Raw genomic sequence first — 115,343 nt, forward strand, 5'->3', positions numbered from 1 at the left:
CCATAATAAGCAGTTACTCTTAATACTACAATTAATAAAAATCCTAATACACCTCCGAATGATCCATCCATAAAGTTCACTTCTTTTATACTACCTATTTACATTATGTTAACATATTTTTCACTTTAATTCAATAATTTGGAATATTTTAAACAAATTTTCTTTTATTGCTTTATTATCATTTACGAGTATATTATTTAAGATATAAATGTATTTTATGAATATAAAAATAAAAGAACCTCTAAGAAAACTTAGAAGTTCTTTGTTTATATAATATCTTATTTATCTTTGCAACATTAAGATTATTTTGAAAGATTGAAGAATGCATTGATTCCTCTGTATTCAGCCACGTCACCTAATTCTTCATTTATTCTGATTAATTGGTTGTATTTAGCTACTCTTTCACTTCTTGCTGGAGCACCAGTTTTTATTTGACCTGCATTAACTGCAACAACTAAGTCTGCTATAGTTGTATCTTCAGTTTCTCCTGATCTATGAGAAACAACAGCTGTGTATCCTGCTCTATTAGCCATTTCTATAGCATTTAAAGTTTCTGTTAATGTTCCTATTTGGTTAAGTTTGATTAAGATTGAGTTAGCAATTCCTTTTTCTATTCCAGTTTTTAATCTTTCTGTGTTTGTAACGAATAGGTCATCACCAACTAATTGAACTCTCTTACCAAGTCTTTCAGTCATAAGTTTCCAACCTTCCCAATCTTCTTCTGCCATACCATCTTCAATTGAGATTATTGGATATTTGTTAACCCAGTCTTCAAAGAAATCAACCATTTCAGAAGCTGATAAAGTTTTTCCTTCATTCTCTAATACATATTTTCCATCTTTATAGTATTCAGATGAAGCTGCATCTATTGCTATGAAGAAGTCTTTTCCTGCTGTGTATCCAGCTTTTTCGATAGCTTCTAAAATAACTTCTATTGCTTCTGCATTTGATTTTAAGTCTGGAGCAAATCCACCTTCATCACCAACACCAGTTGAATATCCTTTTGAATTTAAAGTTTTCTTTAATGCATGATAAACTTCTGAACAAGCTCTTACAGCTTTTTCAAAGCAATCAAATCCTACTGGCATTACCATGAATTCTTGGATGTCTACTGAGTTATCAGCATGACTTCCTCCGTTTATTATATTCATCATTGGAACTGGTAAAACCTTAGCATTTACTCCTCCAATGTATTGATATAAAGGCATTCCTAAATAATTAGCTGCTGCTCTAGCAACTGCTAAAGAAACTCCTAAGATTGCATTAGCTCCTAATTTACCTTTGTTTTTAGTTCCGTCTAATTCTATAAGAGTTTTGTCTATGTGTACTTGATCTAATACATTTAATCCTATAATTTCTTCAGCAATTGTATCATTAACATTTTCTACTGCCTTTTCTACACCTTTTCCTAGGTATTTATCCTTATCGCCATCTCTTAATTCAACAGCTTCATATATACCTGTTGAAGCCCCTGAAGGAACTGCAGCTCTTCCAACTGTTCCATCCTCTAAGTAAACTTCAACCTCTACTGTTGGAAAGCTTCTTGAATCTAAAATTTGTCTTGCTACCACATCAATTATTTCAATATATTGTTTCATCTTTAAATTCCTCCTTAAAAAAATTGAAATTAATCCTCAATTATTTTTATTTTGTGCTTTTCTAATAAATTTTATGCCTTAATTCTAATCTATTTTTTTTAGAAAAAATATGATTCAAATCACATTTATTGAAAATGATTATCAACAGTTCTTTTTTTAGGAAAATATCTCATAAAACCCTATAAAAATTATAATTAATCCATATATTATGTCTAGATATTTACTAAAAATTTTAGCCAGTTTATTTTTCTATTACTTAAAATAAAACAAAATTAAAAGAGGACTATTTAGCCCTCTTAATATACCTTATTCTAAAGTCCTTTTGTATTAGCTATTCCAGCCTGCTTTGCTGTATTACTTGTACTATTAAATCCTGTTTTAGACTTTGAAGATTCAGCATTATGTTGCTTCATACTTTGTTGCATTCCATTTAAGGTTTTTTGCTTGCTCATAATATTCACTCCTTATCATTAGTTATTAATTAAATTCTTTTTTATTATTTGCTTTATTTAAATATTTATAAATGGAAATTTCATATTTTTATAACTTTCATTTTAAATTATGGTCTTATTTAGTATTAAAACAAGCTTATGACTCTATCTAAAAATAGAAATTCTAAAAATTAGTATAAAATAAAAAAGACTCTCCTAAACAAGATGATTTTCTCAACTCTTTAGGACAGCCTTCTTTAAATTAATGTTTATGAACTGCTACTGCATGATGAATATTTCCTTCATGAGAATGCATATATTTTTGACATAATTCATAAATTACAAATGGTAATACTAAGGATATTGCATAACTTATAATAAGCATCCACATATATTCATGTGATTTCATCATGTTTCCTGCAATTGCTGTAGGCGGAACAAAGGATATAAAGAATGCAAATATTGAAGTTGCAAGTCCAACTATTGATACTATAAGTTTAACTGGTTTTCCACCAGGCATTTGGTAAGCACCATTTAAGCCTTTACCTAAAATAGCTTTTATATATCCTACGAAAAATAAAACATATCCACTTAAGTAAATTACAACGGTTAATGACATTGCTGCTAAGAATGAAAGGTTGCTTCCGCCACCTCCAAAAGTTAATACAGCAGCCCATATGCTAACGATTATACCTTGTGCTATAACTAAATAAACTGGTACATCATGTTTATTTGTTTTAGCCCATGATTCTGGAATAGCACCTTCTTCAGCTGCTATAATCATACCTCTTGTTGGTCCAACAACCCATGAACTTACCTCTGCTATTACACCAAAAGCAAGTAATAAGGCTATTATCTTAACTAAGATTGTATTATTTGCTGTGAAATGTCCTAAAAGCACTGCAAAGGTTTGAACTACCCCGGCACTTAAATTTATTTGACCTTGAGGTATAACGGCTGCTATTGCAAGTCCTCCTAATGTACTAACAACTATGGCTACTATAACTAGTAAAAGCATTGCTAATGGGTATTGTTTCTTTGGATTAGCCATTTCATTTGCATGGGTAGCTGATGCTTCTACACCCATATAAGATAAGATAAATGATACAAATACAACCAAAGTATTTACATTTGTAAAGTCTGGAACAAAAGTATCTTTACTTGATATGTATATAGGATTACCTTGAATTATATATACAAGGGCCAAGATAATTAAAATAGCTGCTGGTAAAAGTATTCCTACTACGAAACCTATTTTAGCTATTTTAGCAGTATATTTTGTTCCTCCAAATTGAGATAATGCTAAAATCCAAAAAATTACTAATACACCTATAAATTTTATCATTGGATTACTATTTAGTGCTGGCCAATTAAATACATATGATAAAGCTCCAAGTATGAAATAAATCATTGTTACGAATCCAACTGTTATTTCAAAGAATTCAAAGAATAAGTTTGCAAAACCATATTTCTTACCTAAATTCTTTCCAGTCCAGGTGAAAACACCACCTTTTTGCCATCCATCTACAGTTGCCATTTCAGCTGCACATAAAGCAACTGGAATAAACCATAAAAAGCCTCCTAAAAGTAGATAAAATACTAAGTGCAATTTGGATGTTGCAAATGTAGGATATTCATATACAGCCATAACCATAGATGCTGTCATTGCAAAGAATCCAAAAAGTGTTAATGATTTTTTTGTTGTTCCTTCCTGTTTCATTTAAATTCAACTCCTTTTAAATTATTTGATTAGCCCAAATAAATTAAAAAGTTTGTTGCTTCAAATAGAAGTAATGAACTTTTAAATTTTTGAGTTATAAATATAATTAACATTTTGTTAACACTTTGTTTATATATATTATAACTCTTAAGTTATATTTTGTTAAATATTTTTTGAAAATATTTCAAATTATTATTATATTCTTTTAATATTTAAAAAACAAATAAAATAGAGTGATTATATACTAACTAATGTAAATATAATCACCCTATTTTTAACAATTTTAATTTCTAAATCACTAAAATTTCTCCTAATAATTTGATTTTCCTTTCAACACTGATTTTTAAACTCTCTCTTAATCTTAAATATGAAAAATTATTCATTATTTAAAACCGGTGCTAAATTATTATCAGAGAAAAATGTATTTGCATTATAGAGATATAATAAATCTGTTATTCCCTCTTCAGAAATAAGCTTATCAATATCTTCATAGTAATATCTTGGATCAACAATTACTATCTCATTGAAATAAGGAGTCAAAAATTGAACAAAACTATTAGCATAAGAATCTTTTATAAGAAGTAACTTTTTATTGTTATCAGTTAAAGTATTTATTTTTACTAAAGGATGATTTCCTTCTAAAAATACTTCATATTTATCTTTTTCATTTAGCTTTTCACTATTATAAATACTTCCACTTTTCTTCTTCTCTTCCTCATAGCTTACTACTACTTCATCATTTTCGTCCTTAGGAATATAAACATCTATAGAATCTGGCTCTATTCCTTTAAATCCGCTTTTTGAATATAATGTTCCATAAAATTCATCTGTAACTGTTTCTATATCATAGTAATTTTCCTTAGGAGTTAATCCCATTTCCTTAGCTGCATCTAAAAAAGCATAATAAGCGCCTAAAGTAGTCCAATGATGATCTGTTCTATAATAAATATATTCATCCTTATGACTTTCTAAAGTATTATAAATATCTATAAACTTTATATTACTATTTAAACTACTCTTCAATTCTTCTATGTAGGCTTTTTGATCTTCTACAGGCGCATTTTTAGGTAATTTATCCTTTAATACACTTACTGAATTAGGAGCTATTAAAGCATATTGATTTATTCCTTTATACTTTTCACTAAAGTTATTCATAGCCTTAATAGTTTCTTGTAAATTCTTTTCTTCTGGCTTTTTAAAGTCTTCTATTAAATAATCATCTTTCCCAAGAAAAACCCCATTTTCTTCTTTTTTTCCTAAAAACCTATCCACAGTAGATTTAATTCCAATCCATGAATTTCTAAGAGTAAATTGATCCTCTACGTATTTTTCATATTTCTCTGTATATCTACCTTCTACAAGTCTATCTATAGAAAATTTAGGTTTTTTAGCTAGCATTCTATTTTCTTCTTCCGAAAAATTTTTATCTTTACTAAACATATTCATGAAGAAAATACCAAAAATTGAAATTATGAAAACTAAAGCTAAAATTCTAGTATATATTTTTTTATGTTTATTCATATTACTCATTGCTCTTTTCTCCTTTGTTAAAATCTAAAATATAAAAATGGATTATATGTTGAGGTCACAATATAAGCTATTGATAAAACTAATATTATAACTTGAATTCCTCCAGCTATTAATATTCCTCTTACACCCATATCATATTTTAGTTTTCTAAAAAGTTTATACATTATAGGAGTTGAGCATAAAAGAGCTATGACTAAAATTATTAAGCTTGTGCTTAAATAATAAAAAGATGCTCCATTTACTAACGAGTTATTTCCTATTCCAAACATAACTTTTACGTAATTAATTCCAAATTTTAGACTGTCATTGGAAAAGAATACCCATCCAACCATAACTAGTATCATTGTATATAAATGATTTACAAACTTAGGTGTTTTATTTAATACCTTAAGCAGGAATACTTTTTCAATTAATAAAAGCACTCCGTAATAAATCCCCCACATTATGAAATTCCAACTTGCTCCATGCCATATTCCTGTTAAAAACCAAACTATAAATATGTTCCTTAATTGAATTTTTAATCCTCTTCTATTTCCTCCTAGAGGTATGTAAACATATTCCCTAAACCAAGTTCCTAAAGATATATGCCATCTTCTCCAAAACTCAGTTATATTCTTAGATATATATGGATAGTTGAAGTTCTCACAAAAATCGAAGCCAAACATTTTTCCAAGACCAATAGCCATATCTGAGTATCCACTAAAGTCAAAGTATATTTGAAGTGTGTAAGCTATAATGCCTATCCAAGATGTTAAAATAGATATTTTACCTAAATCACTTCCTTGAATGCTTGTCCATAATAGACCCACATTATTTGCAATAAGAACTTTCTTTCCTAATCCGAAAATAAATCTTTCTACGCCTTCTCCAAACTTCTCTAAACTTTCCTTTCTACTAGTAAGTTCCCTAGCTATATCTGAATACTTAACTATAGGTCCTGCTACAAGTTGAGGAAACATAGTAACATATAAGGAAAAAGATAATAAGCTCTTTTGAACTTTAACTTTTCCCCAATATACATCTATTATGTATGATAAGGTTTGAAAAGTATAAAATGATATTCCTATAGGTAATGGTATATCATTTATAGGTATATTGATATTAAAAAGGGCATTTATATTTGATATAAGGAAATCGTAATACTTAAAATATCCTAAAATTAATAAGTTTAAAGCTACAGTAACCAAAAGTATCATTCTGGCCTTATTCTTATTCTTCCTATTTTTATTTATTAAAAGCCCCGCAAAAAAATCTATAATAGTAGTAAACAACATTAAAAATATATACGTGGGTTCCCCCCAAGCATAAAAAACTAAACTTGCTAAAAGTAATATTGTATTTTTTAATTTTCTCGGAGAAATATAATATAAAATTAACGTTATTGGCAAGAAAGTAAAAATAAAAATTATACTGCTAAAAACCATGATGCCACCTCTTCCTAATTCACTACAGCCTTAAAGCTGTCTGCTATATCCGCTGCATTTTTTCCTACACAAAAGAAAACATAATTCCCTATTGTCTTTAGTTCATAGTCATTTAAAAGAGCACATTGTTCAGCACCATATCCATTAAAACTTTCTAACTGATTATTTACCCTATTTTCTATGGCACTTTCTACTGTATCAGTCTGAGACTTATTCTTTACTTTAACAATAAGCATTTCTTCTACATTCATACTTGAACTAGGAAGATATAATAAAAATTCTTGAAAATCATTTGAATTTAACTTATAAAATCTTTTTAATTCCTTTTCTCCTCCACTCTTCATATTGGATGTTACAACGTCCTTACTCTCTATTTCACTTAGTACCGTACTTAGTGGCATATCCTTAACTCCTCCACAGGCAACTAATGAAAATGTAAACATAATAACTCCAATTAAAGATAAGCTTCTCTTAAAAATCTTGCTATTCACAATTTACACTCCTTTTCTTTGTCTTTTTCTTTTGTTAATTTATCAAAAACATATTTTCATTCTTCTTTTGAATATACTTTAATAACTAGTTAAATAACTTTTATAAACTCTTAAAACTCACCATAAAACTAAAGCATATAAAAATTTAAAATAAACTATATATTTTTTTATTTTATAAATCTATTTCTTTTCTAATCACTTGAAGCCAAGGAGTATAAAATTCTGCTTTTAAATGAATTCCATCTGGCTCGTACATATTTTCTTTTACCATAGAAGTAGTGTCTATAAACTTTACTCCTGTAGTATTGCACATTTCTTTCAATGCATTATTAAAATCATTTACTTTACTAAATTCTTTTTGTTTCGCAATAGCCTTACTTGAAACTGGAAATATTGAATTAACGTATATTTCAGCATTAGGCACTTCCTTTTTTATTTCATTTATTAGATTCTCATAATTTTTTATAAAATCTTTTGAATTACTAAATAGAAGTAAATCATTCATTCCATACATCATTACTATTTTTTTAGGATTTAAACTATTTAAAGTCCCAAGATCCTCTTTTTTAGCCTTTATAACATCTCTTCCTTTTATCCCTATAACAGAATCTTCATCTAATATATTATAGAAACTAAGTGGTTCAGTTAATGAATCTCCCATAAATACTGTATCCTTAAAAATTTCTTTTAAGTTACTACTATCTATAGTACTTTCATTAACACTATTTTTACTATTCATATCTTTTATTTTATTTTCTATTTCTGCTACATCTTTTTTTTCTAAGGATTGAAGAATACTAACTCCCATTGCTACTTTTTCATCTTTAGCCTTATCTATTTCATGATCTTTTATTATTTTACATCCTGCTCCTAATAAAGTTCCCCCTATTAAGAGTCCTAAAACAATTACACTTATTCGTTTTCTTCTTTTGTACTTCATTTCATTCATCCTTTATAATTTTATACATTAATTTTACATAAGTTTCATTTGTTCTTAGTAAAAATTTAAGTACTTTAAAATTACATTTTGTTAACAAAATGCCAATATTAATGACTAATTAGCAATTTTAGGTATAAAAAAGTAATAAATCCAAATATTGATTTTATTGTAAACAAAAATAGTATTCTCCTCTTTGAAGAATACTATTTTAAAATATATAATTAACTATTATATTACTTGTTTAAAAGGCAATTTCCAGTCATTTCTTCTGGTACTTCTAATCCCATAACAGTTAACATAGTTGGAGCTATATCAGCTAATTTTCCACCGTCTTTTAATGACTTTCCTTCAGCATCTTTTGAAATCCATAAGAATGGAACTGGATCTGAAGTGTGAGCAGTCATTGGTTTACCAGTTGAGTAATCTATCATTACTTCTGCATTACCATGGTCAGCAGTTATGAATACAGTACCGTCTTTTTCTAATACTTTATTAACTACTTTTCCTAAGCACTCATCAACAGTTTCTATAGCTTTAACAGCGGCTTCTTGAACTCCAGTATGTCCAACCATATCTGGATTAGCATAGTTTAAGATTATCATATCATATTTATCTTGATCTAATCTGTTTATTAATTCATCAGTTACTTCATAAGCACTCATTTCTGGTTTAAGATCATATGTAGCAACCTTTGGTGAAGCTATTAATGCTCTATCTTCATTATTATTTGGTTTTTCTACTCCACCATTGAAGAAGAATGTTACGTGAGCATATTTTTCAGTCTCAGCTATTCTTAATTGGTTTAATCCTTTATCAGCAACATACTCTCCTAAAGTGTTTGTGTAACTTTCTGGTCTGTAAGCAACATCTACACACTCTAAAGTCTTGTCATATTGAGTCATACAAACAAAGTTAACATGTAATTGCTTTCTTTCGAATCCTTTGAATTCTGGATCAACTATAGCTCTAGTTATTTCTCTTGCTCTATCTGGTCTAAAGTTGAAGAATATTACTGAATCTCCATCTTTAATTCTAGCAACTGGGTGTCCATCTTCTTCTATTACTGTAGGTAAAACGAACTCGTCAGTTTTGTTATCATGGTAAGATTTTTCTATAGCTTCAACAGCTGAAGAAGCTTTTTCACCGTCTCCTAAAGCCATAGCATTGTAAGCTAATTGTACTCTTTCCCATCTGTTATCTCTATCCATTGCATAGTATCTACCACTTATAGTAGCTATTTCACCAACACCGATTTCTTTCATAGCATTTTCTAATTCAACTATGAATTCTTTACCTGATGATGGAGCAACGTCTCTACCATCCATGAAAGCATGAACGTAAACTTTTTGAAGTCCTTTTTTCTTAGCTAACTCTAAAAGACCTTTTAAGTGATCAATGTGAGAGTGAACTCCTCCGTTTGATAGTAATCCCATTAAGTGTAATGAAGTATTGTTTTCTTTAGCTTCATCCATAGCTTTAACTAAAGCTTTATTTGTGAAGAAAGTTCCTTCTTTTATTTCTTTAGTTATTCTAGTTAACTCTTGGTATATTACTCTACCAGCACCTATATTTAAATGACCAACTTCTGAGTTACCCATTTGTCCTTCTGGAAGACCAACTTCTAATCCTGAAGCTTGTAACTCAGTATGTGGATATTTAGCAAATAATTTATCATAATTTGGCTTATTAGCAGCAGCTACTGCATTACCTTCTTTGTTTGGAGATATTCCAAATCCGTCTAATATCATTAACATTACAGGTTTTTTACTCATAATAACCCTCCAAAAACTAAATTTCTATTTATACATTTATTATAATGTGTACCTAATTAAAAAACAATAGCAATAGACAATTGGTATTACTTGCCTATTGCTACTATTTAATTACTAATATTATCTTAGTAGTTTACGATTTGAGCAAAGTCAGCTGCAACTAAGCTAGCTCCACCAACTAAAGCACCATCGATGTCTGATTTAGCCATTTGTTCAGCTATTGTGTTAGGCTTAACTGATCCACCGTATTGGATTCTTACTTTATCAGCAACTTCTTGTCCGAACATTTCAGCAACCATAGCTCTTATAGCAGCTATTGTTTCATTAGCTTGATCTGAAGTAGCAGTTTTTCCTGTTCCTATAGCCCAGATTGGTTCGTAAGCTATAACAACTTTCTCAGCTTGCTCTTTAGTTAATCCTTCTAAATCAGCAGTGATTTGAGCTTTTATAACATCGTTAGTAGTTCCGTTTTCTCTTTGCTCTAAAGTTTCTCCACAACAAAGGATTGGAACTAAGTTATGAGCGAAAGCAGCTTTAACTTTTTTATTACAAGTTTCGTCTGTTTCGTTGAAGTATTCTCTTCTTTCACTATGTCCAATTACAACGTAATCTATGTTCATAGCTTCTAACATTCTTGGAGCGATTTCTCCAGTGAATGCTCCTTTTTCTTCAAAGTGCATGTTTTGAGCACCTACTTTTATGTTTGTTCCTTCAACAGCCTTTTTAACTGCGTCTAAACAAACGAAAGTTGGGCAAACTACAACTTCACATTTAGCATCTTTAACTAATGGCTTTAATTCTTCAACTAATTTAACAGCCTCGTCTATTGTATAGTGCATTTTCCAGTTTCCTGCGATTATTGGAGTTCTCATCTATATTCACCTCTATTAATATTTTAAATATTAAATAATATATGGTAGGTTAATCCATCATACATTATTCATCTAAAAACTCTGAAAATATTAAATAATAATCCTAATATTTTCTTAGCTTTTAGTAAAACAAGGCTAAGATTCAATGAAAGATATTCTTCCATTGAATCTAGTCTTATTTTTTTATAAAACAACAATCTTTATACTTCAATCTAATTACTACTTTAAGGTTTATAATATTATTTATCGTTTAAAGCAGCTATTCCTGGTAATACTTTTCCTTCTAAGAATTCTAATGAAGCTCCACCACCAGTTGAGATGTGAGACATTTTATCTCCGAATCCTAATATGTTAACAGCAGCAGCTGAATCTCCACCACCTATTATAGTAGTAGCATCTGCTTCAGCCATAGCTTTAGCAACAGCTATTGTTCCTTTGTTGAAGTTTTCGAATTCAAATACTCCCATTGGTCCGTTCCAGATAACTGTTTTAGCATCTTTTATTGCATCAGCATATAATTTTTCAGTTTTTGGTCCGATATCTAATCCCATAAATCCTTCTGGAATGTTTTGATCTTCTGTAACTACAGCTTCAACATCTTTGAATTCTTTAGCTATTCTGTGGTCTACAGGTAATAATAATTTAACACCTTTTTCTTCAGCTTTAGCTAACATTTCTTTAGCGTATTCAACTTTGTCTTCTTCTACTAATGAACTTCCTACAGTATATCCTTGAGCTTTTAAGAATGTGTAAGCCATTCCTCCACCGATTATTAAAGTATCAACTTTTTCTAAAAGGTTGTTTATAACGTTTATCTTATCTGAAACTTTAGCTCCACCTAAGATAGCAACGAATGGTCTTTCTGGAGTTTCTACAGCATCTCCTAAGAATTTAAGCTCTTTTTGGATTAAGTATCCACAAACTGCTGGCTTTAAGTACTCAGTTACTCCAACTGTTGAACAGTGAGCTCTGTGAGCTGTTCCGAATGCATCGTTAACAAACATTTCAGCTAGGCTAGCTAATTCTTTTGATAACTCTTCTCCGTTTTTAGTTTCTTCTTTTCTGTATCTTGTATTTTGAAGTAAAACTACGTCTCCGTCTTTCATTTCATCTACAGCTTTTTTAGCATTTTCTCCAACAACGTTGTCGTCAGCAGCAAATACTACTTCTTTACCAAGCATTTCGCTTAATTTTTTAGCAACTGGTGCTAATGAGAATTCTGGTTTAGCTTCTCCCTTTGGTTTACCCATATGTGAGCAAAGGATTACTTTTGCGCCATTATCAACTAAGTATTTTATAGTAGGCATAGCTCCGTTTAATCTATTTATATCAGTTATAACACCATCTTTTAATGGAACGTTAAAGTCGCATCTTACTAATACTTTTTTACCTTTTACTTGAACGTCTTCTATAGTCTTTTTATTGAAGTTCATTATATTCACCTCTTAAATAAATTTAAATTTGAAAATAGTCTGGCCTTATAGCCTTATACTACAAAACCAGACTTATAAAACTTTTTTATAAAATACTATCTAATTAATAGATTACTTTAAGTTAGCGAAGTATCCTAAAGTTCTGATTAATTGGTTAGTGTATGACATTTCATTGTCGTACCATGAAGCAACTTTAACTAATTGTTGTCCGTTAACTTCCATGATTTTTGTTTGAGTTGCATCGAATAATGATCCGAAGCTTATTCCGATTACGTCTGATGATACTATTGGATCTTCAGTGTATCCGTATGATTCGTTAGCAGCAGCTTTCATAGCAGCATTTATTTCTTCAACTGTAGTGTTTTTGTCTAATACACAAACTAACTCAGTTAATGAACCAGTTATTACAGGTACTCTTTGAGCGTTTCCGTCTAATTTACCAGCTAGTTCTGGGATAACTAATCCGATTGCTTTAGCAGCACCAGTTGAGTTTGGTACGATTGAAGCAGCAGCAGCTCTAGCTCTTCTTAAATCTCCTTTAGCGTGAGGAGCATCTAATGTATTTTGATCGTTTGTGTAAGCGTGGATTGTAGTCATGAATCCTTCTTTTAATCCAAATTGATCGTTTAATACTTTAGCCATTGGAGCTAAACAGTTAGTTGTACATGAAGCACCTGATATAACTGTATCGCTAGCTTTTAATATATCGTTGTTTATGTTGTAAACTACTGTTGGAAGGTCGTTTCCAGCTGGAGCTGATATAACAACTTTCTTAGCACCTGCTTCTAAGTGAGCTGAAGCTTTTTCTTTTGAAGCGAAGAATCCAGTACACTCTAAAACGATGTCTACGTTTAATTCTCCCCATGGTAAGTTTTTAGGGTCTCTTTCTGCAGTAACTTTTATTTCTTTTCCGTTTACTACGAAAGCACCATCTTTAACTTCGATTTCTCCATCGAATCTTCCTTGTGCTGAGTCATATTTGAATAAGTGTGCTAAAGTTTTAGCATCTGTTAAGTCGTTAATTCCAACAACGTTGAACTCTGGGTTGTTGATCATTAATCTTAATGCTAATCTTCCTATTCTTCCAAATCCGTTAATTGCTACATTTACCATATTGTAAATACCTCCTAAAAGATGTTGTTTATATATATAAAATATTAAAAAATATTTTAACCAAAGTTATTTTTAGAGATTTTATATTATTTTATTCGTCTCCATTTAAAAAATTTAGTATTTCATTGGCTGCTCCCTCATCTGTAACAAGAACAGCATTTTTGTTTCCATAGATAGTAGTTAAAATAGCTTCTGCCTTATTTTTACCACCAGCTACAGCAATGTGATTTTTTATTTTTCTAAGATCATTTATTGTAACTCCTAAAGTTGGCATTACATAAACAACTTCCGACTTATCATTAAAGTAGCATCCTAAAGCTTCTCCAACAGCGCCTAATTCTAATAACCTTATTAGTTCTTCCTTAGGAACGCCTCTTTTATTAGCCATTTTTTTCGCTTGGCCTATACCATATATTAGCATATCTGCATTTTTAATATTTTGTATAAGTTCTTTCATGTCTTCCTGTTTCATTAAAGCATCCATTACTTCCTTGCTTATATTATCAGGAACATGAAGCATTTTATAGGTTCCATTTAACTTTTTAGCTAAATTCGCAGCTAATGTATTTGACTGCGTCTCAACCTTCTTACCCATACCACCTCTTGCAGGCACAACTAACACATCACGTAGGTTTGCCATTTCTGGTAATTCATCTATAACTTCTTTTACAGTGGTTCCCCCAGTAACAGCAATTGTATAGCCATCTTTAATGACATTCTTAGAATAATTTGCAGCGGCTTTTCCAAGCTCTTTTATAGTGCTTTCTTCTTCCCCGCAATCTCCTGGAATAACAATTACATCTCTAACATTAAGCAAATCACATAATTGTTTTTCAAGATTAGATAGCCCTTTTATTTCATGTATGAATCCTTTTAAGGATTCTAACATAAACTCTCCTTCTTGGGTTACAGACATACCTGGAGTGTTTATTTGTATAAGGTTTTGAGATTTTAAAAAACCTATTTCTGTTCTTACAATTCTTTCACCTAAATTTAAATTGTTTGCCAAAGCTCTTCTGCCTATTGGCTGATTATAATAAATTGTTCTGATTATATTGTATCTTTTTACTAATAGTTCTACCATTTCAGGAACTATTATTTTTTGCAATTTTAAAATCTCTAGCAAATTTAACAACTCCTTTGGACATTCAAAGTCCCACTTGCTTCTTAAATGTCCCGCATGTTTATTATAAAACATATTAAGAAAAAATTAAAGGGTTTTTAGAAAATTTTTTCTTATTTTTTTAGAAAATATAAAAAAATATAGAGAGATTACCCAATCTCTCTATATTTTTCACTCAAATCAAACACTTTAGTTTCTTTATTTACCATAAAATCAAATTTAATACTATTTTAAAATCTTTTTCTCTTACTAGATGATTTTATTCCTAATTCTTCTCTATATTTTGCTACAGTTCTTCTTGAAATAGTCATTCCTTTTTCTTTTAGCATTTCACTTATGCCTTGGTCCGATAATGGCTTTGCTTTGTTCTCCGCTTTAATAATTTCTTCTAAAGCTTTTTTTATGTTTATAACTGTAACATCATCTTCTCCATTTTCTGTTTCTTTATTGCTTATTGAGTTTACAAAGAGATCCTTTATCTTTATTGTACCCATAGAAGTTAAAATATACTTATCTCTTATGGCTCTTGAAATAGTTGATTCGTGCATCTCTAATTGCTCCGCTATTTCCTTAAGAGTCATAGGTTTTAAATATTTATCTCCCTTTTCAAAATACTCTTTTTGCTTTTCTAGTATTTTTTCAAGAACTTTATATAAAGTACTTTTTCTTTGCTCTATACTTTTAATAAGAAACATGGCCTTACTCATTTTTTCCTTTACATACTCTGTAGCCTCTTTATCATTACTACTATCTTTTAATATAGAAGTATATAAAGGGTTAACTGAAAGCATAGGTAAGACTCCATCATTCATTATTATGAAAAATTCTCCATCTATCTTTCTAATTTCAGCATCAGGAATTATGAAACTTACTTCATCCCCAGTATAAAATCCCCTTGAAGGTTTTGGCTCTAAAGTTTTTATTAAATCTCCATAGTCTTGTGCTTTTTTAGGAGTTATGCCTAAATCCTTAGCAATAACTTGATATTTGTTATCTGCTAAATCATCTAAATGATTCTCTATTATACTTTTTACTATTTTGTCATACTCCCCTTTTCTTTCTAATTGTATCTTTAGACATTCTTTTAAGTCCCTTGCTCCTATACCTGCTGGCTCTAAATTATGGAGAACTATTAAAGCTCTATTGAATGTTACTTCTGAACAATGTAATTCATTCATTAATTCTTCTTTTTTTATATCTAAATATCCTTTATGATCTAAACATTCAACCATATAGCTGCATACACTTCTCATATATTCATCTATTGGCAGCTCTAATATTTGAGACTCTAGATAGTCCATTAAAGATTCTGGTTTACTTATAAATGTAAAAGGAGAAATTCCTTCTTGATCATACTCACCATAACTTTGAGAACCATAGTTATCTGACTCTAAATATTTCACTAATTCTTTATAATCTAATCTATCCTGTTCATTAACTATTTCATTATTATCTTCATATTGAGCTTCTAAAACAGGATTTTCTGAAAATTCTTTCTCTATATATTCTCTTAAATCATATGTTGACATTTGCAAAAGTTTTATTGAAAGTTGCATTTGCTGTGTCATGATAAGCTTTTGCTCTTGGGTTAAATTTAAATTAAAATCCATTAACATATATATCACCTAAAACTATTTAATTTTAAATCATAACTTTTCTCTATTAACCTTTCTTATTTAATTATCCATCAAATAAAGACATTTTTCAACATTATAACATCTTTAATACTTTTTAATATATTAATATTATATTAAAAAGTACTTATGTTAATTCTAAAATAACCACAATAGAGAAAATTCTCTATTGTGGTTAAGATTAAATAATTTCACCAATTTTAATGATTGGTACACTTATTTTATTTTTAAATTCTTCTAAAGAGTCTTTTTTACATATAAATAAAATAGCTGTTGCTGGTCCTGCAGATTTTCTTAAATAAGTTCCATTATATGATAGATTTATTTTTATATTATTACTACCTTCAAGTTCCTTTGCTTCATGTATAATACCTTTTGAACCAATAGGTATTATATCCTTAACAGACTCACTTTCTACTAAGAGCTTTAACTCCTTAAAACCAGCAATTTCCCCTATATTATTATTTATATCATCTAAAACTTCTTCCCCCACTTTGGGAATTCCTAATAAGAAGACCTCATCTTCACTTTCAAAACTAATCTCAGTGCTTATCTTTTTTTCTCCTATTATTGTTAATCCTAAAAAAGTTTGAAGAGTTTTAAAATTATCCTCAGTACTTCCTGTTATACATTCTTCTAATTTAAAGTTATTTTCAAAAAAGCCTTCAGAATTATATTCTTTTATTGCTCTATTAATTCCTTTTATTATACTCTCTCCACCACACTTCATAGTCATTCCTAAATTATTTACTATTACTAGTGGATTAGCTTTAAATGCTATAAGCTCAAAAAGACAAACTCTAGCTGAAAAATATCCTACAATCTCATTACTAGCATTAACAAAGTCATCTTCTCTCTCTCCAATGCCACAACAACTATCACAAGCTATTACCATTTCCTCTTTATGGGATTCTTTTTTAATTATAGTTAAATCTCTAAATTTATATATTTGCATTTTTAAGTCCCTTAGCTACTAAAAATGCTATTACTATATTAACTAAGCTTGCTAAAGTAAGTGGTAATCCCATAAGTTTTAAGAAGTCTATTGGATTCATTCCTCCTAATACAAAATACATAAAAGCTCCTGTTATTAAAGTAAAAATGATTCCATTTAAAAGAGTTCCTATTATTCCTGCTAAAATTACTTTACCCATATTAAATATTTTTGATGTTATATAAACAACTAGAAACATCTCTAACGCTATTAAAATATGTACTGGTAATGTAAATGGAAATCCTGTTCTTAAAGCAACAAATAAATGTGCTAAAAGACCTATAACACCTCCAACTACTGGAGAAATTAAAATACCACCAACAAAGGCTGGCATAGAATCTAATGCTATACTAGCAAAAATCGGGAAATTGGCTAATATAACACTTAAAGCTATTAACATCGCTGCAAAACATAGATTTTTTACATTTAAATTCTTTTTTTCCTTAGTAAAATTCATAATTATTTTACCCTCCTATTAATATTTATTTTTTCTCTCTAAACATAAGCAACTCTTAACTTAACATGTACACCTTTAATATTAAATCAATTTCTATACCCAATAAGATTTTTAATAAAAATATAATTTCAAATTTTTCACAAATATACTTTAATCTAGATTTAACTTCTTATGTGTAAATTAAATTTAAAATTTGACTAACTATTAGAGCTAAATAGACTAAGTTGTTTAGAAACTTTTATACATCTTTTCCAAAACAACTTATTTAGGAAAGCTTGTACATAAATTCTTTTCTCGTAAATAATTATTTTTATAATTAAAAATAAAAAACTGGTGCGGTTAACCTTCCCCACCAGTTAAAAATAATTTACATACTTTATTAAAACTTATATACTGTTTCCCACCGAAACAATAAGCAATTTATACTAGGTAGGTCTCCTGGCTAATAAATCATCCTCCAACAATCCTTTCCATAACTTAAGTTACAGTGGTTTCTTGCTTTCGTCCTTATCAACAGTAGCGGGGGCTGCAGTTTTTAACTTTCCCTATTAAGTTAGATAACACCTAATATACTTATTTTATTTTCATCTTATGATTGCATATTTATTTACTCTTTGTCAACATTATTTTTAACATTAATTTTACTTAACATTAAAATTTTCCACTTCATCTAATGTTTTTGGAACATTAATTTCTCCATTTATTATGCCCTCTCTATATTTCTCTACTTTATCTAAAACTTCTTTAGGTACTAGTCTACTTGTAGATTGGGCCACATCTATACCATTATCCTTAAGCCCAACTTCCATTACATTCTTTGGTCCTGTTTTAAAATCACCATTTATAACTTCCTTTGCAGTCTTATAAACCGCATCATCTAATTTTTTTATCATAGATGAGAGAATATTATCGGCATAGTCTGGGAAAACTGTGGCAGCATCAACATCAACACCAATAGCGTAATTTCCAGTTTCTTTAGCTGCCTGATAAATACCTACACCAGCTTCTCCAGCTACATTGAATATTATATCTGCTCCTTGATTATACATTTCCTTAGCTATTTTATTTGCCTGCTCTTTATTTATAAAACCACCAACATATTGAATTAAGTTTCCTTCTTTTATATTCTTATAAGCTTCCTCATTAGAAACCTTTAATCCAGAGAGATATCCAGCTAGAAAGTTATCTATAAGCTCGTTTTTAACTCCGCCTATAAATCCTACTTTATTAGTTTTACTCATGTTCCCAGCTATTATACCCATTAAAAAGGCACCTTGTTCATTCCTAAAATTTATAGATTTTACATTTGGAAGCTCTGACACTGTATCAATAATAGCAAAATTTTTATCTGGATAATCCTTAGCTACATTATTTAAACTCTCTAAAAACTTAAATGTTGAAGCAAAAGTCAAATCATTATTTTGAGCAGCCTCTCTAAGCCTCTTTTCATAATCTTCTGGAGAATTAGTATCAAAAATCTCTATTTTTGCACCATATTCCTTTTTTATTCTATTTAATCCTTCTATAGCTAAATTAGCAAAATGATTTTCTTCATTAGCAAAATCATCCTTAACTAAAGCGAAATTATAAACTTTTTTTTCTATAAAATCAATTTTTCTTAATGCTGATGAATTTTTCGAACCGCATCCTAACATAGAAGTTAAACTTAATATAAGACCTAAAGATGTAATAATCCTCTTAAAACGCATTTCTAATACTCCTCCTTTTTGATATCAAAATTATTATTTCTTTAATTAGGAGAATTTATGTAAATTAAAATAAAAAAAGAAACTCCTTTTTAGGAGCTTCTTTCTAATATTCCTCTACATAGAATAATGCACAAACCTTAGGACCTGAATGTATAGCCACTGAACATCCTAAAGGAAGTTTTATATATTCTATATCGTTACTTTCTAAATATTCCTTTATAGGCAAATAAATATCCTCATTTTCAAGTTCAACTAATATTATTGGCTCCCCTTGTTTTTTAGGAATTGAACTAAACTGTTCAATCATAGACTTAGTCATCTTCTTAGTTCCTCTTATTTTTCCTTGAACATTCATCTCACCATCTAATACATTAAGCATAAGCTTTATTCCTAAAGCATTAACAAATAACGCTTTTCCTTTTGAAAGTCTTCCACCTCTTACTAAGTTATCTAAACTTTCAAAAGCTATAGTACTTTTAATATGATTCCTATATTCTAAAATTTCTTTTTCTAAATCTTCTAAAGTTATTCCTTCTTCTATAAGTCTAGCTGCTTTTAATATAATAAGTCCAAGCCCAACAGTAACATTTCTTGAATCTATTACAACTATATCATCACTTTCTAATTCAGCTTTAGCTAAACATGCTGATTGATAAGTACCACTCATATTTGATGATATGTGTATTGATATAACTTTGTATCCATCCTCTAAGTAGCTTTTATATTTCTCTATAAATCTTGTTGGAACTATTTGAGCTGTAGTTGGAAGAGCATCTTCTCTCTCTATTCTCTCCATCATAGCATCTACTTTTATTTCAACACCATCTAAATAGCTCTCTTCACCAAAATTTATTAGCATAGGCATTACATCTATGTCATATTTCTCTATAATCTCCTTAGATAAGTCACAGGTACTATCTGTTATAATCTTTATTTTCTCCAAAATATATTTCCCCCTTATTTCATGCTTGGAAATCCAATTTGTCTTAGAGCTTCATAAGCTATAATTGCTACTGTATTTGATAAATTCAAACTTCTAGTAGTTGTATTTATCATTGGAACCTTTATTCCATGATGAGCATTATGAACTTCTTCTGGAACTCCTGCTGATTCTCTTCCAAACATTATGAAAGCACCTTCTTCGTACTTTACTTCATCATAATGATCATCAGCATGAGTTGTTGATAAGTAAATTTTCTTATCCCCATACTTTTTCATAAAGTCTTCATAGCTTTCATGGATTTCAAGATCTAATTGACTCCAATAATCTAATCCAGCTCTTTTTAAATGTTTATCATCTATAACAAAGCCCATAGGTTTTATTATGTGAAGCTTTGAATTTGTCAAAACACATGTTCTTGCTATGTTACCAGTGTTTTGTGGTATTTCTGGTTGATATAATACTATATTAAGATTCACCTTTGTCCCTCCAAATAAATGTAAAAATTTATAAATTTTTATGTTAAGTCACAAGTATATGATATTATCTAATGAAATAAAATGCAAGTTAATCCTTTTTTAACACAAATTCATATATGACTTTTGCAACCCCATTTTTATCATTACTTTCAGTTACATAATCTGCTTTTTTCTTTAAAGAATCTATTGAATTTCCCATAGCTACACCTAAACCTGCATAGCTAATCATAGATAAGTCATTCTCATTATCTCCTATGCAAATTATCTCATCTTGCTTTATGTTATATTCATCTGCTAAAACTTTTACAGCTTTCCCCTTAGAAACTCCTTTATTGTTTACTTCTAAAGCATATCTTCCTGACTGAGTAATTTCAAAACTTCCATTTTTAATAAGTTCTTCTCTTATTTTTTTTAGTTTACCTGTATTCAATTCAATTATTATGCATTTGCCAATACTATCATTTTTAAAAATTTCATTCCACTTACTTTTGTCATTAACATAAACATTTTCTACTCTATGCTTATGTGGTATTTTTTTATTTAAAATTAAATCGCAAAGATATTTTCTTATTTTTGATGGCCAATAAACCTTATCTCTTGAATGAAAACTAGGAACACCTTTATAAACTTTGCAAAGTCTCATAATTTCTTTACACTGTTCTCCACTTAAAACATCTTTAGAAATTAAAGCATCTTTATCTTCATCAATTACCCATGCACCATTATTAGCAATTACTGCACAGTTAACTCCTAAGAATTCTGAAAAATAAACAGCATTCTTAGCATTTCTGCCAGTGCATATTATTATATGAACTCCTTTTTCATAAGCCTTTTTTAAAGCAATTTTATTTTCCTCACTTATTCTTTTTTTTGAATTTAATAATGTTCCATCCATATCTATACATATCATTTTATAACTCATAAATTCTCCTCCTAAATTAAAAGGAGAGATTAAAAACTTAACCTCTCCCTTTTAAGCATATTAATATTTTACTAAATAATAAGATTATATATGATTTATACTAATCTTAATTAAAGCAAAGATTCTCCTAATCATGTCTAATTTAATTAAGAATGATTAGCAGCTTGTCCTGTAGCTCCTGGATTTTCCGGTGTTGCAGGAGTTTGAGGTGTTGTTTGTGCTGGTGGTGCCGCTGGTTGTTCGGCTTTCTTAGTTCCAACCTTTATTATTTCATCCTTTTGCTTATAAACATCATGACCTATTAATTTCTTATCTATCTCTTTTCCATTTTGATATGTTACTAAATATCCTGTTGATTTATACCCTGTAACTGGGTTTTGTTCTACAACTCTTTGTCCTGCTGGCAAGTTAGGATCTTCTATTGTTTTAACTGATGGTTTTAAAGTTTCATTTACAACAGTTTGTAGTTCATATGTTTTTCCATCCATAGCTTGAACATTTCCATATATATTGAAAGTAACATGCTTATTACTTGTGTATCCTTGAATGTATATTGGGAAATCATAAGGATTTTTAAATTGATAATCTAAAGACCCCCAAGCAACTGTAGCATCCTCACTTGGACCTGAATAAGTTGTAGTCATACTATGATTATGTCTTTCAGTTGGCATTATTCCTGCTTTTAACACAGCTCTATATAAAGTGGTAGAAACTTGACAAATTCCTCCACCTGTAACCATTACAACCTTGTTACCTACATAAGCGGCTCCATCTCTATATCCTTTATCTGTAGTTCTTTCTCCTAAAGTATTGTTGTAGCTAAAAGTTTCACCTGGCATAAGTACTGTTCCATTAACTGTTTTAGCTGCAATTTCAACATTAGCACTTCTATTAGCATCAGAGCTTGTATAACTTGATGTAAAACTTCCCATAACTCCATCTATCTTTGAAAGCATTTCCTTAGTTATTTTAGGCTTTGTAATCTCCACAGGTACTTCAACCACTGTATTAGCTTCTGGATTAGCATTTACAGCATCTTTTACTAATGCAACCATTTTATCCTTTTCTATAGCTCGTCCATCTTGTCCTTCTGTTACACTTACATTGCTACCATTTATGCTTATAGTGGCATCCTTAGCTTTTTGATTAACCATTTCAGTTAATTTATTTTCATACTCATTTAATTTAGCTTCATTGTATTTAAAGTCTAAATTAAATTCTTTTTTATCTTTTCCATTTATTAAATCATTTTTACCAAAAAGATTTAAATCTTTTCCATACATCATAGCTTCGTTAACTGTTTCGTCTATATTGTATTCTGGTGATAAATCAGAATACTTTATTTCTATACTTTGGTCAGCAGCCTTTACTGTTATGGTTTTATTTTGAATCGGCTCTTTTATCTCTTTATTTAAAGCCTCTATAGCCTCTTCTTTAGTCATTCCTGATAAATTGACATTTTCAACATATACATTTGGATATATCTTATTGTCCCATTTTTCAGTTTTCTTTTGAATACTTACTATATATGCAAAAATAGAACCTATTATAATTGCTAATATAACAACCACTGATATTATTATCTTTTTCTTACTCTTATGTAAGCTTTTACTTGTTTTTTTATTTTCTTCGTTCACAGTTATTCTCCTCTCTACAATCTTCCTAAAAAAACTATAAGCTAAATTTCACAAAAAATTATTACAATATAATAACATTTCTTATTATAACAAAATTTTCATAACTTTTGGAAAAAAATTAAATAGAGCTAAAATTTTTAACTCTATTTAATACTAACAAAAATACTTTTAACCTAAAAAATATTCTTCACTATCTATAATATATTCAGTTCTTTCTTTTGAAAAATCTCCAGTAATATCAAATGCTTCTATGGATACTTTTATTGGCTTTCCTTTTGGTAGATAAAACTTACTCTTATCTACAACAAACTTAGTAGCTTTTCTAGGTAAAGTTCCTGCATAGTTGTCATTGATAAATACATTGTATCCATTTAAATCGTCTTCTTTATTAGCATTCCAAAAAATATTTATCTTTCCAGCATCCTCATATGCCGTTAAACCAGTAACATTAGCTGGTGGCATTAGCCTAGCTATACTATTAGGTCCCCAGTTTAAATCTACTGGACTTCCAATCCCATCTAGTTTACCCTCATCTGTAAATTGCCATATAGTCCACCTTGTCCATCCACCAATATTTGGAGGAAATGGTGGATTAGTAGGAACTCTTGTATACATAGCTAACCATAAAGGCATATCACTTAAAGGATATCCTCTTCCTGGAACCTCAAAATTATCATATAACTCTATAAAGAATAATCCTGTATATAACATTAATCTTCTTCTAGTTTTTTCCTCAAACCTATCTCTAAACCTATCTATCCAATTCACAAGTTGTGTTGTTGTTAGTGATCTATCTGTAGGTGCCTCTACATCAACTACAGGAAACAGATCACCATAGTCTCCTTGTCCAAAGCCTTGTTGAAGAACATCAATAAATTCATCTGCCTGCGTTACTGCTGTCTGTAAATCACTAGATGGTTTTGCATAATGATATGCACCACATGGAATACCATATCTTCTGCATTCTCTTGCAAACTCTAAAAACTTTCTATCAATTCTTAACTGACCCGTTCCAGAACCTGAAGATCTTAAGTAAATAAAATCTGAATTTTTAGCTAATGTTTGAAAATTAACATTCTGAGTAAACTCATTTATATCTGGCCCAAATGTACTTAGTGGATTTTTATCTTGCATTAATACTCTCCCCGTAAATTAATACTTACTATATAAAATATAAATTTACAGAGGAAGTTGTTACTAAATAAATTACTCTCTATTAACTTTTAAAGATTTTTCTATTATTGTATCTAAAAGTTTTTCAAAACTCATATTTATTCCAGCTGCACTCTTAGGGAATAAACTGTTTTTTGTCATTCCTGGTAGTGTATTTACTTCTAATATATAAGGAATATTATCTTTTACAAGCATATCAACTCTAGCATACACATCACATTTTAATAACTTGTAAGTTTCTAAAGCCATATGTTCAACTTCTTTGTGAATATCTTCATTTAACTTAACAATAAACTCATCTGCTCCACCATCTTCATATTTTGATGCTATATCAAAGAATTTTCCTTTTGGTTTTATAGCTAATACTGGTAACATTTTACCATCTATTATAGGACAAGTTATTTCATCACCTTTTATGTATTCTTCAATCATTACTTCTGTATCATATTTTAAAGCTTCTAATACAGCCTCTTCAACACCTTCTTTAGATTCAACTAAAGTTGTTGCAACTGATGATCCACCGTTGTTAGGTTTTATGAATACTGGATAACCTAATTCTTCTATATTTTCATAATCTATTTCATCTATTGATGATACCATTAACCATTTTGCTGTTCTAACATTTCCAAAAGCTAAAATTCTTTTTGTCATATCCTTGTCCATACATATAGCACTACTTAAAGGACCACAACCTGAAAAAGGTATTCCTAAAGTTTTAAGAACAGCTTGAACAGTTCCATCTTCTCCAAATTTTCCATGTAAAGCTAAAAGAGCAAAATCTATTCCTTTAACTTTTTCTATTAAATCCTCTTTTTCATTTAATACTATAGGAATAGCTTCATATTTATCTTTATCTAAGGCATCTACTACAGCATTACCACTTTGTATTGATATCTCTCTTTCTGAAGAAATGCCTCCCATTATTACTCCAACTTTCATATATTTACCTCCAAAATAGAAATAATTAAGGACTTGTTATTTTTTTGAACAAGCCCCTAATATTATAGCACTATATTTTTAAAATAGAAAGTTAGTGAAAACATTTATATATGAAATATATTTAATATATTTCATATATATCAGCAAACTCTATTGATATTTTTTCTACTTCAGTTTTATAATCTAAACTCCCACTTTCTTCCACGCAATTTTCAAATTTTATGTTAGGTAGTAAAATTGAAAATTCACTTCCATTTTCACTACTTTCCCTTAAGAAAACTTTTCCTTCATGAAGCTCTACTAAAGATTTAACTAAGGATAACCCTATTCCACTTCCTTCTTTATTTCTATTTAAAGACTTATCGTTTTGTATGAATCTTTCAAAAATGAATTCCTTCATATGAGATGGAATTCCTATTCCTGTATCCTTAACTCTTATATCAACCCAGCTTTCATCATTTATAACATTAACCTCTATCTTTCCGCCTGCCTCTGTAAATTTTATTGCATTAGATAAAATATTCAAAATTATTCTTTCAATTTTATCTGGATCACATTTTATTTCTAACTCTTCACAATCAGTATCAAATATTATATCAATATTTTTAGACTCAACATAAGGTATTACAGACATGGTTATGTCTTCTGTAAGTTTTATTATGTCATAATTAACAAAGTCCATCTTTATAAAGCCAGAATCTATTTTTGTTATATCTATAAGATTGTTTACAAGTCGTAACATTCTAAAACAATTTTGTTTTAAGGTCTTTTCATACTTTTCATAGAAATTAGAAAATCCAACTTCATTTTTTTTATTATTATTTAAAAGTTGTATGCAAGAGTATATTATGTTAATAGGCGTTCTAAGTTCATGAGATAAGTTTGCAAAAAACTCATTTTTAACCTTATCATATTGTTTTATTTCCTCAAATTTATTCTTTAATACCTCTATTTCCTTAACATCCTCAACATTCCTAGCAACTCTTACCCATCCTAATGTATTGTTTTTACTATCCTTAATTCTACTTGATATGGATTCTAATTCAACCACTCCATTTTTTGATTTTACTTTATCTATAGTTAACACTTTGTCCTTATCAAAATATTTACTATCTATCATTTTAAGATTGGATTCAAGCAAAAGAAAATCATAATAAACTTTTCCTATAAGCTCTTCTTCATCATATTCTAAGACATCAATTACAGCTTTATTTATATAGGTTATTTTTCCTTCCACATCAATTGTAAATATTAAATCCTTTATGTTTTCAGTAACCCCTCTAAGTCTTTGCTCATCTAACTTCAAGTTTTTCTCCATCATATATTCTTCTGTTATGTCATTTAACCTTAAAACATAATAAAGATGTTTTTTCTTTCTTATTCTCTGAAGATTTACTCTTATTACTTCTCGCTCTCCATTTAACTTTAATATTCCTTTCCATTCTTTAGAATTTCTAAGAACACTTTCTATACTAATTACGTTTTTACTATATAGGAACTCTTTTATCTGTTTTTCTAATTCATAATAATTTTCATCAATGCCTGCTCCATTGCAAATTCTTTTTTTTCTACATTTTTCATTTGCATATATTACATTTAGATTATTACTTAGTAAGATTATCTCACTATTACAATCGAATTCTATTAGATTAAAAAATGCACTTAATTCCTCTTGCATAAAATTTTTATTCGTAATAACTTGCAGAGAATCAAAAAACATTCCAAAAACAAAACTCATAAAAGATAGGAATATAAAGAAAATAATATTTATCTTTATAAGATCATTATTAGTAATCGTTAAGGAAATTCCATAAACCAACTTTAATAACATAAGAGCTCCACTTATCATTATTACTAAATATGTTATTTCCCTATATTTCAGGCACTTTACAAAACAAATTGCAATACAAGCTATATATATTAAAACAATTATTACTAATGTTAAATTTAGTATGAAGGTATCATTATAAATACCTAAATCATACTTCATATTTAAAACCTGTAGAATAAATGTTGCTCCAATTACAGTTAATAAAGTTATTTTCTTATATTTACGTATAAATTCTTCGAACTTTTTCATAGCTAAAATAGCTAAAAGCATTAATATTCCTCTAAACATTATACTAAACAAATTTAAATCATAAACTTGATTTCTAACTATTTTACCCATAAGTAACATAGCTATCATTTCAGTAATTAAACTTACATATATAAGTGAAATCCCAAAAAAGTTTTTTCTCTTAAACCCTCTATAATATATAAAGCATATTACTAATATCATGAAACAAAGAAGTGCTTGGGTCATAACTATAACTTCTTCAATAGCACAATTTATGCTTAAATCATTAAACTGTTCTCCATTTAACCCTATAATAATATCTAAACTTTTTATAAAAAATAAAACTAATAAGACTATTGTAACTACAGCTATTCTTTTTATGTTTTTTCCTTTAATATTTAAATTATTAAAAAGTCCAATTAACATACCTAATTTATCCCCATTCTTAATTAGAATAATACTTTCATTATATATTAAATAAATCTTTTAAAAAGTTAAATTTGTATTTTTTTCAAAAAGTTATCTTTTTCTTCATAATTTTACCATATATTATTTATATTGACCTATTTATTTATAAGAACTACAATGTTAATATAAAAATTTTATAGGAGGATTAAATGAATAATAAAACAAAAGGGATAATTTTAATAACCATATCAGCTTTTAGTTTTGCTCTTATGAGTACCTTTGTTAAATTATCCGGAGATTTACCATCAATAGAAAAAAGTTTCTTTAGAAACTTAGTTAGCTGTTTTGTGGCATTTTATTTAGTAAAAAAAGATAATGCATTGCTTTTTGGTCATAAAGAAAATAGACTTGCTCTAATAGGACGTTCTGCTTTAGGAACTTTAGGAATTTGGGCTAATTACTATGCAATCGATAGATTAATGCTATCAGATGCTACTATTCTTAACAAATTAAGTCCATTTTTTGTTATTATATTTTCTTATTTATTCTTAAAAGAAAAATTAAAACCAATTCATATAATATCTCTTTTAGTTGCCTTCTCAGGGGTTTTATTTATAGTTAGACCATCTGGAAGCTTAGCAAGTAACTTTATACCTGCTATAATAGGACTTTGCTCAGCAGCCTTTGCTGGTGGTGCATACACTTTCGTAAGGTATCTAGGTGGGAAGGAAAAAGGAGCTACCATTGTTTTCTTCTTTTCTTTCTTCTCAATAGTAACAACTTTCCCTATTATGTTGTTCCAATTTAAATTTTTTACTTTAGAACAATTTGCATTTTTAATACTTGCAGGTGTTGCAGCCTCTTGCGCTCAATTTGCTTTAACTGCTGCTTACAAATATGCTCCTGCTAGAGATATATCTATTTATGATTATACTCAGGTTATATTCTCAGCCTTAATTGGCTTTACACTTTTTGGAGATCTTCCTGATAAAATTTCTTTAATAGGTTATGTTTTAATTTTATTAGCATCACTTGCTATATTTTTATACAACAAAAAAGAAGCAACAAAATAAAAGAAGCTACATTAAAATGTAGCTTCTTTTATTTATTATTTTTAAAATAATCACAATACTTATTTATTTTACAAATATCACATTTAGGCTTTCTAGCTGTACAACATCTTCTTCCATGAAAAATCAAAAGATGATGAGCTAAAGACCATTCTTTCTTAGGCAATTCTTTCTGAAGTTGTTTTTCAGTTTCCAAAACATTATCTGAGTGCGCTAATCCAATTCTATTAGAAACTCTAAACACATGAGTATCTACAGCAATAGATGGAACTCCAAAGGCATTTGATAAAACTACATTGGCAGTTTTTCTTCCCGCTCCTGCTAAAGAAGTTATTCCTTCCATAGTCTTAGGAACTTCTCCGTTGAAGTTTTCTTTTAACTGATGTACCATCATGATTAAGTTTTTCGCTTTATTTCTATAAAGTCCAATTTGCTTTATTCTCTCTTCTAACTCTTCTTGACTTATTTTTAAAAAGGCATCTACATCAGGATAATCCCTAAATAAAGTTTTAGTTACTTCATTTACCTTTTTATCTGTAGTTTGTGCCGATAAAATAGTTGCAACTAAAAGTTGAAAAGGAGTTTCATAATTTAATTCACACTTAGCGTCTGGATATTCTTCTTTTAAAATTTCTAATACCTCTTTAGTTCTCTTTTTCATAATACATACCCCTAGTCTTTATATACACCTCTATAACTTTCTGGTAAAAGATTTGCTATACTTTTCATAAGGTGATTTAAAGATCTTTCTTCATATTCATGTTTGTCCTCACCTTTTTCTTTCTTAGGTAATTCTATAGGTTTGCCAAATTTTATATTAACTTCAGAATGGTGAAATTTCTCAGCTCCCATGTTTTCATCATTTATTGGCATAAGTTTTTCCGTTCCTGTCATTCCAAAAGGAATAATTTTAGCCTTTGTTAATCTAGCTATAAGTAGAACTCCTTTTTTAGCCTCTATCATTCCACCATTTCTACTTCTAGTTCCTTCTGGAAAAATAACTATATTTTCTCCATTCTTCACAGAATTAACTATTTTATTAAGTGATTCTCTATCTGCTGAGTTAGGTTTTATTTTTATATTCTTAACTAATCTAGTTCCTATATTAGTTAAAGCTTCTTCATTAAGCTTTACTCCTGCTATGAAATATGGATCATAATCCTTTCTTAAAACTTTATCTAAAATTAAACCATCTGCATTGCTTAAGTGATTTCCTATAAATATAAAAGGTCCTTTTTCTTTTTTTAATTCATCAAGCCCTTCAACTTTTAAGTCAGCATATTTATTTAAACATCTTCCGATTAAACTTCCCGCTATTGGTTTAAACATACTATCTGGTAGTCTAACTAAAACATTAGCCCCTATACGAGTAAACATTCAATTACCTCCTGAATTAAATTTTAACAATATATTATTATACATCATAAAAATTTAAAAGTCTATTTTTAAAATCCTTAAGATTATCTGAATTAAGTTGATATTTTGATATATCAGCCTTCTCAACCAATGCTTTTTTTACCATTATATTTCTTAATATTGTATTTTTTCCTCTCCATCCACAAGAGGTTTTTTTGAAAGTTTCATTAAATTCTTTTTTGCTCATTTTATCAATATCATCAAAGGAATTCTTTTGCATAAAATCAAATGGCTTAAAATCCTCTATATTGGTGTATGAAATTTCTTTATTATATGGACATTCTTTTTGGCAACTATCACATCCAAATATTCTTCCCTTCATAAGCTTAAAATATTTATCTTCTATATCCTTTTTTTGAGTTATATATGATATACATGAGTTAGTATTTTTTATTCCACTTCTATTTAAAACTTTAGTTGGACAATTTTTATAACATATCTCACAAGTTCCGCACTCTTTAAAAGTTCTAAGCTCCTCTAAAGTATTCTCTTCCTCACAGTCAATATCTAGATTAGTTATTATTTCTCCTAAAAATACATAAGAACCATACTTTTTAGTAATTAACATATTATTTTTACCAATAAACCCTATGCCACCTAAATAAGCAATATACCTTTCTGGCAAAGAATTACTATCAACTAAAGCTACTGACTTTCCACCTAATTCTTCTATGTATTTACCTATCTTCTTTAAATAAGAACCTACAACATAATGATAATCTTTTCCTCTTGTGTAAACTGAAAAACCATTATCAACATATTCTTCATTATATAAATAAGGAAAAGCAATTGTTATTATAGTTCTTCCATCTTCCATGTAAACTTTAGGATTAACTCTTTTTTCAATATCTTTTTCTTCAAATTCATTTTCAAACTTTTTTTCTTTTCTTATATTGTACACCTCTTCAAGTTCTGAAAATCTTCTACACTTTACAAAACCAACATTATCTAACCCTAAAGATTTACAATACTCCAAAATCTTTTCCTTCAAATATTATCACCTCAAATTATATAAACAAAAGACTATACTAAATCTCTTTTTAGTAATTCAAAACAAATTTTAAAACTTTTGTTTTTAATTGCTAAAAATAATTTTAGATATAGTCTTATTATAAATCAAATACTAATAATAGGAATGTTTATAAGCTAATTTTTAAAAACCGCCGGAATCCCTACAGCAGTTTTCCCTTGCGGAACATCCTTTAATACTACGGCGTTAGCTCCTATTTTAGCTCCATCTCCTATATTTATTGGCCCTAAGACTTTAGCTCCACATCCAATTATAACATTGTTTCCAACCGTCGGATGCCTTTTCCCTTTTTCTTTTCCAGTTCCTCCAAGGGTAACACCATGATATATTGTTACATTATCTCCTATCTCTGCAGTTTCCCCTATTACAACACCCATTCCATGGTCTATAAAAAGACCTTTACCTATTTTAGCTCCTGGATGGATTTCTATACCTGTAAAAAATCTTCCTAACTGAGAAATTAACCTTGCTAGAAAAAATAATTTAAATCTATATAACCTGTTAGCAATTCTATAAAAAATCAAAACATGAATACTTTGATAAAGTAAAAGAACTTCTATCTTTGATCTAGCTGCAGGATCATTTTTCATAACACTTTCTATATCATATCTTAGTTTTTCAAACAAAATTTTCACTCCTACTGATTAATCATATAGCCCTGTTGAAAAATATTTCTCCCCTCCATCAGGTGCTATAACTAATACTTTTTTATCCTTATCTAGTTTCTCTAAAACTTCTTTTGCACCTTGTAGAGCTGCACCTGAAGATATTCCTATAAGAACACCCTCTTTATCAGCAAAACTTTTTGCCATAGAATATGCATCTTCATTGCTAACCTTTATTATTTCATCAACTACTGAATCATCATATATCTTTGGTACAAATCCGGCACCTATGCCTTGAATTTTATGAGGCCCTGGCTTTTCTCCTGATAAGACTGCTGAGCTACTTGGTTCTACAGCAACTATCTTTATATTCGGATTAAATTCTTTTAATCTTCTTCCTATACCTGTAATAGATCCCCCAGTTCCAACTCCAGCAACTAGAACATCTAAGTCTGGTAAATCTTTTATTATTTCTTCAGCTGTTGTTTCATAATGTTTCTTTGCATTTGCCTCATTTAAAAATTGTTGTGGCATAAAATACCCTTTTGTTTCAGCTAATCTCTCAGCCTCCTCAATAGCTCCTTTCATACCTTTGCTACCTTCAGTTAATATGATTTCTGCTCCATAAGCTTTTATCATATCTCTTCTTTCCTTACTCATAGTTTCAGGCATTGTTATAATAACCTTATATCCTTTAACTTTTCCAATCATAGCTATTGCAATTCCTGTGTTTCCACTAGTAGGTTCTACTATAACTCCATTTTCCTTTAATAAGCCATTTTTTTCAGCCTCTTCTATCATTCCTAAAGCAGCTCTATCTTTTATGCTTCCTCCAGGATTAAACTTTTCTAGTTTAACAAACACTTGTGGCAATTCCTCTCCAACAAATAGATTGCTAGCTTTTAATATTGGTGTGTTTCCTATTAAACTTAAAAGATTGTTAAAAACCATATAAATTTCCTCCTAAAAATATATAATAAAAGGCCCTTACACTATTTAGAGACGAAGTATTTTACTCCGTGGTTCCACTCTAATTAGGTAAAGACCTCACTTAATCAAGTACAATAAATACTTTATCACTTTAACGGGTGATACTCGAAAATTTCTACTATTTAACTTCTTCGAAATTTCTGTTCAAAAGCGCACTTCTTATAAAGTTATGGTGAAAGATTTCCAGCATCACTTTCTCTCTGTGACCTTTCTTTATAATACTTTACTTTATCACAACATTTATCCGACTATTCTGATAAGAATTATATATTTCATTATATGCTTTTATTCAATTTTGTCAACTAATCTGCATACTTTTTCTTAAATTTTCTTTTTAAATTATTAGGAATCAATTCATCAACTATATCATGAATAAGAACCATACCAACTAATTTTTCTTCATAGTCTACAACAGGAATAGATATTAAATCATACTTAGTAGATTTTTCTATGGCATCCTCAATAGTACTATCTATATTAACACTTATAGAAGATGTATGCATAATCTCCTTAAGTCTAGTATTTTCTTCATTCATTATTAAGTCTCTTAGAGTTACTACTCCATTTAATCTATCCTCTTCATCAGTTATATAAACATAGTACATAACTTCTTCATCAGCATTTAATTCTCTTAATAACTCTATTGTCTCCTTAACTGTAAGGTCTAAGTTAAAAGATATAAAATCCTTATTCATGATACTACCTACAGATTCATCTGAATAACCCATAAGTTCTTTAACTTCTTCAGCATCTTCATTTTCTAGAGCAATTAAAACTTTTTCTCTTTCCTCTTCATCTAACTCATCTATAATATCTGCGATTTCATCGTTTGGAATATTTTCAAAAAGTTCTGCAGTCTTAGAATGAGAAAGCCCCTTTATTATACTGCTTTGTACTTCTGGTTCTATTTCTTCTAAGGTATCTGCTGCTAAGTCTTCATCTAAGCTATCAAAAACCTTTTTTCTGTTTGTGGCATCAAGTTCTTCAAGTATATCTGCTAAATCTGCTGGATGTAATTTTTGAAGCTTTTTATAAGGGATAGATAATTTTAAGTTCTCATTTATCATTTCTAAAGACTCAACGTCTTCCCACATAATAACTTTTTCTTGGAACCTCTCTCTAAATATCTTAGCTAGTATTTTCCCTAAAGTTTCCATACCCTTACGTCTAAACTTAACTATTTTTCCTGTTTCAACAGCTATAACTCTAAACTCTCCTGCTATCTTAACTATTCTTAAGTCATCAACCTTAACTACCTTTTTCCCGTTTATATCAACTATTTTTCTATCTAATAAGTTTTGAGATAATAGATAACTATAATTTCTAGGCAAAATTTCTCTGCTACCTCTTATTTGTATTTTAAACTTACCATTATCTTTTTGATAAAAATCTATATTTTTAAATTCATAATCAAATATGACTCCATCTCTCTTTACCTTATATCCTATAATTCTTGGATATCCATCTTCTGTTGTTACATATACGTCCTTTAAAACGCCTAGAACTTCATTAAATTCATCATATATTTTCTTATTGATTATATTACTGTATAAAAACATTGTTAATTTATTCATTCATATCTCCTCCTCTTAACTCTAAAATTCAAAAGAATTTTAAAATTAAATTTTATTATCAAGAAAAGGAGAAGTATGTCCTAAATTTACCAAATAGAAAATAACTTCCCTCTTCTCTTTTTTTATTTAATTTTAAATTGCACCTATCTTCTCGAGGGCTATCTTCCATTTAGTTTCACCACCTATAAATAAAAAATTACATAACTCTCTAATTTATTATATTATATAAACTCTAAAATGCAACGTTTTCCACATATTTAAATAAAAATATTTTATTTTTCCATTGACTTCATCACTTCATCATGGTAAAGTGATAATAAGATAAAGCAAGGAGGAAGTTATGAAAAAAGTATTATTTTTATTATTTAGCATATTAATTTTTTCAACTATACTTTATGGTTGCTCCTCAAAAAAATTAGAAAATAAAAAGGATGAAAATACTGTAATAGTTGGAATAGACGATACCTTTGTTCCTATGGGATTCAGAGATGAAAAAGGAAGTATTGTAGGCTTTGATGTTGATTTAGCAAAAGAAGCCTTTAAAAGAATGAATTTAAATGTTACTTTTCAACCAATTGATTGGTCAATGAAAGAAACTGAACTTAATAATGGAAATATAGATGTAATTTGGAACGGATATACAATGACTCCAGAAAGAGCTGAAAAAGTTGCCTTTACAAAACCCTATTTAAAAAATAGACAAGTTATTGTTACTCTTTCTGATTCTAACATAAAAACTTTAAATGATTTAAAAGGAAAAACAGTTACTACTCAAGACGGTTCAAGTTCTTTTGATGTTTTATTTGAAAGATCAGACTTAACTAAAACTTTTAAAGGGAAAGAACCAGTATTATTTGATAGTTTTAATGATTGCTTTATGGATTTAGAAGCTGGAAGAAGTGATGCTGTTGTTTGCGATGAAATTCTTGCTCAGTATTATATTTCAAAAAAAGATCAAAATAAATTTTATGTGTTATCTGAAGATTTAGGAGAAGAAAGCTATAGTATTGGTCTTAGAAAAGATTCTAACTTAGTATATTCTCTAAATAAAACTTTAGAGGAAATGAAAAAAGACGGAACAACAGCTAATATATCTAAAAAATGGTTTGGAAAAGACTTAGAAAGCTAAAAGGAGGTACAAGTTTTGGATTATATTATTACTTTAATGCCTTCAATATTTGACGGCTTAAAAAATACATTAGGAGTTTTTATATTAACATTAATACTTTCTATTCCTTTAGGAATATTTGTTGCAGTACTTAGATTATCAAAAATCAAACTAATAAGTTCTCTATCATCTTTTTATATTTGGGTAATGCGTGGAACCCCATTACTATTACAGTTAATATTCATATTCTTTGGATTACCTATAATAGGAGTTAGTATTGATAGATTTCCTGCTGCTATAATAGCCTTTACATTAAACTATGCTGCTTATTTTGGAGAAATATTTAGAGCTGGTATAAAAGATGTTGATAAAGGACAATTTGAAGCATGTAAAATCCTAGGGATTTCAAAGTGGTTTACATTTAAGAAAATAATTCTTCCTCAAGCATTTAAGAAGATTTTACCATCTATAGCAAACGAGGTTATTACACTTGTTAAAGATACATCATTGGTTTATGTAGTTGGTATAGGAGAACTTTTAAGAGCTGGGAAAATAGCAAGTAATAGAGATGCTTCTCTTATTCCATTATTCTTAACAGGAGTTATATACTTAATATTAGTAGCAGTATTAACTAAATTATTTGATAGATTAGAAAAAAAATATTCATATTATAATTAGGAGGGTTTATACAATGATAGAAATTAAAAATCTAGAAAAATCTTTTAAAGGCAATAAAATATTAAAAAATATTTCTTTTACCTTTAAAGAAGGAGAAATATTAACTTTACTTGGACCTTCTGGTGCTGGCAAAACCACAATACTTAGAATATTAAATGGTCTTGAAAGTTGTGATTCCGGCAGTATAAGCCTAGATAATATAAAAATTTGTGAAAATGGAGTATATGCTGATTCAAATACTCTAAAAGAACTTCACAAAAAAATAGGTCTAGTATTTCAGACCTTTAACCTTTTCCCTCATATGAGTATTTTAGAAAATTTAATCTTAGCTCCAATGCACACTTTAAATCTTTCTCTTGATGAAGCCACTGATAAAGCATTAAAAATACTTTCTAAGCTTTCTCTAGAAGATAAGGCTAATTCTTATCCTTGTGAGCTTTCAGGAGGTCAAAAGCAAAGAGTTGCAATTGGAAGAGCTTTAATGTTAAACCCGAATTATATATGTTTTGATGAACCAACTTCCGCCTTAGATCCTACACTAACAAAGGATATTGCAAATATCATAAAATCTTTAGCTGAAGAAAATATAGGAGTATTAATAATAACTCATGATATGCTATTTGCAAAGGAAGTTTCTTCAAGAGTTATAAAATTAGACTCTGGAGAAATATTAAAAGATCTTCCATCTGAAGAATTTTGGTGTGAGGCACCTGTTATATAAAATTTAATCTTATAGCTCTGTTTTAGGCAAATCTTTAAAACAGAGCCAATCTTATAAAACAAGAATAATCAAAGTAACTTAAAATAAATCCTATAAATACGCTCTAATAATTACTATATTTCACTAAAAATTTATTGCCATTACTTCGAAGATCTTACTTAAACTCAGAAGTTAAGTGAAATTCTATCTAGATATTCTCTTCATACTATTATAAGTTTTATTCTTTAAAGTTTTAATGCATCTCCATTCTTATTTTATGTTAGATTCAATCTTTCCCTTCAATTTTTTTATTTCTTCTTTATTGCCATTTCCCTTTAAAAACTTATCATATTCATAAGTTAAGTTTTTTAATAATTCTATATTTTTTAAGCTTTCAGTTCCTTTTAATTCTTCTTCTGCTTTTGCAAGTTCATTCATATAACTCTCCTTAAAGTCACTCCAATCCTTCTCATTAAACTCTTTAATTCCATCTACTTTATTCACCAGCTCATCATATAAACTCTTGATTTTATTTTTACCATATTCCTCTTTTGCATTTTTTTCTTCTGGCACCTCAGTTGGATTTGGTGAAACACTTTGTGATGGATTAACCTGTTGAGTGTTTGACTCCTTTGGCACTGTTTCCTTTGTACTCTTACATCCCATAGTAAAAAATGTTGCTCCAACTAAAAATGCAATTATTAATTTCCTCATACTTTCACCTCAAAATTTAGTTTTAACTTAGTGTGCCCTTTAAAGTAAAAAAAATAAATGGATAGTTAAAAACTATCCATTTATGGAAATTCTATTTTTCTTAAAGGTTAAAACTATATAAAAACATAAAAGACACAGAAAAACTTCACTAATTATTATGCCATTTAAAAAATTAGTACCTAATAATCCTAAAGAATTTTCTATTAATATAATAGATAAAGTGATTATTAAAAATACAATACCTTTTTTATCAGAATATTTTTCCTTTTTAAAAAGTATTAAAGCACTTAATATTATAGTCAGTATAAGTATATATATAGCCTTAAACAAAAAATATTTTTCTGTTGTAATTAGATACCCATATTCCCATGAAACAGTAAAATAAGGATTAAAAATAGCTATCATAATGAAATAAAATCCTATTAATATAAATGGAGCAAATTTAAAAAATTTAAATTTTATTTTATCACTCCTTAAGAATATATAGAAAGCTAACATTACTATTAAAGGGATATATATTATGTCTAAAAAACCAGTGTACTTAAATAAACTTATATATCTTTGATTATTTACTAAAGATAAAGCTATTAAAGACCCTATTCTTATTATTTGTAATAAAAAAACTATACTTATAATGTTTTTTATTTTTTTAGGTGAATATCTATAATTTTCTACTAAATTACTTATAGTAATAAAAATTATAAGAAACAAAACTGTGTAATAAATAAATGTTTGATTCATAATTCCTCCTCAATTATTTCTCACCTATTTTGTTTACATATTAAAAATTCTCATTACTATAAAGTATTATTTATATTACTTATTTATTCCTAAAACTTGTATTCCATCTTTAACACATTGAACTCTTAATGGGAAATCTGGTCCTCTTTCTCCATCTATATCTGTAACTATTTCCTCATTAGATTCTATAAGTAATTCATCTGTTTTTATATACTCAATTCTTGGATCATCTAAGTGTTCTCCTTTTAATACCTTTATGAACATAGGTATTATTTCCGGAATATGGCATGCCTTAAACACAACTACATCTAAAAATCCATCTTGAACCTTAGCTTTTGTTGCTAATTTAAAGTTACCCGCAGTTTGCCCATTAAAAACAAGCATTAAATATATAGGCTCATCAAAAACTGTTCCGTTAGCAGTTATTTTAACGTCTAATTTTCTAAAGTTAGGTAATTCTTCTAGCCCTTTTAAATAGTACGCTAATTTACCTATTGTATTTTTTAAGTTTGTATCTGTTTTTTGTGATACATCTGTAAATAATCCTGTAGATAATACATTTACAAAATAATTATCATTTACCTTACCTAAATCAACACCAACAGCATGCGAATCTAATATTTGTTCAACACATGCACCAGCATCTTGAGGCATTCCTAAATGCTTTGCAAAGTCATTAGCTGTCCCTACTGGAATTATACCTATTGGAATATCTATATTTTTTCTCTTCATTGCATTAACTACAGTATCAATAGTTCCATCTCCACCTGCAATAAGTATGTATTCATAGGTAGAATCCACTATATCCAAAGCCTGAGTTACATCCACTCCTCTTTGAATTCTATAAGGAACTATAGTATATCCTTTTTCTTGATGCATAGTTATTATCTTATCAAGTTCTTTTAAAATAGCATTTTCTCCCGAATATGGGTTATATATAAATCTTACCTTCTTCAATGTTTTGCTCCTCCAATTTTAATTCTTTATTATAAATTAAATTGATATTTCCTTTAATTAATGGTATCATTTTTAATATATTATACAAACCCTGCAATATTATAAAATTATATCATTTGTTAATCCTGTTGTCGATAATATAGTATCAGTAAATGTTTTTGACTTTAATCAATATTTATGCAATAATATCTATGTTTTAACTTTATATTCACAATTAATTTAAAATTAATTCGTTATATATTGATTTTAAATCTAAAACTTATGGATACACATTAATATAATTTTATTATTGTTAATCTTTTTATTAGGAGTGATTATATGAGAAAAAGTAGTATACCAAATATATTTACTTTTATAAACCTATCTTTTGGTATATTATCATTATTAGCAACCTTTAAATCAGACTATCTATTAGCTTCAATATTCATAATTATGGCTGGATTAGTTGATAGATACGATGGAAGAGTTGCACGTTACTTAAATGTTTCTAGTGATCTTGGAAAGGAACTAGATTCTTTAGCTGATTTAGTATCATTTGGTGTTGCACCATCAGTACTAACTTTTGTATTTTATAATTTTGAATCTCTAGGTCCTAAAGGAATTATAGGTTATGCATTATTACTTTGCTTCCCTATTTGTGGAGCTTTTAGATTAGCTAGATACAATGCAACTGAATTTGACGGTATATTTAGAGGAGTACCTATAACTATTGCTGGTGCTGTTGTAGCTTTATTTATTTTATTAACTGTAAATAATCCTATAAACATTATATTCCCAATAGTAATATTAGCTGTATTCTCTTACTTAATGGTTAGTAATTTACAATTAAAGAAATTTTAAAAAAAGCCTATTAAAGAATTTTCTTTAATAGGCTTTTTTATTATTTTTCTTCCTCTTCTCTAATAGAATTATCAAAAAACAAGTCATGTTCAACTTCAGTTAGAATTACATCCTTTGAGGCTTTAGATGTTATAACTTGAGACTTAAGTTTTATATACTTAATATATGCCTCTTCATTTTCCTTGATTATCTCTAAAACAGAATCTATTATTTCACCCATTTCATCGACTCTATCTAAAGCCTCATCTAAATCTCTTTTCCTAACTTTGGCTATACTATTTAATTCTCCAGCTGCTCCCACTAAAAGTCTATAAGTATTGGCATAGCTATTTAAAAGTGAACTTAAATTATTAATCTCATCAAAATGTCTCTTAAAAACTTCAGTTTGACTCATTTTAACTCCATATAATATTAATTACAATTTATAATATGAAAGTTATTCTCTATTCATCACACATAAATAAAATATCTGAACCATCTTTCCCTTTACTACTTAAAGTTACCTTTCTTCCCCATAAAACATTTATATATTTTAGGGTCCTCTTAGCATAAGTAGCCTCTAATTCTCTACCATCAAAAACATGTTCTAAGTTTAATGTCATATCTTTTTTATTTAATTCTTTAACTCTAATATGTGGAATAGAGCTTACACCACATTCATCTGCAATTAAATTTCTAATATTTTTCCACCCTGATTCATCTGAAACGTCATCTACAACATAATCAAAGCCCTTTTTAACATATTGGAATAAATTAAGCTCCTCACAAAGTTCTCTAGTTAGATATTTTCTTATAAAAGAATTATCTCTTTCTAGAGCTCTTACCTCAAAAATCTTTTCTTTACCATACCTTTTTTCTATATCTTGAAAAACTCTGAATCCTATATAATATGGATTTAATCCATAAGCAATAGGTGCCACAACATCATTGTGTCTCTTTAAAAACTCTAAATGTAGACCCTGTGGCAGATTTAACTTTTTCAAAATATTATAATGCCAATAGCTTGCCCATCCCTCATTCATTATTTTAGTTTCTATTTGAGGTAAAAAGTATAGACTTTCTCTTCTCACTATTTTTAAAATATTTTTTTCCCAATCCTCTAGATTACTATAGTCTATTATAAATTGAATAATATCATCATCTGGATTTAATGGAATTTTACTTACATCTGGAGGAAGTATTTCTTCCATAGAGTCTAAAATACCCCTATTTTCTTTTTTCTTGTTGAATATGCTCAATATTCTCTTTCTCTGCTCATCTTGTGACTCTCTTTTTTCTCCAATAACTCTTGGAATTTGATATCTTATTGAGTGAGCAGCATCTAATATTCTCTCAACTTGACTATACCCTATACTTGGATCATTTATATATCCTCTTATAGTATCTGCATCTAACTTAAACATCTCTAATGTATTATCTGCATCTGTGCCTTCCGCAAACAATCTATTATTTTTAAAGAAATCATTATGACCATATACATGTGCCATAGTTAATATTTGAAGTAATAGTGTGTTATCCTTCATTAAATAAGCTAAGCAAGGATTAGAGTTTATAACCATCTCATATGGTAATCCTGTCATATTTAATGAATATAATGTTTTATTTTTTTCATAAGCCTTACCATAACTCCAATGTGGATATTTAGAAGGCATTCCCACATATGCTTCATAGCTCAGCATTTCATTATATCCTATAACTTCATATTCTTGTGGATAATAATTTAGTCCTTCACTCTTAGCTATTTCCTCTATCTTATTGTTCCACCCTTCTAAATCTTTTAAATTATAATCCATATTAAATGCCCCTTATCTTGAAATCTCTTCTTGCTGATTCTCCTCTTGTAGTTCTTCAGATAGCATATATTTTATTGCATTCCATAGATCCTTCTTCTCTTTTACAGCTACAGAAACAAAGTTTTTCTTACTTATTTCCTTTTTAAATCTATAGAACATAGTAGTTGAATAGGTTGAAGGAAGAAGCTCTATATATCCAAACATATTACTTAAATCTGAAATTTCATTTACAGCTTTCATAGCTCTTTCATTATCTTCACTCCAGTTATCTCCATCAGAAGCATAGAAAGGATATATATTCCAAACTCCTGGGTGATATTTTTCTTTTATTAAGTCTATAGCTGCATTTATACCTGAAGATATATAAGTTCCTCCTGATTCGCCTTTATGGAAGAACTCATATTCATTAACATTTTTAGCAGTAGTAGTATGAGATATGAATTCAAAAGCTAGATTATGATATTTTCTTCTTATAAATCTAGATAGAACAAAGAAGAAAGATCTTGCTAAATATTTTTTAGTATTATCCATGGAACCTGAAACGTCCATTATAAAAATCATTACAGCATTACTTTCCTTTTTAGGTTGTTTTTTTACCTTATAATATCTTAAATCATCTTCTCTAAAAGGAAATCTTTCGATTTCCTCTTTTTTACCAACCTCAAGCAATGCTCTTTTCTTCCCCTGTTTCCTTGCAATCTTTGACATAACAGTTTTCTTCTTTGCAAGTCTTGGTCTTATACCATACTTTTGATACCCTCTTTTTCTAGCTGCACTTTCAACTATTATTTCAGAGTATTTCTTTCTATCTAAGTTAGGCAAATCAAGATCTTCAACTATATAATCCATAAGCTCCTCTAAGGTTATTTCTGTTTCATATATGTCCTTTCCTTCTTGATTTCCTGCCTTATTATTTCCAATAGCCTTTCTTTTATCACTAGCTATTCTATCTCCTCTTCTCTCTTCTCCTGTTCCAGTTGTAACACCTTTATTATTAGAACCATAAATAAATTGATATTCTTTTATTCCTCTAATAGGAATTTTATACTTTTTATTTTTAGTTTCTCCAATTATACTTTCCTCAGAAAGTATGTCCCCTAAATTTTCTTTAATGGACTTTTCTACTAGCTGTCTATGACGTCTCCTGTCCTCTATAGATCTATCATGTTCTACTTGATTCTCTCCAAGGTCTCTGAATATGGCCATTCCTTTAATCCTTCCATAGGTTATTAGCTGCATACTTTAAGATTACATCGCAGCAATGTGGACAATAACCATTCTTCTCCATTTGATTTACCATTGAATCATATTTTTTATCTTGATCCTTATCTCTTACTCTAGATTTAGTTATTATTCTAGATAAATCCTTAACTGAAGCTGTTAATTTCTTTTCAATGGCCTCTTTTAGTGGTTCATAAGATCTATAGTCCATTTTTCCGCCACTTCTAACTATATAGAACATATATGATGTTACATCTGCTCTAAATCCCTTAGCAGAAGATTCTGATATTCCAATTTGTTCTTCTATACTTCTCATGAATTCTTCATCTGGTTCTAGCTCTTCACTAGTTGCAGAATCCTTAAGTTTTGTTTTGTTTACATAAGCTTCTGCATTATCTATATAATTATTAAATAAACTTTCTGCTTGCTCTTGGAATGAATGAATAAATGCTTTAGTAATCTCTTTTTCAAGAATTTTATTATATTCTTTTCTTATAGTATCTTGAATATATCCTAAATATTTTTTCTTATCATCTTGAGATATATCCATATCCTTAACTGACTTTATAATACTTTCCATTACACTTAGTGGATTTATACACTTATGCTCAGCATTTGATAAAGCATTATCTATAGCCTTTATAATAAATCTTGTTGAAATTCCTTTCATACCTTCCATAGGACCAGCTTCTTCTTTAAGCTCTAAAACATCAATTCTCTTAGTTGTTCCTTTTTCAACAATTTCCTCTCCGTTATAAAGTTTAAGCTTAGTAACTGGGTCAACCTTCATTGAAGGAAGTAATCTTGTTAAAATAGCAAACATTGACGCTATTTCTATAGTGTGAGGTGCTATATGAGCATCAAAGTTAGATTTCTTTAATATTTTTTCATAAATTTTCTTCTCTTCACTAAGTTCTAAACAATATGGAACTTCAACTTTTACAATTCTATCTAAAATAGCTTCGTTAGTATGATCTGATTTAAACTTATTCCATTCAGCCTCATTAGAATGAGCTATTATAAGTCCATCAAAATAAATCATTGACCCCTTACCAGGTGATGGAATAGACTTTTCTTGAGTTGCAGTTATGATTGTGTGTAAATATTCAACATCATTTTTAAACACCTCAATAAATTCAACCATTCCTCTATTACCAACGTTAAATGCTCCATTTAATGAGAATATTCTTGGGTCATCTTCTGGATACATATCCATTTTAGAAATATCAATAGATCCTGTCAAAATAGATGTATCTTGGTTATTAGGATCTACTGGAGGTACAACTCCAATTCCTTTTCTAGATCTGATTGAGAAATTCTTTGTTGAAACTGGGAATTTTTCATATTCTCCACCAAATTCATTTAATAATCTATACTTACAAACTGGACATAAGTCTCCTTCAATCTTAACTCCTAACATATCTTCAAATTCTTTTCTTAAGTGTTTAGGAATTAAATGTAATGGTTCCTCATGCATTGGACATCCATCTAAAACATATACTGGTGGTGCTGTTTCTAAAGATTTTTTAATAGCTTCAACTAATGAAGATTTACCTGCACCAACAGGTCCTACTAAATACAATACCTGTCTAGCTTCCTCTCCTTTCATTGATGCTGAATGAAAATAATTCATTAATTTCATAATAACTGTATCTATACCATAAAAATCTTCTTTAAAGAAATTATATTTCTTTATTTTCTCATTTCCGTATATCTTCTTTATCTTTGTATTTTCCTCTGGGCGTAATATCTCAAATCCTTTATCTACGATCAAATCATAAATCCTCTTATGAGAAAGTTTTGCAACGTCAGGATTATTTTTTACAATTTCTAAATAATCGATAAATGTTCCTTTAAATTTCTGCTTATTATGTTTTTCCCTATCACTTTTTATAAACTCTTTAAAATCCATTGTAATCCCTCCTTTACCCTAAATATATTCACCATACATTATGTTCTATGACAAAATATTTATATAAAATAAAAAAAAAGAAATTAGTTAAACTAATTTCTCTTTTTATACTTCTCATAATCTTTTAAGGTTGTAATAATAAAAGAGCCATATTTTGTTATTTTTTGCTCTCCAAAACCCCTAATATTTTTTAAAGCCTCTTTGCTTTTAGGATTTTTATTTATTATATCCATAATCATGGAATCAGTAAAAACTATATATGGCTTAATTCCCTCTCTTCTTGATATATCTTTTCTTAAAATACGAAGTCTCTTGAAAAGTTCTAAGTCCTTACATACACTTTCTTCGTTTTTATTGATATCTAAAAACACCTTTTCTTCTCCCTTTAATATCCCTATAGATCTTCTATTTAACTTTAACATGGAATATGTTCCTTCTTTTCTTTCTAAAGCACTAATAGCTAAAAGCTCATTTATTATGTCCTTTATGTACTTATTGGTATATTCCTTCATTATTCCAAAGGTAGAGAGTTCATACAGCTTATATTTTTCAATTTTTGGTCCATGAACACCTCTTAAAATATCTATTAGAACACTTTCTCCAAAAGCCTCTTTAGTTCTATAAATGCAAGATAATATTTTTTGAGCCTCTAAGGTCATATCTACAAAATCATTGTTTTTTAAACAATTAGTACAGTTATTGCAATACTTTATTGAATTTTCTTCCCCAAAGTAGTCTAAAATATATTTTCTAAGGCATTTGTCAAAGTTACAAAACTCTATTATTTGCTCTAATTTCTTAAGTTCTATAGTCCTTCTTGATATTTCTGTAGTTGAACTTATTAAATAGTCCATAAGACGTATATCCTGTTCTGAATAGAGAAGATAACACTTAGCTAAACTTCCATCTCTTCCTCCACGACCTATTTCTTGATAATAATTTTCTATACTCTTTGGGAAAGTTGAATGTATTATAAACTTAACATCAGGCTTATCTATTCCCATTCCAAAAGCATTTGTAGCAATCATAACCTTAAAATTATCATTTAAAAATTCCTCTTGATAATAATTCTTTTCCTTATTCTTTAAAGAGCCATGATACTTACCTACGCTTTTACCTCTATAAATCATATTTTTATAAAGTTCTTCAACCTCATTTTTAGTAGAACAATATATTATTCCTGACTCTTCTTCATGCTCACTTATAATCTCACTTATACTCTCTAATTTATCTACTTCTTTTAAGATATTTATTTCTAAATTATCCCTAGTGAAACTTCCCTTATAAACAAAAGGGTCTTTAAGACCTAATAGTTCTATGGAATCTTTCATAACCATTTCTGTTGCTGTTGCTGTAAATGCTGTAACAATTGGCCTTTTTCTTAATTTATTTATAAAGGGTTTTATTTTGCTATAACTTTTTCTAAAATCATGCCCCCACATTGAAACACAATGTGCCTCATCTACTACTACTTGAATAATATTAGCTTTTTCTATATTTTCTAAAAAATACTTATTTTCTAAACGCTCTGGTGAAACATAAAGAAGTTTTATTTCACCTTTTATAAAACTTCCCATTATCCTTTTAACTTCTTCAAAATCATTTCCACCACTTATATATGCTGCCTTAATCCCTAAAGAATTTAAATTATCAACTTGATCCTTCATTAGGGATATTAATGGAGAAACAACTAAAGTTACTCCACTCAAAATATAAGCAGGTATTTCATAGCATAAAGATTTTCCACCTCCAGTAGGTAATATACAAAATACATCCATCCCACTTAAAATCTTCTCAATTACTTCTTGTTGCCCTTTTCTAAACTCTTTATATCCAAAAATATTATTTAATATTTCAAATGCTTTTCTCATTTTTTTCCTAAAATCCTTACTAAATCTAACTTATTAGATTAAATTTTACCATCAAAATAAATTCTTAATTATGAATATTATACTATAAAATAAACTCTAAACAAAAATCAACATTCACCTAAAATAAAACTCAAGAAAAAGAGGCTCTAAAATTAAAGAACCTCTTTTGATTATTTCATATTTTTATTTTAATATTCAAGTTTTCCTATCTACTAAGCACCTTTAAAAACTCTTTGCTCTTCTCAATTATATCTTCGCTATTTAATAATGCTGATATAACTGCAACCCCTTCTAAATTCTCTAAAATATCCTGACTTAAATTATAAGGAGTTATACCTCCAATACCATATAGAGGTATAGAAGAAACTTCTCTTATTTCTCTTAAAGTTTCTAATGTCATTAAGATTGCATCATCTTTGCTATTGGTTGAAAATAAAGCCCCAACTCCTAAGTTATCAGCTCCATCTTCTATTGCTTTTAAGGCCTCTTCTTTATTGTGAACTGTAACACCTATAATAGCATCCTTTGGCATTATTTCTCTTGCTATAGACACATCCATATCATCTTGTCCTATATGAACACCATGAGCTTTTACTGCTAATGCCACATCAATTCTATCATTTACTAAAAAAATTGCTCCAAAGTCATTGCAAAGTTTTTTTAAAGCCTTAGCTTCTTTACACATTTCCTTAGTGTCTTTATTCTTCGCTCTATATTGAACAATAGATACTCCTCCAATTAAGGCTTCCTTAGTCTTTTCTAAAAGTTCATTAAAAGGAATCCTATAGTCAGTTACTAAGTATAATTTTTTACAGTATGAATTACTCATAATAAACCTTCTCTCTTTCTTTTATTACTTCATCACTAATCATTGAAAGCTCATCTAGAAGATTATGTTTAAAAGTCATTATCCCCTCTTTTTCTCCTAATCTTTCCTCAGCTATTTCTCCGCATATCCCCCATGCTGCTACTGCTTTAACAACTTCTTTAAATCTTAAAGCTTTATCATCATAAAAACTTAAAGCTATGGTTAATAAGGCTCCTAGCATACATCCTGTTCCTGTTATTTTGCTCATTTTATAAGTTCCATTTTTAACAATGGCTCCATCCTTCCCATTAGTTATGAAATCACATACACCAGAAACAACTATTATTAAATTTCTTTCCTTTGCATATTCTTTTATTTTATTTTTTGTATTTTCACTTAAGGTATCATTAAAAGAATCTATTCCTATTGACTTTGATGTTTCTCCTATAAGAGTTTTTATTTCAGCTAAATTTCCCTTTACAAGTGAAGGTTCTCCCTCTAATATCAACCTTTTTGCAAAATCTTTTCTAAGCTTAGAAGCTTGTACACCTACTGGATCTAAAACAGAAGGAATTCCTTTTTCTCTTGCTATTCTCATAGAAGTCATTGATGATTCCATTTGATAAGGTTCTAAAGTTCCTATATTAACTAATAATCCATTAGCCATTCCTGTTATTTCTTCTAGCTCCTCATGATGTGTAGCCATAAGAGGCAATCCACCATAGTTAATAGTTACTTGAGCTAAGTCATTAACTGTAACGTAGTTTGTTATCATGTGTATTAAAGGATTTTCTCTTTTTAAAATTCCCATTATTATTCCTCCTAATAAAATTTATAGAAATGATGTGTTGGCCCAACACCTTTTCCAAGTTTAAAGCCATTTTTTATAGCTCCTGTAATATATTCTTTTCCACTTTTAACTGCATCAGGTATATTCATTCCCTTTGATAAATTAGCTGTAATAGCTGATGATAAAGTACATCCTGTTCCATGAGTATGTTTTGTATTTATTCTATCTTGTTCAAAAAGAATAAAGTTTTCGCCATCATACAGAAGATCTGTAGCTTCTCCCTCTAAATGTCCTCCTTTAATTAAGACATTTTTAGCTCCCATTTTTTTAATATCAATAGCAGCCTTTTTCATATCTTCTATTGTAATTATTTCTCTACCTAATAACTCTTCCGCTTCTGGTAAATTTGGAGTTATTAAAGTAGCTAGTGGTATTAATTTATCTATTAAAGTATTTTTTGCATCATCTGATAAAAGCTTAAATCCACTTTTTGAAATCATAACAGGGTCTAAAACTATTTGTGGCAAGTTTTCTACTCTTCCTAAAGCATTACTTATTGCTTCTATTGATTCAATCTTAGACACCATACCTATCTTTATAGCATCAACTTCTATATCATCAAAAATAACATCTATTTGTTTTTCTATAATTTCAGGAGTAACATCCATTATTCCAAAAACTCCTTGAGTACTTTGAGCAGTTATGGCAGTTATTATGCTCATTCCATATACTCCATTGGCAGAGAATGATTTTATATCAGCCTGTATTCCCGCTCCTCCAGAACTATCAGATCCTGCAATCGTTAATGCATTAAATAATTTAGTCATATTTTTCTCTCCTTTTTTAAAATAAAAAAGCATATATAGCCCAAAGGCTATATATGCTTTAAAATCAATTAAAATATACTTGTCTCAGGCTTCCCTACGCTGGTATTAACCAGATCAGGTTAAAGGGTCAAGAAATTTAATTTCTAATCTCAGCCAGACACTACTGGCCCCCCTAGCTATTTTTATGATATTTTCTAATCCAAATGATACCATACTCATTCTTCTTTTTCAACATGTCTTTTTTTGATATTTTTTAAGTTAAGGATTATAATTTTAAATATATCAATTTTAGGAGGATATTTTTATGGTTAGTTTAGTTTTAGAAGGAGGAACTTTACGTCCTATTTTCAGTGCAGGGGTTATGGATGCTCTTCTTGATAACAATATAATCTTTCCATATTGCATTGGAGTATCAGCAGGAATAACTAATGGTTTTTCCTATTTTTCTAATCAAAAAGGAAGAAATATTGAAATATTAAAAAAATATAGAAATGACAAACGCTATTTAGGTGTTTCTAACTTTTTTAAATGTAGAAGCATTTTTGGTTTAGATTTTGTCTTTGATGAATTAGCAAACAAACTCTTCCCTTATGATTTTAATGCACTTTCAAATTATAAGGGAAAAGTTTTAATTGGAGTCACTAATGCTAACACAGGGAAAACAGAATACTTAGATGGCAAAATTAAGGATGAAAAATATATGGCCTTAAGAGCCACCTGTGCAATTCCATTACTTTTCCCATCAATAAAAATCAATGGAAACGAGTATTATGATGGAGGACTTTTAGATCCAATCCCAATAAAAAAGGCCTTAGAAGATGGGAACGAAAAGCATTTAATTATTCTTACTCGTCCTAAGAACTATAAAAAAACTTTAGGGAAAAGTAATAAATTAGCATCTAAAATAGTTGGACGTAAATATCCTAAATTAAAGGATTCTTTTTTAACAAGACATATTAAATATAATGATACAGTAAAGTTTTGTGAAGAATTAGAAAGGGATGGAAAAGCATTAATAATCAGACCTTCTGAAGAAGAATCAATTGAAAGCTTTGAAAAAGATGTCTGTAAATTAGAAAAAGCTTATAATGCCGGTTATAACGCCTGCATAAAAAACTTAGAAAAAATTAAAGCTTTATTTTTTACAATAGATTCTGTCTTAGGTGAATACTAATTTTTACTTAATTTAGATTTAAATAAAAAAGACTATGTCAGACTTAACTTAAAGTAGAACTTATGGATATATTCTGAAAATTACTCAGTTTTCTAAAAAATTTATAACTATCTTCTTCATATAATCTATAAGTTCTATTATTTTAAGTTCTGATATAGTCTCTTTTAGTTAAAAACTTAAATTATTTTTTAAAGTTTTCTACAACTATCTCTTACAATAAGCTTAACAGGTAAAACTATTTTTTTAGACATCTCTCTTCCTGTCCTCATTCTCTCTAAAAGTGTATCTACTGCAACATTCCCCATATATTCTGTGTACACCTTTATGGTTGTTAGTGAAGGATTTAAGAACTTAGCCGTACATATATCATCAAAGCCAACTATGCTTATATCCTCTGGTATTTTAAGTCCAGCCTCAGATATAGCTTTATAAGCTCCTATGGCCATAGGATCACTTGCAATAAAGAAAGCCGTGGGCAAATTCTTTTCTTTTAAAACTTTTTTCATAAGCTCATAACCATCCTCAGGTAAAAACCGTCCCTTTAAAACCCACTCCTCCTTATATCCTTTTATATCTTCCATATATTCCTTAAAAGTTTTTTCTCTATAATTTATTTTTCTTAAGGATTCATTGCTATTATGAATAATAGATTCTCCACCTAAATATCCAATTTTCTTATGACCTAAAGAAGTCAAATATTCTAAAGCTATTTTAACTCCGTACTTAAAATCCACCACAACAGAATCATACTTCCACTCTTCTGGAGAAGAATCTACAAAAACTATATTTTTAGATAGTTTCTCCATTAATTCTATTTCCTTTTCTCCAAATATTCCAATAGCTAAGATACCATCTAAATCTGTATATTCTTTAGTACCTTCATTAATAATCTTTTGAAAATCTATAGGTTTAAACTTAATTTTTTCTTCACTACATTTCTTTTCAACGGCCATTCTTATTGAAAGAAAATATGGATCATTTAACTCTTGTATTTCTGTGTACCAATAGACTATTCCTATAGTATAGTTTTTAATTTTATTTTTTCTCTCTTTTACTGTTAAATAATTTAATTCCTCAGCTATTTCCATTACTTTTTTTCTTGTTTCTTCAGACACATTAAGTGTTTCATCTAAGTTTAAAACTCTAGATACAGTAGCTATTGAAACTCCAGCACCTTTTGCAATATCTTTAATTGTAGCCACATCATCACTCCTTAACTTTCTTAAGTCTATTATATATTCTTTTAGTAAAATTTTCTAATATTTATTTCACATAATATATAAATTTAATAAATATATTTACTAAAAAAATTACTTTTTTTCATTATTTTTTCCATAAAAAACTCTTTCCTTTTATTCCTATATATGGTAATATTGTATTAAATTACAATAACTTTAAAAATTTAGGGTAAATATAGGGAGGATTTTTATGAAAAAGAAAGGTTTAGCATTAATTTTAATTTCAGCTTTAACTATGGGTACTTTAGTTGGTTGTGGTGGAGGTTCAGGTTCTACTGGATCATCTAGTGATGGAGCCAAAGAAAACGATTCCTTAAAGATAGGAGCTACAATCTACAGCTTCGAAGATAACTTTATGTCATACCAACGTAGAAATATAGAAAAGCTTGCTGATGGAAAAGCAGAATTATTAATGAATGATTCTCAAAACAACCAAGCTAAGCAAATGGAGCAAATAGATACTATGATAGCTAAAGGAGTTAACATACTTGCAATAAACTTAGTTGATCCTAAGTCAGCTCCTACTGTAATAGACAAAGCTAAAGCAGATGATTTACCAGTAGTATTCTTTAACAAAGAACCTGATGAGACTGCTATGCAAAGCTATGATAAAGCTTGGTATGTAGGTACAACTTCTGAGGAGTCTGGAATAATTCAAGGGGAAGTAATAACAGAAGGTTGGAAAGCTAATCCTTCATGGGATAAAAACGGAGATGGAAAAATTCAATATGTAATGCTAAAAGGAGAACCAGGACATCCTGATGCAGAAGCACGTACTAAATTTTCTATACAAACTATAAATGAAGCTGGTATAGAAACTGAAGAATTAGCAATGGATACAGCTATGTGGGACTCAACTAAAGCAACTGAAAAAATGGATGCTTGGGTTTCTAAATATGGTGACGATATCGAAGTTGTAATTTGTAACAACGATGGAATGGCTTTAGGTGCTATTTCTTCTCTTGAAAAAGCAGGTTATTTAGATGGAACTTCAGAAAAATTTGTTCCAATCTATGGTGTTGATGCTATTCCTGAAGCTTTAGATAAAATTAAAGCTGGTAAAATGGCAGGTACAGTATTAAACGATGCCAAAAACCAAGCTCAAGCTTTAATGGATGCTTGTATGAATCTAGTTGATGGAAAAGATATAACAGAAGGAACTGATTGGAAAGTTGATAATAAGAAATCAATTCGTGTTCCTTATGTAGGTATAACTAAGGACAATATAAACGTTGCTGAAGACTCTTATAAATAATGAAGATTCTTGCACAATAACTATCAATAATTAGGGAGACAAAAAACTCTGTCTCCCTTAATAAAAAACAGGAGGTATAAAAAGATGAAAGAATCTTCAAACCTGTTAGAAATGAAAAATATTTCTAAGGAATTCCCTGGGGTTAAAGCACTAGACAATGTCACATTAAAAGTAAAAAAAGGTTCTGTTCATGCTTTAATGGGGGAAAACGGTGCTGGTAAATCAACTCTAATGAAATGTTTATTTGGTATTTACCATCCTGATGCGGGAGAAATATTTATTTCTGGCAAAAAAATATTATTTAGAAACTCAAAACACGCCTTAGATAATGGTGTATCAATGGTTCACCAAGAACTTAATCAAGTTAGAGAAAGAAATGTTATGGACAACCTTTGGCTTGGTAGATACCCTAAAAAAGGGCTTTTTATAGATGAAAAGAAAATGTATGAAGAAACATCAAAGATCTTTAAAGATTTAGATATAGATGTAGATCCTAAAGCAAAGGTCTCTACTCTATCTGTATCTCAAATGCAAATGGTTGAAATCGCTAAGGCAGTTTCATATAACTCAAAAATAATAGTAATGGACGAGCCTACCTCTTCCCTAACTGAAAAAGAAGTTGGCCATTTATTTAGAATAATAAATAAACTTAGAGCCCAAGATATAAGTATAATCTATATCTCTCATAAGATGGAAGAAATATTAGAAATATCTGATGAAGTTACCATAATGAGAGATGGTAAGTGGATTTCTACTGAAAAAGCTTCCAATTTAACTATGGACTTAATAATAAAACTTATGGTTGGTCGCGAACTTACAGATAGATTCCCTGCTAAGACTCATACTCCAAAGGAAACTATTTTAGAAGTAAATAATCTTAGTGACACTAAAAATCAACTTAATAATGTTTCATTCAAACTTAGAAAGGGAGAAATTTTAGGAATTGCTGGTCTTGTAGGTGCTAAAAGAACTGAAACTTTAGAAACAATTTTTGGTCTTAGAGAAGTAGCTTCTGGTAACATAATTCTTCACGGTAAAAAGGTGGATAACAGTAAACCTTTTAAGGCTATGCAAAATGGATTTGCTCTTGTTACAGAGGAAAGAAGACAAACTGGTATTTTTGGAAAATTACCTATAGACTTCAATTCTATAATAGCTAATATAGATAGCTATAAGACATCTTCTGGTCTTCTTTCAAACGGAAGAATATCCGGGGATACTCAATGGGTTATAGACTCTATGAAGGTTAAAACTCCAAGTCAAAAGACCCTAATCGGCAGCTTATCTGGCGGTAATCAACAAAAAATAGTAATTGGTAAATGGCTTCTTAGAAAGCCTGAAATCTTACTTTTAGATGAACCAACTAGAGGTATTGATGTCGGTGCTAAATTTGAAATATATCAGCTTATAAATGATCTTGCAAAGGAAGATAAAGGAATAATTATGGTATCTTCTGAAATGCCTGAACTTTTAGGTGTATGTGATCGAATATTAGTAATGAGTAATGGTAGAGTTGCTGGCATAGTTAATGCTAACGAAACTACTCAAGAGGAAATTATGCATCTTTCTGCAAAATATCTATCAGTAACTGGAGGAATTAAAAATGCAAACGAAATCAAAGAAAAAGTTTAAATTAAATAGTCAGTTCTTAATGAACAATGCAATTTATATAGTATTATTCGCCTTATTAGTTGGAATTTGTATATTATCACCAGATTTCTTATCTATAAAAAACTTTATTAACATATTAAGCCAATCATCATCTCGTATAATCATAGCTCTAGGAGTTGGTGGAATACTTTTAACTGAAGGTACTGACCTTTCTGCTGGAAGAACTGTTGGTTTAGCTGCAGTAATCTCAGCTTCTTTACTTCAAGCTGGAGATTACGCATATAAAATGTATCCTAATTTATCTGAATTACCTATATTTATTCCAATTTTAGTAGCAATGGTTGTTTGTGGAATAGTTGGTCTTATAAATGGTATTGTTGTTGCTAAATTTAATGTTCCTCCATTTATCGCTACTCTAGGAATGATGACTGCAATATATGGTGTTAACTCAATTTATTTTGATAGACCTCCATATGGAGCTATGCCTATAGGTGGGCTTAGCGAATCATTTAGTAATTTTACTCTAGGATCTATTCCTATATATGGTAATATAAAAATACCTTACTTAGTTATTTATGCAATTATCGCTATAGCTATAATTTGGACTTTATGGAATAAAACTAAATTTGGTAAAAATCTTTATGCTATAGGTGGAAACAGAGAGGCTGCTGTTGTTTCTGGTGTAAATGTTGTCAGAACTCTTCTATTAGTTTATTGCTTAGCTGGAGTTCTTTATGGATTTGCTGGTACTTTAGAAGCAGGCCGTGTTGGTAGTGCTACTGCAAGTACCGGAAATATGTACGAACTTGATGCCATAGCTTCTTGTGTTGTTGGTGGTGTTTCTACAGCTGGTGGAGTTGGTACAGTTCCTGGTATAGTAACTGGTGTTTTAATTTTCCAAGTTATAAACTATGGACTAGCTTTCATAGGAGTAAGTCCTTATTTACAATTCGTTATAAGAGGCTTAATCATAATTCTAGCTGTAGCTCTTGATATGAGAAAATACGCTAAAAAGAACTAATAAAAAACTGTATGGAAGATAAATTTTCTTCCATACAGTTTTTTTAAATCCATTGAAATTCAAATATTGTTTTTTGATAATACTCATCATTTCCTTTTAACACTATATTCTCTAAGAAGCAATCATCGTAGCCTATTGGTAAACTTTGAGTTTCAAAACATATTCCGTCATGTTTTTTTGCCACTGCTCCACTTTCCAAAGGTAAGTTATCAGGAAAATTCATTGAATAACATACCATAGCCTTTTGATTTGTTTTAACCTTCATTACTCTTCCTGAAATTTCATCTAATAAAATTGCATCAACTTCACTATCCTTATTTAAAATCCATGGATGATCATATCCTGATCCGATTTTCAATTGCTCATCCTCTTTGTCTATGTCGTCTCCTATTTTTTTTAACTCTCTAAAATCGAAAGGTGTTTTTTCTACTTTTATAAAGTTTCCTGTTGGAATTAAGTTCTCATCTAATTGGCAAATTTTTTCTGAATTTATATATAATTTTTGTCCTAATACATTCCTCTTATTATTACCAGATAAATTAAAATAAGAATGGTTAGTTAAATTCACTAAAGTATCTTTATCTGAAGAAGCTTTATATTCTATAGCAAGTTCATTTTTTTCATTAAGTGAGTAGGTAATTGAAACTTTTAAGTTTCCTGGGAATCCTCCTTCACCATCTTCACTAAAATAATAAAAAGTTACAGATGATTTTTCTTCCTCTTCTTTATAATCATAGTCCCATATTTTTTTACTAAATCCTTTATATCCTCCATGAAGAGAATTTTCATTATTATTTTTATCTAAATCATATTTAATGCCATTTAACTCAAAAGTTGCATTCCCTATTCTTCCAGCTACTCTTCCTATGCTTGCTCCTAAACTTGAAGGATTTTCAATATAACTCTCATCATCTTTATATGTTAATACTATATTTTCCTTATTTCCTTCCTTATCTTCCACAAGTATTCTCTTTATAGTAGCTCCTAAATTTAAAAGTTCTGCAGATATTTTATCATTTTTCAGTATTATTTTACTTATTTTATCATTAAATTTACTTTCAATAACCATATTACACACTCTCCCCTTTATATTTATAGGTTAATTTTAACAATTTAACATAGGTATTTCAATAACTTTATATGCTTAAATTCCTTAAATAACAGTGAATTCATTCAAATCTTCTAAGTAAAAAATATTAAATGAAAAAATAGTAAAATTTTTAGTAAAACAATTGATTTTTTAACCATGTAATCGTATAATTATATTACATATTTTATATTCGGAGGTATATTATGGATTTAAATACACTTAAATCAGCTTTTATTAATAATTTTGAAACAGAACCTACTTCATTATTTTTTTCACCAGGAAGAATAAACCTTATAGGTGAGCATATTGACTATAATGGCGGTTTTGTATTTCCTTGCCCAATAACTCTAGGTACATTTGCAGCTGCAAACTTAAGAGAAGATAGAATTTGTAGAGCATATTCTCTTAACTTTGAATCTCTTGGCACAATAGAATTTTCATTAGATGATTTATCCTATAAAAAGGAAGATAATTGGACAAACTATATTAAGGGTGTTCTAAAAACACTTTCAAATAAGGGTTATAAAATAGATAAAGGTATAGACATAGTTATTAATGGAACTCTTCCAAATGGTGCTGGTCTTTCTTCATCAGCTTCTTTAGAAATGTTAATAGTAAAGATTTTAGATACTTTCTTCTCTCTTAACATCTCAAAAGTAGATGCTGCTATAATAGGTAAAGAAGTAGAAAATAATTATATAGGCGTTAATAGTGGAATAATGGATCAATTTGCAATCTCATTAGGGGAAAAGGATAAAGCAATTTTACTAGACTGTAACACACTATACTATGAATATGTTCCTTTAAATTTAGGAGATAATTCAATAATTATAATGAATACAAATAAAAGACGTGAACTTGCAGATTCTAAGTATAATGAAAGAAGAAAAGAATGTGACGACTCTCTAGAAATACTTAAAAAACACGCTGATATTTCTTCTCTTTGTGAGCTAACAAGTTCACAGTTTGAAACTCATAAAGACAAAATAGAAGATTCTAATAAATTACGTAGATGTGTTCATGCTATTTCTGAAAATGAAAGAGTAAAAAATGCTATAGAAGCATTAAAAGAAAATAATCTTGAACTCTTTGGAGAACTTATGAATCAGTCTCATATTTCTCTTAGAGATGATTATGAAGTTACAGGTAAAGAGTTAGATACACTAGCTGAAACAGCTTGGAAACAACCTGGTGTTTTAGGTGCTCGTATGACTGGTGCTGGATTTGGTGGATGTGCCATAGCTATAGTTAATAATAATCACATTGATGATTTTGTTAAAAATGTTGGACAAACATATAAAGATGCTATAGGATATGAAGCTTCATTTTACGTAGCATCTATAGGTGATGGCCCTACTAAACTTTAAAATTGATTTAGGCTATCTGAAAATAGATAGCCTAAATTATAATAAGTGGAAATTTACATGATTAAAATAAGGGGGAATTTACATGTTTAATTTAAATGCTTTAATAGATAGATTAATAGAGATATCAATAAATAATAACCTTATAGAAGAAATGGATACCATATATATTAGAAATAGACTTCTTAGCTTATTTAAGGAAGAAATTTATACTCCGAGTGAAGAAAGTCTTACTCTTTCTTTTCATGAAACATTAGCTGCCTTAATAAATATAGCTTTAGACAAAAAATTAATAGAAGATGCATTATATGCTAAAGATATTCTATCTAGCCATATAATGAATACATTCTTACCTTCTCCATCTTTATTAAATAAAGAATTTTTCGTAAAATACTCTTCTTCTCCTGAAGAAAGTACTAACTACTTCTACTCTTTAAGTAAAAATTCAAACTACATAAGAACTGATAGAATCGCTAAAAATATAAGTTTTAAAGCGCCATCTAAGTATGGAGTTATGGATATTACTATTAATTTGTCTAAACCCGAAAAAGATCCTAAGGAAATAGCATTAGCAAGAAATTCAGTTAAAAGCAACTATCCTAACTGTTTATTATGTATTGAAAATGAAGGATATGAGGGTACAGTAACTCATCCTGACAGAGCTAACCATAGAATGATAAGATTAAATCTTAATAATAAGACTTGGCTATTACAATATTCTCCTTATCTTTATTATAATGAGCATTGTATAATACTTTCTAAAGAACACGTTCCAATGAAAATAGATACTAATACTTTTAAAAATCTTTTAGAATTTGTAAATCAATTTCCTCATTATTTTGCTGGTTCAAATGCTGACTTACCTATAGTTGGAGGATCAATTCTTTCTCATGAACATTATCAAGGAGGAAATCATAGATTTCCTATGAATGATGCTAAAAAACTTTTTGATTTCTCCCTAGATGCCTTTGAAGATGTTCAATGTGAAGCTATTAACTGGCCAATATCAACTATAAGATTAAGAGGAGAAAATATAGATTCTTTAGTTTTAGCATCTGACTTAATACTAAAAAAATGGAGAAATTATTCTGATGAGTCTTTAGGTATATTAGCTTACTCTAATGAGGAGCCTCATAATACTGTAACACCTATGGTAAGAAAAGAAGAAGGAAAATTTGTTATTGATTTATCTCTTAGAAATAATAGAACTTCTGAAGAACATCCTCTTGGAATATTCCATCCTCATAAAGAAGTTCATCATATAAAAAAGGAAAACATAGGACTAATTGAAGTTATGGGTCTTGCTGTCCTTCCTGGAAGATTATTGAAAGAACTTGAAGAAATTAAAGAATATTTATTAGATAATACTTCTCTTGACTCTATTGAAGAATATCATAAACCATGGGTTCTTGAACTAAAAAAGAAATATAATTATTTAAAATCTTCAACTGAGTTAAATGATTTTGTAAATAAGGAATTATCAAATAAATTTGTATCAGTTTTAGAACATTGTGGTGTCTTTAAGTTAGACGAAAATGGATTAGAAGGTTTCAAAAAATTCACTAACTCACTTAATGAATAAAATTAATTTTTAAATAACAAAGGTATATATCAAAAGTAACTTAAAATAAAACTTATAAATATATTCCAAGAATTACTAGAATTCGCTAAGAATTTATAGCCATTACTCCGAAGATTTTGCTAAAGCTCCGAAACTCCCGTTGGTCAAACAGTCTCAGCTTCTTAACGCAAATTCTTCTACGTAATAGCTTAAATTCTAAAGCTTATCTAGATATTCTCTTCATACTATTTATAAGTTTTATTATTTTTATATAACCTCTTTGCTATTTTACCTAAAATAATAAAAAGCAAAAACTTATTAGTACTTGTAGAAACAACTTCCACCTATAAATTCTCTTAGTATGGAGTTTTCAGGAACTCTTTCTGAGGCTACTTCAACAAAAAACTTTAAAGAATTTATTATTCTTTTAGCTTCATAGTAAACCTTACTATTCCTATCTATTTTTTCTAGTTCTCTTAAAGCATATTTCTTTAAGGCAGCTAATTCATAGACTAAGGTTGAGTTAAACATAACATCAGCCTCTTCTTGATAAACAAATATATTTTTTTCTTCTCCCCTTTTTATAGAATCCCACATTTCTAAGGTTTGCTCTACACTATAGCCTCTTGATAAAGAATCCCTAACAATACGTCTTATTTTTCTTACATCTGTTGTTGGAATTCTATTATGATTATCTAAGTTTAATTGAGTTAATGCAGAAATATATACCTTAAACTTATTTTTAGAAGCTACTTTTTCTGTAAGCTTTGGATTTAATCCATGAATTCCTTCAACTACAAGTATTCCATTATCAGGTAGTTTAAGTTTATTTCCAACCCACTCTCTTTCTCCTAGCTTAAAATTATAAGAAGGTATTTCAACCTCTTCGCCATCTAAAATGTCGTGAAGATTCTTATTGAATAATTCTAAATCTAAAGCATTTATAGATTCAAAATCTGGTTTTCCTTCTTCATCTAAAGGGGTATGAGTCCTATTTATAAAATAATCATCTAAAGATATTGCTATTGGTATATATCCATTAACCCTAAGTTGTATAGCAAGTCTTTTAGAAAATGTTGTTTTTCCTGAAGATGATGGACCTGCTACTAAAACAACCTTAACTTCCTTTCTTTCACTTATCATGTCTGCTATTTGAGCAATTTTTTTCTCATGTAAAGCCTCAGAAACCCGTATTATATCTAAAGACTCTTCTCCTTCTAATTTATAATCCAAAGAACCCACATCTGGAGTTCCTAATATATTTAGCCATCTCTCAGTTTCTCTAAATACATTAAAAAGATTTCTTTGCTCCTTAAATACAGGTACAACAGTTGGATTTCTATGACTTGGTAACATAAGTATAAAACCAGGGTTATAATATAGTAAATCAAAATACTTTAATACCCCTGTTGAATAAGCCATATCTCCATAAAAATAATCATACCTATCTTCTAATTTATATAAATTAACATATTCCTCTTGAACCCAATGTAATAAATCAACCTTATCTTTCATTTTATAAGATTTAAAAATATCTATGGCCTCTTTCTTTGGAACTTTTACTTTTTCTATTACAATATTTTTATCTATTATTTCCTTCATTTTTTTCTTTATATTAACTATATCCTCTTCATCTAAGGCTTTTTCCTTATGAACTTCTCCAAATATCCCTTTGCTTATAGAATGCTCTATATCTATTCTTGCATCTTTAAAAAGATCTAAAGTAGCCTTTATAAATACAAATTGTAAGGTTCTACTATAAGCTATTTTACCTTGGGGATTACTTATGTTTACAAGTTCTATAATTCCATCTTCCCTTATTAAATCAGTAAATTCATAATACTGATTTTTTTGTTTAACCAAAGTAATAGGTATTGATTCTTTTATATAGTCTTTCTCTAAAATAGCTGAATATTTTTCTCCCTCATTAAAGACTAAGGTTTTACCTTTTACATTGACTTTAAAGCTTTTCATAAACACCATTCCTCTCTACTCATAATCCCGCTTTATTGTTATTATACACTTAAAATTTTAAAAAAGTTATCTATTTTTGTATAAATCTCCTCTAAATTTGTTAACCTATTTTACTAGAGGAGGGATTTTTATGCTAATAACCTTTATAAGAACTGCAATCTTATATTTCCTAGTAATAATAAGTATTAGGCTTATGGGGAAACGTCAAATTGGTGAATTACAACCTTATGAACTTGTAATAACCTTAATGGTATCGGACTTAGTAGCCTTACCAATGCAAGATCCTCGTCTTCCTCTCCTTCTAGGAATAATACCAATAATTACTCTTTTGTTTATAAAAGCATTGATATCTGAAATTGAACGACATAGCCGATTTTTTGAAAAACTACTAGATGGTACTCCTTCTATAATAATAAGTAACGGCGAAATTAATTTAGATATGATGAAAAAGCAAAGATTAACAATGAATGATATACTAGAGGAGTTACGAAGCGCAGGTTATTTGAATATAAAAGATATTCAATATGCAATCATAGAAACTAATGGAACTATATCTATTATTCCTAAAAGTGACTGTGAAAATGTTAAAAGAAAAGATTTAAAAATAAAAGAAAGTGAATCAAAGATGCCTGTTGTTTTATTAGAGAACGGACGTATAAAGAAAAAATCGCTTCAGGCACTGCACAAGGATGTAAAATGGTTAGATGATAAATTACAATCTATGAACTATCCTCCTAGAGATAAACTATTCTTAATCATGCTAGATTCTGAAGGAAAATTATTCATTCAAAAGAAAAATCAAAGAGATAAAGAGGATATTGTATTATGAAGAATACTATAATTTCAACATTAATATTTTTTTTCATTCTTGGTTCTGTTTTATTTTTCAATGTTAAATTAACAGATGTTTGTGGTAAAGTAAATGAATCTAGTGATAAAATAGAGTCATATTTAAATGAAGAAAATTGGAAAGAATCATATAGTGAATCTATTAACTTGAGAGATATGTTAGAAGAAAACTATGTATCTCTATCTCTTTATGTAAATCATGAGCAATTAGATAATTTAAGTAAAGAGGTACTTAGTTTAACTCAATACATTAAGGGAGAAGATATTTCAAACAGCTTGTCTTCTGTATATATAATTAAAGCTTATACAAAACATATAGAGGATATTCAAAAGGTTAACATAGGAAATATTTTAATTTCTAATCTAAAAAATATATTTTATTGTGGAATTTATACTAATTTTAGTTTATAATGTTATTGTAAGGGGCAAGTCCCACATGGACTTTTTATGTCCCTATACATGATTTTAATAAAGTTAATGTAAGATTTTGAAAGGTGGTAAACAAAATGGCATTAGTTAACACAAGAGAAATGTTAAATAAAGCAAGAGAAGAAAAATACGCTGTTGGTCAATTCAACATAAACAACTTAGAATGGACAAAAGCTGTATTATTAACTGCTCAAGAAAATAACTCACCAGTTATATTAGGAGTATCAGAAGGTGCTGCTAAATATATGTGTGGATTCAAAACAATAGTTGGAATGGTTAACGGAATGTTAGAAGAGTTAAAAATAACTGTTCCTGTAGCATTACACTTAGATCACGGTAGTTATCAAGGAGCTATAGATGCTATGGCTGCTGGATTCTCATCAGTAATGTTCGATGGATCACACTACTCAATCGAAGAAAATATAGTTAAAACTAAAGAAATAATCGATTTAGCTGCTGCTAAAAACGTATCAGTTGAAGCTGAAGTTGGATCAATCGGTGGAGAAGAAGATGGTGTTGTTGGAGCTGGTGAAATAGCTGATCCTGCTGAATGTAAACAAATCGCTGATTTAGGAGTTACTATGTTAGCTGCTGGTATCGGAAACATCCACGGAAAATACCCTGCAAACTGGGCTGGATTAAACTTTGAAGCTTTAGCTAATATTAAAGCTGCTACTGGAGATATGCCTTTAGTATTACACGGTGGTACTGGAATCCCTTCAGACATGATCGCAGAAGCTATATCATTAGGAGTATCAAAAATAAATGTTAATACTGAATGTCAATTAGTATTTGCTGAAGCTACTCGTAAATATATAGAAGCTGGTAAAGATTTAGAAGGAAAAGGATTCGACCCAAGAAAATTATTAGCTCCTGGTTTCGAAGCTATAAAAGATATAGTTAAAGAAAAAATGGAATTATTCGGTTCAGTAAACAGAGCTTAATAATCTTAAATAATAAAAAGAGATTAGATTTTCTAATCTCTTTTTTTTACTTTTCTATATAATTTTTAATATTCTTTATAACCATATTTATACTTCCATCACCATTTCTTACGATTTCAAACTTAGATTCATCATGATAAGCCTCATCATCAATATATAAATCTATTTCCTTATCAATTTTAAGTCTAGTTCTTTTCATTTTTTTCTCAACCCAAAGCTTATCTATTTCAACATCGTCCTCTAAACCTTGTCCTTTTACAAAGGTTGTAAAATTCTCTTTCATCATGGGTTCTTCATTGAATAACTCACGAGATAATTCTTCTATATTTATAACATCTTCTTCTTTTAGCTTACCTTTTATTTTAGTTCTAATATTTTCAGCTTTTTCTGCATCTTCAATAATATTATTTCTTGTCCAAGTTTCTGTTGCCTTAACAAAAGTTTTTGTCATGTCTCTTTCATTTTGAAACACTGTACACCCTAAATAATTATTTATAAAGTAATTTGCTCCATATTCATCCTCTTCTGATGATTTCCTTTGCTTATCTATTACCATAAGGTTTATATCCTGATCATCTCTTATAGGCTTTATAAATGCACATTTTTGAACCTTTTGTCCTGATGCTGGTAATCCCGCTGCCTGCTCCACTATTCCTATTCCAATTTTGTCATCAACAAAATCAACTTTATGAGTAAAATTTTTTATATAATCCATTTTTAATATTCCAAGCATAGGCCCTTGATCTGTTGATATTGATACTGTAAGTAAGTCACAGCTAGGTATATTACTATTTCCCCTCATTATATAAAACATTTGTCTTGCTAACTCTTGAGAAACTTCAACGATGTCTCTATTAACTCCATTTAAATAATCTTGAGATACTTCCTTTACTACATGTCTTTCCGGATTGAAAATAGCATATTTTAAGTCTTCACTTTTCAAACCCTTCTCAACGTGTTTATATATAAATTTATATACATCATCTGTTAAATCTATTTTATATTCATTTAATATAGGTTCATCACTATTACTATCTAATATATGTATAACAGCTTCCATTATATTTATATCATTTACGTACTCCATTCTTAAACCTCCATTGAAATTTCCATGTATTTTTGACACATCTTATATTCTATCAAAATACAATGGAAAAATCATCATTCATATTCTTTCATATCATTAATAATTTGTTTATAATAATATTATAAGAATTTTGGAGGTAACTTATTATGAAAGAACTTGAAACACGTGTTATAGATATTGATGTTGAAAAACTAAGAGAAACTTTAAAGAATCTTGGAGCAAAAAATGTTAAGCGTGAAAATCAAATAAATGATATTTTTGATTTTCCTGACAGAAAATTATTAGATAAAAAAGGTTATGCAAGAATAAGAACTGTTGAAGATCTTATAAATAATAAAACGGTATATTTTATGACAACAAAAAAAATGCTTAGCCAAGATAAATTTAAAGTAATGGAAGAAAATGAAACAATCATAGCTGACGGTGCTGTAGGTAAAAATATTTTTAAATCTTTAGGATTAGATTTATTTGAAACAATAAAAAAATATAGAGAAAGTTATGAATTTAAGGATTCTCTAATAGAAATAGATATTAATGATCCATCTTTTTGTCCATTTCCATATATAGAGATAGAAACTTCATCTGAAGAAAAACTTAGTGAAATACTAACTTCTTTAGGATATACCATGGAAGATACAACATCTAAAACTATTTATGAGATTCTAAAAGATAAAGGAATTTCTCCTAATAATAATCAAAAAGGATTATAAAATTTAAATATGTTATATAGTTTTCTATATAGCATATTTTTTTATTTATAAATTATAATATAAAAATCATTTACTTTATAATTCTAAGTAAAGTGTTTTATCCTTTTATTTATAAATTTTAAAAACCCACTTCCTTTTCTTGGTAAGGCAAAACTATTATGATGATATGTTTTACAGTTTATTATATCTTCGCAAAACATTTCTAATTCTATCAATAATTGCTCATACTCTAAACCATTATCTTCTAACCCATTTTTCCAAAGATTTAAGTCAGCCAATACCCCTATTCCCTTTTGCCATACAATGAATTTCTTCTTACATATTTTCATACAATTTTCTAAAAGTAATTCTAACTCTTCTGTACCCCTTAAAACATCTAAATCCCCATTTAAAATTACTGAAAAATAAATATTTCTATTGCCTTCTTCATTTTCATTACTAATTAAATTCAAAAATCTTTCTGATAAATCATTAAACCTATCTTTTTTTAAGGATGAAATAAAAACAATATTATCATAAACCTTTAAATCTTCATTTATATTTTTAAAATAATATTCACTCAATAAAATTTTTGAACATTTTACTCTTCCATCTAAATTATCTTCTATATAATTTGCTATACAATAGGAATTACTCTCACTTCCATCACAACTCCCTATAACCAACAGTACTCTTTTCACGAACCCACCTCCCATTATTTTACAATTTAATTATAATACATTTTCCAAATTTTGTATATCAGGTTAATAAAAAAACAAGTTATGCTTAATTAAACTTTAACTAAACATACCTTGTTCTATAATACATTTATTAATTATGTTAATCTTATAAGACTCTTCTTGCTCTTCCTATTTTACTCCATGGAACTGGTGCAATAGATACAAATTTACCTTTATTAGGCGCCTCTATCCACTGACCATTTCCTATATACATACCTACATGTTGTAAATTACTGAAGAATAATAAGTCCCCTGGTTTAGCATTACTTGGTGAAACCTCATAACCATTGTTTATTTGATCCCATGTTGTTCTTCCTAAGCTAACGCCAGCTTGTCTAAAGCTCCATTGCATTAATCCCGAGCAATCAAAAGCTCTATAATTTCCATTTAAATAACTTGATGGTATATCATAAAACCCTCTAGCCGCATGATCTGGGAAAGTCTTGCTTAAGCTATTTAAAAGACTTTGTGTTATAATTTCTCCTGAACCTCCCCATATATAAGGTGAACCAACTTGTGCCTTCATAACACTTAATACTTTTTCATATTTACTTTGGTTAACTTGTCCACCACCTGAACCTTCACTTGAACCTTCATCTGAAGATACTATTTTAACATATTCTTCATTTAAATAACCTACTTTTCCATTATAGTCTACTTTAAACCATCCTGAAGAAGTTTTTCCTTTTAATGTGAATCTTTCATTAGGTAATAAATATGCTAAAACAGAACTACTAGTATTCGGCTGACTTCTAAGCCTTAAATTAGTTGTTACATTTACAACCTTTCCAGTTTTTCCATTATAAGATTCATCTAAACCATTATTTGAGCTTCCACCTTGATTACCGCCAGAACTTTCATTTCCACTTACCACCTGAACATAATCCCCATGGACATATCCTGTTGTTCCTTGTGCTTCAATATGATACCAAGACCCTTTTTGTCCTTTTATTTTAAAAGTTTGTCCTGAGCTTAATGAGCCAACAACTGAGCTACTTGTACTTGCATCCTGTCTTACTCTTAAAGAGCTACTTACATTTACAACCTTACCTGTTTTTCCAGCTAGTGAAGTATCTAATCCTGATCCATTTTCTGATGATCCTCCACCATTTCCTGAACTACTTCCTGAATTACTTCCACCTACCTGTACATAGTCTCCATGAATATATCCTATAACTCCATTTGCACTTATATAATACCAATCTCCACTTTTACCTTTTATCTCAAATGTTTGTCCACCACTTAAGCTTCCTATAACTGAACTGCTTGTGCTTGGTGATTGTCTAACTCTTAATGAACTACTTACATTTACAACTTTACCAGTTTTTCCTGCCAATGAAGTATCTAGTCCTGAACCATTTTCTGATGATCCTCCACCATTTCCTGAACCACTTCCTGAGCTACTTCCACCTACTTGTACATAGTCTCCATGAATGTATCCTGTAACTCCATTTGCACTTATATAGTACCAAGATCCCTGCTTTCCTTTTATCTCAAATGTTTGTCCACCACTTAAGCTACCTACAACTGAGCTACTTGTGCTTGGTGATTGTCTAACCCTTAAAGAGCTACTTACATTTACAACCTTACCTGTTTTTCCTGCTAATGATGTATCTAAGTTAGAATTACTTTCTCCACTACTATTAGAACTACCATTTAGTTCTTTTACATAGTCTCCGTGTATGTATCCAACTTTACCATTAGCATTTATTTTATACCATGCTCCTTCTTTTCCATCTATATTAAATACTTCTCCATTAGTTAAATAACCAACAACTTCACTACTTGTATTAGGACTTTTTCTAATTCTCAAGTTAGTGCTTATATTTATAACTTGTCCTTTTTTTACCGTTTTCAACTGGTTATTTTCTTCTAATTGACTCGAATTTTTATGTTCAGTTGCATAAGCATTTTCACTATGCGCCGAAACAATACATACTGTTGACACAGCAAAAATCAAGGCTGCTATCTTATTCCTATTCATACAAAATCCTCCCTAGTAGTTATATAATCCCCCACTTAAAATTATCTTCCAACTTATATAATATATTTTTTAAGAAAATTTATCAATAAAATAGTTACAAAAAAATATCAAAAACAACAAAAAGAAGTTGTCTATATTAAATTTTGACAACTTCTATGTTCTATCATCTTTCAATGCTCAATAAGTCATCTGACTTATCTACAATATATTTATAAGAATCTATAACCCCTTGAATATAAAATTGAGCACCTAAATTTTCCACAAAGAATTTTATAAGCTTATCTACTTCCTCATTATCTAAATTTTCATTTTTTTCTAACTCAAAATATTTTAAGAGTTCTTTCTTTAAAAAATCTTTTTTCTCCTTAGAAACATCAAAATTGTTATTTATTGTAACACTACCTTTTTTATTATTATTTATAATAATATCACTTATAAAAAAGCTAGTATAACAATGCCCTTGCTTGTCATAATAGTCCTCTTTATTTCCATAATAACCTTCTTCAATTTTATTTAAATCATTTGTATTCATATAAACTCACGCCTTTAATAATAGTTTTGGAATATATTCCATATATTACATTTTATTCACTACAGCATATTAAAGTTACTTAATATAAGATAATAATCTATAAGTTTTTTCTTATATATATAAAATAAAATTTATAAATCCTCTTAAATTTATGATTATATAAATTAATTTTGTAAATAATAAATTTGAGGTGATTTTATGTACAAAGGAATTGGTGTAAACATGGATAAAGAATATAAAGCTTTAAGAAAAAGAGCTAAGCGTTTTGTTCCTCCATCTTACTATAAAGATAATTATCAATCTAATAATAATGAGTATTGTAGCTGCCATGATTATGATGAAGATAATGACAATCTTAATGATTACTCATTTTTTGATGCTATGGAAGATATGAAAGATTGTGTTCAATCAAATGATAATAGTTGTAGAATAAGATCTTGCCTATTAGATAAAGAAGTGGAGATAAACAAGAAAATGATTATTGTTTCTTGTATTGGCGCTGCTGCAGGAATCATAGGTATGACCTATGCAATAAAGAAAATGAATTCCAAGCCACAAAAAAGATTTTTAACAGCTACTCCAACCTTAATGAAATTTGCTAAAAATATGTTTTAAAGAAATGAGCCACATAAAAATATTTATGTGGCTTTTTAATATTTAATTATATATTGCTAAATAAATTTGTATATTTAAAATTAACTAAATAATTAATATTATTTTATTAGGAATCCAAATTCACCTTCTATTACTTTTATTAAATCTTCTGGATTTAATTTTATTTGGTGACCTATTTTCCCTGCACTAACTATCATAAAATCTAAATCTTTTGCACTTTCGTGTATAAATGTTTTATAATGACGTTTAAGACCTATTGGAGAGCATCCACCACGAATGTAACCTGTATATTTCATTATATCCTTAACAGCTATCATCTCAATCTTTTTTTCGCCTGCTATTTTAGCTGCATTCTTTAAATCTAACTCTTCTGCTACTGGTATAACGAAAACATATAATTCTTTACTTGTTCCCTGTGCTACTAATGTCTTAAACACATGTTCTTCATCTATTCCAATTTTATGCGCTACAGATACTCCATCAATTTTCCCATCATTACTCTCATAACTTAACATGTCATAAGGTATTTTTTTTGAATCTAGTATTCTCATAGCATTTGTCTTAAGTATTTTTTCTTTAGCCATTTTTACACCTCTAATAATATGATTACCTACCTATTTTATCATATACAGACTTACATTTCCTTATAATCCATTTTGAACAACAAAGTCTGTAATCTCTTTAGTTAATTTCTGAAAAGAACCACTATTATCAACAGTAAAATCACATAAATCAATTATTTTCCCTGTATTCTTTTCAAGATTATCTTCAGAATTCTGTTCATAACCATCTCTACTTTTTAGTCTTCCTCTTCTAACATTTTCATCACATTTAACACCTAAGGTCTTAAATCCACTCTTTTTCCAAAACTCATAATCTTCATAGGTTCTTCCACCAGTTACTATTATAAGTTGTTCATTATCTATTTCAAGTATAGAACTCTTTTTAAACTTATCTAAAATTCTTCCTAAAACGTAATAACTTAAAAAGTTCTCATCTATTTCCTTTAGTTTCATGGCAGTATCCACATAAAACTCTCTTTTTTTATTCTCCCACTTATCCGTAGCTAAAAATATACAAGACATATGCCTAACTAAATCTCCTATATTAAAGAAACTAACACTTTTCTCTGAATATTCATTTATAAGTCTAGCTACTGTATCTTTTCCTGAACCCTTTTCTCCAAAAACTATTAACCCCTTCATACCATCAATTCCTTTCTTAGTTATAACACTATATACTAATTATAACATTTATTGGAATTTTTAAACATCTTATTTTTATTCTCTATAAATTATTCTTCGAAATTTAAGGTTCTTTCCTCACCATCACTACCAACATAGGAATTTTCAAAAACCACTCTGGCATTATGTATAAATTCATCTGGCTTATTCATAGCTGGACTAAAATGAGTTAATAATAATTCCTTAACATCTCCATCTTTAGCTAAATTACTTGCTTCTTTAAATGTCATATGTTTATTTTTTATGGCCTTATGTATATCATATTCGCTTCCATAAGTTCCTTCACATATAAATAAATCACTATCTTTTATGAAAGAAGGAATTGTTGCTATTGGCCTAGTATCTGTAGTGTAGCTTACCTTAATTCCTTTACGACTTTCTCCAAGGACCATATCTCTAGAATACTTGATTCCTTCAAACTCTACTTCATTATTTTTTTGTAATTTAGACCATAGTGTCTTAGGAACATTATTTTTTACTGCTTTCTCCACATCAAATTTTCTTTCTCTTTTTATATAAAAAGAATAGCCAAAACAAGGTGCTGAATGTTCTAAATCTAATGTATGTATTATAATATCTGACTGTTCTCCATCCCCTACTAATTCAATATTTTCTTTATTTACCTTAAATTCGCCTTTTTTCAAACCTTCTATAATTCTAAGCTCACATGGTAAGTATGTTAAAACAACACTAAAACCTTTTATAACATTACTTATTCCTTCAGGGCCAATTACATAAATAGGTTCTTCTCTTCCGCTATTTCCAATTGTAGAAAGCAATCCTGGCAACCCATTAACATGATCTCCATGGATATGACTTATACAAATTAAATCTATACTCTTAAAGCCAGTTCCAGCTACTCTCATAGCTACCTGAGTACCTTCTCCACAATCTAAAAGAATTTTTCTTCCTTTATAATTCATAATTATTGATGATAAAAATCTATTAGGCATTGGCATTCCTCCACCAGTACCAAGTAAAGTTAAATTTAACATATAAAAATCTCCTTATAAAATACTTACTTTTATTATATATTAACTCTTTATTTCTATATAAATTCAAAAAAGACTAGAATTCAATAATTCTAGTCTTTTTCTTATTTTCATATTAATTATCTTGCTGTTCTTAAAGTTATTGACTCTTTGCTAGAAATCTCTCCATTTGAATACTTAGCTGCTATTTTAAAGTTGTAAATTGTATGTCTACTTAATCCTTTAAATTGATAAGTAGTTTCATCAGCACCAACTTCTCCAACCTTCTTACCATCCTTATAAAGAATGTATCCTTCTAAGCCTTCAGTTGTTTCTGGAGCCTCCCAAGTTACAGTTACATCTTTTTTATTAACCTCTGAAGCAACAAAGTTTCTTACTGGATTAATGATTATATCTACACTTCCCTTACTTACTTCTACTTCTCCACTTGTTAGTCCTAATTCATGAACATTTCCACTTTCTCCATCACCTAAGTTTGCTGAGATTATCTCAAAAGTCTCTTTTTCTGATTCACTCTTAGGAGTAAGTGTTGCTTTTATTAAATTAGTAGCATTTTCTATAGGTTTTCCTAAACTAGCAGCTACTATTTTAACTACACCTGGTTCTATTTCTTTATGATTGACAAAAACTCCCTCTATTCCATTTGTAACTTCAACTAAATCAAATATTTCTTGATTATATTTCAAAGTAAATTCTGCTGCATAAGCTGATAAATCTTCTTTTATTTCATTAGCACCTAAGAAAATATCGAAATTTTCATTTACTTTAACACTTTCAGGTAGTGTTAAGAAACTTTCTCCAACAATTTCTTCTGGAACCTCTAAAGACTTATGAACATTTAACTCAGCTGCTGAAGCAAATCCACCATGACCGGCCTTAGCTACTAATCTTACATGAGTTGCATTAACAGCATCAAAATTTAATACTTTTGTACTATTATCTGCTGTCCAATTTCCCTCTGCTACCTTAGTGAAATTCTCTCCATCTGTACTTACTTGTAATTCATACTCACTTATACTTCCATTTAAACCATTTTGTCTAGGCATATATGTGAATTTATTTATATCATAACTTCCACCTAAATCTAAAGTAATGTGTTGAGGTAATTTATCTACTGGGCTCCATTTTGTGTGCCAAATAGTACTTTCATCTCCATCTATAGCAAACTCAGCAAGTCCCTCTGTTCCTATATTAGGATGCTCACTACTTGCAGTAGCCTTCATTTGCTCTTGAGGAATAACTGTAGGATCTGTAATTTTTACAGCTCCATCTTTAACAGTTATTTCATCTATACTTCCTTTAAAGGAATTAGTTGAACTTCCTATTCTATCTAATGGTAATATAAATGTTCCTACTTTACCTCCATTACTCTTCTTAATAACATCAGTAAGCTCACCATTTACATAAAGAGATGTCTGATTTAATTTACCTACAAAGGTTAATTCAACCCATTCACCTTCAGGTAATTTATAATTAAATGAATAGTCATAACCTTCTCTTGAGAAACCAACATTACCAGTTTCTTTTTGACAAGCTTTTAATAATCCTGTATTAGATTCTGATAATATTTGTTCACTATAGTCTCCATTAGCATCCTTCTTAACCCACATAGAAACTGTATAATCTAACCCTTTGTTATCTACTGGAGTATCAATATAACTTTCTCCTCCATTTAATTTAATTCCTTTTCCCTCTTTACCTTCTACAGATTCTACATTTCTTCCTGTAGCATCATATTCATTTCCAGAGTTGTCTGTAATATTTTCTGATATATCTCCTTCAAAGTCATAATCAATTACTGTTTCAGTTTTAGATTCTACATCATAAGTTAAGTTAGAACCTGGAACATCACTTACCTTATCAACTCTTTCTTTAAATTCATCAAAGCTAGTCTCACTATCAGGTGCTGCCCACATTTTTTCTGATAACACTTGGGCTGCTTGGAATGATCTATCATAAATATCTCTCTCAGATATTCCATTTGCTTTTTCATCTATCATATCATTCCATACAGCAAACATTCCGCCTTTTAATTGAGGATGACCTGCTGGAAGTTTATAATTTGAAGCAAACCTTCTTGGCTCCCACTCATTATATAAAAATTTTGTGTTAAGATAGTTATTATAATATCCTGCCTCTGGAACTATATAAAGATCTGCATCCTGTGTATTTAAAATATCATAACCTTGATTTATCATATTTCTAGCATCAGCATATCCTCTATACCAAATATTCATAAGAGCTCCATCACTAGTTACAGGTGTTTCTCCTGGGAAAACATCTAAACTTCCCCATAATCTTGGTCTTCTTCCATATTCATCTCTTACCTTTTTAAGATATCTATCTGTAAATGCTCTAAATTCCTCTTTTTTCTCAGGAGCACCTTTATATTCATCTGTTCCAATATGGAAATCTTGATCACTAAATACTGGATCTTCCCCTCCTAAATACTCATCAAACAAACCATCTACAAAATCATAAACCTCTGGATTACCTACATCTAAATAAGTGGCATCTCCTCCAGTACCTAAAGCTAAAGATGGATTATAACGAGTAAATGCTAGAGAATGTGCAGGAACATCTATTTCTGGAATTATCTCTACTCCATGATCATCAGACATTTCTATAAAATCTCTAAATTCATCCTTAGTATAGCTACCATCTGTTGCTGTTAATCCAGGATAAGTATCATTTTCTAATCTAAAGGCAGCATAAGCAGTTTCCCAATTCTCCTCAGTAGTCCAAATATAATTATCACTTAAGTGAACTTGGAAATTATTCATCTTATACCATGACATAGCTTCCATAAATTGTTCTAGATAATCCATGGTGAAGAATTTTCTTCCTACATCAAGCATAAATCCTCTATTTTCATACCTTGGGAAATCTCTAACTATACCCATTGGGATATTATCACCATTTTGCTTTAATATTTGTAGTATTGATCTAGTCGAATAGAAAGCACCTGTATCATGAGTAGCTTCAACCTTTAAGTAATCAGCTACATACATATAGTATCCTTCTTCTCCTATACTCTTATCTTCACAATCTAAAGTAAAATAAAAATCTCCTTTTTTAGGTGAGTTTGAATAAACAATTTCAATAGGTTTCTTAACTATCTCCTCATAGTCAGCTTTAAATTCACTTGAAGTTTTACTTAATTCATTTTCATAAGAAGGATCAATAACTATTCTTGAAGAATCAGTTATGGTAAAATTTCCATCTGTTCCAACCCACTCTCTTAAAGTAGGAACAACTTCTGGCTTACTATTGCTTCCTAAAGATCCTGAATATTTACCTGGTACATTTATTTCTATACCAGCTGTCTCTCTTTTTTCATTCCCCTTTTTAATTTCAAAGTCTACAATTACAGTAGTATCCACTAAAGGTTCATTTATTGTCATATCATCATTTATGATTTGACTATAATCAGCTCCAATAAATGATATCTCATAGCCTTGTGGCACCTCTGGCATTTGAAGTTCAGAATCTCCCTTATTTATAGTAGGAACCTCTATAGAACTTACAACTTCATCAATATTACTTGATGATGGTATTTCTCCATTATATATCTCTACTTCATATAATGATACAGAGCTCCATACCTCTGGATTATTTTTTTCACAAAATACCCTTACATATCTAGCATTTTGTTTTTCAGAAAGTTCTATGGTTTCAACTCCACCTTTTCCAGCTTCATTTCTATGAATAGTTGTCCAATTTTCATTGTCATTAGAAGTTTGAACCTCGTAAACCTTTGCATTAGCAGCTTCCCAGAATAATCTCACCTTATCAAAAGTGCTCTCTTTTTCTAAGTCAATAGTTATCCATTGCTTAGCTCCATTTGAGAATGCTCCACTTGACCATCTGGAAGTTTTTGAAGATGTATCCCCATCTACAACCTTGTCAGGAGTAAGAGCATTAGTCTCTGATGCAGATGCCGTAGCAGTCTTATTTAAAGCAATATTAACTCCTGTTTCTGTTTCAGGTGGTGCTGTTTCACCTTCATTATCATAAACTTCGACTTCATATATTGATACATTTCCCCACTCATGTGCTGTATCCTCACAACTAACTCTTAAATAATTAGCAGTTACATCCTCCTCAAGATTTATAGATTCTTGATTTCCTTTTCCATCACTAGTTGTATAAACTTCTCTCCAAGTTTCTGCATCATCTGAAACTTCTAACTTATAATTTCTAGAATATGCTCCATCCCAAAGAATATCAACTTGATCAAAGGTAGTTGATTCTTCAAAATCTATATATACCCATTGTGGTACACTTCTTTCACTAGCCCATCTAGAATTACCAGGTTTAGCATTTGGATCACTTGATTTATCCTTAATTCCATCTGTTATGAGCTCTGCTCCCCACTTATCACTAACCTCTCTTGAGGAAGCTACAGCTCTCTTATTTAAGGCTAAATTCACTTTATCTGTTTTGTTTACCTCTGTTGCAAAAACAGATAAACCATTAGCTGAAACTATACTAGCTACTATACCACAAGCTATTAGCCTTTTTATTTTCTCCCTATTCTTTAACAAAATTCCACCCCCCAAAATTTTAAAGTATTATTACATACTATATTTATTCAGCACATTAAATATATATGAATAATTTCCCTAAAATATGTTAATTAAATTTTTTTAATCCCTGCAATTCTTAATTTTATTTAAGTTAAAGCCTTCTTTATGATTTACAATTATAACCCTAAATGATAAAATCAATTAAGTACATATATAAATCTCTGGGGTGTGATATTATAATGACTAAACGTACAAAAACACCAAACTATATAAAAATAGCTATTGATATAGCTAATAGAGTTTTAAATAATGATTTTGAAGAAGGAAGTAAAATTACAGGTCGTACAACATTAGTTAGCATATATAAGGTTTCTCCAGAAACTATAAGACGTTCAGTGGCTTTGCTTAAAGATATGAATGTAGTGTCTGTTAATGAAAAGAGTGGCATAATAATAAATAGTAAAGAAAGTGCTAAGGATTTTTTAAGTAAGTTTAAGACTCAATCTGACTTCACAACACTTAGTAATGACACTTATAAAATATTAAAGGCTAAGATGGAATTGGACAAGCAGCTTGAAGAAAATATAGAAAATATGATTGAATTTGCTACTCAACTTAGGAATGTAGGAACCGTTATTCCTTTTGAAAGTATAGTTGAAAGTGAAAGTTTTGCAGTTGGTAAGAGTATTGGCGACTTAAATTTCTGGCAAAATACTAAAGCAACAATAATAGGTGTAAAAAGAAATGGTGAATTATTTTTATCACCTGGTCCATACTTCAAAATAATGGCTAATGATATAATAATGTATGTTGGTGAAGATGAGGTTTTAGAAAATGTAAAGAATTATATATCTAAAATTAGTACTTTTTCAAATGAAAAAATAGTACAGTAGTAACTTAAATGTTACACTGTACTATTTATTTTATAAATAATTACATTCTTTTTCTTTTAATGATCTTTTATCAAAAGGATTATTAATTAATGCTTTTAGGAATAATTGGGGATAATTTGCTTTTAACTGTTTCATATACTGAACCCATTCAAAAGCTAAATATCTATAAGCAACATTTATATCTAATTCTAAATGTTGAACTTCATAAGCTTCTAAATTATGGGAACATCTACTGCTTAATTCTTCTCTTAAATGAAGTATTGACATGAGCATTTCCGAAAACTCCTCGTGTTCTATTAACATCGGGTTAGTTATTAAATTAATAACTAAATCCTTTTGAGTATTTAACTTCTTTTCCAAAGCTATTAAATCTATTTTTTCAATATCTACTTTATACTCATATTCATTAACTACTTTTTCTAAATTTTTAAAGTCATTCTTATCCCATTCCTTAGTAACTATGGCTTCCTTTGCAATAAGCTCTGTATTATTATCTGTATGAACAAATGTATCTAAAATATCGGTTCCTAATTCGCTGAAGAAAACACCTATAAGCATGCTTAGTTTGTCCTTTAAATGCTCTTTTTCTCTCTTTTCAAGTAATTTATCAATTACCAAAGTAGTAAAGAACACTTCCATAGGTATGAAAGCTATATCAGCAAAAAGAAATATTAATGTATGATGTAAATCTTGAAAGACAAGATAATGTACATAATGTAAAAATAGGGATAATCCTATTAAGCCAATTCCAATTATTAAAAACTCTTTCTTTTGTTTGCTCATTCTAGTCCTCCTTATTAGTCTTAAGTAAATTCTTAATTAATAATACTTGGAATTTTATACTATCATATTATGGTAGTATTATGAAAGACTTTTAACACTTTTTTTTAAATTTAAATTACAAAGATAGCTTGCTATAAAGGCTGTTATTGGTACAGTAAGTATAATTCCTATACTTCCTGAAAGCCCTTGTATAATCTCTATACACAATACATCTAAGTTTAACATTTGATTTTTACTCATATTGGAAGCATAAAGCATTATTATTGTGTTTAGAGAACCTCCAGCAAAAGCTAAAATTAATGTATTAGCCATAGTTCCTATTATGTCTTTTCCTATATTCATTCCACTTTTAAACAAACCTTTTTTAGTTAGACCACTATTCACCTGATTTATCTCAAAAATTGAGGATGAAATTGACATTGCCACATCCATAACAGCGCCTAAGGAAGCTATTAAAATAGCTGCAAACATTATTCCATGAATATTTAAAGATGTATTTTCTGCTATATACATCATACTCTCGGCTTCTGCCATACTAATACCTGATAATTTAGCAATATTTCCAAAACTTATTGCTATTCCCCCTGATATAATAATTCCAATTAAAGTTCCTAAAATAGCTGTAAAGGTCTTTTTATTCACTCCCGAAACTAAAGTCAATGTAACAACAATACTTATAAAAGATGAAAAAATTGCAGCTGCTATAGGATTTACTCCCCTTAGCATTAAAGGAATCATTAAGAATATTATACAAACACAGGTAAAAAATAAAGAAACTAAGGATTTTACTCCCTTAAATCCTCCTACTCCTATTATTACTATTACAAATAATAAGCCTAATAAAAATATTATGTTACTTCTTTTATAGCTATAGACAGCTATATCTTTTATTTCCTCTCCTTCATAGAAAAAACCTAATATCACCTTAGTATCTTCTTTAACCGGCATATTATAAACTCTACTAATATTATTTACAATTTCATATTCCTTTCCTTTTTCAGGTCCTTCTAAAATTTCTATTACTATATTTTGATATCCTAGCTCTATACCTTCTATGTATTTATCTCCTTCTAACATTTCCTTAGTTATTCTCTTTACTTTTCCCTCATAATATTGAACATTCTTATTCAACCTATCATTAATAAAGCCACTATCAAATATGAACTTTGAAATTCCTACAATAAAAAAAGATAATAAAACTATACTCACTAAAAAAATAATGCTTTTTTTACTATTTTTCATAATACTTCTCCCACTACCCCAATTAATTATTATTGAAGCTGGCCTAAAAAAGGCCAGCCCTAAAATTTACAAACTATTATCTTACTCTTTTCTTTTTAGAAATAATGAAGAAACCTACAGCTAAATATAAAACTCCAAATATCACAAGGATATTAGAATTCATTCTATTTCCTGTGTTAGGTAATTCATCTGGCTTTTCTGTGTCTGGATCATCTGTATCTGGTTTATCTTCTCCACCTGATCCATTATCTGAGTCATCTCCATCATCTCCTGGATTTTCACCATTTCCTGGATTTTCATCACTGTCCTCTTCTAAAACTAATAATAGGAAATTTTTATTGTTAGTCTCTATTTCATCCCCTTCTGAATCAAAAAGCTTTATGCTTATATCATATTTTCCTTGATTTTCAAAAGAATAATCAAAAGTTACTTCCTTAATTTCATTAATTCCTAAAGAAGTAAAATTCTCTTCTCTTAATAAAATTTCCTCTTTTCCATTATTAGCAAAGATTTTAGCAGTTATATTTTCTAAAGCTTTATTAGTAGTATTTTCTATCTTAGCTACTAAACTTACCTTTTCATTTTCCTTTATTTCATTTTTATCTCCTAAAACCTCAGTATTTATAGTTCCAATGTTTTCTTCTTCTTGAAGAACTATTTCGCCAGTATTTCTTACCCTTAATCTATTTCCTTCTGGATCTTCTGAGCTAAGTCCTATTGCTGAAACAGTATCTCCAACCTTTATTCTTGGATCCCACTTACCTTTCATATCTTCATTTATTCCATCCCATATATATCCTTCAACATATACTCTTGAAACTCCTGAACCATCATCTAAGTAAAGGTTACTCTCATTCATATCAACAACTTTTCCAGTTACTTTAGTTAGCCATCCTTCATTTTCATGACGCATACTATCTCCAGTACTCATTTCTTTAGGCATAACTTCATTTATATTTTCATCAATTATCTCTAAATCTGCATCTTCATCACTTATTTGTATCTCAAATTCACCTTGGTATGCTTCTACTCTTCCTTTAACCCTTACTTTTTGTCCAACTTTTACAGGAGTATTGGAAACGCCAAAAACATTTATTCCACCAGTTTCATCTTGAATATAAATAACCTCAAAGAAAGCATTTTTAGGTTCTATAGCTTCTGATTGAGCAGTTACAGTTCCCTCTAAAACATATTCTTCACCTAATCTATCTGGAACTCCATCTCCATCCTTATCTTCTCTAAATTCCTTAATAGTAAGCTTTTCTGCTTCTTTTTCAGGTAACATCCAATTTATAATATTTTCTGTTATTGACTTATTACTTTTACTTTCAGCATTAGTTCCATCTATTTCAAAGTTTGAGAAGAAAGTACTTCCACCTACAGCAACTTTTCCTCCATTAGATAATTCTTCTACTGCTAAGACATTAACTTCCCCTTTTTCTACTGGAACATTATCACCCTGTTTATCTGAATCATCTGCTCCTGTAGTTTCATTACCATTTACTAAGAAATCAACATTTTCTCCCTTAGCTCCATCTTTTAATATTACCGATGCTCCACTATAGAAACTGAATTTATCCTCTTCACCTAAGCCTTCAACAAGATTGAAATTAGGAGAAGAATACTTATTTAACATAAGTCTAAATTGTTGTCCCTCATTGACCTCATAATCTGCAACTTGGTCATCATTTACTCTTAGCTCTGAATTTATCTTTTCTAAAATAGGATTTAATTGAGCTGAGTTACTATAATCTCCAATTCCATCTTTATAGTCTGCTCTTGAAGTAATTATTATATTTCCACCATTAGCCATGTATTTTCCTATAGCATCAATTTCTGAAGGTGTAAAATTGCTCTTATATACATCATAATCAGGTTCATCAGTTCCTTGGGGGTCTGTTATAACTAATAAATCAACATTTTTTAATGATTCCTCTGTTATTTCTTCTTTGTTTATTATAGGAATACAATCATTATCTGTTAATAACTTCTCAAAGGCATCTATTTTGCCAGCATAGTTTCCTGTTACATATTGGTTAGCATGAGCTCCATCTATCATTACCTTGTAGACATCACCTTCATTTACAACTTCTAACTTAGAACTCTTAGTAAAGACCTTATCTGTTCCATTTATTGAAATTGTAGCTCTTGCATAAATAGTAAATTCTCCTGCTCTTTCTGGTTTCCATGTTAAAGTGCTTTCTTTTACACTATTGCTATCTAAAATCTCTATATTTTCTTCTCCAATTTTATTTTCCTCTGAAATTTCTCCATTGAAGAATTCAACTTTTATATTATTTAATGACTCTAAACTATTATTGTAAACTTCTACTGAGAACTTAGCTTCATCCCCTACTAGAAGCATTTCTTTATCAACTTTTAATTCATTTAATCCTACATTTACATTTTCCCCAATCCATACAGGCGCTGTTACTGCAATGTCTTTGTCTTCTTGTATAACTTTCACATAATAATAGCTATACTCTGGTTTAAGCTCAAAATTCCAAGAAACCTCATTGCTATTAAATTCCTTTGAAATAACTTCAACCCCACCATTAGCTATAATTGAAACTTTTTTTATAGTATCATTTTTATCTTGATCATTTATTGAAATATTAAACTCTAAGTTCTCTACTTCTCCTAAATTACTTCCCATGATTTGATTGTTAACAGCATAATCAATAGTCATGTTTTTATCTTCTGAAGAGTAAACTTGCTTTTTACTCATAGCTTCATATAAAGCATCTCTTGATTTCTCTTCTGCTAATACTATTGTTCTAGCATCATTAGCTGTAAGCCACTTTCCCTTATGGTTATCTTGGTTATTAGTAGGTGCAACATGCCATCCCTTATCTAAAGCCCTTGTGTAGTATTCATAGCTTGGGAAATATCCACTACCTCTTACAGGTCCTTCTCCATTTCCAACTTCTATTAAATTAACAACTTTATCTGTACTTTCACTATAAAAACCAAAGTCTGCAAAGTCACCAAAAGTTTTTCCAGGGTGATTTAATTGAGAAACTGACTCTGGTACTTGTGAAATTGTATCATAATAAGTTTTTAGATCCATCTTGCTATTTTTTCTTGTTTCAAAACCTGGAGTATTGAAGGTGTTTATATGTCCCCATCCTCCAGTAGATCCTGACCAAGTCATTTCATAACCATACATAGCAACAAAATCGCCATCTTTATTGTATTTATTAGATATATTTTGAGCATTAGACCAAGCCTTACTCATAGATCCATCATTTATACTAGCTGCAGTATCATTATCAAACCAGTTTGAGTGGTCCGTTACAGCAAAATAATCGGCATTTCCTTCATCTCTCGCCCACTTGTAAGCATCATCTAAGCTTCCAGTTCCATCTGAAATATTAGTGTGTGAATGTAGTTGACCATAATAATGATTTATCTTTCCAACTCTAAACTTCCATTCCTTACTAGCATTATTTCCTAAAGAATCCCTTAAACTAACTTCTACTCTATGTTCACCATCTTCTAAATCTTCCTTCACTTCATATGAGAAGCCTTCTTCTGTTATCTCTGCCTTTGCTGTTATGTCTTTATTGTTTAATTTAATAGTTATACTTTCTAAGTTTATTCCTGAATTATCAATAAACTCTCCACTTATAATAGGTCTTCTATTTTCTCCAACACTTGAATTTTCTTTTGGCAGAACATTTTTAACCTCTGGTCCACTTAAATCTTCGTCTACTATTTCAACGTAATATGATCCATTTTCAGGTACTCTTGAAACATTCTTACCATCACTAGCTTCAATATAATATTCTATTCCAGAAGCTCTTAGCTCTTCCTTAAGTATTGTAGACTTAAATATTCCATCTACTTCTGTGGCTATTAATTTTTTAAATTCATTTTCTTCTGTTCCTTTAAAACTAATAGATACCTCTGTTACTTTATTATTATCACTTACTCTAGCTTCAATATTTAAATCCTCATTTATATTAGCTTTTTCAATCTTTTCATGTGCTATTATAGGACTTTCATTATCCTCAACTATTTTTATGAACTCTGCTGAAGCACCATAAAGCTGAACAGTCTCCTTAAATCTACCAACTACTCCCTTTACATCTACTAAGTCTCCAGTTTTAACATCTAAACCAGAAGGGATAAAGTAAATATCTAAAACATCCTCTCCTTGAGTTAATGTTTTAGCTTCTAAGTCCACCACTGCATTTTTTATTTCAATATAATGAGAATCAAAATTCTCCTCTTTTAATTCCTTTATAGTAACTACCTTAGGATTTGGCATTCCTATATTTTCTAAAACCTTTATTTTAGTAGCTTGTACTTGAAGTAATGCATTAAAATCATCTAAAGTACCACTTATTTCAATCTTATCACCATTAACAATAGATGATAAATCAACTCCTGATTCAAAGTTTGAAACTGCAATCGCTCCTGTTTCATCCTGTATATGAAGAGTTTTATTTCTATCGTTAAAAGTCACTATTCCTCTTATAGTAACTTCTTCTCCCAAGGTCTTTTCCCTTGCTTCTTTTACCTTAATAACTTTTTCTGAAGGATTTTCTCCCTCACTCCATGAAACATCATGTTTTCCTAAATCATCATATAAATTTTCTAAATTTACATCCCACTGTATGTTTATATCAAAAGGTGTATTATCTATGTTCTTTTCGCCATTTTTTATTTCAGCTTTTCTTCTAGCACTTATAGTTTTACTGCTATAAAAATTATTCCCCTTTTCAGTCTTTGCTCCAAAGGAATCTATTATTTCATATCCATTTCCAGTGTTTTTTCTAAGTAGTAAGACATCATCTCCATTAAACCCTACTGGTTGGCTTCCTACTCCTAATTTATTTTCTAGGCCTTCTATAACTGTATTAAAATTTTCATCTTTTCCTTGATTGTTATAAAGTACAAAGGTTTCTCCATTTTCTATAACCTTATCCTCTAAACTTTGAGAAACTGGACTTCCATCATATTTTCCATTTGAATATATAGCTAAATCATAATTAGAAAGATTTACCCCTTCTCCTGTACCGTTATAAATTTCAATAGCCTTTGAATTAGATGGCCCATGTAAATATTCTGATATTATCAAGTCATCTGCTTGTGCTTTAATTTCCTTAGCTAAAGCTGGATAAGCAGTAAATAGACTCCCTATCATACTTAAAGATAATGCTTTGGTTATTAAAAGCTTATAATTCTTTTTCATATAAATCCCCCTTAAAATAAACTAAAGATGCTACTCCTCTCCCCTCCTTCTTTCAACATATATAGAGTAATAAATGCATATTTTTATCTATTACCCCATTTTTTTCATAGCATTCAATATATGTTTATTCATAAGAAAAACCCAATATTCTTAATTAACATAACCTTAATGTAAATTTAACAATAAAAAAAACCAATTCATAGTCTATTTAAAACTATAAATTGGTTCATATCATAATCACATTATTGCTTTTTCAAGACATAAGAAAGGTTCCACTATGTCTCTCATGGACATCATATCACCTACATGGACATATCCTAAATTCTTATAAAGATTAACTGCATTTTCATTTTTATGATAAGCACTAATCCTTATAGAGTTATACTTTTTTTCTTTTGCCATTTCTTCTACAAAATTTATTATTTTTCTTCCATAACCTTTTCCTCTATGATATGGACAAACAGCTATTCTATGAAATGATAAAAATGGACCATCTACTTTCCATGCAATATCATTATAAATATCATAAGCTTGGTCATTTATAGTAGCAACAGCTACAATTTCTCCTGACGATTCTAATCCATAAAGATGTTTATTAGAAATATCTTTAAATATGATTTCAGTATTGGGATATTTTTCATTCCAATTATATAGCCCTCTTGAATTCATTTCTTTTACAACATTATCATAAATACCTTTAACTTTGTTTAATTCATGTTCTTCTATTAATCTTATTTTCATTCCTTTTTTTACCTCTTCTAATAATTTAATTTAAAATAATGTTTTATCCAAAAATCAAATCAAACTTTTACCTCATGTTCATATCTCCTTTAAATATTAATAATTAAATAACTTTACTTCATTAAATTTCCTTTAATAAATAATCTCTTCTAAACACGGCCACTTACTCACCGTGGAATAATTTTATTTTATTCAAAAGAAAAAGTCAAAGAATTTTTTGTTAACATTTTTCTGTTTAAAATTTATTAAAATTTATCTTTTATTTGATTTTTTGATATACTTTATTTAAAGAGAGGAAGTGGAATTTATGTTAAAAAAAATTAACTTTCATACACATACAAAAAGATGTAAACATGCTAATGGAGAAGATGCTGATTATGTTAATGCTGCTATAAAAAATAATCTAAGTATTTTAGGATTTAGTGATCATGGTCCCTACCCTGATAATAGATTTGGACTTAGAATGAATTTCAATGAACTTGAAGAATATCAATCTACTTTAGAAAGTCTTAAAGAAAAATTTCAAGATTCTATTGATATTAAAATAGGTTTAGAGATAGAATATTTATTTTCTGATGATTTTTACTATAATTATTTGAAAAACGAGTTAAAATTCGACTATTTAGCCTTAGGACAACACTTATTTTTAAATAGTAATGGTGAGTTAAAAAATACATATTCTCTACAAAGCACAAAGGATTATTTAGAATATGCTGAAAGTATTTGTCTTGGTATAAAAAGTGGATATTTTTCCTTCGTAGCTCACCCTGATTTAATGTTTATAAATGATTTTCCTTGGGATGAAAATTGTGATAAAGCCTGCGATTTAATTATAAATACAGCAAAAGAATACGATTTTATATTAGAATTTAATGCAAATGGTCTTAGAAGGGGTTTAAAAAAATATTGTGATGGGAAAAGATACCCTTACCCTTATGAAAAGTTTTGGAATAAGGTTTCTTCAAAAAAAGTTAAAACCTTAATCAACTCTGATTGTCATAGTCCTAAAGAACTTTGGGACAGTATTATGGAAGAGGCTTATGAACTAGCAGAAAAACTAAAATTAAATATTGTTTATGATATTTAAAAATAAAATTCCTTGCATTTTATTTTTTTTAGTTATATAATCAGTTTAAATTTATTTTTAGGAGAAATTGTTATGAATATTACAAACTTAATAAAAGCAAAACTAAATAACTTTTATTATTGCTATTATAGATAGTTTGTATTTATGATTGAATATATGTGGTCATAGATACAAACTCCAAAGAAAATTTTGGATTGTATCTATGATGGCTTAGTTTTCGTTAATAAAGATAGGTCACATAGGTAAGACTATATGACCTTATAAAAGTGTTTTGATACCATAGGTCATATAGTTTAGCTATATGACCTATTTTTTTATATTTATATATAAAAATTTAGGAGGTATTCAAAATGAAAGAACGTGAAAATTTTACTGGAAAGTTTGGATTTGTAATATCCTGTGTTGGTGCTGCACTTGGTCTCGGTAACATATGGCTATTTTCTTACAGACTAGGGCAATATGGAGGTGCTGCCTTTTTAATTCCATACTTCTTATTTGTTTTTATACTTGGAACTACAGGTCTTATGACAGAATTTGCATTTGGTAGAAAGTTTAAAGCTGGTTCATACACTGGTATAGTTGAATCTTTTAAAAGTAAATCATTAAAGGGAGGAAAATTCTTTGGAATGCTCCCACCTATAGGATTGATTGGAGTTTTTATATTTTACTCTATAGTTATAGGTTGGATTCTTAAATACTTTTTCTTAAGTTTAACTGGCTCTATTAATAATATTGATACTACTACTTACTTTAGTAACTTTGCTGGAACACCTAGTACAATATTTTGGTTTGCTTTAGCTATAATTTTAACTTTAATAATAGTTTCCTTAGGAGTAGGCCGTGGTATAGAAAAATTAAATAAAATAATTATGCCACTACTTCTTTTAATTTTTATAATTTTAACCATAAGATCTTTAACATTGCCAGGTTCTTTTGAAGGCGTTAAATATTTATTAGTTCCAAGATGGGAAAACTTATTTAAAATAGATACTTGGGTAATGGCTCTTGGACAAGCCTTTTTCACAGTTTCACTTAATGGATGTGGTATGGTCGTTTATGGTAGTTACATAAACGATAAATTTGATATTCCATCATCTGCAATCCAAACTGCTATATTTGATACTTTGGCTGCTCTTTTAGCATCCTTTATGATTATGCCAGCAGTATTTGCATATGGATTAAATCCATCATCAGGTCCATCTTTATTATTTATAACTCTACCAAAGGTATTTCAAGGTATGAATTTTGGCTCATTAATAAGCACATTATTTTTCCTTAGTGTAATATTTGCAGCTATTTCATCCTCTGTAAATATGTTAGAAGGTCCTGTTGAAGCTTTCATGGCACACTTTAAATCAAAAAGGGTAAAAACTTCAATTATAATTTCAGTACTTTGTTTCCTATGTGGAATACCTCTATCTTTAAATATGAGTATGTTTGATAGCTTTTCAAACCTTATTACAATAATAATTTCTCCTCTTTGTGCTTTATTAGTAGCTGTTGTATTCTATTATATTATTGGGGGCAAAAGTGTATTATTAGAAATCAATAAAGGAGCACATAAACCTCTTGGAAGTTGGTTCATTCCATTAGGTAAATATATATTTATTTTAGTTACTATACTAGTAATAATACTTGGAGTAATATACGGTGGAATAGGTTAAGTTTTTCTTTTAAAAAACAATAGAACTTAAAGACAGCTATAGAATAATATAAATATTATTAATATAAATTAGGAGTCTTTATGAAACAAAGCTTTTATAATAATCCAGATTTCATAAATTTGCTTGTAGAATATTTTGGTGATATTCAATCCGAAATAGAAAACATCCCCAACGCAAGTATTTATATTATAGATGAAAAAATTGCAATACTCTCTTTAAAAGAAAGTGATTTAGAAAACTTATTAAAAAAAATTCAACCTTTTATTCTTGCAGAATTAGGAACACTTTATACTTTAGAGAACACGTCCCCAGTTGAGGCTTCTTCTGCAATAACTTTTCACAGAAATCCTTATTTAACACTAACTGGAACTGATGTAATCATAGGAATGGTTGATACTGGAATTGATTACTTAAATAATGAATTTCTTCTGGAAGATGATACTACTAGAATTCTTTATTTATGGGACCAAACAATTGATACTGGAAAAGTTCCAGATAATATGCTTCATGGTAGTGAATATTCAAAAGAAGATATAAATAGAGCTATAACTCTCTTTAAAGAAGGAGGAGACCCATATACAATAGTTCCCTCAAGAGATGAAATTGGTCATGGCACAAAAATGGCATCCATAGCTGGTGGAAGAGGTCGCAATAGAGATTTTATAGGTGCTGCACCTAATTGCGATTTCATTATAGTTAAATTAGAACAAGCCTCTAAAAATTATGCCAACTTATTTTTTCCTCAAAACGATATACCAATGTATAGTAATACCGATATTATATTGGCTGTAAAATATTTATATGAAAAATCTATAAAGCTTCAAAAACCAATAGTGATATATATAGGGTTAGGAGGAAATCTAGGACCCCATTCCGGTGAAAGCAATTTAGAAAGATATATAAATAGAATTTCTACTAAAAGAGGCATAATAGTAGTTAGCTCAAGTGGTAATCAAGGAAACACAGATACTCATACCTCTAATATAATTCCTGGTACTGGCCTTGATAGCGTAATTGAAATAAGCGTTGGAAAAGAGCAAAAAGGACTAGTTTTACAAATTTATGGTAAAAAACCCGATAAATTCACTTTAAGCATAACTTCACCTTCTGGAGAATCAATAAAAAACATAACGGTATTTGATACCAAATTAGGTTTATTTGGATTATTTTATAAAATTAAATTTATATATGAAGGAACTTCAATGGAAGTAGCTTATGATTCTCCTGATGAATTTACAGGAGATGAATCCATCTTAATCCGTGCAGATAATATAGCAGAAGGTATTTGGAAATTTACTCTTACTGGCGAATATATAGTTTATGGCAAATACAATGCTTGGTTACTTCAAAGAGAATTGTTAGCTCCAGACACTAAGTTTTTAGCACCAACTAAGGAAACTACCTTAACAGAACCTGGAACATGTACAAATATAATCTGTACGGCCTATTATGACCAAAATAATAATGCTTTAGTATCTAGTTCTGGCCAAGGCTTTACAAGAAATGATATAATTCAACCTATTATAGCAGCTGGTGGAATTAATGCCATAGCAACAAAGCCTGGTGGTGGAGCTTCTCTAGTCTCTGGTGGAAGTGTAGCTGCTGCTGTTACTGCTGGATGCTGTGCTATCCTCCTTCAATGGAGTATTGTAGATGGTAATAACCCAACAATGTACGCTCCAAAACTTCAAACTTATTTAATTAGAGGAGCTAGAAAAAGACCAAATGATATATATCCTAACCGAAATCTAGGGTATGGTATTTTAGATGTAGTTGGAACCGTAAATAGTCTGAGACTAGGTTCTTTCGGTAGAGGTTATTCACCAAACAGAAATCTTAATGAAGATCTTTTAAGTAAAAATGATGATTCAACAGAAACCTTTAATGTGAATAATTTATTCATAAGAATTCCAAAGTAAATTTTTTGTTTGCTTTTTAATATTTCTTAACCTAAGGTAAACTTTTTGTTTACTTTTTAATATTTCTTGACCTAAGAATAATTAGCGTATAAAATAAACTTAGAATTATTTTCATGTGCTAGGGGTGCCTTTAGGCTGAGAGATGATAATTATCATTAACCCTCAACACCTGATCTGGTTAATTCCAGCGTAGGGAAGCGTTTAGGGCTGTATTTAAACCGGATCTATGTTTAGATTCGGTTTTTTTATTTACATTCTTTAGACTCTCTAAGCACACTTAAAGTTTAAGGAGGGGTTTAAACTATGATGTCATTTTCACAAATAATAAATGACTTTATACAAAGTTTTTCATCAATTAATTTAGGAGGAAATTTAAAGGAGATTTTAACTAATCCACTAACAATACTCACTTTAATTGGATTCCTAATAATATTAGTTTTACTTATAAAAGCTAAAGATATAAAATTTGATGCTAAAATGCTTACAACTATAGGGATTGCTTTAGCTCTTACAGCTGTATTAAACATGCTAAAGATATATAAATTTCCTCAAGGCGGAGGAATTACATTAGGTAGTATGATTCCTATAATACTTATTGCTTATGCTTATGGTCCATTAGTTGGAATGCTTACTGGATTTTTATTCGGTATAATTTCCTTATTCATAGATCCATATATACTTCATCCTGTTCAAGTGTTATTTGATTATCCTTTACCATATATGGCTTTAGGAGTAGCAGGATTCTTTAAAAATCATAGAATTTTTGGAGCCACAGTTGCAATATTCCTAAAATTTGTAGCACACTTTATTTCTGGAGTTGTTTTCTTTGGAACATTTGCTCCTGAAGGAATGTCTCCAATTCTATATTCATTTTTAATAAATGGTTCTTTAATAGGTATTGATGGTTTAATCTGTATAGTAATATTAAGCGTTCTACCTATTAATAGACTTATTAAAGCCATACAATCTAAAAGCATAACAAGCAAATATGCAGCTTAAAATAAAAAAGGTCTAGATTTTTATAAAAATCTAGACCTTTTTATTTTTTTCTTAAAGAATTATACTATAATTATAAAATAAAAAGTTAAATCAACTTAGGAGGTACTACTTATGAGTATTAATCATGGAGCTAATTTATTTGATTTATCAAGTAAGTTAGGCTTAAATAAAACAGATATTAAAGACTTTAGTTCAAATATAAATCCCTTTGGCGCATCTAAAAAAGCTAAAAATGCTATTCTAGAAAACATTGATATGGTTTCTATGTACCCTGATCCTAAATATACGGCTTTAAAAGAAGCTATTTCAGAATACTGTAATTGTAAAAAAGAAAATATTATAGTGGGAAGTGGTGCTACAGAATTAATCTCTTCTTTTATAAGCATTATTAATCCTAAAAAAGCATTGTTACTCTCCCCTTCCTATTCAGAATATGAAAGTGAACTTGAAAAAATAAATTGTGAAATAGTTAAGTTTTTCTCAAAAGAAGAAGACGACTTTAAAATAGATGTACATAAATTAATAAATTCTATAAATTCTTCAAATTATGACTTAGTTATAATCTGTAACCCTAATAATCCTACAGGTTTTGCTTTTTCAAAAGATGAAATTTCTTCTTTACTAAAAAATACTTCTACTATATTTATGGTAGATGAAACATATGTTGAGTTTACAGAACCTGAAATATATTCTTCTACTCCTCTTGTAGATAACTTTTCTAATCTTTTTGTAATTAGAGGGACTTCTAAGTTTTTCTCAACACCTGGAATAAGATTGGGCTATGGACTTATTTCTAATAAAAAAATAAAAGAAGAAATGCTTGAAAAGCTTGATTTATGGAATATAAATATTTTTGCCACAACAATGGGAGAAATTATGTTTAAAGATAAGGAATACATAACTTCAAATACTTCTAAGTTAAAAGAAGAGAGAGACTTCCTATTTAAAGAACTAAGTTCCATAGAAGATTTAAAAGTTTATGAAAGCTACAGTAATTTTATTCTTTGCAAAATTACTTCTAAAAAGCTTACTGCCACAGAGCTTTACAATAAGCTTTTAGAAAAAGGGTTAATAATAAGAAACTGTTCTTCTTTTGAAGGATTAAACGAATATTTCTTTAGAGTGTGCGTATTAAAACCTGAAGATAATAAGCTTCTTATAGAAAATCTTAAAAATTTATTTTTATAATTTTATTAAAATGAAGAAGATGTTGTATCGAAATAACTTTTAATACAACATCTTCTCTCTTAAAATTAGACTATAATATATAAAGTCATCCTTTTTAAACATAGCCTAAAAGTAACTCATTTTATATAATTATCCTTTTAATTTAAACAATCATAAACATAGCTGCTATTATTAAATAAACTGCTAAGAGTTGAACACCTTCAAGCCAGTTAGATTCTCCATCACTGACAACTCTATTAGCTATAAATACAGAAACGATTAATGCAACTAATTCAAAAGCATTAAATATTATGCTCATAGGTTTAAATATAAGACTTAAAAATATTAATACTGGAGCTACAAATAAAATAACTTGTAAACTTGAACCTATAGCTATTTCAACTGCAACATCCATTTTATTTTTCATTGCCATTATAATTGCTGTACTATGTTCAGCAGCATTTCCTATTATAGGTATTAAAATTATACCTACAAAAAGTTCGCTTAATCCAAGACTTTCTGTCATTGGCTCTACTGCTCCTACTAAAAATTCACTTTCTATAGCTATTATTACTGTAGCTACAATAAGTACTGTTATGGCTTTTTTTAATGACCATTTAGCTTCCCCTTCTTCCTCATCCTGCTCTACAGCATAAATATCTTTATGAGTGAAAAATGAGAATATTAAACTTAATATGTATATAGCAAACATTACTACAGCAACTATTACACTTATGCTTTCATATTTTGTGTTTAAAAATTCTGGTTTTATTGTGTGCATAAATATAGCAGGAATAGTTAATCCAATAACAGCAAATAATAGCATACTTGAACTAGTCTCCATTACTTTTTTATTAAAACTTTGAGTTTTATACTTTAATCCTCCTGCTAACATACTAGCACCTAATACTAATAATATGTTCCCTATTACAGATCCTGCAATAGAAGCCTTAACAACATCGAATAATCCATCCTTTAAAGCAAAAAATGATATTATAAGCTCTGTAGCATTTCCAAAAGTAGCATTTAAAAAACCTCCTAATTTAGGGCCTGTATAAAATGATATCTCCTCAGTAGCCTCTCCCATAAGTCCTGCTAAAGGGACTATTGCTAAAGCAGATAATATAAACATAAGTGTTGGTGAAAAGTGCATAAACTCTCCTATAATACTTATAGGAATAAATATTAAAAACCACTTTAGTATTTTCATGTTTTGTCCTCCTAATATTAATAATAATTTTTACCAAAAACAATTATATCATTTTTGTTAATCAAATTAATAGTTTATTATCAATTTATTCGTTTAATATATTTAAAATACTAAAGCAAAAGTTCCGTAAAATATTATATATGTACTAAATTCTATACTTATCTTTGTAAATTAATTTAATTTTTATTATAAAAATCCTTATTTTTCTTTAAAATAAAAAAAACGCTATTATAAGCGTTCTTTTAATTAACTACATATCTACATTATGAAATAATTTTTGGCAATAATTTTTCTACTATTTTAAAATATCATAATTTTGCGACAATTTCAACAATTTTATTTAATTAATTATTTTCTCCAAGTTATAAAAAAAAATTCTTAAATATCCAATATTCTTTCTTCAATTACTCCATCTGCATTTTTAAAGTCAAAACCCAATATTTTCCCTAAGGTAGGACCATGATTTATTAACTTACCTTTCTCTAAAACTACCCCTGATTTTACTCCTCTTCCAAAGGCTAAGAAGAAAGTTTCATAATTCTTTTTCTTAGGTGAATATCCATGAACCGCTTTATAGGTATGTTTATTGTGTATATTCTTAGTATCTTCAACAACAATTCCCTCATATTCATTAGAGAAATAATATCCTCTACTAGCTTCTACCATAAAATCACACTGGTCATTTGCTCCAGCCTTAATAGTTTCTTCTCTATTTAATATAAATTCTAAAGCACCTGTCTCCTTAAGTTCCTCTAAAACTTTTAGACACTTTTTATTTTCTTCATTACTATTCTTATCATTTAAATAAATATATGCTGATCCTCCACATTCTCTAGAAATAGCTTTAATTTCTTTAAGATTTCCGTTTTTAAACTCGATTAAATCTGCCTTCTTAAAAGCACTATTAAGGCGTATTACTTTATTAGTATCTATAGCACTATGATCTCCTAATAATATTAGAGTTGTATCTTCATATATGCCAGCTTCCTTTAAACACTCTATTATCTCTCCAACTCTAATGTCATGTCTCTTTAAAGCATCTATTGCTTCTAAACTTCCATAACCATAATCATGTCTATGAGAGTCTACATCTATTAAATGAATCATTGTTAAATTTGGCTTGTATTTCTTTATTGTTTCTTTAGCGCATTCTGTAACAAAATTATCTAAATAAGGTTCTTTAGTTCCTTTTCTAAGAGAACCAAACTTTTTATTCATTGTAAATTGATATGCTTTACTTCCAGCTAAAGCTGACATAATTATTTGATTATGCCAAGGTTTAGTTTCAAATATCTCAGGCATGTTATAATCTATTTTCATTTTTCCAGTTACTGGCCAAACTACTGAAGCTGTTGTAAGTCCATTCTTTTTAGCTAATTCAAATAAAGTTTCTCCCTTTATTTTATTTCCATACCAATTCCAATTTGGATTTTTGTCCTTAAACTTCAATACAGTATTGTTAGTTATGCCATGATTAACTGGATATCTTCCTGTTATAATAGATACATGTGCTGGATATGTTAAAGATGGATATATTGTCTCTACATTCTTTATAAGCGCACCATTTTTTATCAATTTAGATATGTTAGGTAAATCCTTCATTATTTCAATATCCTTTGAAGATACTGCATCTAAAGATATGACTACCATATATTTATTTTTCATCTTAATTGCCATCTCCTGTTCTTACTAAATTATTTCAAATCTTTTATCATTTGTATGAATATATGAACATTTTAATGTTACTTATTCAACTAATAAATCTTACTTTTGTTATTCTAAGCTTTAACTGACTAAGCTTTATACCTAACCATTAACTTTTATGTTATTTTCCATACTTAACATATCTTTAAGCTCTGAGTAAATTCCCTCATCTACAACGCCTTTTAACTTAATTAGAATTTTTTCAGCCTCTTGAAATCTTCCATTCCTTATCTTTTCTATAAAAGTACTTACACGCCAAGACCTTTTCATTTTTTTAGTTAAAAACATTAGTAAACTCAATAAAAAAGCAGGTAATAAAATTCTAGGCTCCACTAATGCAATTACTACTATAATCCAAGCTACATTAGAAATTATCCTATATGGTTTGCAAATTTCCCTTATGGAATCACTATATTCAAACTCATAAATCTTATTCCTCTTTGCAAAAGCTCTACTTCCCATATATCTCTCCCCCTAATAAATAATTAACATAATTATACCTTTTTCCGCCATATTTTTCCATAATTTATAATATAAAAGATAAAAAAATACTCAAAGCCTTTAACTTTAAGTATTTTTAAAAGTTTATATTAACCTATTATATCTCTTGCCAGCTCTTCTAATTTTTCTTCTCCATCTTTTTCTGAGAAATTATAAAAACAATTTGCTACTTGTATTTTTTTAGCTCTTGATATATTTAAATCTTTACTTATTTTTTCTAAGAAATCAACTTCTTCTATATCACAATCCTCATCAACAAGACCTATTCTAACAAGTTCAAAATAAACAATATTTTTAATCTTTTCTGATGAATTTCTTATTGAATTTATTGCTTCTTCATATGAAAGATTTCCTAAATCCACTTTTTCTAAATCTAATTCTTTTATATATGTACGAATTAATACTTCTTCTTCTTTTCTTATATCCTCATCAGCTAAAGCAAATTCAGTTACTAAATTTATAAATGCTAATCCCTGTTCTTTATTTAATTCTTTTAAAAACATTGCTTATCCCTCCGTGTAAATAATTTTTAGTTTATTATTAATATACTATAAAATCTTTAGCATAACAAAGTCTTTATAGTTAAATTTCGATTAATAAATGGATACAATTCTCTGTTTCTTTATTATATTCTAAAAATCTATAGTATTAACTAATAAGCTGTTATTACTTATAAGTAATAACAGCTTAACTTCTATTTTTTATATATCTGATACCATTTCTTTCTTTTCAAGATAAATCTTTAATTGTTGTAATCCTATAATTAAAGCTCCTCCTATAATAAAGAAAAGGAAGTTAAAACTACTTAAATTCATAGCAGCCTTAGGAATTTCTAATGTAGTTGGTCCCATGAAGACTGCATATATAGATCCAATCATTAATCCTATTATGAAGTAAATCATTTGTGGTCTATAATTTGAAAGCAAGAATTTTATTAGTCTTATTGTTGTTATTATACCCGTAATTACTCCTAGTCCAAAAACTATAAGCATAGGTAAATAACTAAAGTTTAGTGTTAATACTTCTTTTACAGCATTTACTACTGGTGCATAAAGTCCAAATATTAAAAGTAATGTTGAACCTGATATTCCTGGTAAAACCATTGCTGAGATTGCTATCATACCAGCTACAAAAACATATAAAGCAAGTGGTAATGAAAATTGATTTAATACTAGACTTGTACTTTTTGCACTTCCAGTTGCTGGATTAAAATAAGTTATAGTAGCAACAATAGCGATACCTAAAATAGCATATATTATGTATTCATAATTTTTCTTTAATGCTTTTTTATCCTCACTTATTATTATTGGTATAGAAAATATTATAAATCCAGTAAATAAAGAACTAATTTTATATATTTCCTTATCAAATATTGATGCTATGAAAAATATGGATAAAACCATACCAGTTATCCAACCTACTCCTAATTTTAATAAAAACACTAAGGCATCTTTCTTAGTCATATCAGTTTTTTTAGTTGAGGTTAAAGCATTTAATGAACTTATAAATTTGTTATAAAACCCCATTATAAAAGCTATAGTTCCTCCAGAAACACCTGGAACACTATCAGCTAAAGCCATAAAAAATCCTCTTATAAAGTTAATCACATACATAGACTATCTCCTTTAAAATCTTATATATTATAATATTATTTTGTTATATCTAATTCATCATATAATTCTTCTAATGTAAGATTATTATCATAACAATACTTACTAACCTCTAAATTTCCAACATATCTATAATGCCAAGGTTCATAGCTATATCCTGTTATCTCTTCTTTACCATTTAAATATCTTAAAACAAAACCATATTTATATGAATTTTCTAAAAGCCATTGCCCTTCTTCAGTATTCTCAAAAGATTCCTCTAGTTGGAATCCTATAGAACTAGTAGTTAAATCAACAGCTAATCCTAACTGATGTTCACTTCTTCCTGGAAGAGCTACAAGTACACTTGAATTGCTTTTTTCTTTCTCTAATGCTCTGTTATATAAATATTCCTGTTCCTCGAAGGATCTATATGCACAAGAAAGATATAAATCAAGTCCTTCCTTTTGTGCATCTTTGAATAATCTTTCTAAATCATCTTTTAAAACCTTGCTTATCTTATTTCTAGGCTCACTTTCTAATCCAACCAAACTAACATTTGGAACTATTAATTCCTTTGGTTCATAGTTTCTATCTATAGGATTTTCCTCATTTACAATTTTAAATAATCCATCTTTATCATTTAAAATTATATTTTTAATACGAATTTGTTCTTCACTAAGCTCATCTTTTTTATTGATTTCTTCATTTAGCTCTAAATTATTTGTTTCTAAAGCATTTAACTTATAAACTTCATAACTTCTTCCTATAAAAAAACTAATTATTGCTACTGTAGCAACAATTCCTATAGATATATATCTTTTTAGTTTCACTTAAATCTACCTCCAAATTATGCATTAAACAGACTAATCCTTTAAATTATTACCAAATTTAGATTATATAAACTTGATTTTTTAAAAATTAACCTGTAAAACCATAAAAAAGAGATTTTTCCTAAAGAAGTAATACAACTTTTATTATATTATAAACTTTATTCTATATTCAATATTATAAATTTTAAATTATATATTTTCATTAAAATTCAGTAAATTTATAGCATATTTTCAACAAATAAAAAAGATATCAAAAAATTCAAAATTTCTTGATATCTTTTTATTTTAAAACTCATAAATTATTACTTCATATGCTCTCAATCTCAATTCATCTATTTCTTTTTCAGAATTTTTATAATTACTAATTAATATCTTTGGGTTTATACCTTCACACCAATCAAAGGAGAAGAAATTTTCTCTATCCAAAAGATTGCACACAACAAGTAAATTTTTATCTTCATACTTACTAATATACGATAATATACTTTCATCATTATTTACTACTTCTTTAAATTCATTTTCTTTTATATATTCTTTAACTCTTAATAAATTATTTAAATATCTTTTAAATCCTATTATTTTAAAAAAATCAGCTTCCTTTACTATGTTAAGATAATTTTCAAAAGTACTTTTATTATCTTGTAATAAAATAAAATACGTAGATATAAGATTTAACAGCTTTAATCTATGAAAACTAACAGTAGTATTTTCTGCTATCCTCTTTAAAAGCCCTTGAAAAATTTCCTTATTTTTATTTAATACTTCATTAAGGTTTCTTAAATTTAATCTTCCATCACATATTAATTCCTTCTTTTTATTACTTAAATTTATCATAAATCATCTCCACCATTTAAATAAATTTAATATTAAATAATATTAGTAAATTATATGAAAGAAAAACTGTTTATATCATCTAAAATTTAAAAAATTCCTTCTTAGCTAAAATATTAACTATTCTATTAAAATTATAGAAAACAAAAATAAGTATAATATAGTATTCCATTTACATATAATATTTGTTATATTATATATATAACAATGATTAGGAGGTAATTTCATGATTGTTGAATTAGATTTTGAAAGTGATGTTCCTATATATATACAACTAAAAAATGAAATAATAAAATTATTGGCAAATAAAACTTTAGTCAACGGAGATTCATTACCCTCAGTAAGGTCCTTCGCCTCTCAACTTGGTATAAATCTTCATACAGTAAATAAAACCTATTCACTCTTAAAAGATGAAGGCTACATAAAACTAGATAGGCGTACTGGAGCTGTTGTTTCTATTGACTTCTTATCTAATGAAAAGTTTAAAGAAAACTTAAAAGCAGATATGCAAAATTATATAAATGAATGCATTGCTAGAAATATCTCTAAAGAAGAGTTTATAAAAATTGCTGAGTCACTTTTTTAAAATGAAAAATATATTTTATTAGGAGGGGACTATGGACTATATCATATCCTTTTTATTTATATTATTTGATTTCTTTATATTTTACTTTTTAGGAGCATATGTGAATAAATTTTCAGATCAAGGAATCATATTTGGCGTTAGAGTTCCTATAGAATTTAGAAGTAATCCTAAAATTAAATTAATAGAAAAAATTTATAGAAGACATTGTTTAATATACTGCTTAATGGTTACGGCAATAGCATTAATTGTTAGTATCTTCAATCATCCAGCCTCTATAGTTCTTCATATATACCTTCTTTTATTTGCAATTACAATACCTTATGTAAAAGCAAATAAAGCCATGAAAAGAATAAAAAAAGAACTTGGCTGGAAAGTTTTATCTAAAAATAAAATAATATTATCTATTGATAATAAAAAAGAAAAGGTTACTTTAAATCTTTGGTGGTTTTCTATTCCTATTTATTTAGGTATAGTAAATTTATTAGAAGTAATTATTTTTTATCCTAAGAAAATTATAGAAATACCTATGCATTTTGACTTTTCAGGGAATATAACAAGCTTTGCTAGTTCAAATTTAATAGGAACAAAAGCTTCTGTCTATATGCTACCTGTTTCTTCACTATTTATTACATTATTTTCATTATTTATAATAAAATCTTTCGTAAAAAAAGGAGCTAGATTAAATGGAGGAACAATTGCTTCCCTAATAAAAGAAAAAAAAGTTTTTAAACGTGAAATATCATTAATGTTATTTTTCACATCATTAAATATTAGCTCATTATTTGTATTTCTAACATCTATAATTCTAGGCTTAATTAAGGTCAATAAAGAAATTTTTACTGCTGTAAACATCTTATTTTTGATTTTAATAATATTAATACCTTTACTATTTATCTTTAGAATATTAAAATCAAGAAATCGCCCAATAAGTACTAATGATGATGAACTTTATAGAGATGATGATGACTTATATAAATTAGGTTTATTTTATTATAATCCTAATGATCCAGCTATTATGGTTGAAAAACGTGCTGGTATTGGGTATGACTTCAATTATGCTACCTTACCTGCAAAAATATTTGTTATAATAACATTTTTAATTCTTTTAGCCTCTTTAATAATGCCATTTTTTTATTCAAAATAAAAAGAGGACAAACTGTCCTCTTTTATTTCTCTGCTTTAAGTCTACTTCTCCTATGTTTATCTGTTTTAAAAGTAAGATTAACTATAAATAATACTATAACACTCACATAACAAATTAAATATACTCCTACAGATATTTTACTCATAAAAACTAAATACATAGCTGTAAGTATAATTCCACAGTTGCCAATTCTTTTAAGTGTATCTCCTAATATGCAACTTATATATTCCACATCATCTTTTTCTTTATCAAAGCCTGATAAAAGATTGGCTAACTTTTTTTCTTTTACCTTATTTCCTATAAATATGTTAAAAATACTTAATGATAATAATAAAATAGCTATAACCATATTTCCCTCCAAATACCATTTTATTGAATTATACCATAAATTAACATATATTTTTTGTATTACTAATTAATCTTTATTAAAATTTTTTTAATTTTTATTCAATTAAAATTCCTTTTACCACAAGTCTATTTTTTGCTCTATTAGTACATGTTACTAAGGTTATTTCCTTTCCTTCTCCTTTTTCTAATAAAGTAAAATCTGTTGGCTCTATAACTTTCTTTGTAAAAATCTTATATTTATATATCTTGTTTTTATAATTTAATTCTATAATATCTCCTACTTCTAATTCCTTTAAATTTTCAAATATACTCCCATAAACATTATTATGAGCTCCTAAAACACAATTTCCTTCTTCATCTGGTAAAGAGGAATTTTCAAAATGAGCTATAGAGTATTTTAAATTCTCCTCAGATACCCCTTCTACTATTGGTGATAAAAGATTAATTTTCTTTATTTCTAGTAATCCCCATATATTTCCTTTATTTGTATTTTTCTTTTCTTCTCTTAAAGAATCTGAAGTATTATCATTTATATTTAAACTATTCTCATACTCTTTTATCAATGCTTTTTCTCTTTCTTTTCCTTTATAATTTAAATATAATATGCTGCTTGTTATAAATAAGCCCATTATAAAAATTATTAATATACCTATATTAATAATTAGTTTTATTTTTTTATTTTTCAAATTACTTCCTCCAAAAACTTATAATTTTATAAGTAACTATAAAAAAAACACCTGAGAACTCTCAGATGTTTGGTGCCGAAGACGGGACTCGAACCCGTACGAGTATTAGCCCGGCGGATTTTGAGTCCGCTGCGTCTGCCAATTCCGCCACTTCGGCGTGAACATTTTTATTATATAACAATTGTACAATTTTGTCAATACAACAATTTCCACATCATACACTTCATCCTACTTCTCTACCATTATATAATAATTTATTCCTCACTTACTAGAAATAATAAAATCTCTTTCTCCAATCTATTATTACTTTATTATCTTAAATATTCATAGTAAATAAATCTTTATAATATAAATTATAATAACAGCATGTTAAGTTAGGAGAATAATAATGAATGATCTTTTAAACCTCTTTATATACATAGATGAATACTTAATTAAAAGCCTATCCTCTGTATATTTGAATGGATTTATAGATATACGAACTTCTAGAAGAATATGTGATAACACCTTAGCTGGAAGAATCCACTTAGATGAAAATAATAAAATATTTTGTAGTGACGGAAAAAGTAAATCTTATAATAAGGGTTTTAAGACTAATAATAGAGCAAATGATTTCAATGAAACAACTTTTTATGGAAATGATCGAAGTGTAGAAAGTAGAATATTTGGAAGAACTGAAGAAGAGATAAAGAGAATTTTTACCACCTTTGAAATACACAATAATATGATTACGAGAATGACTGATTCAAATGCACTAAAAGATATAAATGACATCTCCTTTATTAATTCAAATATTTCAGAAGGAGATTATATAAGAATAAAAGGATGCATAACTGAAACCTCAATGTCATCCTATTTAGATTCAATCATAAGCTTATTGGAATGTTTTCCTATAGAACTACTTGATTCTCTTTTAGTAGATAAGAACTTAGGCAAGTTAAATTTTTCAATAATATTGAATTTATTAAAATCAATCAAAACTAAACTCTCTTGCACTTCTACTGAAGATATAATTATGAATTGTTCTGATTATACGGCAATACTTAATACAAATTCTAAATATTTTTTAAATGGAGATTGCTATGTTTATGATAAATGTAACTGTAGTTGTAATGTTCTAGGTAAGGTTATTAAAGTTTGTACAGATGGTAATGATTGTATAAACCTCTTACGAAAACTTACGCAAGAAAATTATTATATTAATTTACTAAATTCAATTTCCCCTTATTTAGATTTAATAAAAAATCTTGATATACCTATTCCCAAATACCCTGATCCTAAAATTAAATCTCCAACTGTGTTAATAGCACCAATAAGTATGTATTTTTAAAGGCTTTCTAATTTAAACTAGAAAGCCTTTAAAACTTTTTACTATTTAGCTATTATTTCTATTCCATCTTCTGTTACTAATATAGTATGCTCCCATTGAGCTGAAAGAGAGCCATCCATAGTTAATGCAGTCCAATCATTATCAGCATCCACAAATACATCATATTTTCCTTCATTTATCATAGGCTCTATAGTGAATATCATTCCTGGAACTAATATCATTCCTTCTCCTGCATCACCATAATGATATACAAACGGATCCTCATGGAATTTTAACCCTACTCCATGGCCCCCAAAATCTCTTACAACTGAATATCCATTCTTTTCAGCATGTTCTTGAATTGCTGCTCCTATATCTCCTAAGAATCCCCAAGGTTTAACTGCTTCAATTCCTTTTTCTAAGCACTCTTTAGCAACTCTAACTAGTCTTTTAGCATTTTCACTAGCTTCTCCTATAATAAACATTCTTGAAGCATCTGAATAATATCCATTGTATATAGTAGAAACATCTACATTTATTATATCCCCTTCTTTAAGGATTATATTTTTATCTGGAATTCCATGACAAACCTCATCGTTTATTGATGTACATACACTTTTAGGGAATCCGCCATAATTAAGTGGCGCTGGAATAGCCCCTTTACTTATTGTATAGTCATGTACTATTCTGTCTATATCTTCAGTACTCATTCCTGCCTTTATTTTTTCTGCAACTAAATCTAAGACAGCATTATTTATTTCTGCACTTTTTCTTATTCCTTCTATTTGTTCTTCATTTTTTATTATATCTCTAGTAGGAACTTCAAAACCTTCTCTAGCTAAATTTTCTATTCTCTCATCAAATTCCATATGACATTTTTTATATTTTTTCCCACTATTACACCAACATAAATCGTTTCTATTCATTTTCATTTTTTTGTCTCCTTATAAAAACTTTAAATACTCAATAAAGTATATATCTATACTTTTAAGTATATACTAAGTTATACTTTTTTCAAGTTTCCTCCTCCCCCTTTAGTTCAAAAAAAGAATAGCTTTTATTAAGCTATTCCCTCCAATTACTATCTATAAAAAGAGCTATATTTTCTTATATTGTATTCATTATAATTCATTAAGTTATATATAACTCCTTTTATATTAAATCTCTTTGCTAATATTATCATAATATCCTCCTATCATTTACCCTTTTTATAATAATATGTAATATTATTAGTTTTTATTAAAAAGCAACGTATTTTTCTCTTAAAAGTTCTTTTTTATCATTTTTTTCTATACACTCTAAAATATATCTTGTGACTGAATTAGTAAGATACATAGCAAAAAACAAGTCATTATGATGGCCATATAATTTTCTATATTTTTTCAAAGCTTCTCTTAAAAAATCATCATAGTTGGAATTTCCCAATATCTTATAGCTATCACTTATTATTACCTTTTTACTTAAAACCTTATGTAACTTTTTCTCATATAAGACATGCTTAAGTGTTACACTTTCTTTAAATCCCCATTCTTCATCGTGAGGTAATGAAAAGAAATCACATAGAAAATGACATATTACTCCCAATTCTATACTAAACTTTTCTTTTCCTAATTGATTTATTATGTTATAGCTATTTAAGCTTGTTAAATGAACTATCTTCTCCTCAATAATCTTTTCAAACTGCTTTCTACCATGTTTCTTCAGTCTATATTTAGGTGATATGTCTGGAAGAACATTCCCTTTTAAGAAACTCTTTTCATCAATTAATTTTCTTCCTCTTCCCTCAATAGTTTTTAATGTATTTTCTCCTATTTCAATATGAGTTTTATAAAGCATATTAATCACCACCTTTAATATATTTTGTTCAAAGTACAAAAAAAAAATTACAAGTTAATAAAAAATATAATATCTACATATAATCTAATTGAGGTGATTTTATGAGTTCTATAAATAAAAATCATATAAAAAAACTCACTTATTTTATGCTTATTTTAATTTCTTTTGTTTTAGTAGTTTCCTTTAAAAAAACTTCTACTAAGGCTATTATTAATGATCATATACAAGAACAAACTGTAAAAGCAGATTTAAATGGTGATGGTAAAGAAGATTATATATATATTGAATTAGAAAACGAACAAAAATATCATGTTTATGCAAGTATTAATGATAAAAACTATGACTTAATTCCAAATAAAAAAATTAATTCTTTAGGTAAATTTTCTTCTAATTGGCCAATGACTTTAAACCTATTAGATTTAGATAGAAATAATATTCCAGAGATAATGATTCAATCCTCAGAAGATAATGTTTCTATTCAACATCTATTTAAATGGACTGGAGAAAGTTTTGAAGATATTTTTTATTCTACAAATAATGTATTAGGAATTATAGATTCAAATAATGGAAAAACGCCAAAAATAATTTCATTTTCTTTAACAGATTCTAAGGAAAATATCCAAAAGTATATGCTTTTAAATAAAAAAACAAAAAACATATCCTATGATTCCATAGAACCTCCTGGATTATATCCTATCATTAGTTTCATAGATATAATCTCATTAAATTATGAACTCTCCGAACTTCCAAACATATTTATAAGTTATATTCCATCTGAGGACTTATCTCAAATATGGCGACTAGAAAAAGAGCTTTATTACTATACCTTTCAAGATGCTTTTTTCAGAGATATCGTTTGGAATAACAAAGGAGAAATAACTACTTGCTCATGGAGTATAAATTTTAATAAAATTTCAAAAGAAAATAGTAGCTCTAAATCACAGATTAATTTTACAATACAATTAGAAAAAGTTGATGATACTTTTCTTATAAGTTCAATTAATCTTCATTCAAAGAAATAAAAAGAGGTTAAGTTAAAATCATATGATTTTAATTTAACCTCTTTATCCATAAATGTTTCATATATTAATATGTTATTTTTCCTTCCTTATACATTCTTAAAACTTTATCTAAAAATCTAGCTCTTTGGGGATCAACAAAATTTCTAAGAGAAAGTAGCATAGTAACTATAGGATCCATACTGACACTACTATTAATGCTATTGCCTCCTGAATTACCTTTCCCCATACTTCCACCTAACATATTAGCAAGAGCTCCCAATCCTCCCATGCCACCCATAGGATTCATTGCACCATTTGGTGATCCTCCTCCACCTAATAATCCCATAAGTGGTCCTAAATCTCCCATAGGATTTCCTCCTCCCATCATGGCTGCCAAAGGATTATTATTGTTATTATTCATTTTCCCCTTTTCTTCTTTATAATTACTTGGCGAGTCTTTTTTTCCTCCTTGTTGATTATTTAACATTGAACTTATAGAGCTCATATCGAATCCATTATTTCCCATAGAAGATAAAACTTCAGAAACTTTATTCATATCTATATTCCCAAGACCTAGCATATCTAACATTTGAGGATTTAATCCTCCCATCATATTTCCTTGCTTTGAATTTGAATTTGAATTTGAATTTGAGTTTGAATTTGAGTTTGAATTTTGATTGTTTTTGTTCTTATGTCTACGTTTTGACATCTCCTATCCCCCTTAATATATTTTTGATATGTACTATATTTCTTATTTTTTTAGGAGGGTTAAAAAACCCTCCACATATTATTCTAACAACAATTACAGCCGCAGCTATTTGTATTATTTGTACCACCACATAGCAAGAATAATAAGAATAAGATAAATGCTCTATCATTGCATAATAAGCCTGAGCTTTGTAATACTAAGAGTGTTGGCAATACTGTACAAGGATCAAATCCTGAACAATTATTTACTCCTGAAAAACTATTTCCTACACAACAGCAATCTTGTTTCTTACATTTGCATTTGCCATGTTTGCATTTACATTTACAACATTTGCATTTACAACATTTGCATTTGCAGCATTTTTTTCTACTCATAATGTTCACTCCTTTTTGAATTTCTAAAAACCATTACTAACATCCGCAATTACCAAAGAAACCATCTCCGCTGTTATTTCCGAAGCCGAAGCCGTTACCGCCACATAGAACTACTAAAATAATTATCCAGATTAACCAGCTACAACCGCCGCCTCCGAATCCGCCAAATCCGCCAAATCCGCCGAATCCGCCTTGGTTTCCACAGCAGCAACAACAATCATCATCACAACAACAACAACAACCTCTATTGCCGGAACCTCCAAATCCGCCACAGCCGCCGCCAAATCCGCCACAACATAGAAGTATCAGCCAGATTAAAGTCCATATTCCACCACCGCAGCCAAATCCAAAGTTTCCAAAGTCACATCTTCTTGATCTTGATCTGTCAAAGTCACAACAATCTCTTAAAATTCTGTCTATATCACATCTTCTTGATCTTGATCTACGTCTGGATCTAGAAACCCTTCTTGATCTAGACCTATCACAGTCACGATCGTCTCTCCAATTATTATCTGATATTCCTTCTAAGATTTCATTTAAATCCATAAAATTTGCCTCCATATATTTTCTTTATACTATATAGTATTCTGACTTATATTTTTTGACACTTGTTTATGGATTTTTTTCAATATTTTGTAATATATCTTTATAGCCTAGCATATACTTCAAAAAAAATAGCCATGAAGGCATAATCCTTCATGGCTATCTTTTAATATTATATTCTTAAAACTTCTAAAAGGTTAACTATATAATAAATCTTTTAAATTTAATTTTCTTCCACTAAATCATCAAATAGATAATCTACAAGTTCATCTTTTCCCTTTTTATTTAGTGAAGAGAAAAACTTCAATTTATAATCTTTAGGTAAACCTAAAGTTTCTTTTATAAGTTTTTCACTTTTTCCTATTTGATTGTTAGATATCTTATCACTCTTTGTTGCAACTACTACAACTTCATATCCATAGTGCTTTATCCATTCATACATTTGAATATCATCAGCAGTAGGTTTATGTCTACAATCTACTAATAAAACAACCTTTTTTAATGGTTCTCTATTTATTAAGTATCTTTCTATCGTAGCACCCCAAGATGCTTTTTCCTTTTTAGATACCTTAGCATATCCGTATCCAGGTAAATCTACTAAGTAAAACTCTTTATTTAATAAGAAAAAGTTTATTAATCTAGTTTTTCCTGGAGTTTGACTTACCTTTGCTAATCCTCTTCTATTTGTTAATGAATTTATTATAGAAGACTTACCAACATTTGATCTACCAACAAAAGCAATCTCAGGTAAATTGTCATCAGGGTATTGCTCTCTCTTAACCGCTGATATTATAAATTCCGAACTTTTTATTTTCATTATTTTTCAACTCCAACCAATGCATTTTTTAATACATCATCAATTTTATCTGCAAGTATTATATTTAAACTATCCTTAACTATCTTAGGAAGTTTAATTACATCTTTTTCATTTTCTTTAGGAACTATAACTGTATCAATTCCAATTCTTCTTGCTGCTAAACATTTCTCTTTTAATCCACCAATAGCTAGAACTTTTCCAGTTAAAGTTATTTCTCCTGTCATAGCAACATTATGCTTAACTTTTTTACCAGTTAATGCTGATACTAAGGCAGTAGTCATAGTAACCCCAGCAGAAGGACCATCCTTAGGAACAGCTCCTTCAGGAGCATGTATGTGAATATCTTTCTTAGAATAAAATTCATCTTTTATTCCTAACTCTTTCATATGAGCTCTAACATAAGAGTATGCTGCTCTTGCAGATTCCTTCATTACATCTCCAAGTTGACCTGTAAGTTCTAGTCTTCCTTTACCATCCATGACCATTACTTCTACAGGTAGAGTATCTCCACCATAAGCTGTCCAAGCCATTCCTGTTACTACTCCAACTTTATCTTCTTTATCAATCTCTTCATAGCTAAATATCTTAGGTCCTAGATATTTTTCAACTAATTTTGTGGATATATTTAGCTTTTCCTTATTCTTTTCTATTATATCCCTTATTCCTTTTCTTATAACATTAGCTATCTGTCTTTGAAGATTTCTTACTCCTGACTCTCTTGTATAACTATCTATAATAAGCTTTAAAGCTGAATCAGATATGTTTATTTTTTTACTACTTACTCCATGTTCTTTTAAAGCCTTCGGTACTAAATATCTTTTAGCTATTCTAAATTTTTCTTCATAAGTATATCCTGATACCTCTATTAATTCCATTCTATCTAAAAGAGGTCTTGGAATTCCATCTAAAGAGTTTGCTGTTGTTATAAACATAACCTCTGATAAATCTACGTCTACTTCTAAATAGTGATCTCTAAAAGTTTTATTTTGTTCATTATCAAAAACTTCTAATAAAGCATCAGCTGGATTCCCTTTAAAATCCATTCCTAACTTATCAATTTCATCTAGTAAGAAAACTGGATTCATGCTTTTAGCTTCTTTTAATCCAGTAACTATTCTTCCTGGAATTGCCCCAACGTAAGTTCTTCTATGACCTCTTATATCAGCCTCATCTCTAACTCCACCTAAAGACATTCTTACAAAGTTTCTATTTAATGAAGTCGCAACACTTTTAGCTATAGAAGTTTTACCTACTCCTGGAGGACCAACTAGACAAAGGATAGGACCTCTTAATGAATTACTTATTTGTTTTACAGCTAAGTATTCAAGAATTCTGTCCTTTACGTCTTTTAATCCATAATGATCTTTGTCTAATACTTTCCTAGCTTCCTTTATATCTAAAGTATCCTTGGTGTATTCTCCCCAAGGCATGTCCAATAAATTTTCTAAATAAGTTCTTGTAACTCCTCCATCTTGTGAATATGGTGATGAAGCTTTAAGTTTTGAAATTTCATATTGAGCTTTTTCTTTAACTTGATTTGGTAACTTTTTCTCTTCTATTATTTTTTCAAAATCTATTATAGCCTTTTTATTTTCATCATCTTCCCCAAGTTCTTCTTGGATAACCTTTATTTGTTCTCTTAAATAGTATTCTCTTTGTCCTTTATCAAGTTTCTTCTTAACCTTAGTACCTATTCTTTTTTCTATCTTAGCTACTTCAATTTCTTGTTTCACATAGAATATTAATTTTTCCATTCTTTCCTTAAGGTTTAAAGTTTGAAGAATATCTTGTTTATCCTCTTGTTTTATAAGAACATATGAAGAAATTAAATCAGTAACCTTATTCAAGTCTTTTTCTTCTTCTAGATTATCAAATAAATCAACACCATTTATTCCACTACTTGCCGTAATATCTAAAAATTCAAAAAAGTCATCTTTTAACTTTCTTGATAAAGCTTCAATTTCATGGTCAACTTCATTATCAATATCTATTTTTTCTATTGATGCTTCAAGTAATTCCTCTTTATCAAAGAATTCATCCATCTTTGCTCTTTCAATACCTTCTACTAAAACTCTTATAGTATCCTTTGGCATTTTTACAATTTGTTTTATTTCACAGATTGTACCTATATTAAAGATGTCATCTTCACTTGGTTTGTCAATTTCTATATCCTTCTGAGCTGCTAAAAATATTTTTTGGTCTCCTGCCATAGCTTTTTCAACAGCTTCTATTGACTTTTCCCTACCAACGTCAAAGTATATAACCATATTAGGAAATACAGTTAAACCTCTTAGAGGAATTAAAGGAAGAATTAATTTATCTTCTTTCATAAATATCCCCTCCAAAAAAATTAATAACTATATATTATGTAAATATATAGCCTTTAACAAGTATACACATATTATAAGTTTTTTTCAACCTTAATTAATTGCATAAAAGAAAACTAACACTTTAAGTGTTAGCTTTCTTTAAAGATTCTGCATTCAAGGCACCAGCACCAAAAAATGCTGCATTATCCTTAATTGTCAAATTATCTTCTTTAACACTTTCTTCTTCAAAAAGTGCAAGTTTTAAAACCTCTTCAATTCCTTTAACTCCTACTATCTTTATTCCATCAATATCTCTTGTTACACTACTTAAATTTTCCTTGGGAACTATGACTAATTCTGCTCCTGCTCTCTTTGCTGCTAAGATTTTAGCATTTACTCCACCAATTGGTTTTACCTTACCCTTTATTGATATCTCGCCAGTCATAGCAACTCTGTTGCTCACAGGAATCCCCTTTATTGCACTATATATAGCCGTAGCTATACTTATTCCAGCCGATGGCCCATCAACTGGTATTCCTCCTGGAAAATTCACATGAATATCATATTCTTTTGAATTTAAATTAAATATATTATCTAAAACAGTTAATACATTTTGTACAGAACAATATGCAGTGCTCTTTCTCTTTATTTTTTTCTCTCCTCCACCTAATTCTTCATCATCTACTATTCCTGTAATTTTTATATTTCCAACATTATTTTTTGAAGCCTTGGCTGTAGCTTCTATCTCCATTAAAGCTCCATTATTGGCACCATATACAGCCAAACCATTCACATATCCAATCTCCGGCTTATCATTTATCATTCTTTCCATTCTCGGATTATATTGACCATTTTCAATAACCCAATAAATATCACTTTCTTTTATATAATCCCTATTTTCATTTATAGCAAGACCAGAACATAATTGAACTAAATTTATAACCTCTCTTCCATTAGTACAATATCTAGCTACTATATCCAATCCTTCATCACTTATTCTATATCCAACTTTTTTAGTTGCATTTAAGGCGATTTCTCTAATCTCTTCAACAGTTAATCCTCTAAAAAATATCTCTACACACCTTGATCTTATGGCTGGAACAATTTCTTCTGGACTTCTTGTAGTAGCTCCAATCAATCTAAAATCTGCTGGTAATCCATTATCAAATATTTCCTTTATATATCTAGGTGTATTCGGATCTTCTGAACTGTAATAAGCTGAATCTAAAAAAACCTTTCTATCTTCTAAAACCTTAAGAAGCTTATTTAATTCAATTGGATGTAATTCTCCTATTTCATCAATAAAAAGTATTCCTCCATGTGCCTTAGTTACCGCTCCTGGTTTTGGTTGAGGCACTCCTGCTATACCTAAAGAACCCGCCCCTTGATATATAGGATCATGTACAGATCCTATTAAAGGATCTGCTATTCCTCTCTCATCGAATCTTAGAGTTGTTGCATCAATTTCAACAAACTTAGAATCCTTGTTAAAAGGAGATGAAACCATTCTTTTTGCTTCCTCTAAAATTATTCTAGCAGCCGCTGTTTTACCTACTCCTGGAGGACCATATATTATTACATGCTGTGGATTTGGTCCACACAATGCAGCTTTAAGAGCTTTTATTCCTTTTTCTTGCCCTATTATTTCTTCTAATTTACTAGGTCTACTCTTTTCAGTTAAAGGCTCTGTTAACTTTATCATCCTTAGTTTATTTAACTTTTCCATTTCTTTTTCGTTTTCTTTTTCTAATACATTATTATTTTTCTTCTTATTGTTAACTGAATTACTCATATATACGAAAAATAAAACTGATATAAGCAATTGCAATAACATTATAAATGTGTAACTATTCATCTTTAATACCTCCCGTTCTTTAAGGTTAGTATTTACTTATTAATGTGATGATATTCCAAAAAATCCAAAAAAAAAGATGCATACTAGTACGCATCTTTTTTTACTAAGCAGTTTCTATATCTTTTCTACTTTTACTTTTCTTTTCAGTTCTTAAAGTTGGTCTAACTTCTCCTTCTGGAAGTTTCTCAACTTCAGGCTCTTTTCTATCTTTTATTGTTTCTTCTGTTATAGTAGCTTTCACTATACTTTCTTCTGATGGTATTTCAAACATTATATCCATCATAGTTTCTTCTACTATAGCTCTTAATCCTCTAGCACCGGTTTTTCTATTTATAGCTTCGTCAGCAATAGCTTTCAATGCCTCTTCTGTAAAGTCTAGCTTTACATTATCAAGCTCAAATAACTTCTTGTATTGTTTAACTAAAGCATTCTTTGGCTTAGTTAAAATACTTACTAGAGCTTCATTATCTAGAGCTTCTAAAGTTACTAGAACTGGTAATCTACCAACAAATTCTGGAATTAATCCGAATTTTAATAAATCTCCAGGCATTATATCCTTTAAAAGTTCTCCAACATTTTTTTCGCTTTTCCCTTTAACTTCAGCGCCAAATCCTATAGAACTCTTAGTGCCTCTTTTTTCTATTATTTTATCTATTCCATCAAAAGCTCCACCACAAATAAATAATATATTTGAAGTATTAATTTGTATAAACTCTTGATGAGGATGCTTTCTTCCACCCTGTGGTGGTACTGAAGCTGTTGTTCCTTCTAATATTTTTAGTAAGGCTTGTTGAACACCTTCTCCTGAAACATCTCTTGTAATAGATGGATTTTCTGATTTTCTAGCAATCTTATCTATCTCATCTATATATATTATACCTTTTTCAGCTCTCTCAACATCATAATCTGCATTTTGAATTAGCTTTAAAAGTATATTTTCAACGTCTTCACCAACATATCCTGCTTCTGTTAATGTTGTAGCATCAGCAATAGCAAATGGAACATTTAACATCTTAGCAAGAGTTTGTGCAAGTAATGTCTTACCTGAACCAGTAGGACCTAATAAAAGTATGTTACTTTTTTGTAGTTCAACGTCATCTTCTGCCTTATTAGCATTTATTCTCTTATAGTGATTATAAACTGCTACTGCTAAAGACTTTTTAGATCTCTCTTGGCCAACTACATATTGATCTAAATAGTCTTTAATTTCTTGTGGCTTTGGAAGATTACTTGCTTCTAATGGTGATGTTTGTGTATTTCCCTCAAATTCATCTTCTATAATTTCTGAACAAAGTTCTATACATTCATCACATATATATACACCAGGACCTGCGATTAATCTCTTAACCTGTTCCTGATTTTTACCACAAAAAGAACATCTTAATTGCTTTTTATCTTCGAATTTTCCCATCTCATCCACCTCAACTTTCAATAAGATTTAAGTTGTAGATTATTTTCTTTCTATAACTTTATCTATTAATCCATATTCTACAGCTTCTGATGCTTCCATGAAATAATCTCTCTCAACATCTACCTTTATTTTTTCAAGAGGTTGATTTGTATTTTCACTTAATACTTGATTTAATTTATCTTTTATCTTTAATATTCTCTTAGCATGAATATCTATATCAGTTGCTTGACCTTGGAATCCACCTAAAGGTTGGTGTATCATTATTTCAGCATTTGGTAATGCAAATCTTTTTCCTTTTGCACCTGAAGATAATAAGAATGCTCCCATGGAAGCAGCCATACCGATACAGATTGTAGATACATCAGGTTTTATATATTGCATAGTATCATAAATTGCCATACCTGAAGTTATAGAACCACCTGGCGAATTTATGTAAAGATGTATATCTTTATCTGGATCTTCACTTTCTAAGAATAATAATTGTGCAACAACAAGGTTAGCTGTTACATCATTAACCTCTCCACTTAACATTATTATTCTATCTTTTAATAATCTTGAGAATATATCGTAACTTCTTTCACCTTTGCTTGTTTGTTCAATTACCATAGGTACTAAATTGCTCATGAAATTCCCTCCTTTTAAAAACTCTAATTATAATATTGCCATATTTCTCACTAAAACATACATTATCATAATTATTATATAAAAAAAATAGTGATTTGTTAATTGTTTCTTTTTCAAATAAACTTTTAATTTTAAAATAATTGCCAAGAAATACTTCCTGGCAATTATCTGAAAGTTTGTTTATTTTATTATTTTAAAGATTCAAATAACATTTTTAAAGTTTTCTCTCTTTTAACATCTAACTCTAAAGCTTCTTTTTGAGCGTTTAATAAAAGCTCAACCATTTTTTCTGTTTCTGCTCCGTTTGAGTACATTTTAGCAACTTCTTCAGCTTTTGCTTTTAACTCTTCTTCAGTAGCTTCTATAGCTTCTGCTTTAGTTATAGCATTCATAACTAAGTCAGTTTTAACTTTTCTCTCAGCGTTCTCTTTCATGTAAGACTTCATTTTGTCTTCAGTACTTCCAGTGAACTCATAGTATTGCTCTAAGCTTAGTCCTTGTTGTCCTAATCTCATTTCTAAATCTCTTACCATGTTTTCAACTTCTCTGTTTATCATAGCTTCTGGAATTTCTACTGTTGCGTTATCAACTACAGCGTTTATAACTTTTTCTTCCATTTCTCTCTTAGCTCTTAATTCGTTAGCTTTTACAGCTTTTTCTTTTAAGTCAGCTTTTAATTCTTCTAAAGTATCGAACTCTGAAACTTCTTTAGCAAACTCATCATCTAAAGCTGGTAATTCTTTAACTTTTATTTCTTTTACAGTTACTTCGAATTTAGCTGGTTTTCCGTTTAAATCTTCTTTTCCATAAGATTCTGGGAATGTTACATTAACATCTTTGCTTTCTCCAGCTTTTAATCCAACTAATTGCTCTTCGAAGTTATCTATGAAACTTCCTGAACCTATTTCTAATGGATAATCTTTTCCTTCTCCACCTTCGAATGCTACATCATCGATGAATCCTTTGAAATCTATAACAGCGATATTTCCGTTTTCAACTGTTCCTTCTTCTTTAGTTTCAACTCTAGCATTTCTAGCTTGCATATCAGCTAATTGTTTTTCGA

At 28.9% G+C, this 115,343-nt stretch carries 102 protein-coding genes, 1 tRNA gene, 3 riboswitches and 1 other annotated feature (2 of these 107 only partly in view); of the genes, 26 read left to right on the forward strand and 77 right to left on the reverse strand.

The features are described 5' to 3' along the window. The 24 genes from OIF33_RS00590 to OIF33_RS00705 form a co-directional block, all read right to left on the reverse strand. Positions 1–71 carry the beginning of a hypothetical protein gene (locus OIF33_RS00590; RefSeq protein ID WP_322502280.1) on the reverse strand. Its footprint begins 235 nt before the window's first position, so the window shows 71 of its 306 coding nt (coding positions 1–71); its start codon is at positions 69–71; its stop codon lies beyond the left edge, outside the window. Between the two features lie 231 nt (positions 72–302). Beyond that, positions 303–1,598 (reverse strand): phosphopyruvate hydratase, encoded by a 1,296-nt coding sequence (gene eno / locus OIF33_RS00595; RefSeq protein ID WP_322502281.1) that lies wholly within the window; start codon positions 1,596–1,598, stop codon positions 303–305. Between the two features lie 311 nt (positions 1,599–1,909). After that, positions 1,910–2,050, reverse strand: coding sequence for a hypothetical protein (locus tag OIF33_RS00600; RefSeq protein WP_322502282.1), 141 nt, complete (start codon positions 2,048–2,050; stop codon positions 1,910–1,912). 241 nt (positions 2,051–2,291) lie between these two features. Beyond that, on the reverse strand, positions 2,292–3,749 hold the full coding sequence (gene gadC / locus OIF33_RS00605; protein ID WP_322502283.1) for a glutamate:gamma-aminobutyrate antiporter: 1,458 nt from the start codon (positions 3,747–3,749) through the stop codon (positions 2,292–2,294). Between the two features lie 375 nt (positions 3,750–4,124). Further along, entirely contained in the window at positions 4,125–5,279 is a 1,155-nt protein-coding gene (locus tag OIF33_RS00610; protein ID WP_322502284.1) for a DHHW family protein, read from the reverse strand. A 17-nt stretch (positions 5,280–5,296) separates the two neighbouring features. Then, positions 5,297–6,703: an MBOAT family O-acyltransferase gene (locus OIF33_RS00615; RefSeq protein ID WP_322502285.1), complete on the reverse strand. Its 1,407-nt coding sequence runs from the start codon at positions 6,701–6,703 to the stop codon at positions 5,297–5,299. A 14-nt stretch (positions 6,704–6,717) separates the two neighbouring features. Continuing rightward, positions 6,718–7,194, reverse strand: a complete 477-nt coding sequence (locus tag OIF33_RS00620; protein ID WP_322502286.1) for a DUF4358 domain-containing protein — start codon at positions 7,192–7,194, stop codon at positions 6,718–6,720. Positions 7,195–7,366: 172 nt separating this feature from the next. Next, entirely contained in the window at positions 7,367–8,134 is a 768-nt protein-coding gene (locus tag OIF33_RS00625; RefSeq protein WP_322502287.1) for a GDSL-type esterase/lipase family protein, read from the reverse strand. A gap of 233 nt (positions 8,135–8,367) precedes the next feature. Then, positions 8,368–9,906: a 2,3-bisphosphoglycerate-independent phosphoglycerate mutase gene (gpmI, locus tag OIF33_RS00630; protein ID WP_322502288.1), complete on the reverse strand. Its 1,539-nt coding sequence runs from the start codon at positions 9,904–9,906 to the stop codon at positions 8,368–8,370. 125 nt (positions 9,907–10,031) lie between these two features. After that, positions 10,032–10,778 (reverse strand): triose-phosphate isomerase, encoded by a 747-nt coding sequence (gene tpiA, locus OIF33_RS00635; RefSeq protein ID WP_322502289.1) that lies wholly within the window; start codon positions 10,776–10,778, stop codon positions 10,032–10,034. 239 nt (positions 10,779–11,017) lie between these two features. Beyond that, on the reverse strand, positions 11,018–12,211 hold the full coding sequence (locus OIF33_RS00640) for a phosphoglycerate kinase (RefSeq protein ID WP_322502290.1): 1,194 nt from the start codon (positions 12,209–12,211) through the stop codon (positions 11,018–11,020). 111 nt (positions 12,212–12,322) lie between these two features. Further along, a complete protein-coding gene (gene gap / locus OIF33_RS00645; protein WP_322502291.1) occupies positions 12,323–13,324 on the reverse strand; it encodes a type I glyceraldehyde-3-phosphate dehydrogenase in 1,002 nt (333 codons plus the stop codon). A gap of 91 nt (positions 13,325–13,415) precedes the next feature. Then, positions 13,416–14,450: a sugar-binding transcriptional regulator gene (locus OIF33_RS00650; RefSeq protein ID WP_322502292.1), complete on the reverse strand. Its 1,035-nt coding sequence runs from the start codon at positions 14,448–14,450 to the stop codon at positions 13,416–13,418. A 227-nt stretch (positions 14,451–14,677) separates the two neighbouring features. After that, entirely contained in the window at positions 14,678–16,063 is a 1,386-nt protein-coding gene (rpoN, locus tag OIF33_RS00655; RefSeq protein WP_322502293.1) for an RNA polymerase factor sigma-54, read from the reverse strand. A 199-nt stretch (positions 16,064–16,262) separates the two neighbouring features. Continuing rightward, entirely contained in the window at positions 16,263–17,036 is a 774-nt protein-coding gene (locus OIF33_RS00660) for a hypothetical protein (RefSeq protein ID WP_322502294.1), read from the reverse strand. After that, entirely contained in the window at positions 17,023–17,532 is a 510-nt protein-coding gene (locus tag OIF33_RS00665; protein ID WP_322502295.1) for an ECF transporter S component, read from the reverse strand. Before OIF33_RS00665 ends, OIF33_RS00660 begins: the two co-directional genes overlap by 14 nt. 410 nt (positions 17,533–17,942) lie before the next feature. Then, a riboswitch (cobalamin riboswitch) is annotated at positions 17,943–18,115 on the reverse strand. 58 nt (positions 18,116–18,173) lie between these two features. Then, the gene (locus OIF33_RS00670) at positions 18,174–19,241 is read right to left on the reverse strand and encodes a BMP family ABC transporter substrate-binding protein (protein WP_322502296.1); all 1,068 of its coding nucleotides are present in this window, start codon (positions 19,239–19,241) and stop codon (positions 18,174–18,176) included. A 103-nt stretch (positions 19,242–19,344) separates the two neighbouring features. Then, positions 19,345–20,184 carry a DegV family protein gene (locus OIF33_RS00675; RefSeq protein ID WP_322502297.1) on the reverse strand — a complete coding sequence of 280 codons (840 nt, stop codon included), beginning with the start codon at positions 20,182–20,184 and terminating at the stop codon, positions 19,345–19,347. A 14-nt stretch (positions 20,185–20,198) separates the two neighbouring features. Next, a complete protein-coding gene (locus tag OIF33_RS00680; RefSeq protein ID WP_322502298.1) occupies positions 20,199–20,660 on the reverse strand; it encodes a tRNA (cytidine(34)-2'-O)-methyltransferase in 462 nt (153 codons plus the stop codon). A gap of 88 nt (positions 20,661–20,748) precedes the next feature. Further along, on the reverse strand, positions 20,749–21,582 hold the full coding sequence (locus OIF33_RS00685; RefSeq protein ID WP_322502299.1) for a Cof-type HAD-IIB family hydrolase: 834 nt from the start codon (positions 21,580–21,582) through the stop codon (positions 20,749–20,751). A 146-nt stretch (positions 21,583–21,728) separates the two neighbouring features. Then, positions 21,729–23,219 carry a VanW family protein gene (locus OIF33_RS00690; RefSeq protein ID WP_322502300.1) on the reverse strand — a complete coding sequence of 497 codons (1,491 nt, stop codon included), beginning with the start codon at positions 23,217–23,219 and terminating at the stop codon, positions 21,729–21,731. A 168-nt stretch (positions 23,220–23,387) separates the two neighbouring features. Then, a complete protein-coding gene (locus OIF33_RS00695) occupies positions 23,388–24,353 on the reverse strand; it encodes a glycoside hydrolase family 25 protein (RefSeq protein ID WP_322502301.1) in 966 nt (321 codons plus the stop codon). 72 nt (positions 24,354–24,425) lie between these two features. Beyond that, the gene (locus OIF33_RS00700; protein WP_322502302.1) at positions 24,426–25,331 is read right to left on the reverse strand and encodes a D-alanine--D-alanine ligase; all 906 of its coding nucleotides are present in this window, start codon (positions 25,329–25,331) and stop codon (positions 24,426–24,428) included. A gap of 121 nt (positions 25,332–25,452) precedes the next feature. Then, complete coding sequence (locus OIF33_RS00705) at positions 25,453–27,816, reverse strand: PAS domain-containing sensor histidine kinase (RefSeq protein ID WP_322502303.1); 2,364 nt, start codon at positions 27,814–27,816, stop codon at positions 25,453–25,455. Between the two features lie 191 nt (positions 27,817–28,007). On the opposite strand from OIF33_RS00705, the gene OIF33_RS00710 reads away from it, so the two are divergent. Then, positions 28,008–28,871 carry a DMT family transporter gene (locus OIF33_RS00710; protein ID WP_322502304.1) on the forward strand — a complete coding sequence of 288 codons (864 nt, stop codon included), beginning with the start codon at positions 28,008–28,010 and terminating at the stop codon, positions 28,869–28,871. Between the two features lie 28 nt (positions 28,872–28,899). Here the strand turns inward: OIF33_RS00710 and nth are convergent, their stop codons facing one another. The 6 genes from nth to OIF33_RS00740 form a co-directional block, all read right to left on the reverse strand. Next, positions 28,900–29,529 carry an endonuclease III gene (nth, locus tag OIF33_RS00715; RefSeq protein ID WP_322502305.1) on the reverse strand — a complete coding sequence of 210 codons (630 nt, stop codon included), beginning with the start codon at positions 29,527–29,529 and terminating at the stop codon, positions 28,900–28,902. 11 nt (positions 29,530–29,540) lie between these two features. Continuing rightward, the gene (locus OIF33_RS00720; protein ID WP_322502306.1) at positions 29,541–30,245 is read right to left on the reverse strand and encodes a lysophospholipid acyltransferase family protein; all 705 of its coding nucleotides are present in this window, start codon (positions 30,243–30,245) and stop codon (positions 29,541–29,543) included. 37 nt (positions 30,246–30,282) lie between these two features. Continuing rightward, positions 30,283–31,275: a tRNA epoxyqueuosine(34) reductase QueG gene (gene queG / locus OIF33_RS00725; RefSeq protein WP_322502307.1), complete on the reverse strand. Its 993-nt coding sequence runs from the start codon at positions 31,273–31,275 to the stop codon at positions 30,283–30,285. Positions 31,276–31,430: 155 nt separating this feature from the next. After that, positions 31,431–31,940, reverse strand: a complete 510-nt coding sequence (gene epsC / locus OIF33_RS00730) for a serine O-acetyltransferase EpsC (protein WP_322502308.1) — start codon at positions 31,938–31,940, stop codon at positions 31,431–31,433. An 18-nt stretch (positions 31,941–31,958) separates the two neighbouring features. Continuing rightward, complete coding sequence (gene cysK / locus OIF33_RS00735) at positions 31,959–32,870, reverse strand: cysteine synthase A (protein ID WP_322502309.1); 912 nt, start codon at positions 32,868–32,870, stop codon at positions 31,959–31,961. A gap of 44 nt (positions 32,871–32,914) precedes the next feature. Further along, positions 32,915–33,153, reverse strand: a binding site (T-box leader). Between the two features lie 58 nt (positions 33,154–33,211). Next, positions 33,212–34,483, reverse strand: coding sequence for a magnesium transporter (locus OIF33_RS00740; protein ID WP_322502310.1), 1,272 nt, complete (start codon positions 34,481–34,483; stop codon positions 33,212–33,214). Between the two features lie 340 nt (positions 34,484–34,823). Here OIF33_RS00740 and OIF33_RS00745 point away from each other — a divergent pair, with 340 nt between their 5' ends. Genes OIF33_RS00745 through OIF33_RS00755 form a run of 3 tightly spaced genes read left to right on the forward strand, consistent with a single transcriptional unit; the run spans position 34,824 to position 36,990 of the window. Further along, entirely contained in the window at positions 34,824–35,612 is a 789-nt protein-coding gene (locus OIF33_RS00745) for an amino acid ABC transporter substrate-binding protein (RefSeq protein ID WP_322502311.1), read from the forward strand. 15 nt (positions 35,613–35,627) lie between these two features. Next, positions 35,628–36,269 (forward strand): amino acid ABC transporter permease, encoded by a 642-nt coding sequence (locus OIF33_RS00750; protein ID WP_322502312.1) that lies wholly within the window; start codon positions 35,628–35,630, stop codon positions 36,267–36,269. 13 nt (positions 36,270–36,282) lie between these two features. Beyond that, the gene (locus tag OIF33_RS00755; RefSeq protein ID WP_322502313.1) at positions 36,283–36,990 is read left to right on the forward strand and encodes an amino acid ABC transporter ATP-binding protein; all 708 of its coding nucleotides are present in this window, start codon (positions 36,283–36,285) and stop codon (positions 36,988–36,990) included. A gap of 249 nt (positions 36,991–37,239) precedes the next feature. Here the strand turns inward: OIF33_RS00755 and OIF33_RS00760 are convergent, their stop codons facing one another. The 3 genes from OIF33_RS00760 to OIF33_RS00770 form a co-directional block, all read right to left on the reverse strand. Continuing rightward, positions 37,240–37,683, reverse strand: a complete 444-nt coding sequence (locus OIF33_RS00760; protein WP_322502314.1) for a hypothetical protein — start codon at positions 37,681–37,683, stop codon at positions 37,240–37,242. Between the two features lie 72 nt (positions 37,684–37,755). Next, positions 37,756–38,424, reverse strand: a complete 669-nt coding sequence (locus OIF33_RS00765; RefSeq protein ID WP_322502315.1) for a hypothetical protein — start codon at positions 38,422–38,424, stop codon at positions 37,756–37,758. Between the two features lie 75 nt (positions 38,425–38,499). Further along, positions 38,500–39,381 carry a YegS/Rv2252/BmrU family lipid kinase gene (locus tag OIF33_RS00770; protein ID WP_322502316.1) on the reverse strand — a complete coding sequence of 294 codons (882 nt, stop codon included), beginning with the start codon at positions 39,379–39,381 and terminating at the stop codon, positions 38,500–38,502. Positions 39,382–39,699: 318 nt separating this feature from the next. Between OIF33_RS00770 and pssA the strand changes: the two genes are divergently transcribed. Then, positions 39,700–40,221 (forward strand): CDP-diacylglycerol--serine O-phosphatidyltransferase, encoded by a 522-nt coding sequence (gene pssA, locus OIF33_RS00775; protein ID WP_322502317.1) that lies wholly within the window; start codon positions 39,700–39,702, stop codon positions 40,219–40,221. Between the two features lie 40 nt (positions 40,222–40,261). On the opposite strand, the gene OIF33_RS00780 is transcribed toward pssA, so the two are convergent. From OIF33_RS00780 to thiD, 8 genes are all read right to left on the reverse strand, one after another. Continuing rightward, complete coding sequence (locus OIF33_RS00780; RefSeq protein ID WP_322502318.1) at positions 40,262–40,615, reverse strand: hypothetical protein; 354 nt, start codon at positions 40,613–40,615, stop codon at positions 40,262–40,264. A 49-nt stretch (positions 40,616–40,664) separates the two neighbouring features. Continuing rightward, positions 40,665–42,014: a SpoVR family protein gene (locus tag OIF33_RS00785; RefSeq protein WP_322502319.1), complete on the reverse strand. Its 1,350-nt coding sequence runs from the start codon at positions 42,012–42,014 to the stop codon at positions 40,665–40,667. A gap of 12 nt (positions 42,015–42,026) precedes the next feature. Continuing rightward, positions 42,027–43,220 (reverse strand): sporulation protein YhbH, encoded by a 1,194-nt coding sequence (gene yhbH, locus OIF33_RS00790; RefSeq protein ID WP_322502320.1) that lies wholly within the window; start codon positions 43,218–43,220, stop codon positions 42,027–42,029. A gap of 4 nt (positions 43,221–43,224) precedes the next feature. Continuing rightward, the gene (locus OIF33_RS00795) at positions 43,225–45,147 is read right to left on the reverse strand and encodes a PrkA family serine protein kinase (RefSeq protein WP_322502321.1); all 1,923 of its coding nucleotides are present in this window, start codon (positions 45,145–45,147) and stop codon (positions 43,225–43,227) included. 92 nt (positions 45,148–45,239) lie between these two features. Further along, entirely contained in the window at positions 45,240–47,018 is a 1,779-nt protein-coding gene (gene recQ / locus OIF33_RS00800) for a DNA helicase RecQ (protein WP_322502322.1), read from the reverse strand. A 205-nt stretch (positions 47,019–47,223) separates the two neighbouring features. After that, positions 47,224–47,847, reverse strand: a complete 624-nt coding sequence (gene thiE / locus OIF33_RS00805; RefSeq protein WP_322502323.1) for a thiamine phosphate synthase — start codon at positions 47,845–47,847, stop codon at positions 47,224–47,226. Continuing rightward, positions 47,840–48,637: a hydroxyethylthiazole kinase gene (gene thiM, locus OIF33_RS00810; protein ID WP_322502324.1), complete on the reverse strand. Its 798-nt coding sequence runs from the start codon at positions 48,635–48,637 to the stop codon at positions 47,840–47,842. Before thiM ends, thiE begins: the two co-directional genes overlap by 8 nt. Positions 48,638–48,648: 11 nt before the next feature. Then, the gene (thiD, locus tag OIF33_RS00815; protein WP_322502325.1) at positions 48,649–49,443 is read right to left on the reverse strand and encodes a bifunctional hydroxymethylpyrimidine kinase/phosphomethylpyrimidine kinase; all 795 of its coding nucleotides are present in this window, start codon (positions 49,441–49,443) and stop codon (positions 48,649–48,651) included. Positions 49,444–49,517: 74 nt separating this feature from the next. Continuing rightward, a riboswitch (TPP riboswitch) is annotated at positions 49,518–49,627 on the reverse strand. 120 nt (positions 49,628–49,747) lie between these two features. Between thiD and OIF33_RS00820 the strand changes: the two genes are divergently transcribed. Then, positions 49,748–50,617 carry a patatin family protein gene (locus tag OIF33_RS00820; RefSeq protein WP_322502326.1) on the forward strand — a complete coding sequence of 290 codons (870 nt, stop codon included), beginning with the start codon at positions 49,748–49,750 and terminating at the stop codon, positions 50,615–50,617. 188 nt (positions 50,618–50,805) lie between these two features. On the opposite strand, the gene OIF33_RS00825 is transcribed toward OIF33_RS00820, so the two are convergent. Continuing rightward, a complete protein-coding gene (locus OIF33_RS00825; protein WP_322502327.1) occupies positions 50,806–51,819 on the reverse strand; it encodes a LacI family DNA-binding transcriptional regulator in 1,014 nt (337 codons plus the stop codon). Positions 51,820–52,045: 226 nt separating this feature from the next. Here OIF33_RS00825 and mglB point away from each other — a divergent pair, with 226 nt between their 5' ends. The 3 genes from mglB (at position 52,046) to mglC (ending at position 55,742) form a co-directional block, all read left to right on the forward strand. Continuing rightward, positions 52,046–53,110: a galactose/glucose ABC transporter substrate-binding protein MglB gene (gene mglB, locus OIF33_RS00830; protein WP_322502328.1), complete on the forward strand. Its 1,065-nt coding sequence runs from the start codon at positions 52,046–52,048 to the stop codon at positions 53,108–53,110. 84 nt (positions 53,111–53,194) lie between these two features. Further along, positions 53,195–54,742 (forward strand): galactose/methyl galactoside ABC transporter ATP-binding protein MglA, encoded by a 1,548-nt coding sequence (gene mglA, locus OIF33_RS00835; protein ID WP_322502329.1) that lies wholly within the window; start codon positions 53,195–53,197, stop codon positions 54,740–54,742. After that, entirely contained in the window at positions 54,714–55,742 is a 1,029-nt protein-coding gene (mglC, locus tag OIF33_RS00840; protein ID WP_322502330.1) for a galactose/methyl galactoside ABC transporter permease MglC, read from the forward strand. The genes mglA and mglC overlap by 29 nt, the downstream gene beginning before the upstream one ends. Positions 55,743–55,785: 43 nt before the next feature. Here the strand turns inward: mglC and OIF33_RS00845 are convergent, their stop codons facing one another. Further along, a complete protein-coding gene (locus OIF33_RS00845; RefSeq protein WP_322502331.1) occupies positions 55,786–56,811 on the reverse strand; it encodes an aldose epimerase family protein in 1,026 nt (341 codons plus the stop codon). A 224-nt stretch (positions 56,812–57,035) separates the two neighbouring features. Here OIF33_RS00845 and OIF33_RS00850 point away from each other — a divergent pair, with 224 nt between their 5' ends. After that, on the forward strand, positions 57,036–58,199 hold the full coding sequence (locus tag OIF33_RS00850) for a galactokinase (RefSeq protein ID WP_322502332.1): 1,164 nt from the start codon (positions 57,036–57,038) through the stop codon (positions 58,197–58,199). Positions 58,200–58,281: 82 nt separating this feature from the next. After that, complete coding sequence (gene galT, locus OIF33_RS00855) at positions 58,282–59,778, forward strand: UDP-glucose--hexose-1-phosphate uridylyltransferase (RefSeq protein WP_322502333.1); 1,497 nt, start codon at positions 58,282–58,284, stop codon at positions 59,776–59,778. A 297-nt stretch (positions 59,779–60,075) separates the two neighbouring features. Here the strand turns inward: galT and OIF33_RS00860 are convergent, their stop codons facing one another. Then, the gene (locus OIF33_RS00860; RefSeq protein WP_322502334.1) at positions 60,076–61,731 is read right to left on the reverse strand and encodes a nucleoside kinase; all 1,656 of its coding nucleotides are present in this window, start codon (positions 61,729–61,731) and stop codon (positions 60,076–60,078) included. A 130-nt stretch (positions 61,732–61,861) separates the two neighbouring features. Between OIF33_RS00860 and OIF33_RS00865 the strand changes: the two genes are divergently transcribed. From OIF33_RS00865 to fba, 3 genes are all read left to right on the forward strand, one after another. Next, positions 61,862–62,560, forward strand: a complete 699-nt coding sequence (locus OIF33_RS00865) for a DUF421 domain-containing protein (RefSeq protein ID WP_322502335.1) — start codon at positions 61,862–61,864, stop codon at positions 62,558–62,560. Further along, positions 62,557–62,991, forward strand: a complete 435-nt coding sequence (locus OIF33_RS00870) for a DUF4363 family protein (protein WP_322502336.1) — start codon at positions 62,557–62,559, stop codon at positions 62,989–62,991. Before OIF33_RS00865 ends, OIF33_RS00870 begins: the two co-directional genes overlap by 4 nt. A 95-nt stretch (positions 62,992–63,086) precedes the next feature. Then, a complete protein-coding gene (gene fba, locus OIF33_RS00875; protein WP_322502337.1) occupies positions 63,087–63,953 on the forward strand; it encodes a class II fructose-1,6-bisphosphate aldolase in 867 nt (288 codons plus the stop codon). 46 nt (positions 63,954–63,999) lie between these two features. Here fba and OIF33_RS00880 read toward each other — a convergent pair whose 3' ends face one another. Further along, complete coding sequence (locus OIF33_RS00880) at positions 64,000–65,040, reverse strand: nucleoid-associated protein (protein WP_322502338.1); 1,041 nt, start codon at positions 65,038–65,040, stop codon at positions 64,000–64,002. A gap of 146 nt (positions 65,041–65,186) precedes the next feature. Between OIF33_RS00880 and OIF33_RS00885 the strand changes: the two genes are divergently transcribed. Next, positions 65,187–65,750 (forward strand): class IV adenylate cyclase, encoded by a 564-nt coding sequence (locus tag OIF33_RS00885; protein ID WP_322502339.1) that lies wholly within the window; start codon positions 65,187–65,189, stop codon positions 65,748–65,750. 83 nt (positions 65,751–65,833) lie between these two features. Here OIF33_RS00885 and OIF33_RS00890 read toward each other — a convergent pair whose 3' ends face one another. The 3 genes from OIF33_RS00890 to OIF33_RS00900 all read right to left on the reverse strand — a co-directional run bounded on the left by OIF33_RS00890 (position 65,834) and on the right by OIF33_RS00900 (position 68,985). Then, a complete protein-coding gene (locus OIF33_RS00890) occupies positions 65,834–66,430 on the reverse strand; it encodes a hypothetical protein (RefSeq protein WP_322502340.1) in 597 nt (198 codons plus the stop codon). A 145-nt stretch (positions 66,431–66,575) separates the two neighbouring features. Next, positions 66,576–68,453, reverse strand: coding sequence for a C40 family peptidase (locus tag OIF33_RS00895; RefSeq protein ID WP_322502341.1), 1,878 nt, complete (start codon positions 68,451–68,453; stop codon positions 66,576–66,578). Between the two features lie 163 nt (positions 68,454–68,616). Further along, positions 68,617–68,985, reverse strand: a complete 369-nt coding sequence (locus OIF33_RS00900) for a DUF2164 family protein (protein ID WP_322502342.1) — start codon at positions 68,983–68,985, stop codon at positions 68,617–68,619. Positions 68,986–69,183: 198 nt separating this feature from the next. Here OIF33_RS00900 and OIF33_RS00905 point away from each other — a divergent pair, with 198 nt between their 5' ends. Next, positions 69,184–69,600: a hypothetical protein gene (locus OIF33_RS00905; RefSeq protein ID WP_322502343.1), complete on the forward strand. Its 417-nt coding sequence runs from the start codon at positions 69,184–69,186 to the stop codon at positions 69,598–69,600. 98 nt (positions 69,601–69,698) lie between these two features. On the opposite strand, the gene ybaK is transcribed toward OIF33_RS00905, so the two are convergent. The 4 genes from ybaK to OIF33_RS00925 form a co-directional block, all read right to left on the reverse strand. Further along, positions 69,699–70,184, reverse strand: coding sequence for a Cys-tRNA(Pro) deacylase (ybaK, locus tag OIF33_RS00910; protein ID WP_322502344.1), 486 nt, complete (start codon positions 70,182–70,184; stop codon positions 69,699–69,701). Positions 70,185–70,244: 60 nt separating this feature from the next. After that, positions 70,245–70,805 (reverse strand): AAA family ATPase, encoded by a 561-nt coding sequence (locus OIF33_RS00915; RefSeq protein WP_322502345.1) that lies wholly within the window; start codon positions 70,803–70,805, stop codon positions 70,245–70,247. A gap of 89 nt (positions 70,806–70,894) precedes the next feature. Beyond that, positions 70,895–71,839 carry a ribonuclease Z gene (locus OIF33_RS00920; RefSeq protein ID WP_322502346.1) on the reverse strand — a complete coding sequence of 315 codons (945 nt, stop codon included), beginning with the start codon at positions 71,837–71,839 and terminating at the stop codon, positions 70,895–70,897. Between the two features lie 116 nt (positions 71,840–71,955). Beyond that, entirely contained in the window at positions 71,956–76,383 is a 4,428-nt protein-coding gene (locus OIF33_RS00925; RefSeq protein WP_322502347.1) for a discoidin domain-containing protein, read from the reverse strand. 221 nt (positions 76,384–76,604) lie between these two features. On the opposite strand from OIF33_RS00925, the gene OIF33_RS00930 reads away from it, so the two are divergent. After that, positions 76,605–77,258 carry a TrkA C-terminal domain-containing protein gene (locus OIF33_RS00930; protein ID WP_322502348.1) on the forward strand — a complete coding sequence of 218 codons (654 nt, stop codon included), beginning with the start codon at positions 76,605–76,607 and terminating at the stop codon, positions 77,256–77,258. 30 nt (positions 77,259–77,288) lie between these two features. Here OIF33_RS00930 and OIF33_RS00935 read toward each other — a convergent pair whose 3' ends face one another. The 4 genes from OIF33_RS00935 to OIF33_RS00950 form a co-directional block, all read right to left on the reverse strand. Then, positions 77,289–78,041 (reverse strand): hypothetical protein, encoded by a 753-nt coding sequence (locus OIF33_RS00935; RefSeq protein ID WP_322502349.1) that lies wholly within the window; start codon positions 78,039–78,041, stop codon positions 77,289–77,291. Positions 78,042–78,119: 78 nt separating this feature from the next. Then, a complete protein-coding gene (locus OIF33_RS00940) occupies positions 78,120–79,283 on the reverse strand; it encodes a YibE/F family protein (RefSeq protein WP_322502350.1) in 1,164 nt (387 codons plus the stop codon). Positions 79,284–79,359: 76 nt separating this feature from the next. Further along, positions 79,360–84,483, reverse strand: a complete 5,124-nt coding sequence (locus OIF33_RS00945; protein ID WP_322502351.1) for a CehA/McbA family metallohydrolase — start codon at positions 84,481–84,483, stop codon at positions 79,360–79,362. Positions 84,484–84,720: 237 nt separating this feature from the next. Continuing rightward, positions 84,721–85,224: a GNAT family N-acetyltransferase gene (locus OIF33_RS00950; protein ID WP_322502352.1), complete on the reverse strand. Its 504-nt coding sequence runs from the start codon at positions 85,222–85,224 to the stop codon at positions 84,721–84,723. A gap of 307 nt (positions 85,225–85,531) precedes the next feature. On the opposite strand from OIF33_RS00950, the gene OIF33_RS00955 reads away from it, so the two are divergent. The 5 genes from OIF33_RS00955 (at position 85,532) to OIF33_RS00975 (ending at position 92,081) form a co-directional block, all read left to right on the forward strand. Beyond that, a complete protein-coding gene (locus tag OIF33_RS00955; protein WP_322502353.1) occupies positions 85,532–86,311 on the forward strand; it encodes a histidinol-phosphatase in 780 nt (259 codons plus the stop codon). Positions 86,312–86,661: 350 nt separating this feature from the next. Then, positions 86,662–87,975: a sodium-dependent transporter gene (locus OIF33_RS00960; RefSeq protein WP_322502354.1), complete on the forward strand. Its 1,314-nt coding sequence runs from the start codon at positions 86,662–86,664 to the stop codon at positions 87,973–87,975. 80 nt (positions 87,976–88,055) lie between these two features. Then, the gene (locus OIF33_RS00965; RefSeq protein ID WP_322502355.1) at positions 88,056–89,894 is read left to right on the forward strand and encodes a S8 family peptidase; all 1,839 of its coding nucleotides are present in this window, start codon (positions 88,056–88,058) and stop codon (positions 89,892–89,894) included. A 110-nt stretch (positions 89,895–90,004) separates the two neighbouring features. Further along, positions 90,005–90,107: riboswitch (TPP riboswitch) on the forward strand. Positions 90,108–90,197: 90 nt separating this feature from the next. After that, a complete protein-coding gene (gene thiT, locus OIF33_RS00970; RefSeq protein WP_322502356.1) occupies positions 90,198–90,893 on the forward strand; it encodes an energy-coupled thiamine transporter ThiT in 696 nt (231 codons plus the stop codon). Positions 90,894–91,004: 111 nt separating this feature from the next. Next, positions 91,005–92,081 carry a histidinol-phosphate transaminase gene (locus OIF33_RS00975; protein WP_322502357.1) on the forward strand — a complete coding sequence of 359 codons (1,077 nt, stop codon included), beginning with the start codon at positions 91,005–91,007 and terminating at the stop codon, positions 92,079–92,081. Positions 92,082–92,223: 142 nt separating this feature from the next. On the opposite strand, the gene cax is transcribed toward OIF33_RS00975, so the two are convergent. From cax to OIF33_RS01010, 7 genes are all read right to left on the reverse strand, one after another. Beyond that, complete coding sequence (gene cax / locus OIF33_RS00980; RefSeq protein ID WP_322502358.1) at positions 92,224–93,270, reverse strand: calcium/proton exchanger; 1,047 nt, start codon at positions 93,268–93,270, stop codon at positions 92,224–92,226. A 378-nt stretch (positions 93,271–93,648) separates the two neighbouring features. Continuing rightward, a complete protein-coding gene (locus tag OIF33_RS00985; protein WP_322502359.1) occupies positions 93,649–94,935 on the reverse strand; it encodes an ectonucleotide pyrophosphatase/phosphodiesterase in 1,287 nt (428 codons plus the stop codon). A 141-nt stretch (positions 94,936–95,076) separates the two neighbouring features. Next, entirely contained in the window at positions 95,077–95,436 is a 360-nt protein-coding gene (locus OIF33_RS00990) for a hypothetical protein (protein WP_322502360.1), read from the reverse strand. A gap of 128 nt (positions 95,437–95,564) precedes the next feature. Continuing rightward, entirely contained in the window at positions 95,565–95,978 is a 414-nt protein-coding gene (locus OIF33_RS00995) for a hypothetical protein (RefSeq protein WP_322502361.1), read from the reverse strand. Positions 95,979–96,176: 198 nt separating this feature from the next. After that, positions 96,177–97,088, reverse strand: a complete 912-nt coding sequence (locus OIF33_RS01000) for a DUF368 domain-containing protein (RefSeq protein ID WP_322502362.1) — start codon at positions 97,086–97,088, stop codon at positions 96,177–96,179. A gap of 35 nt (positions 97,089–97,123) precedes the next feature. Further along, positions 97,124–97,897, reverse strand: a complete 774-nt coding sequence (locus OIF33_RS01005) for a M15 family metallopeptidase (protein WP_322502363.1) — start codon at positions 97,895–97,897, stop codon at positions 97,124–97,126. A 285-nt stretch (positions 97,898–98,182) separates the two neighbouring features. Further along, positions 98,183–98,731, reverse strand: coding sequence for a hypothetical protein (locus tag OIF33_RS01010; RefSeq protein WP_322502364.1), 549 nt, complete (start codon positions 98,729–98,731; stop codon positions 98,183–98,185). Positions 98,732–98,954: 223 nt separating this feature from the next. On the opposite strand from OIF33_RS01010, the gene OIF33_RS01015 reads away from it, so the two are divergent. After that, complete coding sequence (locus OIF33_RS01015) at positions 98,955–99,314, forward strand: GntR family transcriptional regulator (protein ID WP_322502365.1); 360 nt, start codon at positions 98,955–98,957, stop codon at positions 99,312–99,314. Between the two features lie 31 nt (positions 99,315–99,345). After that, positions 99,346–100,458, forward strand: coding sequence for a DUF5808 domain-containing protein (locus OIF33_RS01020; protein ID WP_322502366.1), 1,113 nt, complete (start codon positions 99,346–99,348; stop codon positions 100,456–100,458). A 22-nt stretch (positions 100,459–100,480) separates the two neighbouring features. Here the strand turns inward: OIF33_RS01020 and OIF33_RS01025 are convergent, their stop codons facing one another. The 3 genes from OIF33_RS01025 to OIF33_RS01035 form a co-directional block, all read right to left on the reverse strand. Then, on the reverse strand, positions 100,481–100,807 hold the full coding sequence (locus OIF33_RS01025; protein ID WP_322502367.1) for a hypothetical protein: 327 nt from the start codon (positions 100,805–100,807) through the stop codon (positions 100,481–100,483). A 94-nt stretch (positions 100,808–100,901) separates the two neighbouring features. After that, entirely contained in the window at positions 100,902–101,492 is a 591-nt protein-coding gene (locus OIF33_RS01030) for a class D sortase (protein WP_322502368.1), read from the reverse strand. 70 nt (positions 101,493–101,562) lie between these two features. Next, positions 101,563–101,649, reverse strand: a tRNA-Leu gene (locus OIF33_RS01035). Between the two features lie 231 nt (positions 101,650–101,880). Here OIF33_RS01035 and OIF33_RS01040 point away from each other — a divergent pair. Then, positions 101,881–102,822: a hypothetical protein gene (locus tag OIF33_RS01040; protein ID WP_322502369.1), complete on the forward strand. Its 942-nt coding sequence runs from the start codon at positions 101,881–101,883 to the stop codon at positions 102,820–102,822. A gap of 41 nt (positions 102,823–102,863) precedes the next feature. On the opposite strand, the gene OIF33_RS01045 is transcribed toward OIF33_RS01040, so the two are convergent. After that, the gene (locus tag OIF33_RS01045) at positions 102,864–103,733 is read right to left on the reverse strand and encodes a methionyl aminopeptidase (RefSeq protein WP_322502370.1); all 870 of its coding nucleotides are present in this window, start codon (positions 103,731–103,733) and stop codon (positions 102,864–102,866) included. 307 nt (positions 103,734–104,040) lie between these two features. Next, complete coding sequence (locus tag OIF33_RS01050; RefSeq protein ID WP_322502371.1) at positions 104,041–104,637, reverse strand: zinc dependent phospholipase C family protein; 597 nt, start codon at positions 104,635–104,637, stop codon at positions 104,041–104,043. 101 nt (positions 104,638–104,738) lie between these two features. On the opposite strand from OIF33_RS01050, the gene OIF33_RS01055 reads away from it, so the two are divergent. Next, positions 104,739–105,659, forward strand: a complete 921-nt coding sequence (locus OIF33_RS01055; protein WP_322502372.1) for a VCBS repeat-containing protein — start codon at positions 104,739–104,741, stop codon at positions 105,657–105,659. Between the two features lie 64 nt (positions 105,660–105,723). Here the strand turns inward: OIF33_RS01055 and OIF33_RS01060 are convergent, their stop codons facing one another. The 9 genes from OIF33_RS01060 to tig all read right to left on the reverse strand — a co-directional run. Next, positions 105,724–106,347 (reverse strand): hypothetical protein, encoded by a 624-nt coding sequence (locus OIF33_RS01060; RefSeq protein ID WP_322502373.1) that lies wholly within the window; start codon positions 106,345–106,347, stop codon positions 105,724–105,726. Positions 106,348–106,430: 83 nt separating this feature from the next. Further along, complete coding sequence (locus OIF33_RS01065; RefSeq protein WP_322502374.1) at positions 106,431–106,721, reverse strand: hypothetical protein; 291 nt, start codon at positions 106,719–106,721, stop codon at positions 106,431–106,433. A 36-nt stretch (positions 106,722–106,757) separates the two neighbouring features. Continuing rightward, entirely contained in the window at positions 106,758–107,267 is a 510-nt protein-coding gene (locus tag OIF33_RS01070; protein WP_322502375.1) for a hypothetical protein, read from the reverse strand. Between the two features lie 220 nt (positions 107,268–107,487). After that, the gene (yihA, locus tag OIF33_RS01075; RefSeq protein ID WP_322502376.1) at positions 107,488–108,081 is read right to left on the reverse strand and encodes a ribosome biogenesis GTP-binding protein YihA/YsxC; all 594 of its coding nucleotides are present in this window, start codon (positions 108,079–108,081) and stop codon (positions 107,488–107,490) included. Then, positions 108,081–110,411: an endopeptidase La gene (gene lon / locus OIF33_RS01080; protein WP_322502377.1), complete on the reverse strand. Its 2,331-nt coding sequence runs from the start codon at positions 110,409–110,411 to the stop codon at positions 108,081–108,083. Before lon ends, yihA begins: the two co-directional genes overlap by 1 nt. A 121-nt stretch (positions 110,412–110,532) precedes the next feature. Further along, on the reverse strand, positions 110,533–112,245 hold the full coding sequence (gene lonB / locus OIF33_RS01085) for an ATP-dependent protease LonB (RefSeq protein ID WP_322502378.1): 1,713 nt from the start codon (positions 112,243–112,245) through the stop codon (positions 110,533–110,535). Positions 112,246–112,348: 103 nt separating this feature from the next. Continuing rightward, positions 112,349–113,656 (reverse strand): ATP-dependent Clp protease ATP-binding subunit ClpX, encoded by a 1,308-nt coding sequence (gene clpX / locus OIF33_RS01090; protein WP_322502379.1) that lies wholly within the window; start codon positions 113,654–113,656, stop codon positions 112,349–112,351. 39 nt (positions 113,657–113,695) lie between these two features. Beyond that, the gene (gene clpP / locus OIF33_RS01095; protein ID WP_322502380.1) at positions 113,696–114,280 is read right to left on the reverse strand and encodes an ATP-dependent Clp endopeptidase proteolytic subunit ClpP; all 585 of its coding nucleotides are present in this window, start codon (positions 114,278–114,280) and stop codon (positions 113,696–113,698) included. Positions 114,281–114,468: 188 nt separating this feature from the next. Next, positions 114,469–115,343, reverse strand: partial view of a trigger factor gene (tig, locus tag OIF33_RS01100; protein ID WP_322502381.1) — the 3' portion only. 412 nt of this gene lie beyond the right edge of the window; the window shows 875 of its 1,287 coding nt (coding positions 413–1,287); the start codon falls outside the window, past its right edge; the stop codon is at positions 114,469–114,471.

Origin of the sequence: Clostridium sp. LIBA-8841 (genome assembly GCF_034439435.1) — a bacterium.
Classification (GTDB): Bacteria; Bacillota; Clostridia; order Clostridiales; family Clostridiaceae; genus Sarcina.

What these genes read in the sequence shown, in the direction of transcription:
- OIF33_RS00765 (WP_322502315.1), bottom strand. Translation starts at nt 38,424, where the DNA reads ATGAATCAAACATTTATTTATTACACAGTTTTGTTTCTTATAATTTTT.
- OIF33_RS00915 (WP_322502345.1), bottom strand. Translation starts at nt 70,805, where the DNA reads ATGAAGGGGTTAATAGTTTTTGGAGAAAAGGGTTCAGGAAAAGATACA.
- OIF33_RS00610 (WP_322502284.1), bottom strand. Translation starts at nt 5,279, where the DNA reads ATGAGTAATATGAATAAACATAAAAAAATATATACTAGAATTTTAGCT.
- OIF33_RS00615 (WP_322502285.1), bottom strand. Translation starts at nt 6,703, where the DNA reads ATGGTTTTTAGCAGTATAATTTTTATTTTTACTTTCTTGCCAATAACG.
- fba (WP_322502337.1), top strand. Translation starts at nt 63,087, where the DNA reads ATGGCATTAGTTAACACAAGAGAAATGTTAAATAAAGCAAGAGAAGAA.
- OIF33_RS01040 (WP_322502369.1), top strand. Translation starts at nt 101,881, where the DNA reads ATGAATGATCTTTTAAACCTCTTTATATACATAGATGAATACTTAATT.
- OIF33_RS00720 (WP_322502306.1), bottom strand. Translation starts at nt 30,245, where the DNA reads ATGTTTACTCGTATAGGGGCTAATGTTTTAGTTAGACTACCAGATAGT.
- OIF33_RS00940 (WP_322502350.1), bottom strand. Translation starts at nt 79,283, where the DNA reads ATGAAAAATAGTAAAAAAAGCATTATTTTTTTAGTGAGTATAGTTTTA.
- OIF33_RS00755 (WP_322502313.1), top strand. Translation starts at nt 36,283, where the DNA reads ATGATAGAAATTAAAAATCTAGAAAAATCTTTTAAAGGCAATAAAATA.
- gap (WP_322502291.1), bottom strand. Translation starts at nt 13,324, where the DNA reads ATGGTAAATGTAGCAATTAACGGATTTGGAAGAATAGGAAGATTAGCA.
- OIF33_RS00945 (WP_322502351.1), bottom strand. Translation starts at nt 84,483, where the DNA reads ATGAAAAAGAATTATAAGCTTTTAATAACCAAAGCATTATCTTTAAGT.
- clpX (WP_322502379.1), bottom strand. Translation starts at nt 113,656, where the DNA reads ATGGGAAAATTCGAAGATAAAAAGCAATTAAGATGTTCTTTTTGTGGT.
- OIF33_RS00700 (WP_322502302.1), bottom strand. Translation starts at nt 25,331, where the DNA reads ATGAAAGTTGGAGTAATAATGGGAGGCATTTCTTCAGAAAGAGAGATA.
- OIF33_RS00845 (WP_322502331.1), bottom strand. Translation starts at nt 56,811, where the DNA reads ATGGTTATTGAAAGTAAATTTAATGATAAAATAAGTAAAATAATACTG.
- OIF33_RS00860 (WP_322502334.1), bottom strand. Translation starts at nt 61,731, where the DNA reads ATGAAAAGCTTTAAAGTCAATGTAAAAGGTAAAACCTTAGTCTTTAAT.
- thiD (WP_322502325.1), bottom strand. Translation starts at nt 49,443, where the DNA reads ATGACTAAATTATTTAATGCATTAACGATTGCAGGATCTGATAGTTCT.
- OIF33_RS00685 (WP_322502299.1), bottom strand. Translation starts at nt 21,582, where the DNA reads ATGAGTTATAAAATGATATGTATAGATATGGATGGAACATTATTAAAT.
- cysK (WP_322502309.1), bottom strand. Translation starts at nt 32,870, where the DNA reads ATGGTTTTTAACAATCTTTTAAGTTTAATAGGAAACACACCAATATTA.
- OIF33_RS00760 (WP_322502314.1), bottom strand. Translation starts at nt 37,683, where the DNA reads ATGAGGAAATTAATAATTGCATTTTTAGTTGGAGCAACATTTTTTACT.
- mglA (WP_322502329.1), top strand. Translation starts at nt 53,195, where the DNA reads ATGAAAGAATCTTCAAACCTGTTAGAAATGAAAAATATTTCTAAGGAA.
- ybaK (WP_322502344.1), bottom strand. Translation starts at nt 70,184, where the DNA reads ATGGCTAAAGAAAAAATACTTAAGACAAATGCTATGAGAATACTAGAT.
- OIF33_RS00960 (WP_322502354.1), top strand. Translation starts at nt 86,662, where the DNA reads ATGAAAGAACGTGAAAATTTTACTGGAAAGTTTGGATTTGTAATATCC.
- OIF33_RS00900 (WP_322502342.1), bottom strand. Translation starts at nt 68,985, where the DNA reads ATGAATACAAATGATTTAAATAAAATTGAAGAAGGTTATTATGGAAAT.
- OIF33_RS00705 (WP_322502303.1), bottom strand. Translation starts at nt 27,816, where the DNA reads ATGTTAATTGGACTTTTTAATAATTTAAATATTAAAGGAAAAAACATA.
- pssA (WP_322502317.1), top strand. Translation starts at nt 39,700, where the DNA reads ATGAGAAAAAGTAGTATACCAAATATATTTACTTTTATAAACCTATCT.
- OIF33_RS00920 (WP_322502346.1), bottom strand. Translation starts at nt 71,839, where the DNA reads ATGTTAAATTTAACTTTACTTGGTACTGGTGGAGGAATGCCAATGCCT.
- thiT (WP_322502356.1), top strand. Translation starts at nt 90,198, where the DNA reads ATGATGTCATTTTCACAAATAATAAATGACTTTATACAAAGTTTTTCA.
- OIF33_RS01010 (WP_322502364.1), bottom strand. Translation starts at nt 98,731, where the DNA reads ATGATAAATTTAAGTAATAAAAAGAAGGAATTAATATGTGATGGAAGA.
- recQ (WP_322502322.1), bottom strand. Translation starts at nt 47,018, where the DNA reads ATGAGAAAAGCATTTGAAATATTAAATAATATTTTTGGATATAAAGAG.
- OIF33_RS00820 (WP_322502326.1), top strand. Translation starts at nt 49,748, where the DNA reads ATGGTTAGTTTAGTTTTAGAAGGAGGAACTTTACGTCCTATTTTCAGT.
- OIF33_RS00740 (WP_322502310.1), bottom strand. Translation starts at nt 34,483, where the DNA reads ATGAATAAATTAACAATGTTTTTATACAGTAATATAATCAATAAGAAA.
- OIF33_RS00665 (WP_322502295.1), bottom strand. Translation starts at nt 17,532, where the DNA reads ATGAATTTTACTAAGGAAAAAAAGAATTTAAATGTAAAAAATCTATGT.
- lonB (WP_322502378.1), bottom strand. Translation starts at nt 112,245, where the DNA reads ATGAATAGTTACACATTTATAATGTTATTGCAATTGCTTATATCAGTT.
- OIF33_RS00785 (WP_322502319.1), bottom strand. Translation starts at nt 42,014, where the DNA reads ATGGATTATAATTTAAAAGATTTAGAAGGGTGGAACAATAAGATAGAG.
- OIF33_RS00745 (WP_322502311.1), top strand. Translation starts at nt 34,824, where the DNA reads ATGAAAAAAGTATTATTTTTATTATTTAGCATATTAATTTTTTCAACT.
- tpiA (WP_322502289.1), bottom strand. Translation starts at nt 10,778, where the DNA reads ATGAGAACTCCAATAATCGCAGGAAACTGGAAAATGCACTATACAATA.
- rpoN (WP_322502293.1), bottom strand. Translation starts at nt 16,063, where the DNA reads ATGTTAATGGATTTTAATTTAAATTTAACCCAAGAGCAAAAGCTTATC.
- OIF33_RS00695 (WP_322502301.1), bottom strand. Translation starts at nt 24,353, where the DNA reads ATGCAAGATAAAAATCCACTAAGTACATTTGGGCCAGATATAAATGAG.
- cax (WP_322502358.1), bottom strand. Translation starts at nt 93,270, where the DNA reads ATGAAAATACTAAAGTGGTTTTTAATATTTATTCCTATAAGTATTATA.
- OIF33_RS00935 (WP_322502349.1), bottom strand. Translation starts at nt 78,041, where the DNA reads ATGAGCAAACAAAAGAAAGAGTTTTTAATAATTGGAATTGGCTTAATA.
- mglB (WP_322502328.1), top strand. Translation starts at nt 52,046, where the DNA reads ATGAAAAAGAAAGGTTTAGCATTAATTTTAATTTCAGCTTTAACTATG.
- OIF33_RS00905 (WP_322502343.1), top strand. Translation starts at nt 69,184, where the DNA reads ATGTACAAAGGAATTGGTGTAAACATGGATAAAGAATATAAAGCTTTA.
- OIF33_RS00895 (WP_322502341.1), bottom strand. Translation starts at nt 68,453, where the DNA reads ATGAATAGGAATAAGATAGCAGCCTTGATTTTTGCTGTGTCAACAGTA.
- OIF33_RS00985 (WP_322502359.1), bottom strand. Translation starts at nt 94,935, where the DNA reads ATGAAAAATAAATATATGGTAGTCATATCTTTAGATGCAGTATCTTCA.
- thiM (WP_322502324.1), bottom strand. Translation starts at nt 48,637, where the DNA reads ATGGGAATTTTAAAAAGAGAAAATCCTTTAATACACATGATAACAAAC.
- galT (WP_322502333.1), top strand. Translation starts at nt 58,282, where the DNA reads ATGTTTAATTTAAATGCTTTAATAGATAGATTAATAGAGATATCAATA.
- OIF33_RS00950 (WP_322502352.1), bottom strand. Translation starts at nt 85,224, where the DNA reads ATGAAAATAAGATTAATAGAAGAACATGAATTAAACAAAGTTAAAGGT.
- yhbH (WP_322502320.1), bottom strand. Translation starts at nt 43,220, where the DNA reads ATGGCCATATTCAGAGACCTTGGAGAGAATCAAGTAGAACATGATAGA.
- OIF33_RS01050 (WP_322502371.1), bottom strand. Translation starts at nt 104,637, where the DNA reads ATGCTTTATAAAACTCATATTGAAATAGGAGAAAATACATTAAAAACT.
- OIF33_RS00930 (WP_322502348.1), top strand. Translation starts at nt 76,605, where the DNA reads ATGACTAAACGTACAAAAACACCAAACTATATAAAAATAGCTATTGAT.
- yihA (WP_322502376.1), bottom strand. Translation starts at nt 108,081, where the DNA reads ATGAAAATAAAAAGTTCGGAATTTATAATATCAGCGGTTAAGAGAGAG.
- OIF33_RS01060 (WP_322502373.1), bottom strand. Translation starts at nt 106,347, where the DNA reads ATGTCAAAACGTAGACATAAGAACAAAAACAATCAAAATTCAAACTCA.
- gadC (WP_322502283.1), bottom strand. Translation starts at nt 3,749, where the DNA reads ATGAAACAGGAAGGAACAACAAAAAAATCATTAACACTTTTTGGATTC.
- OIF33_RS00670 (WP_322502296.1), bottom strand. Translation starts at nt 19,241, where the DNA reads ATGCGTTTTAAGAGGATTATTACATCTTTAGGTCTTATATTAAGTTTA.
- OIF33_RS01025 (WP_322502367.1), bottom strand. Translation starts at nt 100,807, where the DNA reads ATGGTTATAGCTATTTTATTATTATCATTAAGTATTTTTAACATATTT.
- OIF33_RS01070 (WP_322502375.1), bottom strand. Translation starts at nt 107,267, where the DNA reads ATGGATTTAAATGAAATCTTAGAAGGAATATCAGATAATAATTGGAGA.
- OIF33_RS00955 (WP_322502353.1), top strand. Translation starts at nt 85,532, where the DNA reads ATGTTAAAAAAAATTAACTTTCATACACATACAAAAAGATGTAAACAT.
- OIF33_RS00995 (WP_322502361.1), bottom strand. Translation starts at nt 95,978, where the DNA reads ATGTTTTTAAAAGAATTAAATAAAGAACAGGGATTAGCATTTATAAAT.
- OIF33_RS00865 (WP_322502335.1), top strand. Translation starts at nt 61,862, where the DNA reads ATGCTAATAACCTTTATAAGAACTGCAATCTTATATTTCCTAGTAATA.
- OIF33_RS00780 (WP_322502318.1), bottom strand. Translation starts at nt 40,615, where the DNA reads ATGAGTCAAACTGAAGTTTTTAAGAGACATTTTGATGAGATTAATAAT.
- eno (WP_322502281.1), bottom strand. Translation starts at nt 1,598, where the DNA reads ATGAAACAATATATTGAAATAATTGATGTGGTAGCAAGACAAATTTTA.
- OIF33_RS00885 (WP_322502339.1), top strand. Translation starts at nt 65,187, where the DNA reads ATGAAAGAACTTGAAACACGTGTTATAGATATTGATGTTGAAAAACTA.
- OIF33_RS00795 (WP_322502321.1), bottom strand. Translation starts at nt 45,147, where the DNA reads ATGGATTTTAAAGAGTTTATAAAAAGTGATAGGGAAAAACATAATAAG.
- OIF33_RS00850 (WP_322502332.1), top strand. Translation starts at nt 57,036, where the DNA reads ATGGATTTAAATACACTTAAATCAGCTTTTATTAATAATTTTGAAACA.
- OIF33_RS00625 (WP_322502287.1), bottom strand. Translation starts at nt 8,134, where the DNA reads ATGAAGTACAAAAGAAGAAAACGAATAAGTGTAATTGTTTTAGGACTC.
- OIF33_RS01065 (WP_322502374.1), bottom strand. Translation starts at nt 106,721, where the DNA reads ATGAGTAGAAAAAAATGCTGCAAATGCAAATGTTGTAAATGCAAATGT.
- nth (WP_322502305.1), bottom strand. Translation starts at nt 29,529, where the DNA reads ATGAAAAAGAGAACTAAAGAGGTATTAGAAATTTTAAAAGAAGAATAT.
- clpP (WP_322502380.1), bottom strand. Translation starts at nt 114,280, where the DNA reads ATGAGCAATTTAGTACCTATGGTAATTGAACAAACAAGCAAAGGTGAA.
- OIF33_RS00870 (WP_322502336.1), top strand. Translation starts at nt 62,557, where the DNA reads ATGAAGAATACTATAATTTCAACATTAATATTTTTTTTCATTCTTGGT.
- OIF33_RS00965 (WP_322502355.1), top strand. Translation starts at nt 88,056, where the DNA reads ATGAAACAAAGCTTTTATAATAATCCAGATTTCATAAATTTGCTTGTA.
- OIF33_RS00710 (WP_322502304.1), top strand. Translation starts at nt 28,008, where the DNA reads ATGAATAATAAAACAAAAGGGATAATTTTAATAACCATATCAGCTTTT.
- OIF33_RS01045 (WP_322502370.1), bottom strand. Translation starts at nt 103,733, where the DNA reads ATGAAAATGAATAGAAACGATTTATGTTGGTGTAATAGTGGGAAAAAA.
- OIF33_RS00975 (WP_322502357.1), top strand. Translation starts at nt 91,005, where the DNA reads ATGAGTATTAATCATGGAGCTAATTTATTTGATTTATCAAGTAAGTTA.
- gpmI (WP_322502288.1), bottom strand. Translation starts at nt 9,906, where the DNA reads ATGAGTAAAAAACCTGTAATGTTAATGATATTAGACGGATTTGGAATA.
- OIF33_RS01015 (WP_322502365.1), top strand. Translation starts at nt 98,955, where the DNA reads ATGATTGTTGAATTAGATTTTGAAAGTGATGTTCCTATATATATACAA.
- OIF33_RS00990 (WP_322502360.1), bottom strand. Translation starts at nt 95,436, where the DNA reads ATGGGAAGTAGAGCTTTTGCAAAGAGGAATAAGATTTATGAGTTTGAA.
- OIF33_RS00880 (WP_322502338.1), bottom strand. Translation starts at nt 65,040, where the DNA reads ATGGAGTACGTAAATGATATAAATATAATGGAAGCTGTTATACATATA.
- thiE (WP_322502323.1), bottom strand. Translation starts at nt 47,847, where the DNA reads ATGAGTAATTCATACTGTAAAAAATTATACTTAGTAACTGACTATAGG.
- OIF33_RS00600 (WP_322502282.1), bottom strand. Translation starts at nt 2,050, where the DNA reads ATGAGCAAGCAAAAAACCTTAAATGGAATGCAACAAAGTATGAAGCAA.
- OIF33_RS00660 (WP_322502294.1), bottom strand. Translation starts at nt 17,036, where the DNA reads ATGCAAATATATAAATTTAGAGATTTAACTATAATTAAAAAAGAATCC.
- lon (WP_322502377.1), bottom strand. Translation starts at nt 110,411, where the DNA reads ATGAAAGAAGATAAATTAATTCTTCCTTTAATTCCTCTAAGAGGTTTA.
- OIF33_RS01000 (WP_322502362.1), bottom strand. Translation starts at nt 97,088, where the DNA reads ATGTATGTGATTAACTTTATAAGAGGATTTTTTATGGCTTTAGCTGAT.
- OIF33_RS01020 (WP_322502366.1), top strand. Translation starts at nt 99,346, where the DNA reads ATGGACTATATCATATCCTTTTTATTTATATTATTTGATTTCTTTATA.
- OIF33_RS01055 (WP_322502372.1), top strand. Translation starts at nt 104,739, where the DNA reads ATGAGTTCTATAAATAAAAATCATATAAAAAAACTCACTTATTTTATG.
- OIF33_RS00640 (WP_322502290.1), bottom strand. Translation starts at nt 12,211, where the DNA reads ATGAACTTCAATAAAAAGACTATAGAAGACGTTCAAGTAAAAGGTAAA.
- mglC (WP_322502330.1), top strand. Translation starts at nt 54,714, where the DNA reads ATGCAAACGAAATCAAAGAAAAAGTTTAAATTAAATAGTCAGTTCTTA.